Here is a 112,800-nt window from a genome sequence, read left to right on the forward strand (position 1 = left end):
TCAGGCCCGAGCCGCACACCTTGTTGATCGTCATCCCCGGCACTGCCGTCGGCAGCCCGGCCTTGATCAGCGACTGCCGCGCCGGGTTCTGCCCCGAGCCGGCCGTCAGCACCTGGCCCATGATCACTTCGCTGACCTGATCGGGCTTCACGCCCGCACGCTCCAGCACCGCGCGGATCACCGTCGCGCCCAGCTCGGGCGCCGCAATCTTCGCAAGCGAGCCGCCGAATTTGCCGACCGCGGTCCGCGCGGCCGATACGATCACTACGTCCGTCATTTCCCTGTCCTCCAGGCCCGCACGACACGGCGCATCGTTACCGGCCCTGTTAAAAAAACTGCGGTGCACCGGACAGCGTGCGCCGCTGTCCGGTTTTCGTCAATCGCGCTGCAACACGTAGCGTCCCGGCGCCGGCTCGATCGCCGGGAACTGCGCGGAACCGGCTTCGGCGGGCGGCGCCACCTTGCGGCCACCGTACTGGTCGAGCCATTCGACCCACGTCGTCCACCAGCTTCCCGGCTGCTCGGCCGCACCGGCGAACCAGTCGTCCGCGGATTCGGGCAGGTCGCCGTCGTTGATCCAGTAGCTGCGCTTCTTCTTCGCCGGCGGATTGATCACGCCCGCGATGTGACCCGACGCGCCGAGCACGAATTTCAGCGGACCCGACAGGATCGACGTCGATGCGTAGGCCGTCTGCCACGGCACGATGTGATCCTCGCGCGAACCGTAGATGAAGGTCGGCACGTCGATCAACGACAGGTCGACGGCGTCGCCGCACACGGTCAGCGCACCCGGCTCGCGCAGCTTGTTCTCGAGATAGGTATTGCGCAGGTACCACGCGTACATCGGGCCCGGCAGGCTCGTCGAATCGCTGTTCCAGTACAGCAGGTCGAACGGCGCGGGCGTACGGCCCTTCAGGTAGTTGTCGACGACGTAGTTCCAAACGAGATCGTTCGGACGCAGGAACGAGAACGTGTTCGCGAACTCGACGCCGCGCATCAGCCCCGGTTGCGAGCCGTTCTTGCCGCCGATGGTCTGCTCGCGCATCTGCACGTGCGCCTCGTCGACGAACACGTCGAGGATGCCGGTGTCGCTGAAGTCGAGCATCGCGGTGAGCAGCGTCATCGACGCGGCCGGATGTTCGCCGCGTGCGGCGAGCACCGCGAGCGCGGTCGCGAGCATCGTGCCGCCGACGCAGAAACCGAGCGTGTTGATCTGCTCGCGGCCGCTGACCTGCTGCACGGCGTCGATCGCCGCGAGCAGCCCTTCGTTCATGTAGTCGTCCCACGTCTTGTGCGCGACCGATGCGTCCGCATTGCGCCACGACACGAGGAACACCTGATGACCGTTCGACAACGCGTGCGCGACGAGCGAATTCTCGGGCTGCAGGTCGAGGATGTAGAACTTGTTGATGCACGGCGGGACGATCAGCAGCGGCCGCTCGAACACCTTGTCCGTCTTCGGCGTGTACTGGATCAGCTGGATCAGGTCGTTCTCGTAGACGACCGCACCTTCAGTACACCCGAGGTTCTTGCCGACCACGAACTGCGATTCGTCGGTCTGCGAAATCTTGCCGCGCTGCAGGTCGCCGAGCAGGTTCATCATCCCCTGCCGCAGGCTTTCGCCCTGCGTTTCGAGAATCGATTTCTGCGCGTCGGGATTGAGTGCGAGGAAGTTGCTCGGCGCGGCGGCGGCCGTCCATTGCTGGACCGTGAAACGGATGCGCTCGCGCGTCTTCGGATCGGTCTGCAGCGAGTCGGCCAGTTCCTGCAGATAGCGCGCGTTGAGCAGATACCACGCCGCCGCAAATGCATGCGCGGGCGACGACTTCCACGCATCGCCGCTGAAGCGGCGGTCCTTCAGTTCGGGAGATTCGAGCTTCGCGGCCGCGGCCTGCTGCATCAGCGTCATGCAATCGCGTGCGTAGTCGGCCTGCAGCGCCTGGAGCCGTTCGGGCGGAATCGCGGCGACCGGCAGCTTCAATCCCGCGAACGGCGACGCCATGCCACCCAGCCCCGCGAGGCCACCGAGATCGGGCATCGACGGCATCTGGAACGGAAACGACGCAGGGAACTGGAATGTCGCGAACGGATTGACGGTGGCCGACGCAGTCGCGGCGCGCGCGGGATCTGCAAAACCACGCCACGCGTTCAACCACGACTCGAACATCTGCTGCATCGGCTGGGCGGCCGGATCGAAACCGGTGCTGCCCGCGGAAGTGCCCGCCTGAGCGGACGTCGACGAATTTTTCGATGCTGTCATTACCTGCCTTACCGGTGATTCGTGAGCGTCAATCGTGAAATCCTGCTCGCGCGCGGCGTGCCGGCTGCGAGCCGGGCCGTCATGCTCTGGAGAGGCGTCTCCAGATTCTGCCGCAGTGCGGTATTTTTATCATTATCGTTTTCCCCATGTGAAGCGCCAAGTCAAACCGCTGAACATTTCTGCGTGGAGATAATCCGCGTGTAACAGGCGGGACAAGGGTTCCGGCGAAACATAAAACATTTTGTTTGGCTTGACTTCGGGGTTTTTCATTCAGTTGCGCATGCCACGCCGCATTGCCGTCTAAATATCGAGATAACCCGATTTCGCGACGCAACAAACCGCGCGCGCATGCGCATGCCGTCATTCGGCCAGCCAGATCGCCGCTGCCATGCGGCCCGTCACGCGATCGCGGCGGTACGAATAGAAGCGTGCGTGTTCGGTGACCGTACAGGCCGTCCCGCCGCTCACGTGCGCCACGCCCGCACGCGCGAGACGCAGGCGCGCAAGCGCGTAGAGATCGGCGAGAAACTTGCCGGGTGCGCCGTCGATCGCGACGAACGCGAGCCGGGTTTCATCATGCTCCGACTGCGGAGCCGTGTCGAGAAACGCGTCGCGCACGTCCGCGCCGACCTCGAACGCCTGCGGGCCGATCGCCGGCCCGAGATACGCATGCAACGTGTCCGTCGCACTGCCGGCGAGCGCCGCGACGCGTGCCGCGGTCTGCTCGACGATGCCGGCCGCGAGCCCGCGCCAGCCCGCATGCGCGGCGCCGACCGCACGGCCCTGCGCGTCGCACAGCAGCACGGGCAGGCAATCGGCCACCATCACGAGGCAGACGGCGCCGGCCCGGTCCGTGACGCTCGCGTCGGCCTGCACCGGCGCCGCAGCCGCGGGCGCCGCCGCGATCACCTCGTCCGCGCGGACGATTTCCGCGCCGTGAACCTGCTCGAGCCAGGCGGCGCTCGACTGACCAGCGAGGGCGAGCAAACGTGCGCGATTCGCGGCGACATGAGCCGGATCGTCACCGGTATGCAGGCCGAGATTCATCCCGCCCGGCAGCGTGTCTCCAGCCTGCCAGCGCCCGTACGGGCCTTCGCTCACACCGCCGTCGCGCGTCGTGATCAGCGTACGCACGCGCGGCGACACCTGCCAGTCGGGCTGCACGCAGTCCTGCCACGTCAACGGCGCCAGGTTCGTCATCGGCACTCACGCCTCCTCATCATCGTCCAGATACGGCTCGTCATCGTGATACTCGCCGCCGAAATCGTCATCGTCGTAGACACCGTCGCCGTCGTCGAATTCCTCGTCGCCCTGCCCGAAGCCGAGGGCCGCGACGAGGGTGTTCATGTCGTCCGGCAGCGGACAGCGCCACTGCATCGCCTTGCCCGTGACCGGATGCACGAGGCCGAGCCGCCATGCATGCAGCGCCTGTCGCGCGAACCCGTCCGGCAGCGGCGTGACCGAGCGCTTGCCGCGCGCCCGCCCGTAGACGGGATCGCCGAGCAGCGGGTGCCCGGCGTGCGCGCAGTGCACGCGGATCTGGTGCGTGCGACCGGTTTCGAGATCGCACTGGATTGCCGAAACCGGCTGACGTTGCCACAGACATGTGTCAACCGTGCGGAAATGCGTGCGGGCGGGCTTGCCCGACGCGCCCGTGACGACGGCCATGCGCGTGCGCTCGCGCGGATCGCGGCCGATCGGCGCGTCGATCGTGCCTTCCTCGGGCATCGTGCCCCACACGAGCGCGAAGTAGCGGCGCTTCACCGTGCGGGCCTGCAACTGGCGCACGAGGTCGGTCTGCGCGGCCAGCGTACGGGCCACCACCATCAGGCCGGACGTTTCCTTGTCGAGCCGGTGGACGATGCCCGCGCGCGGCAGGCCGGCCGCCGCGTCGCCGTAGCGATGCAGCAGCCCGTTGAGGATCGTGCCGCTCCAGTTGCCGGCGGCCGGATGCACGACGAGGCCGGCCGGCTTGTTGATCACGACGAGCGCATCGTCCTCGTAGATCACGTCGAGCGGCACGGGCTCCGGCGTGAACGCGAGCTGCTCGGGCAGCAGGTCGGGCACGAGCTCGATTTTCGCGCCGAGCGGCACCGGCTGGCGGATCTTCGCGGGCGCGCCGTCGACCAGCACGCGCTGCGCCTCGATCCAGCTCTGCAGGCGGCTGCGGGAGAATTCGGGGAACAGTTGGGCAAGCGCCTTGTCGAGGCGTTCACCCGCGAGCGACAGCGGCACTTCGACGACGCGCGGCGCATCGTCGACCGCCGCGGACGGCACGACGGGCGGCTGCATTGCGTCGCCAACCAGATCGTCATCGAGGGAATCCCCCGACGCAGCGTCGGCGGGCCGATCGCTTGGGCTATAATCTTCGCGATTTGGTGTGCCCGGCTGGGCATTCTGCGAACTTGAACGGGTCATTTAGACTGGGTCACCGAGACTTGAAGCTAGGACATGCGAGCATGATGAATTCGACCAAACGTACGGCCAGAACCGTCGCCGCCCGGGCTGCGGCGGTAGCGGCCGTGGCCCTCATCGCCGGCTGCCACGGCTTGCCGCAGAAGCAGGACGAGACGGCTACCTGGTCGAATAACAAATTATACTCAGAGGCCCAGGACGCACTGTCCGGCGGCGACTGGGGCAAGTGCGCGAAATATTTCGAATCGCTGCAAGGCCGCGATCCGTTCGGTCATTTCGCGCAACAGGCACAGATCAACGTTGCATACTGCAACTGGAAGGATAACGAAGCGGCAGCCGCCGATCAGGCCGTCGACCGCTTCATCCAGCTCCACCCCGATCATCCGGATATCCCGTACGCGTACTACCTGAAGGGGATGATCCACTTCAACGACGATCTCGGCCTGTTCGGGCGCTTCTCCGGCCAGGACATGAGCGAACGCGATCCGCAGGCGCTGCGCGAGTCGTACGATGCGTTCAAGGTCGTCGTCGACCGCTTCCCGAAGAGCAAGTACGCGCCCGACGCGGCAGCGCGGATGCGCTACATCGTCAACGCGCTCGCGTCGCACGAGGTGCACGCGGCCGACTACTACTACCGTCGTGGCGCCTACGTGGCGGCGATCAACCGCGCCCAGCTCGCGATCAAGGATTACAAGGGTGCGCCGGCGATCGAAGACGCCCTGCACATCATGATCCTGTCGTACAACAAGCTGGACCAGCCGCAACTCGCCGAGGACACGAAGCGCGTGCTCGCGGGCACGTTCCCTGACAGCCCGTACGTCACGGGCCATTCGCGCCCCGGCGCGAAGAAGTCGTGGTGGCAGTTCTGACGAACTGCGCGACGCAACGCCCGTTGCACGAACAAAAAACCCGGCCATCGAGCCGGGTTTTTTATTGGCGCCGCACTCAGGCGCGGCGGGTGCGATCGCGCGGCCGAAGCCGCGCGTGCCGTCACATGCGCTTTTCCGAGCGGTGCTCGTCGAAGAAGTCCTGCACGACCGCGATCTCGCGGGTGCGCTTGAACGGCGGCAGGCTCTGCCAGATCCGGCGCCCGTAGGGCTTGTCGACGAGCCGCGTGTCGCAGATCATCAGCACGCCACGATCCGTCTCCGCGCGAATCAGCCGGCCTGCGCCCTGCTTCAGCGTGATCACGGCCTGCGGCAGCTGGTGCACGGCGAACGGGCTCAGGCCTTTCTTCGTCAGCGCGTCGAGGCGCGCGGCCAGCACCGGATCGTCCGGCGGTGCGAACGGCAGCTTGTCGATCACGACGAGCGACAGCGCGTCGCCGCGCACGTCGACGCCCTCCCAGAAACTCTGGCTGCCGACCAGGATCGCATTGCCATACGCGCGGAAACGGTCGAGCAGCTCGGTGCGGCTCGCATCGCCCTGCACGAGCAGCGGCGTGTTCCAGCCGCGCGATTCGATGACGTCGCGCAACTTCGACGCGATCCGGTCGACCGCGCGCAACGTCGTACACAGCATGAACACGCCGCCGCCGGATGCCTCGATCGCCGGCAACGCGGCATCGAAGACGGCATCGGTAAACGCCGGCGAAGACGGCTGCGGCAGGTTGCGCGGCACGTACAGCAGCCCTTGCGACTGGTAGTCGAACGGGCTCGCGAGCGTCATCGAGCGACGCGAACTGAGGCCCATCTGCGCCGCGTAGTGAGTAAAATCGCCGCGCACCGACAACGTGGCCGACGTGAACACCCATGCACGCGGGACGCCCGCACGCTGCTTCGCAAAGATCGGCGCGACCGACAGCGGCGTTTCATGCAGCTGCACGGTATGCGCGAACACCTCGACCCAGCGCACCTTCTCGTTCGGATCGCCGTCGGATGCCGCCTTGTCGCCGGCCGCTGCCGCGTCGGCTTTCGCGGCCGCTTCCGCCGCACCGGGCGCGACCCAGCCGGCCAGCAGATCCTGCAGCTCGCGGGCGCGCCGCAGGCACGCGCCGAGCGATTCCGCGCGTTCCGCCTGGCTCGCGAGCGCCGACGCGAGCGCATCGAGCGCAACGTCGAGCGCGTCGAGCGCGCCGAACATCGGGTGATCGTCGCCGAGTTGCGCGAGCGACATGCGGACGATCTGGTCGTTCGCGAACGCGAGGCGCAAGTCGCGCGCCGCACGTTCGAGATCGCCGCCGAGCTTCACCCACTCGACCGCGTCGCGCGCATGGCCCAGGCCTTCGGCCACCGTGTCGCGTGCGAGCTCGAGGATCTGCGTGGTCGACAGCGTCTCGCCGAAGAACAGCGTCGCCGTCTCCGGCAGCTGGTGCGCTTCGTCGAAGATGACCGTGTTCGCGTTCGGCAGCAGCTCGGCCATCCCGGTGTCGCGCAGCATGATGTCCGCGAAGAACAGGTGATGGTTGACGACGACGACGTCGGCCTGCTGCGCCTCGCGCCGCGCCTGCATCACGAAGCATTCCTTGTAATGCGGGCATTCCTGGCCGAGGCAGTTGTCGCGCGTCGACGTGACCATCGACCAGACGGGTGCCGTTTCCGGCACGCTCGCAAGCTCGGCCTTGTCGCCGCTCTTCGTGATCTTCGCGAAGCGGACGATTTCCTGCAGATACGCGGTGTCCTGCCGCGACGGCAGGCGGCCGTTGTCGGCCGTGCGTTGCAGGTAGTAATGGCACAGGTAGTTCGACCGCCCCTTGAGCATCGCCACCGACACCGGCACCGCGAGCGCGTTGCGCACGGTCGGGATGTCGCGCTGGAACAGCTGGTCCTGCAGGTGTTTCGTGCCGGTCGACACGATCACCTTGCCACCCCACAGCATCGCGGGCACGAGATACGCATAGGTCTTGCCGGTACCCGTACCGGCTTCGACGATCAGCGTGTTGTCGGCCGCGTCGTTATCGGATTCGGCTGCCGTGGCGCCGTCCGCGCCCGGTTCGGCCGACTTGTCGCCGTCGCCGAGCCGGCGCGCCGGCCGCTTGCGGGTTTCGAAGATCTCGGGCTCGGGCATCCGGCGCGCGGACGCTTCCATCGCGGACGCGACTGCACGCGCCATCTCGATCTGGGACGTACGCGGCCGATAACCGTCGAGCGCGCGCGCCAGCAACCCGCCTTCGCCGAAGATCGTGTCGAGTTCGTCGACGCGCTTGCGGCTCAGCTCGAAGGTGCCTTCGGGCGCACGAACGCGCCCGGCGGACGATGTGTCACGCCGGGCATCGGGGGTGGCTTCAAGCGGTGAATTCAAGGCAAGCGTTCCTGTGTCCAGCGCCCTGGCGGCGCCGGCGCTTGCCAGGCCGCGCTCAGGCGCGCTTATCCGGTTCGAGCTGCGATTGCAGCAGAATGATTTTGTCCTTGGCTGCCAGCTTTTCCTTCTTCAGCCGGTGCAGCGTGATGTCGTCGATGTCGGAGTGTCCTTCCTTCAGCTCGATCTCCCGAGCGAGCTGCTGGTGCTGCTCCTGCAATGCAGCCAAACGGTTGTGCAATTCCTGCTGCTGTTCCGTGTGACGGTTTTGCATAGTTGCCTCCTCATCGAAGCAGCGCGGCGGCTGGCGTGCCGACGCGCCCGAGACTGATCCCGATCAATCCAACACGTTACTGCCCCTGCTGTTGCTGTTGCTGCTGCTTGGCCTTCTCGGCCGCTTCCTGCTGACGCCGCTCGACATCGGCCTTGTGCTGCACGGCTTCCTTCTGCTTCTGCTCGTAGCGCGCGGCGTTGTCCGCCCGCTCCTGCGCCTTCTGCGCCGCCTGCTGGTGCGCCTGGTCGAGCTTGCGCTGGAAGTCGCCCTGCTTCTGGTCGTATGCCTGCTTGCTCGCCGCGCGTTGCGGCCCTTCCGCACCGCGCTGCGCCTGCTTCAGTGCATTCTGCTCCTGCTTGTCGCGGAACGCAGCGGCGTTCGCCGCGTCGTTCGCCGCGCGCTGCGGCGCTTCCGCCGCGTTCTGCGCCTGCTTCAGCGCCTGCTGCTGGTCGCGCTGCTGCGCGCGCACCGCACGCTGCTCGTCGTTGAGCGCGAGTTGCTCCTGGCGGATGCTCGCACGCTCGTCGCGCATCTGGTCGCGCGCCTTGCCGAGGCAGTGATTGACGAAGAATTTGCTGTAGCAATCGTGCTCGGCCACCGCATAACGATAATCGTTTTCCGCGGTGCGTTGATTGAGCACTTTTTGACGGGCGTCGAAATCCGGTGCGGCGGAGGCTGCAACGGGCGCGGCCGCGACGGCGTCCGGCGCGGTTGCGCCCGAGGCCTGCGCGAACGCGCCGGAAGGCCCGGCAGACAAAGCCGCGGCGAGCGCTGCGCCGAGCGCGACGAGAGAAATTCGGGAAGTTGGCAACGTCGTAGGAAAGCTGCGGGACATGTGTCAAATTCTATCACCCCCGGCTGGACGCTCCGCCATTTATGGCAAAATGCCCCGCTTCACTCACCCGCGGCATCTGGCCCGTCGGGCCCGCCATGCAGCCCGCCGCTTCGGGCCTGCCGGCCCGCGCCGCGATTTCAGCAGGCAGATCATTCACGACATGACGGAAACCGTAGCACTCAAGATCGTACAGCGCATCGCCACCGAACTGTCCGTCCAGCCGCGCCAGGTCGCGGCGGCCGTGCAACTCCTCGACGAAGGCTCGACCGTTCCGTTCATTGCCCGGTACCGCAAGGAAGTGACCGGCAACCTCGACGACACGCAGCTGCGCCAGCTCGAGGAACGTCTCCTGTATCTGCGCGAGCTCGAGGATCGCCGCGCGACGATCCTGTCGAGCATCGACGAACAGGGCAAGCTGACGGACGAGCTGCGCGCCGCGATCGATACGGCCGACAGCAAGCAGGTGCTCGAAGACCTTTACCTGCCGTACAAGCCGAAGCGCCGCACGCGTGCGCAGATCGCCCGCGAGGCCGGCCTCGAGCCGCTCGCGCAGGCGCTGCTCGCGAATCCGCTGCTCGACCCGCAGGCCGAGGCGGCCGCGTATGTCGACGCCGACAAGGGCGTCGCCGACGTGAAGGCCGCGCTCGACGGCGCGCGCGACATCCTGTCCGAACAGTTCGGCGAAACGGCCGAGCTGCTCGGCAAGCTGCGCGACTACCTGCACAACCAGGGCGTCGTGTCGTCGGCCGTCGTCGAGGGCAAGGAAAACGAGGAAGGCGAGAAATTCCGCGACTATTACGACTACGCGGAAACGATCAAGACCGTGCCGTCGCACCGCGCACTCGCGCTGTTCCGCGCCCGTAACGCAGGCGTGCTGACGGTCAAGCTCGGCCTCGGCGAAGAGCTCGACGCGCAGGTGCCGCATCCCGGCGAGGCGATGATCGCGCGCCATTTCGGCATCGCGAACCAGAATCGCCCGGCCGACAAATGGCTTTCGGACGTCTGCCGCTGGTGCTGGCGCGTCAAGGTGCAGCCGCATATCGAGAATGAACTCCTCACGCAGCTGCGCGAAACGGCCGAAACCGAAGCGATCCGCGTGTTCGCGCGCAACCTGAACGACCTGCTGCTGGCCGCGCCAGCCGGCCCGAAGGCCGTGATCGGTCTCGACCCCGGCCTGCGCACGGGCGTGAAGGTCGCCGTCGTCGACCGCACCGGCAAGGTGCTCGCCACCGACACGATCTACCCGCACGAGCCGCGCCGCGACTGGGACGGCTCGATCGCGAAACTCGCGCGCATCGCCGCGCAGACGCAGGCCGAACTCATCAGCATCGGCAACGGCACCGCATCGCGCGAAACCGACAAACTCGCGAGCGAACTGATCGCGAAGCACCCGGAATTGCGCCTGCAGAAGATCGTCGTGTCGGAAGCCGGCGCGTCGGTCTACTCGGCGTCCGAGCTCGCGGCGAAGGAATTCCCCGAAATGGATGTGTCGCTGCGCGGCGCCGTGTCGATCGCACGCCGCCTGCAGGATCCGCTCGCCGAGCTCGTGAAAATCGAGCCGAAGGCGATCGGCGTCGGCCAGTACCAGCACGACGTGAACCAGCGCGAACTCGCCCGCTCGCTCGACGCGGTCGTCGAGGATTGCGTGAACGCGGTCGGCGTCGACGCGAACACGGCATCGGCCCCGCTGCTGGCGCGCGTGTCGGGCCTGAACGCGACGCTCGCGCGCAACATCGTCGACTACCGCGATGCGAACGGCCCGTTCCCGTCGCGCGAACACCTGCGCAAGGTGCCGCGCCTCGGCGACAAGACCTTCGAACAGGCCGCCGGCTTCCTGCGCATCAATGGCGGCGAGAACCCGCTCGACCGCTCGTCGGTGCACCCGGAGGCCTATCCGGTCGTCGAACGGATGCTCGCGAAGATCAGCAAGCGCATCGACGACGTGCTCGGCAACCGCGAAGCCCTGTCGGGCCTGTCCCCGACGGAGTTTGTTGACGAACGTTTCGGCCTGCCGACCGTGCGCGACATCCTGTCCGAGCTGGAGAAACCGGGCCGCGATCCGCGCCCTGAATTCAAGACCGCGACGTTCCGCGAGGGCGTCGAGAAGGTGTCGGATCTCGTGCCGGGCATGACGCTCGAAGGCGTCGTGACGAACGTCGCCGCGTTCGGTGCGTTCGTGGATATCGGCGTGCACCAGGACGGCCTCGTCCACGTGTCCGCGATGTCGACGAAATTCATCAAGGACCCGCACGAAGTCGTGAAGGCCGGCCAGGTCGTCAAGGTGAAGGTGCTCGACGTCGACGTGAAGCGCCAGCGCATTGCGCTGACGATGCGCCTCGACGACGATGCGGCAGCGCCCGGCATGTCGTCGCGCGGCAGCCAGGATCGCGGCAACGCGGGGCGCGGCGCGGCCCGTCCGCAGCGTTCGCGCGAGCCGGAACCGGCCGGCGCGATGGCCGCGGCATTCGCGAAGCTGAAGCGCTGAGCACGCGAAAGCCGCCGACAGAAAAAAGCCCGCCGGAAGGCGGGCTTTTTTTATTGCGTCGCCGCGCGGTTTCGACAATCGCGATGAAAACCGGATAGGTGCGTTTTCGTCACTATTTCCCTGCTTCCAGTCGGCGAATTAAACAATTCGCACTGCAGCATGCATTTTCTTGACGCTTTGAATACCGCACATAAAATAAATTCGCGAACGGTATTTCAACGCCTTCGACAAGCGAAGCGAATTGTCCGCTCGGCAACCGGTTTCCTCGCGACGCTCATACGCGCCGCGCGTTTCAGGCCTCCCGTCTTTCATTGCCACTTTCTGAAGTCGATTCGCGGCGCATCACATCCGCAATATGTGCCCGCCGGCAAGCCGGCGCATATTCGCAAAAATGGATCGGGGAATCATGAAAGCAGATGATCTGGAAACCGAACTGGGCGCCTTGCGCATTCCCGTGTTCGATGTGCCGTGGGCCGGTGCGTGTTCACCGCACGTCGAGCGGATCGAATCCCGCATGCTCGAATGGGCCGACGCATACGGCCTGCTCGTCTCCGACGCCCATCGGGAGCGCGTCGTACGCACCCGTTACGGCTGGCTCGCCGCACGCTGTTACCCGAACGCCGATCCCCCTCTGCTGCAGGCGCTCGCCGATTACTTCGTGTGGTTCTTTCTCGCCGACGACCTGTTCGTCGATCGCGTGGAGCCGGTCGGCGCCGATACGCTGCGCAACCTGACCGCGATAATCGACGTACTCGACTACGCATGTACGAGCCCCGAGCCAGTCTATGGCGAGCGAGCGTGGCTCGACGTGTGTCAACGCCTGCGTGCGCGCCTGTCCGCCGAGCATTTCGCGCGCTTCGCGCAAGGCATGCGCCTGTGGGCCACCACGGCCGGATTGCAAATCATTGCACACCTGAAGGTCGAGCCGGTCGCCGTGCCGCAGTACGAAACGATCCGGCGCCACACGAGCGGCATGAATCCGTGCCTGGCACTGGCGGACGTGGCCAATTCCGGCGCCGTCCCGCCCGACACGTTTCACCGCCCCGAGATCCAGGCGCTGTGCAGGCACGCGAACAATATCGTCTGCTGGAGCAACGACATCCAGAGTATCGGGATCGAAGCGCGCCAGCCGGGCCAGTTCCGGAACATGGTGATGGTGCACGCGTCGCGCGGTCATTCGCTGCAGACCGGCATCGACTACACGGCCGCCCGCGTGCGCGCCGAGATCGGCGAGTTCGTACAGTGCGCCGATGCGCTCGTGCAGCACGCCGACACGCGCGTGCGCGGCCTCGTCGACGGCTACCGATACTGGATACGCGGCTATCTGGATTGGGTGGCGCGGGATACGCAGCGCTATGCGGCTGCGTTCGCGGCAAGCGATGCGGACGATCGCAGCCTGATCGCGCTGTCGGCGAACGCGGCGCGCGGCTGAACAGCCCGCGCGCCGCGCCCGGTCAGATCTCGATCTTCGTGCCGAGCTCGACGACGCGGTTCGCCGGAATCGAGAAGAAGTCGGTCGGCTTCGCCGCGTTCTGGTGCATCCACGCGAACACGCGCTCGCGCCAGATCGACATCCCGGGCAGATGGGTCGGCACGACGGTTTCGCGCGCGAGGAAGAACGACGTGTCCATCAACTCGAACGTCATGTCGTGCGCCCGGCCGAATTCCTCGAGCACGGCCTTCACGTCCGGCGTCTCGTTGAAGCCGTACTCGGCCTTGACGATGTACAGCCCGCCGCCCGCATCGCGCGAGGTCTGGCGCTTGTCGTCGCGCACGTAAGGAATGTCGCGCGTGACGAACGTCAGGAAAATGGTCCGCTCGTGCAGCACCTTGTTGTGCTTCAGGTTGTGCAGCAGGCTGACGGGCACGAGCTTGTCGTTGCCGGTCAGGTAGATCGCGGTGCCCGACACGCGATGCGGCGGATGCGCGAGCAACCCCTGCAGGAACGGCTCGAGCGGAATACCGTCGGCGGCCGTGCGCTCCTTGACGATGTGACGCCCCTTGTACCAGGTCATCAGCAGGAAGAACAGCAGCGCGCCGATGCCGAGCGGCAGCCAGCCGCCCTGCGCGACCTTCAGCAGGTTCGCGCCGAAGAAGCCGAGGTCGATCGCAAGGAACACCGCGATGATCGCGCCGACCAGCAGCCGGTTCCAGTTCCACACCTTCACCATCACGACGCATGCGAGCACGGTCGTGATCACCATCGTCGCCGTCACCGCGATGCCGTACGCGGCCGCGAGGTTGTCGGAGCTCTTGAAGCCGACCACGATGCAGAGGATCACGAACAGCAGCAGCCAGTTCACGACCGGCACATAGATCTGGCCGATCGCGAGCTCGGACGTGTGCAGTACCTTCATGCGCGGCACGTAGCCGAGCTGGATCGCCTGCGACGTCAGCGAATAGGCGCCCGAGATCACGGCCTGCGACGCGATCACGGTCGCGACCGTCGACAGCACCACGAGCGGCAGCAGCCCCCATTCGGGCGCCAGCAGGAAGAACGGGTTTTCGATCGCCTTGGGATTCTGGATCAGCAGCGCGCCCTGGCCGAAGTAGTTCAGCACGAGCGACGGCATCACGAGCCCGTACGCGGCGATCCGGATCGGCTTCGCGCCGAAGTGGCCCATGTCCGCGTAGAGCGCTTCCGCACCGGTCAGCACCAGCACGACCGAGCCGAGCACGACGTAGGCCTGCAGCAGGTGGTCGGCCATGAACGACGCCGCGTAGTACGGGTTGATGGCCGCCATGATGCCCGGCACGCGCACGATGTGGTACACGCCGAGCGCCGCGATCACGATGAACCACAACACCATGATCGGGCCGAACAGCTTGCCGACCAGCGCGGTGCCGTGACGCTGGATCCAGAACAGCGCGATCAGGATCACGATCGTGATCGGCAACACGAGGTGGGACAGGTGAGGTGTCGCAATTTCGAGACCTTCGACCGCCGACATCACCGAGATCGCCGGCGTGATCACCGCGTCGCCGTAGAACATGCACGCGCCGAAGATCCCGAGCGCCATCAGCGCACCCGCGACGCGGGTTTTCGAGTCGAGCGGCCGCAGCGACAGCGCCATCAGCGCGAGCACGCCGCCTTCGCCGTTGTTGTCGGCCCGCATCACGAACAGCAGGTACTTGACGCCGACCACCAGGATGATTGCCCAGAACAGCAGCGAGATCACGCCGAGAATCGATCCTTCGGTGAGCGGAATGCCGTGTGCGGGGCTGAACGCCTCTTTCAGCGAATACAACGGGCTGGTGCCGATGTCGCCGAACACGACGCCGATGGCTGCTATCGCTAGCGCCCGCATCGAGTGTTGTTGCGTCGAATGCGGCGCATGTGCGGCGTCGGTCGCGTGGATCGTGTCGTTCATATGAAGCGTAATAATCGGGTCCGGGTCGGACAAAACGAGCGCTATTCTACTCGCGCCCCCGTGAAACGCCGCCCTGCTCTGTTGCCGTGGAACCACGTGATCCACGCTGCGCATGCAATTCGGCGCGAGCTGTGGCAGGGCTGCCATCATAGCCGGGGCCGCGCCGTCTGCCTACCCGATCCTCGGATTGCACCGCTCGGCGTACCCGGCGCCCCAATGAAAAACGGCGCCGCAAGCGGCGCCGTACAAGGCTTTCCTTCGATCGGCCGGGCGCTTACGCGCCCGAACCGTCGCGCTGCGCGCGACCGCGCTTGATCCACGCCTCGAGGTTGTGCGGACGAACCGTGTCCCACTCCTCGAACGGCTGATGAATCCACGGATTCGTCGGCAGAAACTGCGTGTGATAGTCGGGCTTGACCTTCGAGCAACCCTTGTACCAGAGCACGGCCGAGCGCACGGCCGTCACCGACGGGTAACGCTCCTTCAGGTGCTCCTGCACGCGCGCGAGCGTGACGCCCGAATCGACGAGATCGTCGACCAGCAGCACGTTGCCCGCGAGGTTGCCGCGCGTCATCGTGATGTACTGCGCGATGTCGAGTTCACCTTGCTCGGTGCCGGCCGCTTCGCGGTACGAACTCGTCGCCAGGATCGCGAGCGGCACGTCGTAGATGCGCGACAGCTGGTCGCCGACGCGCAGGCCGCCGCGCGCGAGGCACAGGATCTGGTCGAACTTCCAGCCCGAGGCATGCACCTGGAGCGCGAGCAGCTCGATCAGACGGTGATACTCGTCCCAGCCTACCCACAGGTTCTTGTCGTCGTTGCGCGGATCGGTCATCAAGTCTGCCGCCGTCATCGTGATTTGCTGCGTCATCTGAAAATTACACCTTGAACGGATGGCGGAGCAGGATCGTTTCGTCGCGGTCCGGGCCCGTCGAAACCATGTCGACCGGCACGCCGGCCACTTCCTGGACACGGGACAGGTACGCCTGCGCGTTCGCCGGCAGCGCATCCCACGTATTGATGCCGACCGTGCTTTCCTTCCAGCCGGGGAACGTTTCGTACACGGGTTCGCAACGCGCCACGTCGGCTGCGCCGCGCGGCAGGATGTCCGCATCCTTGCCGTCGATCTTGTAGCCGACGCACAGCTTGACTTCGTCGAGGCCGTCGAGCACGTCGAGCTTCGTCATGCACAGACCCGACACGCCGTTGATCTGGATCGAGCGGCGCAGCGCGGCTGCGTCGAGCCAGCCGGTGCGGCGCGGACGGCCGGTGACCGAGCCGAATTCCTTGCCGACGTTCGCGAGCGTGACGCCGATCTGGTCCTGACGCTGCGGATTGTCCGCATCGTACAGTTCGCTCGGGAACGGGCCCGAACCGACCCGCGTGCAATACGCCTTCGTGATGCCGAGGATGTAGTTGAGCTTCTGCGGACCGACGCCCGCGCCGGCCGACGCCGCACCCGCGACGCAGTTGCTCGACGTGACGAACGGATAGGTGCCGTGATCGATGTCGAGCAGCGTGCCTTGCGCGCCTTCGAACAGCAGGTTCTGGCCCGCATTGTTCGCGTCGTACAGGCGGCGCGACACATCGGCCACCATCGGCTTCAGGCGGTCGGCATAGCCGAGCATCGTGTCGAGCGTGGCCTGGAAATCAACGGCCGCGCCACCCAGGTACTGGGTCAGCACGAAGTTGTGGAAATCGAGATTTTCGCGCAGGCGGTCGGCGAAGGTCTTCGCGTCGAACAGGTCCTGCACGCGCAGCGCACGGCGGCCAACCTTGTCTTCGTACGCAGGGCCGATGCCGCGGCCCGTCGTGCCGATCTTGCCCGCGCCCTTGCGCGCTTCGCGCGCCTGGTCGATCGCGATGTGGTACGGCAGGATCAGCGTCGTGGCTTCGGAGATGAACAGACGGTCGCGCACGTTCACGCCGGCTTCTTCGAGCTCGCCGATTTCCTTGAACAGTGCTTCGGGGGACAGGACGACGCCGTTGCCGATGTAGCAGGCGACGCCTTCACGCATGATGCCCGACGGAATGAGGCGCAAGATCGTTTTCTTGCCGCCGATGATGAGGGTGTGGCCGGCGTTGTGACCGCCCTGGAAACGCACGACGCCCTGAGCGTGGTCCGTCAGCCAGTCGACGATCTTGCCCTTGCCTTCATCACCCCATTGCGTTCCCACGACGACGACATTGCGCCCGGGAGTCACGTTCACTGCGCTGGCAGACATGTTGATTCGTTAGCTGGTTAAAAACGTATTCTACCTATGTTCGCGGGCGATTCCGAATTTTTCCGTTTCGCTTCAACGATATGCACGCCGAAGCACGGCCCGCAAACGCCTGTTTAGCGGGGTTCGACCACCCATGCGCCGTTGCGCTCGACGAGCGAACGATCGCATGCGAACTCGTCGAGCACGTGGTCGTGGCCCGGCAATGCCTGGATCACGACCTCGCCCGCATCGCGCAGCGCGGCGACGGCCGCGCCCAGCGCGTCGTCCTGCGCCCACGGCGCGAGAATCGCGGTGCCGCGCGCCTCGACCGGCGAAATCCGCGCGAGTTCGCGCAGGTCGAGCGAGAAGCCCGTTGCCGGTCGCGCACGGCCGTACGCCTGCCCGACGTGGTCATAACGCCCGCCGCGCGCGATCGCGTTCGGCACGCCGTCGATGTATGCGCTGAACATTGCGCCGCTGTGGTACGCATAGCCGCGCAGATCGGCGAGGTCGATCGCCACTTCCGCACCTTTCGCCTGTGCCGCGAGCTGCGCCAGATCGTCGAGCGCCCGCGTGATTTCGGGCAGCACCGGCAGACGCGCACGCGCCTCGGCGAGCACGCTCGCGTCGCCGTAGAGGCTCGGCAGCGCACGCAGCGCGGCGCGCGTATCGGCGCCGAGATCGTCGGTGAGTTCGTTCAGGAGCGGCACGTCCTTGCCCGACAACGCGTCGTACAGCGACTCGCCGCGCTCGGCGGCCTGCGCGTCGCGTGCGAGCAGCGCCGCGAGCACGCCCGCATGACCGAGGTCGAGACGGATGCGCGACAGGCCCGCGAGATGCAGCGCGTCGAGCATCAGCTGCTGGATCTCGAGATCGGCTTCCAGCCCGGCATGCCCGTAGATTTCCGCGCCGATCTGGATCTGCTCGCGCGTGGCGTGCAGGCCGCGCGGACGCGTATGCATCACGTGGCCCGCGTAGCACAGGCGCGTCACGCCCTGGCGGTTCAACAGGTGCGCGTCGATCCGTGCCACCTGCGGCGTGATGTCCGCACGCAGGCCGAGCGTGCGGCCCGACAGCTGGTCGACCAGCTTGAAGGTGCGCAGGCGCAGGTCGGTGCCGCCGCTCGTCAGCAGCGACTCGAGATACTCGAGCAGCGGCGGCATCACCATTTCGTAGCCGTACGAACGGAAGCGGTCGAGCAGCCTGCGGCGCAGCTCCTCGATCTTGCGCGCTTCCGACGGCAGTACGTCGGCGATATTCTCGGGAAGTAACCAGGTCGACATCGGTACGGTCCTACGACGGGAAACGGCGCGCGCCACGCGCGCCGCGAGTTGAATCGGAACTTCGAAATCGGGCGGGACGAACGGCGGATGCGCCGTCCGGATCAAGTGGCGAGCAGCAGCAGCACGAGCCCGAGCACCATCACGATCAGCCCGCCGATCCGGATATGATGCGGCGGCCGCTCAGCAATTCTACGAAACGTGTCGCGCCAGGCGACGGGAAACACGAAGGGGAACGCCCCCTCGATGATCAGCATCAGCGCTACTGCGAGCAACAACGAGCCAGCCAGGTCCATGCGAGCGACGGCGCCGCTCGACGCGGCGCCCCAAGGTCAATGTTTGCGGGGAGCAGGTGCCGCCGGTGCGGCACCGCCCGTCGGGCTGCGCATGAAGCGGAAGAACTCGCTGTCGGGATCGACGACGATGATGTCGTTGCGCTTGAACGTATTCCGGTAGGCCTGCAGGCTCGCGTAGAACTGATAGAACTGCGGATCGCGGCCGAACGCATCGGCGGCGATCGTCGCGGCTTTCGCGTCGCCCTCGCCCTTGATCGTCTGCGCGGACTTGTATGCGTTCGCGAGCACGGCCTGCTGTTCGCGCTCGGCGTCCGCCTTGATCTGCTCGACGTCGGCCGCGCCTTCCGCACGCACCTGCGCCGCCTGATCGCGCAGTGCGCCGATCATCCGTTGATAGACGGCATCCGTCTGCGCGGCCGGCAGGTCGACGCGCGTCAGCTGGACGTCGACCACGTCGACGCCGAAACCGGCCGCCTTCGCCTTGGCCGCATCGCGGGCCGCATCGGCGATCGCACGTTGGCCGCCAAGGGCGTCGTCGAGCGCGCGCTGGCCGAACGCATCGCCGAGCGCACTCTTCAGCACGCCGGCCAGGCGTTCGGTGGCCGCTGCCGGGTCGCCGCCCGTCGCGGTGAAATACTTCATCGGATCGCTGATCCGGTACTTCACCGCATACGCGACGAGCAGGTCGTGCTTGTCCTGGGTTGCCAGCTGCAGCGGATCGGACGACTCGAGCGATTGCAGGCGCGTGTCGATCAGCGTGGCCGTCTGCAACGGTGGCGGCAGCTTGAAGTGGATGCCCGGGCCCGCGAGTTCGGGCTGCGCGCCATCGCGGCCCGACAGCACGGCCGCATGGCGCGGATCGACGGTCAAGACCGTCGAGGACGCCGCGAAGGCAACGATCACGATTGCGACGACGAGCGCAATGATTCGGTTCATGTTCTGCGCTCCCCGTTACTTCGTATCGTCTTCGCGCGACCGGCTGCGAAACGCTTCGCGCGATCGCAGCACGTCGACACCCGACGCCGCGGCTGCCGGTGCGGCGCTCGCGGGTACGGCCGCAGCTGCGGCCGGCGCGACGGCTGCCGGTACCGACGCCGCATCGGGCGCGGACGCACCGGTGGACGCCGCGGCATTTTGCCGCCCCTGTTCGACGAGCTTGTCGAGCGGCAGGTACACGACGCTGTTGCCGCCCTTGTTGCCGACGAATACCTTCGTCGCGTTCGAATAGATTTCCTGCATCGTCTCGAGGTACATCCGCTCGCGGATCACCGCGGGTGCCTTCGAGTACTGCGCATAGACCTGCTTGAAGCGGTCGGCATCGCCCTCGGCTTGCGTGACCACGCGATCGGCATACGCCTTCGCTTCGTCGACGAGCTTCGCGGCATCGCCCTGCGCCTTCGGCAGCAGGTCGCTTGCATAGGCCTGCGCAGCACGCTTCGCGGCCTCGCGCTCGTCGCGCGCCTTCGCGACTTCGGCGTATGCGGCCTGCGTCTGCTCCGGTGCCGCGACGCTCTGCATCGTGACGGCCGTCACCTCGAGCCCCGACTGGTAGCGGTCGAGATCGCGCTGGATCGCCGTGGACAGCTGCTCGCGCAGCGCGTCACGATCCTGGTTCAGCATGTCGGCCGCGCTGCGCGTGCCGACGATCGCGCGTACCGCGGCCTGTGCGGCCTGCGAAACGCTGCGTTCGGGATCGACGCTGCGGAACAGGTAATCGGTGGCTGAACGGATCCGGTACTGGACGATGAAACGGACGTCGACGATGTCGGCATCGCGCGTCAGCATCGCTGCTTCCTTCACGTTCGCGAGACGCACGACGTTGTTGCGACCGATCTCGATCGAGCGGACCTGCGACGTATCGACGATTTCGTGCGACGCGAACGGATACGGCGCGCGCCAGTGCACCCCCTGGCCGACCGTGCCCGACAGCTTGCCGAGCTGCAGCACGACGCCCGTCTGACCATCCTGCACGACGAACAGCCCGCTGCCCGCGTAGACCGCGACCAGCACGCCGATCACGATGCCGACGCCGACCCGCGCGGCCCGGCCGTTGTCAGGACGGAAGCCGTTGCCGCCCTTGCCGCCGAACAGGCCGCTCAGACGCCGGTTGAAGTTGCGCCACATCTCGTCGAGATCGGGCGGACCGTCGCCGTCACCGCCTTGCGGACGCTTCGATTCGTTCGGACGCGGACGGGATCCGTCTTTGCCATTGCCTTCGCCGCGTCCCCAGCGGGGATCGTTGATCGACAGCAAGGCGCGCATCCGCCGCCAGGTACTCCGCTCGTTGTATTCGTTCACCAGAGTTTGTTCACCAGATAAGACGCCGGCGAACCGGCCGGGACCGGTTAGCGCCCGTGTTCGGAAATCGTGTGGTCTTCGTGTGGTTCAGCGGGTGCGCCATCGAGCGCGCCGCTGGGTAACGTCGCGCTGGAGAGGTGTTCCGCGGAGGCGATTTCGGCGATGGCGGCACGCAACGTATCAAGACCCTGACCGGTGCGCGCGCTCAAAAAGACGCGCGAAATATTACCATATTCGTCCCGCTCGACCGCGTCGCCGCGGGCCGCCAGCTCGGGCACGGCGTCGATCTTGTTGAACACCAGCACCTGCCGGATCGTGTCCGCGCCAATTTCGTGCAGCACGCCGTTGACCTGCTCGATCTGCTCGAGCCTGACCGCGCTCGACGCATCGACCACATGCAGCAGCAGATCCGCGTGGATCGTTTCCTCGAGGGTCGCGCGGAACGCCGCGACGAGCTGGTGAGGCAGCTCGCGGATGAACCCGACCGTATCCGACACGACGATCTGACCGACCTCGTCGCCGAGGTACACGCGCCGCGACGTCGTATCGAGCGTGGCGAACAGCTGGTCGGCCGCGTAGGCCTGCGCTTTCGTCAGCGCATTGAACAGCGTCGACTTGCCCGCGTTCGTATAGCCGACGAGCGACACCGACATCGCGCCGCTGCGCGCACGCTGCCGACGCTGCGTGCTGTGCTGCCGGCGCAGCCGGTCGAGCCGCGACTTCAGCATCTTGATGCGTTCGCCGATCAGCCGGCGGTCGGTTTCGAGCTGCGTTTCGCCGGGGCCGCGCAGGCCGATACCGCCCTTCTGCCGTTCAAGGTGGGTCCACGCACGAATGAGTCGTGTCGACAGGTATTGCAGCTGCGCGAGTTCGACCTGCAGCTTGCCTTCGTGACTGCGGGCGCGCTGCGCGAAGATGTCGAGGATGAGGCTCGTGCGGTCGACGACACGCCTGTTAAGTGCCTGCTCCAGATTGCGTTGCTGGGCCGGCGCCAGGGCGTGGTTGAAGATGACGATTTCGACGTTGTGCGCGTCGCAGGCAAGCCGCAGTTCTTCGGCTTTGCCGCTGCCGATGAACATCTTGGCATCGGGACTGGAGCGACGACCTGTGAGGGTGACGGCGGGACGGGCCCCCGCGCTGGAGGCGAGAAGACTGAGTTCTTCGAGACTGGCCTCGAAATCGGTCTTGCCGAAATCGATGCCGACGAGCGCTGCGTTGATCAAATTATCGGGTGTCAAGATAAGGCGGCTGGCATCGGTCGCTCGCGGCGACCGGATGCCGGCCGCTGCGATGGGTTAGGACGAGACTTCCGCGTCCGGGTGGAAATTCACCGGGCGCGCCGGCACGACCGTCGAGATGGCGTGCTTGTAGACCATCTGGGTCACCGTATTACGGAGCAACACGACGTACTGGTCGAACGATTCAATGTTCCCTTGAAGCTTGATGCCATTGACGAGGTAGATCGAAACGGGAACGTGCTCTTTGCGCAGTGCGTTCAAAAACGGGTCTTGTAACAATTGCCCTTTGTTGCTCATGGCGTACTCCATCTTTTTTTGCAGGTTGATCTGGATTGGCGAGGAAGAAAAAGAGATCCGGCGCCAATCGCTACACTATAGCTGATTTTGCCTGCCCCGCCCGGGGCGTAGGCCTTGCGGCCTATCCCTTGCGGGGCGTGCTTCAGCCCTTGTCCGCGTACGGGTTGTTCGACGAACGGAACTCTATGCGCAATGGAGTCCCGGTCAGCGAGAAAGTTTCGCGGAACCGGTTTTCGAGGTAGCGTTTGTAGGTTTCCGTGACCGCGTCGAGCGCGTTGCCGTGGATGACGATAAGCGGCGGATTCTGGCCGCCCTGGTGCGCGTAGCGCAGCTTCGGGCGCACCGGACCGCGACGGCGCGGCTGCTGGAATTCGACGGCCTCGATCAGCGCACGCGTGAGCTTCGGCGTCGGCAGCTTCGCCATCGCCGCCGCGTACGCGTCGTCGACCGAGCGCATCAGCGCGCCGATCCCCGTCTTCTTCGCGGCCGAAATGAAATGCGATTTCGCGAAGTCGAGGAATTTCAGCTTGCGGGTCAAATCCGCTTTCGCACGGTCGCGCGCGTGCTCGTCGAGGCCATCCCACTTGTTGACGCCGATCACGAGCGCGCGGCCCTGTTCGACGACGAAGCCGGCGATGTGCGCGTCCTGGTCGGAAATGTCCTGCTGCGCATCCAGCAGAAGAATGACGACGTTCGCATCGGAGATCGACTGCAGCGTCTTCACGACCGAAAACTTCTCGATCGCCTCGAACACCTTGCCGCGGCGGCGCAGGCCGGCCGTGTCGATCAGCGTATATTTCTTGCCGTTACGCTCGAAGTCGACGTAGATCGAATCGCGCGTCGTGCCCGGCATGTCGAACGCAATCACGCGATCTTCGCCGATCAGCGCGTTCACGAGCGTCGACTTGCCGACGTTCGGACGGCCGACGATCGCGATCTTGATACCGCGCGACGGATCGTTCTCGTCCTCTTCCTCCGGGCGGTCGGCGTAAGCAACCTCCAGGGCCTCGTTGATCATGTCGGTCACGCCGTCGCCGTGCGCAGCCGAGATCGCGCGCGGATCGCCGAGCCCGAGTTCATAGAAGTCGGTCGCGACCGCCGTGTACTTCATCCCCTCGGCCTTGTTGACGACGAGGAAGATCGGCCGGCCGGTCTTGCGCAGGTAGTCGGCGATCGACTTGTCCTGCGGCGCGAGCCCGTTGCGGCCGTCGACGATGAACACGACGATGTCGGCTTCCTCGACGGCCTGCCGCGTCTGGCGTGCCATCTCGTGCAGGATGCCGTCCTTCGCGACGGGTTCGAAGCCGCCCGTATCGACGACCAGGTACGGCCGTTCGCCGACGCGCCCTTCGCCGTAATGGCGATCGCGCGTCAGGCCCGGCAGGTCGGCGACCAGCGCATCGCGCGAGCGCGTGAGCCGGTTGAACAGCGTGGATTTCCCCACATTGGGGCGCCCAACAAGGGCAATGACCGGTTTCATCTGTGTTTTCTACGGTGAAGCGCAGCAGCGGGAGGCCCGCTGCTGCGGGCGGCTGCGCTGAATGAAAATATCACGAATTCGCGCCGCGTCGGATGCGCGCGCCCGGCGCACGTTGCGCGCCGTCGTCTTTCGTCTCGAACTGCCTTTCAAATACCGAGCGGCCGGGAGCACCGGCCGCCTTCATGCGGCACGGCCGGGGCGCGCGGGACAAGCCCGCCGCGCCGCGGCCGCACCTGTTTACTGCGTGTCAGCGCGGACGGAACCCGTACAGGCCGCCGTCCTTCGTCTGCACGACGAGCGTATTGCCCGCGAGGACCGGCGCCGCCGTAATCGCGCTGCCGTCGGTCTTCATCCGTGCGATGAAGCTGCCGTCTTCGCGCGACAGGAAGTGCACGAAGCCCTTGTAATCGCCCATCACGACCGCATGCCCGAGCAGGTACGGCACGCCGACGTCACGGCTCTTCAGCTTGTCGTTGCGCCACAGCTGGTTGCCCGACGCCGCGTCGTACGCCGTCACGACCGACCAGTCGTCGCCGCCGGCGACCACCGAATCGTCCTGCGCAAGACCGCTGCGGCTCGAGAACGCCTTTTCCCACAGCGGGCGGCCCGAGTTCGCATCGAAGCAGCCGAGCTGACCCTGGAACGTCACCGCGCACGCCTCCGCGCCCACGAGCGTCGGCGGGCCGCTGACGTCGTTGATGCGCTCGACCTCGGTCACGCCCTTCGGAAACGACACCGGGGTCTGCCAGAACGGTTCGCCCGTCTGCAGGTTGATCGCGACGAGACCGCCGCCGGGGAAGCCCGCCAGCACCGCCGCGTCACCCGCGAACGTCATGCCGGCCGACACGCGCAGGTTCAGCGGCACCGCGCGGTTGCGGTAGTTCCACTTCTGCTCGCCCGTCTGTGCGTTGAACGCGATCACCTGGCCGTCGATCGTACGGACGACCACGAGACCGTTGCCGACGAGCGGCGGCGAGAAAATCTCGCCCTGCACGCTGGTCTTCCACAGTTGCTTGCCGTCCGGGCCCAGCACGAACACGCCGCCCTTCAGCGCGCCGACCGCGGTCAGGTTGCCGTCGCTGCCGACACCGGCCGACAGGTCCGAACCGACCTTCGAACGCCAGAGCGTCTGGCCCGTCTTCGCGTCGATCTTCTCGACCGAACCGTTTTCGCCCGCCGCATAGACGGCGTCGCCCACGGCCACCGGCGAGAACAGGTAGCGTCCGCCCTTGCCGACGCTCGCCTTCCAGACCTGTTGCACGTCCATGACGGGCTTGAACTCGGTCAGCGGCGTCGGCACGCGACGCGCGTCCTTCGACGACGAGCAAGCCGCCAATGCGAGGACAGCCGCCGCGCAGGCAACGGGCACAGCGTAACGTTTCAGCAAATTCATCGGTTAGCGAAGCAGAAGTTAAGAGGTTGAGGGGACCGCGATTCAGCCGCCGAGCGCGTCCAGCTTGAACTGGACGAGTTGACGCGCGGACTGGTCGTCCTTCGACAGGCCGTCGAGCGCGAGCTTGTAAGCCGCGCGCGCATCGTCGGTCTTGCCTTGCGCGGCCAGCAGATCGCCGCGGCGATCGGCCACGAGGCCCTTGAATGCATCGACCGGCGTACCCGACAGCAGCGTGAGGCCCGCGTCGTACGCCTTTTCGTCGAGCAGCAGCGACGCGAGGCGCAGCTTCGCGATCTGCTTGTACTCGTCGTCCTTGGCGTGATCGACGGCCCACTGCAGCTGCGCCTTCGCACCTGCCGCGTCGCCGGCTGCATACAGCGTCTTCGCGGCCGAGAGCGCCGTCATCTGCGCATACGGCGTGCTGCCGAACTTGTCTTCCATGTCGGCGGCCGCGCGGGCCATCGTCGCCTTGTCGTTCGCGGCGGCGGCCTTCTGGACCTGCTCGTACAGCCCGGACGCCTCGGCAGCCTGACGGCGCTGCCAGTAGTTCCAGCCGTTGAAACCGGCCGCGACGACGAGCGCCGCGAGCACGATCCACGTGGTGAGGTTGCCCCAGCGGGCCCACCACGCCTTGAGACTTTCAATCGATTCTTGTTCGTCGTGATAACTCATCGGCGAGCGATTCCTTCCTGTTCAGGCCTTTCTTGTCGAGCGAATGCCAGCGCGATCAGTCGTCGCCGTCTTCGGCGGATGCAACCATCGCATTGATTAGGAATTCGGTCAAGCTTTCGACCGGTACGGTCTGCTGAACGTTCTTTTCCCCATCCGCGCCCGCACCGCGCAGCGCTTTCACGCCCACCGTGCCGTTCGCGACTTCTTCTTCGCCGAAGATCACCGCGAACGCGGCACCGCTCGCGTCGGCCCGCTTCATTTGCGACTTGAAGCTTGCCGTCGCGCCATCGGCGCTGCAGTGGAAGATCACGTCGAGGCCCGTATCGCGCAGGCGCTCCGCAGCGATGAACGCCTGTTCGCGCGCGGTTTCGCCCTGATGCACGACGTACACGTCGACACCTTCCTGCTCGGGCGCGAGATCGTCTTCTTTCAGCAGTTCGAGAATGCGCTCGATGCCCATCGCCCAGCCGCACGCGGCGGTCGGCTTGCCGCCGAGCTGCTCGATCAGCGGATCGTAGCGGCCGCCGGCGGCGACCGTGCCCTGCGCGCCGAGCTTGTCGGTCACCCACTCGAACACGGTCAGGTTGTAGTAATCGAGGCCGCGCACGAGACGCGGGTTGATCTTGAACGGAATGTTGTTCGCGAGCAGCAGGCGCTGCAGCCCTTCGAAGTGCGCGCGCGATTCTTCGCCGAGGAAGTCGATCAGCTTCGGCGCGTTCTGCGCGATCTCCTGCAGCGCGGGGTTCTTCGTGTCGAGCACGCGCAGCGGGTTCGTATACAGGCGGCGCTTTGCGTCCTCGTCGAGCACGTCGGCGAACTGCTCGAGGTACTTGATCAGTTCGACGCGGTGCGCGGCACGCTCTTCGGCGAGGCCGAGCGAGTTGATCTCGAGCTTGATGCCGGTCAGGCCGAGGTCGTCCCACAGGCGCTGGCACATCATGATGATCTCGGCATCCGCATCAGGACCCGCGAAGCCGAGCGCCTCGACGCCGACCTGATGGAACTGGCGATAGCGGCCGCGCTGCGGACGCTCGTGACGGAACATCGGACCGATGTACCAGAGGCGCTTCGGGCCGTCGTACAGCATGTTGTGCTCGATCGACGCGCGCACGACGGCCGCGGTGTTTTCCGGGCGCATCGTCAGGTTTTCGCCGTTCAGCGCGTCGGTGAAGCTGTACATCTCCTTCTCGACGATGTCGGTGACTTCGCCGATGCCGCGCGTGAAGAGCTGCGTGTGTTCGACGATCGGCGTCCGGATGTTCTGGTAGCCGTACGCGCGCAGCAGCGATTTCACGGTAGCTTCGAAGAATTCCCACAGGCCGGCATCCTGCGGAAGGATGTCGTTCATGCCTTTGACGCCGGTGAGCTTCTCGATCTTGCGTTTCTGTTCAGTCATCGTTCGTGTGTGTGGACGAATTAGTTCAGGACCTCGGTGCGGCCGTAATTGCGTGCGACGTAGTCGCTGACGATCTGCTGGAATTCCTCGGCGATCCGCTCGCCGCGCAGCGTCTTGACCTTCTCGCCGTCGATGAAGACGGGCGCGGCCGGGTTCTCGCCCGAACCCGGCAGGCTGATGCCGATGTTCGCGTGCTTCGACTCACCCGGGCCGTTGACGATGCAGCCCATCACCGCGACGTTCATCTTCTCGACGCCCGGATATTCCTTGCGCCAGACCGGCATCTGCTCGCGCAGGTAGGTCTGGATCTGCATCGCGAGTTCCTGGAACAGCGTGCTCGTCGTGCGGCCGCAGCCCGGGCATGCGATCACCATCGGCGCGAACGAGCGCAGGCCCATCGTCTGCAGGATTTCCTGGCCGACGATCACTTCACCCGTGCGCGGCGCACCCGGTTCCGGCGTCAGCGAGATGCGGATCGTGTCGCCGATCCCTTCCTGCAGCAGCACGCCCAGCGCGGCCGTCGACGCAACGATGCCCTTCGAGCCCATGCCGGCCTCGGTCAGCCCGAGGTGCAGCGCGAATCCGCAGCGGCGGCCGAGCTCGCGGTACACGGCGATCAGGTCCTGCACGCCGCTGACCTTGCACGACAGCACGATGCGGTCACGGCCGAGGCCGAGTTCGACCGCACGTTCGGCCGAGCCGATCGCCGACTGGATCAGCGCCTCGTACATCACGCTTTGCGCGCCCCACGGCTGCGAACGTGCGCCGTTCTCGTCCATCATGCGCGCGAGCAGGTCCTGGTCGAGGCTGCCCCAGTTCACGCCGATTCGCACAACCTTGTCGTACTTGGCCGCGGCCTCGATCATCAGCGCGAACTGCGTATCGCGCTTCGCGCCCTGGCCGACGTTGCCGGGGTTGATCCGGTACTTCGACAGCGCCTCCGCGCAGCCCGGGTAATCGCGCAGCAACAGGTGGCCGTTGTAGTGGAAATCTCCGACGAGCGGCACGGTCACGCCCATCCGGTCGAGCTGCTCGCGGATCGCCGGCACGGCGGCCGCGGCCTCGGGCGTGTTGACCGTGATGCGCACCAGTTCGGAGCCCGCGTTCGCGAGTTCCTTGATCTGGATCGCCGTGCCGATCGCGTCGGCCGTGTCGGTATTCGTCATCGACTGCACGCGCACCGGCGCGTCGCCGCCGATCGTCACGAGCTGCCCGCCCCAGCGGACATCCACCGCATGCGATACGCGGCGCGGCTGATGCCCGCCGAACACCGGCTCGGTTGAACAAATCTGACTGCTGCGTGGGGATTGAGCTTCGGATTGCATCGATAGATCCATTTACGCGGAATGCGCCGCGACGCGGCACATGAATTGAAAAAGCGCCGTGCCCTCACGGCCTGTCGATATCGACGACAGGCCTTCGTCACGGCGCTTGACGTCAGGGCAACGTGAACCGTGCCACATTACCCCGCGCTGCCGAATATTTTGCCGGATCGACAGGTTTTCCGTCGAACGCGACTGCGTCGAGGCCTGCCTTGTTGCCGATCGTGACCTTGAACGGCCCGTCGCCGGCGACCTGCTTCGTCTCGCCGGCCCGCACCAGCGCCGAGAACAGCTCCTTGCCGTTCTTGTCGCGCACGCTGAACCAGCAATCCTGCTTGACCTTCAGTTCGACCATCGACTGACCTGCCGCGACCACGACGCTCGCCGGCTGGGCCGGCGCGGCGGCGCTTGCCGCCGTCGTGGCCACGACCGGTTGCGATGCAGCGGCCGTCGCGACCGGCGCCACGGGCGCCGGAACAGCGGATGCAATCGACGGCGCCGCAGATGCGGCCGCCGGGGCCGGAACCTCATTGGCGACGACGGTCGACGCGCCGCTTGCGGCCGCTTCTTCAACAACCGCCGACGATGCAGCCGAAGCGCTCGCCGCCGACGCATGCTCCACGTCGTTGCCCTTCAGGCGCGCGAGCAGGCTCGACGAATCGCCGCCAGTGTGCCACATCAGTACGGCGACCACCGCGACGACGACGATCGCCGTTCCCCACAGCCACGGATGATGACGCGACGAGCCACCCAGCGGAATCGATACGCGGCCGCGCGGCAGATCCGTCCCCGACGACGCGGGCATCGACAGGTCGACTTCCGGCACCCCGCGCTCACGGCGCAACGCCTGCGCGAACGGTTCCGGGTCGACGCCGAGCATCTTCGCGTAACTGCGCACGACACCGAGCGCGAACGTCACACCGGGCAGATGGCTGATGTCGCCGGCCTCGAGCGCCCGGAGCTTCTGCGGTGCGACCTTGAGTCGCGCCGACACATCGTCGACCGACCAGCCCTTCGTCTCCCGAAGCTGCGCCAGCCGGCTGCCGACCGCTGACAGCGATTCCAGTCCCGCCGGTGCCGGTTTCGCGGCATTCGTCTCTGCGCCGTTGGTCGGCTGCGGCTCACTCATCCTTGTCCTCGCGTCGATTCTTCTTCACTGGCGGGCGCCTCCGGCTCCCGCCGGCCGGCACCCGCAACTGTCCATACCATGCGCGGCGCCGAGGCGCCGCGACCGATCGCTATTCGCGTGTTGCACCGCCAAGGGGTTCGGGCGTCCCCGGCCAGGTGCCCCCGTCAAACTGCCCGAACTTCGATGATTTTTCCTGCTGCGCCCGTTCGTTCCGCCAGGCGTGTGCGGTCCTTCACCGCGCCGGCCAGCTGGCCGCACGCGGCATCGATGTCGTCGCCGCGCGTCTTGCGCACGGTCGTGACGACACCCGCGTCGATGAGAACCTGTGCGAAGCGCTTGATCTGCTCCGGCTTCGAGCGGATGAGGCCCGACTCCGGAAACGGATTGAACGGAATCAGATTGAACTTGCACGGCACGTCGCGCGTGACGGCCAGCAGTTCGCGTGCATGCGCTTCGGTGTCGTTGACGCCGTCCAGCATGCAGTATTCGAATGTAATGAAGTCGCGCGGCGCGACTTTCAGATAGCGCTGGCACGCAGCCATCAGTTCGCGAAGCGGATACTTCTTGTTGAGCGGCACCAGCTCGTCGCGCAGCGCATCGTTCGGCGCGTGCAGCGAAACGGCCAGCGCGACCGGCAACTCGGCGCCGAGGCGATCCATCATCGGCACCACGCCGGACGTGGACAGCGTGACGCGGCGGCGCGACAGCCCGTACGCGTTGTCGTCGAGCATCAACCGCATCGCGGGCACGACCGCGCTGTAATTCAGCAGCGGCTCGCCCATGCCCATCATCACCACGTTGGTGACGACCCGTTCGGCCTTGCCGTTCGGGCCGGGCGCACGGCCCAGCGACGCTCGCAATGCAAATTCGGCCATCCGGAGCTGGCCGATGATTTCGGCTGTCGACAGGTTGCGGGAAAAACCCTGCTTGCCCGTCGAACAGAAGCGGCAGTTGACCGCGCACCCGGCCTGCGACGACACGCACAGCGTGCCGCGCGTCTCTTCCGGGATGAACACGGTTTCGACCGCATTGCCGTTTCCGACGTCGATCAGCCACTTGCGCGTGCCGTCGGTGGAAACGTGATCGCTGGCGATATCGGGCATCACGATCGACGCGCGGCCCTTGAGTTTTTCTCTCAGGGACTTCGCGAGATCGGTCATGCCGTCGAAGTCGCCGGCGTTGTACTGATGGATCCAGCGCTGCAACTGCTTGGCGCGGAACGGCTTCTCGCCGAGGCTGCCGCAGTACGCGACAAGACCCTCGGCATCGAAGTCGAGAAGATTGACGGAAGTTTCGCTCGTCATGATGTGCTGCCTTGCCGCGTGCGCTGGATCCTGCCTACTTGCTGTCAGCCAGGGCTTAACGCGAGTAAACGTTCATTTCCGGGAAGAAGAACGCGACTTCGACCGCTGCCGTTTCCGCAGCGTCCGAGCCGTGAACGGCGTTCGCGTCGATGCTGTCGGCGAAATCGGCGCGGATCGTGCCCTTTTCCGCCTTCTTCGGATCCGTTGCGCCCATCAGGTCGCGGTTCTTCAGGATCGCGCCTTCACCTTCCAGAACCTGGATCATCACCGGGCCCGAGATCATGAAATCGACGAGGTCCTTGAAGAACGGACGCGCTGCGTGAACCGCGTAGAACTTCTCAGCGTCAGCACGCGACAGGTGTGCCATGCGCGATGCGACGATCTTCAGGCCGGCGCCTTCGAAACGGCTGTAGATCTGGCCGATCACGTTCTTTGCCACCGCATCCGGCTTGATGATCGACAGGGTGCGCTCGATTGCCATAAAAACTCCAAAAAATTAAGAAGTTACAGGTTCAAATGAATCCGCTATTGTAGCACGATCCCGTGTATCATTGCGATTGAACCCTTACACATGTGAAAGGTTCCGAATCTATATGTTTTGTGCCGCACGGCCATTGAAACCTCCCGGCACGGAACGTATCTTAGCCATAGCTGCTCCGGTTTGCTGCGCCGCACACCGCGTGTGCCGAACCGGCCCCGGACGCCCACGCGTTCAATGTTAGGAGAAACCATGAACGACTATCCGTACAATTTCGGCCGCGGCGGTTCCGTCAGCACCGCCGAGGTTCGCAACCGCGTGCTGCGGAACACGTACTGGCTGCTCGCGCTGTCGATGGTGCCGACCGTGCTGGGCGCTTGGGTCGGCGTCGCGACGGGCTTCTCGCTGTTCGCGGCCACGAGCCCGATGATGAGCCTGCTCGCGTTCTTCGCGATCGCATTCGGCTTCATGTTCGCGATCGAGCGGACGAAAAACAGCGCGGCCGGCGTGTTCGTGCTGCTCGGCTTCACGTTCTTCATGGGCCTGATGCTGTCGCGGCTGCTGAGCTTCATCCTCGGCTTCTCGAACGGCCCGTCGCTGATCATGCTCGCGTTCGGCGGCACCGGCATCATCTTCGCCGCGATGGCGACGATCGCCACCGTCAGCAAGCGCGATTTCTCGGGTCTCGGCAAGTGGCTGTTCATGGGCGTGATCGTGATCCTGCTCGCATCGGTCGCGAACATCTTCCTGCAGCTGCCGGCGCTGATGCTCACCGTGTCGGTGCTCGCGATCGCGATCTTCTCCGCGTACATGCTGTTCGACGTCCAGCGCGTCGTGAACGGCGGCGAGACGAACTACATCTCGGCCACGCTCGCGATCTACCTCGACCTGTACAACGTGTTCACGAACCTGCTCGCCCTGCTCGGCATCTTCGGCGGCAACCGCAACTGACGTTCGCCGTGCACCATGAAAAAACCGGCCTTCGGGCCGGTTTTTTTACGTCCGCCGCCGGGCTCAGTCGCGCTCGAACAGCGCGATCGATTCGACGTGCGACGTATTCGGGAACATGTTCACGACACCGGCCCCCTTGAGCCGGTAACCGGCCTCGTGCACGAGCAGGCCCGCGTCGCGCGCGAGCGTCGACGGGTTGCACGACACGTAGACGATGCGCTTCGGCAGCGGGCCTTCGCCGCTCTGCGCGATCTCGGCCAGCGCCTTCGACACCGCGAGCGCGCCTTCGCGCGGCGGATCGATCAGGAACTTGTCGAATGCGCCAAGCGCGCGGAGGTCGTCACCCGTCACTTCGAACAGGTTCCGGCACGCGAACGTCGTATGACCGTCGACACCGTTCTCGCGCGCATTCGCCAACGCGCGCGTCGTCAGCGTGTCGCTGCCCTCGATGCCCATCACTTCGCGCGACAGTCGCGCGAGCGGCAACGTGAAGTTGCCGATCCCGCAGAACAGGTCCAGCACGCGGTCGTCGCGCGACGGCGCGAGCAGGCGCAGCGCACGCCCCACCAGCACGCGGTTGATCTGGTGGTTGACCTGCGTGAAGTCGGTCGGCTTGAACGGCATGCGGATGCCGAATTCCGGCAGCGTGTAGTCGAGCGCCACGTCGAGCGGATAGAACGGCGTCACCGTGTCCGGGCCCTTCGGCTGCAGCCAGAACTGCACCTTGTGCTCGTCCGCGAACGCGCGCAGCAGCGCTTCGTCGTCCGCGTTGATCGGCTCCAGCACGCGCAGCACGAGCGCCGTGACTTCCGAACCGACCGCCAGCTCGATCTGCGGCATCCGATCGCGGATCGACAGCCCCTCGACGAGCCGGCGCAGCGGCACCAGCATCGCCGACACGTGCGGCGGCAGCACTTCGCAGCTCGTCATGTCGGCAACATAGCTGCTCTTCTTCTCGTGGAAACCGACCAGCACGCCGCCCTTCTTCGCCACGTTGCGCACGGTCAGGCGCGCACGGTAGCGATAGCCCCACGACGGGCCGTGGATCGGCGCGAACATCGTTTCCGCGCGCAGCTTCGCCAGGTGCCACAGGTTGTCCTCGAGCACGCGCTGCTTGACCGCCACCTGTGCACGCATGTCGAGATGCTGCATCGAGCAGCCGCCGCAAGTACCGAAGAACTTGCATTTCGGCTGCGTGCGCATCACGCTCGGGCGCAGAATATCGACAACCGTCGCCTGCTCGTAGCTCGGCTTGCGGCGGTAGCTCGAATAGGTGACGCGCTCGCCCGGCAACGCGCCTTCGACGAAGATGACCTTGCCCGGCTCGCCGTCCTCGGTGATCGTGCGGCCGACACCGCGCGCTTCCATGTCGAGCGATTCGATCTCGAGAACCGGGGCGGGCCCGGGCGCGACGGGCGCATTTTTCGATTTGCGCGCAGAAGTGGGGACGGCTTCGGACACCAGCTTTTCCTGACAAACGTTGAAGAAGGCGAGATTGTAGACGACGAAGGCCCGTATCGCCCGCTTTGGATGGGCCGGGTGTCGATACTTGATGATGGACGGCCCTGCATCCGGCCGAAACGGCCACGCAGCCGGCTTACGGCACCGACAGCCGCGCAAGACCGCGGAACGCGTCAGGACCGGCCCGAAGCCCGCCACCCAACCACCAGGAGATTCGAGCATGCAACTGATCGACTGGAACATCCAATGGGGTCGGGACGCGGACGGCATCGTCGACCTTTCCCGCACCGTCTCGGCGATCCAGCGGCTCGGCGATTTCGACGTACTGTGCCTGCAGGAGGTCACGCGCGGCTTCGGCGCGCTGCCCGGGCAGCCCGGCCCCGACCAGTTCGCCGAACTCGCGGTGCTGCTGCCCGGCCATACGATCATCGAAGCAATCGGCGCCGACCTGCCGGCGATCGAACCGGGCGCACCGCGCCGCCAGTTCGGCAACGCGATCGCGACGCGGCTTCCGGTCGGGCGCGTGCTGCGCCAGTTGCTGCCGTGGCCGGCCGACGCCGGTGCGCCGTCGATGCCGCGCGTCGCGCTGGACGTCGAACTGCACGCCCCCTTCGGTCCGCTGCGCGTGGTGACCACCCATCTGGAATATTATTCGGCACGCCAGCGGCTCGCCCAGGTCGACGCGTTGCGCGGCCGGCATCGCGAGGCCTGCGCGCACGCAGAACGTCCGGCGCCTGCCGAGACCGCCGAGGGGCCGTTCAGCGCGACCGGCCAGCCGCGCGATGCGATCGTCTGCGGCGACTTCAACAGTGCGTTCGACAGCGACGCATATCGGCGCTTCCTGGAACCGATCGCGGACGCGCCGCGCTTCGTCGACGCATGGGTCGCGCAACACCCGGGGCGCACGCCGCCACCGACGGCCGGCGTCTACGATATGGTGCAATGGTCGGAAGGGCCGCTCGCGTGCGACTTCGCGTTCGTGACCGAGACACTGCTGCCACGCGTCACGCGCTGCGACATCGACGGTGACGTGCGCGCGTCGGATCACCAGCCGGTGCTGCTCGAACTGGCCTGATCGCGCCGGTTGCGACGCAGGCCGCCCGCGCTACGCGTCGAAACCGGCCAGGTATTCGACCCAATGCGGCGCCGGCTCCAGCGCGAGCGCGTTCTTCACGATCAGGATCTCGTCCGCGTACTCGCTCGGTGTCAGGCCGCCGCGCATCAACTGGAACCGGCAGTACAGCAGGTAGGTGTTGACGACGTCGGTTTCGCAATAGTTGCGGATTTCGTCGATCCGGCCATCCCGGAACGCCGGCCACACCTGGCTGCCGTCCATCCCGAGCTTGCCGGGGAAACCACACAGCTTCGCCAGCGCGTCGAGCGGCGCGTTGGCGCGCGCCTGATACATCGCGAGCACGTCCATCAGGTCGGTATGCCGCGAGTGATAGCGCGAGATGTAGTTGTTCCACTTGAATTCACGGTCGTCCTCGCCGAGATCCCAGTAGCGGGTCGCGGGGATGCCGTGCACGAGCGCACGGTAATGCAGCACCGGCAGATCGAAGCCGCCGCCGTTCCACGACACGAGCTGTGGCGTGTATTTCTCGATCACGCGGTAGAACGACTGGATCAGCGTCGCTTCGTTGTCCTGCGGCGTGCCGAGCGAGCGCACGCGAAAACCGTTGTTGTCGCGGAACACGCACGAGATCGCCGCGATCCGCTGCAGGTGATGCGGCAGGAAATCGCTGCCGGTCTTCTCGCGGCGTGCGGCGAATGCATGTTCGGCCACCGCGGCATCGTCGAGCGTCGCGGGCAGGTCTTCCAGACGGCGAATGCCGTCGACATCGGGAATCGTCTCGATGTCAAAAACAAGAATCGGAGTCATCAGTTACAGAACGGCGTCCTTGCGCACGCCGTTGGAGGCAAAGAACCGCTTGAGGCGCACCAGCGCTTCCTGCTGGATCTGTCGCACGCGCTCGCGCGTGAGCCCCATCTCGTCGGCGAGCTCCTCGAGCGTCGCCGGTTCGATATGGTTCAGGCCGAAGCGGCGCTCGATCACGTGCCGATGCTTGTCGGACAACCGCGACAGCCACGCGCGCGTCAGCGTTTCGAGCTCGCGGTGCTGCACCTCGGCGTCGGGCGACTGGCTCTGATCGTCGGGCAGCAGGTCGAGCAGGCTGCTCGCGGGATCGAGGTCGAGCGGCGCGTCGAGCGATGCCGTGTGCTCGTTGAGCGCGAGGATGTCGGTGACTTCCTCGGCGGTCTTGCCGGTGAGATAGGCGATGTCGTCGATGCTGGCTTCACGGCGCTCGGCCGCCTCGCCCGTCGACATCGAATTCTTTTCGAGGTGGCGCTTCGCGCGCAGCACCTGGTTCAGTTCACGGATCACGTGCACGGGCAGGCGCACCGTGCGGGCCTGATTCATGATCGCCCGCTCGATGCTCTGCCGGATCCACCACGTCGCATAGGTCGAGAAACGGAACCCGCGCGTCGGGTCGAACTTCTCGATCGCGTGCATCAGGCCGAGGTTGCCTTCCTCGATCAGGTCGAGCAGCGGCACCCCACGGTTCAGGTATCCCTTCGCGATGCTGACGACGAGGCGCAGGTTGCGCTCGATCATCACCTGCCGCGCCTCGAATTCGCCGGCCTTCGCCAGGCGCGAATAGCGCTGCTCTTCCTCGACGGTCAGCAGCGGCTTCACGCTGATTCGGTTCAGGTAATGCTGGATCGTGTCGGCCGTGAGCTCGGCCTGCAGCATCGTGCGGAAATCGTCGACGTCGGGCGCCGCTTCCGGGCGGCCTTCGCGCTCGTCCTCGCCACCGTCCGCCTCGGCGTCACGTGCCTCGATATCGCGTTCGTTGTCCGCGATATCGTCCTCGTCGTCCGTCGAAGCACCTGCTCGCCCCACCGATGCTTGCGTGGCACGACTGATCTTCTCAGACTCGGCTTGCGGCTCGTGGCGCTTCGATTTCGGCATGGTCGTCTCGGTTATTGAGGCGGCAAATACTTCAGCGGATCGACAGGCTTACCCTGCCGGCGAACCTCGAAATGCAGCATCACGCGGTCGGCATCGCTGTTACCCATCTCGGCGATCTTCTGCCCCTTCGTTACCGCGTCCCCCTCTTTTACCATCAAAGCACGATTGTGTGCATACGCCGTGAGGTAAGTTGCGTCGTGTTTGATGATAATGAGGTTGCCGTAGCCGCGCAGGCCGTTACCGGAGTAGACGACGCGGCCGTCGGCCGCCGCCTTCACGGTCTCGCCGGCCGTGCCGCCGATGTTGACACCCTTGTTCTTCGCATCGTCGAACCCGTTCAGCACGGGGCCGCGCGCAGGCCACGCGAATGTCACGGGGCCGCTCGGGGCCGCTGCCGTATCGCTCGAGCCGGCGGCCGCAGCCGGCGGCGTGGCGAGCGTGGACGACGTGCCGGCAGCCGGCGTTGCCGGGCCGCTGCTGAGCGGCGCGGTTGCGACTGCGGCGCCCGCGATCGGCGCAGCGACCTGTGTGCCCGCAACGGCGGCGCCCGCCTGCGGCGAAACGCGCAGCAGCTGGTCGACTTCAATCTGATTCGGGTTCGACAGGTTGTTCCACGCGGCGATGTCGCGATAGTTCTGCCCGTTTTCGAGTGCGATCCGGTACAGCGTGTCGCCCGGCTTCACCCGGTAGTAACCCGGGGGCGCCGGCGGAAGCGGCGCCGCGGGCTGCGCGGTGCCGGTCGTGCCGAGCGAGCCGGAGCGATCGACGACAGGCGCGTTGTCGAGCCGCGTCGCACAGGCGGCCAGTAGCGTGGAGAACGCAGCCACACAGATCGCGCGCTGGGCGAGTGTGAGCGGTTCCCTGGATCGGTTGTTTTGCATCGCGCGCAACATACTCATCGGTTTCAAATCACTCCGGATTTTAAAGGGACAAAGAAAACGCGATCAAGCCGTGACTCTCGCCATTGCGCGTGCGCGACGCGCTCGACAAGCGTGAGCACCTGATGCTGCCCGCTCTGCGCGCCGACCGGCGCGACGAGCCGCCCGCCGATCGCGAGCTGCTCGAGCAGCGCCTGCGGCACGTCGAGCCCCGCCGCCGCGATCACGATCGCGTCGAACGGGGCCGCGGACGGCAAGCCGACACGCCCGTCGCCGTAGTGCAGACGGATGTTCGGCACGCGCAGCGGCCGCAGGTTCAGCTTCGCGCGCTCATAGAGCGGCTTGATGCGTTCAATCGAATACACGTCGCGTGCCACGTGGCTCAGCACGGCGGCCTGATAGCCACACCCCGTGCCGATCTCGAGCACGCGCTCGAGTGTGCGGCCGGCCATCGCGAGCTCGATCATGCGCGCGACAACCGACGGCTTGGAAATGGTTTGCTGGTGGCCGATCGGCAACGCCGAATCCTCGTAGGCCTGCGTCGCGAGCCCCGGATCCACGAACATGTGGCGCGGCACCGCGGCCATCGCGTCCAGCACGCGCGCGTCGGTCACGCCGTTCGCGCGCAGTCGTTCGACCATCCGCTCGCGCACGCGTTCCGACGTGAGCGCGAACGCGCCGGCCGGCGCGACGCTCGGCGCAGCCGGTTTCGGCATCGCGGGCTTCAGCGCGGTCGGCTTCGGCGCGGTCGCCGGCTTCGCGGCGGCGGGACCGTGCGACGCCGACCGCACGGCGGCAGGCTTCACCGCAACCGGTTTCAGCACGGCAGCGGACTTGTCGGCAGCCTTCGGCACCGCGACCGCCGCATGGCGTTCACCGGCCCGACCTTCCGATTTGCGTGGCGCTCGCTTGAGATCTTCGAGCGCGAGCGGGAACCGCTTCGCGCGCTCGCCGCTCATGAAGCCCGCCCTCCGGCGCGCGCCCATTCGCGCGTCGCGGGCAGCATCTGCGTATGCGTGAGATCGAGCTGCAGCGGCGTGATCGACACGAAACCGTTTGCGACGGCGTGGAAATCGGTGCCGTCGCTCGCGTCCAGCGCCGCGCCCGCGGCGCCGATCCAGTAGATCGGCTCGCCACGCGGGTCGGTCTGGCGAATCACCGGCTGGGACGGATGACGCTTGCCGAGGCGCGTGACCTTCCAGCCCTTCAGTTCGTCGTACGGCAGATTTGGAATATTGACGTTCAGCAACGGGTTGCCCGGCAGCGGATGCGCGAGGTAGTGCCCGGCGATCTCCGCGGCGACGCGCGCGGCGTCCGCCAGATGGGCCCAGCCCTTGTCGGCCAGCGAGAATGCGATGGCCGGCACGCCGAACATGATGCCTTCAGTGGCGGCCGCAACTGTCCCTGAATAGAGCGTGTCTTCGCCCATGTTCTGGCCGTTGTTGATCCCGGAAACGACGAGATCCGGCTTCGCATCGGCCATCCCCGTCAACGCGACGTGCACCGAATCGGTCGGCGTGCCGTTCACGTAGAAGAAACCCGTACCCGCCGCACGCTGTACCGACAGCGGCCGCGACAACGTGAGGGAATTCGACGCGCCGCTGCAGTTCTGCTCGGGCGCGATCACCGTGAGCTCGGCCAGCGGCTGCAGCGCTTCGCTGAGCGCGGCGAGACCGGGGGCGAGGTAGCCGTCGTCGTTGCTGAGTAGGATTCGCATCCGGCGATTGTAACCGAGGAAAGATGGCGCGAGAGCGACAGTCCGACGGGCGCGGACGGACGGGTGTGCGCATGTGCGCACGGTACGCCGCCGCAGGGCGCGGCGTCTTTCTGCACGCTCGGGAAAACGCCATGCCCCCCGGGTTTTCCGCCTCGAAGGAGGTCCCGCCGGCGAATGCCTGCGTCGCGGACCTGGCGCGAAGCGACAGGTCCGCGAGCACTTCCCTCAGATCGCGCCTGCTTCGCGCAGCGCGGCAATCGCCTGGGCGTCGTAGCCGAGGCCGCGCAGCACCTCGTCCGTATGCTCGCCGAGCTCGGGCCCGAGCCAGCGCGTTTCGCCCGGTGTGTCCGACAGCTTCGGCGTGATGTTCGGCAGCGGAATGTCGGTACCGTCAGCCAGTTTGAAACGCTGGATCATCTGCCGGGCGACAAACTGCGGATCGGTGAACATGTCGGCGGCGCTGTAGATACGCCCGGCCGGCACGTCGGCCGCGTTGAGCACGACCAGCGCCTCGTCGATCGTGCGCGGCGCGAGCCACGCGGCAATCGCGTCGTCGATCTCCTGCGTACGCGGCACGCGCCCGTCGTTTTGTGCGAGCGCGGGATCGTCGGCGAGGTCGTCGCGCTCGATCGCCTTCATCAGCCGCTTGAAGATCGGGTCGCTGTTGCCGCCGATCACGATGCTGCCGTCGCGGCACGCATAGGTATTCGACGGCACGATGCCCGGCAGCGACGCGCCGGTGCGCTCGCGCACCATCCCGTACACGCCGTATTCGGGCACCACGCTTTCCATCATGTTGAAGACGGCTTCATACAGTGCGACGTCGACCACCTGCCCCGCGCCGCCGTTGACCTTGCGGTGATGCAGCGCCATCAGCGCGCCGATCACGCCGTGCAGCGCGGCGATCGAATCGCCGATCGAGATGCCGATGCGCGGCGGCGGCAGATCGGGATAGCCGGTGATGTGACGCAACCCGCCCATCGATTCGGCGATCGCACCGAAGCCGGGCCGGTCGCGGTACGGGCCCGTCTGACCGTAGCCGGACAGGCGCACCATCACGAGACCCGGGTTGTCGGCCGACAGCACGTCGTAGCCGAGCCCGAGTTTCTCCAGCAGGCCGGGACGGAAGTTCTCGATCACGATGTCGGCCTCGCTCGCGAGCTGCCGCGCGATCGCCTTGCCGGCGTCGGCTTTCAGGTTCAGCGTGACCGATTTCTTGTTGCGTGCCTGGACGGACCACCATAACGACGTGCCGCCCTGCTCCGGGTGGAGCTTGCGCCACTTGCGCAGCGGGTCGCCGCCGTTCGGATCCTCGATCTTGATCACTTCCGCGCCGAATTCGGCGAACAGCCGCGACGCGAACGGCCCCGCGATCAGCGTTCCGAATTCGAGCACTTTGACGCCCGCGAGCGGGCCCTGGCTGGTGCTCATGTGTCTCCCTGGCATGAGGAACGGCGCCGCCGGCCGGCGGCGCCCGGCTTACATCGTGCGGCGATCGAGCATCGCGCGGGCGATGGTGCCCGCGTCGACGTATTCGAGTTCGCCGCCCACCGGCACGCCGCGCGCAAGGCGCGTGACCGCGAGGCCGCGCGCCTTCAGCGTCTGACCGAGGTAATGCGCGGTGGCTTCGCCCTCGTTCGTGAAGTTGGTCGCGAGCACGACTTCCTTGACGATACCGTCGGACGCGCGCCGCACGAGGCGGTCGAAATGGATTTCCTTCGGGCCGATCCCGTCGAGCGGGCTCAGTCGCCCCATCAACACGAAATACAGCCCGCGGTACGTCATCGTCTGCTCGAGCATGATCTGGTCGGCAGGCGTCTCGACGACGCACAGCAGCGTCGGATCACGCTCCTCGTCGCTGCAGACCTCGCAGATCTGCGCTTCGGTGAACGTGTTGCACTTTTCGCAGTGCTGCAGGTGCTCGGTCGCGAACAGCAGCGACCGGCCAAGCCGCTCCGCGCCTTCGCGGTCGTGCTGCATCAGGTGGACCGCCATGCGCTGCGCGGATTTCGGCCCGACGCCGGGCAGCACGCGCAACGCTTCGACGAGAGCAGACAGGGCGGACGGCTGTTTCATACGGCGGCAAACGGTGGCAAGGACGCTGCGCTCAGAACGGCAGCTTGAAGCCCGGGGGCAGCGGCAGGCCCGACGTCATGCCGCTCATCTTCTCCTGCGACGTCGCTTCGGCCTTGCGCACGGCGTCGTTGAACGCAGCGGCGACGAGATCCTCGAGCATGTCCTTGTCGTCCGCGAGCAGGCTCGGGTCGATCGCGACGCGGCGCACTTCGTTGCGGCACGTCATCGTCACCTTGACGAGGCCGGCGCCCGACTGCCCTTCGACTTCGATCAGCGCAAGCTGCTCCTGCATCTTCTTCATGTTTTCCTGCATTTGCTGCGCTTGCTTCATCAGTCCGGCGAGGTTGCCTTTCAACATGGAAATACTCCTTCTTGATCGTGTGAAAACCGGCACGCGGCGCGTGCCGGCCAAAGTGTGCGGGGCGTGATTGTGCCTGTCGCGGGGCGGTCAGTTCAATGCAGCGTCGGCGGCACGCCGTCCGGCGCCGAATCGGCGAGCGGACGGACCGAACCCTCGACGATGCGCGCACCGAAGTCGCGCACGAGCTGCTGGACGAACGGATCGCCGTGAATCTCCTGCTCGGCCTCGCGCTGGCGCGCCGCGCGCGCGGCCGCATCGAGCGCCGCCGCGGTGCGCAGTGCGGGCCCGACCTCGACGGTCACCTCGACGGGTTTGCCGAGCGCGTCGGCCAGCGCCGCCTTCAGCTTCGCCACCTGCGCGGCGTCCGCGTATTGCGGCACCGGCACCGAAAGTTTCACGGTGGTCGCGTCGACGGCCGTCAGTTCGCTGTTGAATGCGAGCTGGTACGCGACGCCCTTCAGCGGCAAGCGCGCAGCCAGCGCCGGCCATTCGCCGTCGAAGCCGAGCGGATCCAGCGCGATGGCGGGCGGCAACGGACGCGTATCGACCGGTGTGGACGGACGCGTTTCCGCCGGTTTCGGCATCACGCGCACATCGTCGGGACCGCTGTCGAACACCGGCACGAAGCCGTCGTCCGGGCCGCCGAACATCTCGTCGGCGCTGAGCGGCACGTAGTCGTCGGGCGGAATGTCTTCCCACGGCGGTGAGGCCTGGCGCGAATCGGCAGCCTGCGGCGCACGGGCTGCAGCACGCGGCGTCGGCACCGGCACGACGGGACGCGGTGCGGCCGGCTTCTCGGCGACCGGCTGGGCTGCCGGTTTCGGCGCCGCGCCTGCGCGCCCGCGATCGGACGACACGCGCATCCCTGCATTGCGCAGCACGTCGAGCGCGGCGGCGGCACCGCCTGCGCGCGCGGCCGGGCGTGCAGCCGGCTCCGGCGGCGCAGCGCGCGGCACCGGCGCGGCCTGTGCGACCGGCTCTTCGATTTGCGGCGCAACCGCAACAGCGGCCGCCGCAGGCGGTTCGGGCTCGTTGCGGGCAGGCGGCGGCAGATCCGGCGCTGCTTGCTGCACGGCATCCGTTCCCGGCTGCGGCGTTTCAATGACGAGCGCGTCAACCGGCACCGGCGCGGGCGCCTGAACGGCAACCGGCTTCGCGGACGGCGGGCGGGCTTCGTCTTCGGGCCGAGCAGGTGCCGAACGCACGACGGGTGCGCTCGGAGCAGCCGGGGCAGCCGCCGGCGGACGCGCCGCCTCGACGGGCGCAGCCGATACCGGCTTCGCAGCAGCGGCCGATGCCGCGGCAGCGCGCGGAGCCGGCACGGCCCGCGGCACGGACGGCTGACCGCCCGGCGCACTGCCGGCGGCAACCGTCGGCTCGAACGCGAGCATCCGCAGCAGCGTCATCGTGAAACCGGCGTACTCGTCCGGCGCAAGACCGAGCTCCGCACGACCGACCGTCGCGATCTGATAGAACAACTGCACCTGTTCGGGGCTCAACGTCTCCGCGAAGCGGCGCAGATCGGCCGCTTCCGGCCATTCGTCGAGCACCGATCCCGGGGCGAACTGCGCCCACGCGATCCGGTGCAGCAGGCTTGCGAGATCCTGCAGCGCGGTCGAGAACGACAGGCTGCGCAGCGACATTTCGTCAGCGATCGTGAGGATTTCGGGGCCGCTGCCAGCCGCGAGCGCGTCGAGCAGACGCACCATGTAAGTCTGGTCGAGCGCGCCGAGCATGCCCGACACGGCCGACTCGGTCACTTCGTTCGCCGAATACGCGATCGCCTGGTCGGTGAGCGACAGCGCATCGCGCATGCTGCCCTGCGCCGCACGCGCGAGCAGGCGCAGCGCCTGCTGCTCGAACGTGATCTGCTCTTCGCCGAGGATCCGCTCGAGATGCGACACGATGTGCCCGGCCGGCATCTGCTTCAGGTTGAACTGCAGGCAGCGCGACAGCACGGTAACGGGAATCTTCTGCGGATCGGTCGTCGCGAGGATGAACTTGACGTGCGGCGGCGGCTCTTCGAGCGTCTTCAGCATCGCGTTGAACGCGTGGTTCGTCAGCATGTGCACTTCGTCGATCATGTAGACCTTGAAGCGCGCATCGACAGGCGCGTACACCGCGCGCTCGAGCAGCGCGGCCATCTCATCGACGCCGCGGTTGCTCGCGGCATCCATTTCGACGTAATCGACGAAACGGCCCTCGTCGATCTCGCGACAGGCGCGGCACACGCCGCACGGCTGCGACGTGACGCCGGTTTCACAGTTGAGTGCCTTGGCGAAGATCCGCGACAGCGTCGTCTTGCCGACACCGCGGGTTCCGGTAAACAGATAGGCGTGATGGAGACGCCCGCCGTCGAGCGCGTGCGTGAGCGCCCTGACGACGTGCTCCTGGCCGACGAGCGAAGCGAAATCCTTCGGACGCCACTTGCGTGCGAGAACTTGATAGGTCATCGGGAAATTGTATCAGTAACGCTGCGTCGCGCCGACACGCGAAACGGTGCGGAGAACGGGCAAAGTGCGGGTCGAACGGAGTGTGATGCAGAAATAAAAAACGCCCGGCGAATGGGGCGAGATGGAAGGTGACGAGCCCAACCCTCGGCACTGGCGGAAAACGATTGTGGCTGCTTCGTTCCCGACCTGACCAGGTTCACCGCCCCACCATGCGAGGAGGCCCGTCACGGTATATTCTATCACCGCTTCCGGATGAATGCGACCGTTTGTTCGCATCAATGCGAATATCGCCGGGCAAACCGGCGCGCCATCCGTTCGTACGACGCGCAAGCGTGCCCGCCCCTTGTAATCTGCAGGCCAGCCTCCACTTGCATGGCACAACGGTCGAACGTCGCGTCGTACCCCTACTCGCGTAGCGGCTACTATCGCCGCCCGCAGCAGATAGCAATTTAGGCTAATATGACGCCCGAACGACCCGCGAGCCGCGGCATGCAGTGCTTACGCCCCTCCTTTCCGGAGCGCGGAGTGGCCTGCCGCAGCGGCCGGCAGCCTACGGCGGCCGGTACGCCGCAACGCGCAAGCAGGCAGTCCCCGAACCGTAAGAGGTATTGACCCAATGAGCGAACAGATCAAACACATCAGCGACGCATCGTTCGAACAGGACGTCGTCAAATCCGACAAGCCCGTGCTCGTCGATTTCTGGGCCGAATGGTGCGGCCCGTGCAAGATGATCGCCCCGATCCTCGACGAAGTCGCGAAGGACTACGGCGACAAGCTGCAGATCGCGAAAATCAACGTCGACGACAACCAGGCGACGCCCGCGAAGTTCGGCGTGCGCGGCATCCCGACGCTGATCCTGTTCAAGAACGGCGCGGCCGCCGCGCAGAAGGTCGGCGCGCTGTCGAAGTCGCAGCTCACCGCATTCCTGGACAGCCACCTGTAATACCGGCCGTTCCGCGGACGTGTTGTCAGCCGGCAACACGTCCGCCGTCAAGCCGCCGATCGCTCGCTCAAGCGCGAATCGGCCTATGCTAGAATTAAAAAACGTCGACAAGACGCATTTAAGTCTCTGAGCGCTTCCGCTCGCCCTCCTCCCTTATTTTCTTTCGTCGCTTCTCCTCCCTGGCGGGTTCTCCGTATGCATTTATCCGAGCTCAAGTCTCTGCACGTCTCCGAACTGATCGAAATGGCCAATGGCCTGGAGATCGAAAACGCGAACCGCCTGCGCAAGCAGGAGTTGATGTTTGCCATTCTTAAAAAGCGCGCCAAGACGGGAGAGACGATCTTCGGCGACGGTACGCTCGAAGTGCTGCCGGACGGCTTCGGCTTCCTGCGCTCGCCGGAAATGTCGTACCTCGCGAGCACCGACGACATCTACATCAGCCCGTCGCAGATCCGCCGCTTCAACCTGCACACCGGCGACACCATCGAAGGTGAAGTCCGCACGCCGAAGGACGGCGAGCGCTACTTCGCGCTGGTGAAGGTCGACAAAGTCAACGGGCAGCCGCCCGAGGCCTCGAAACACAAGATCATGTTCGAGAACCTCACGCCGCTGCACCCGAACAAGCCGCTGTCGCTCGAACGCGAAATGCGCGGCGAAGAGAACGTCACGGGCCGCATCATCGACATGATCGCGCCGATCGGCAAGGGCCAGCGCGGCCTGCTCGTCGCATCGCCGAAGTCGGGCAAGACCGTGATGCTCCAGCACATCGCACACGCGATCAAGCAGAACCACCCGGACGTGATCCTGTTCGTGCTGCTGATCGACGAACGCCCTGAAGAAGTGACCGAAATGCAGCGCTCGGTCGCCGGCGAAGTGATCGCATCGACGTTCGACGAACCGGCCACGCGCCACGTCCAGGTCGCCGAAATGGTGATCGAGAAGGCCAAGCGCCTCGTCGAAATGAAGCACGACGTCGTGATCCTGCTCGACTCGATCACGCGTCTCGCCCGCGCGTACAACACCGTGATCCCCGCATCGGGCAAGGTGCTGACGGGTGGTGTCGACGCAAACGCACTGCAGCGTCCGAAGCGCTTCTTCGGCGCGGCGCGCAACATCGAGGAAGGCGGTTCGCTGACGATCATCGGCACGGCGCTGATCGAAACCGGCAGCCGCATGGACGACGTGATCTACGAAGAGTTCAAGGGCACCGGCAACATGGAAGTGCACCTCGAGCGCCGCCTCGCGGAAAAGCGCGTCTACCCGTCGATCAACCTGAACAAGTCGGGCACGCGTCGCGAAGAAATGTTGATCAAGCCCGAAATCCTTCAGAAGATCTGGGTGCTGCGCAAGTTCATCCACGACATGGACGAAGTCGAGGCCATGGAATTCCTGCTCGACAAGATCCGCCAGACGAAGAGCAACTCCGAGTTCTTCGACCTGATGCGCCGCGGCGGCTGATCGCCTCCGCTCCGCAAGACGGCCGCCCGCGCAGCTTGCCCGGCGGCCGTTTTCAGGCCCCAACCTGAACGTGAACGTACAGGTTGATCTATAATCGCGTCATCGCCCCGCCCCAACCCCGCGCCTCCCGATGCCGAACGACGCCTCCACCCCGCTGCTGACCGTGAGCGACGCCGCATCGCGGCTCGGCGTCACGCCGCGCACGCTGAAGTACTACGAAGAGCGCGGGCTCGTCACGCCAACGCGCAGCGGCGGCCGCTACCGCCTCTACGATGAAGCCGACCTCGAGCGCTTCGCGCGCATCCTGCGGCTACGCGCGCTCGGCTTCTCGCTGCACGGCATCACCGAAATGCTGAAACGCCCGCTGGAAGAAACGGGCGACGGCCGGCGCCGCTATTCGGACGCGTCGCTGCGCGACATCCGCACCGGCCTTGCCGAACAGATCGACACGCTCGACCGGCGGATCGCGGCGGTCCAGCGCGAACTGAAAGAAGCCGTCGCGCTGCGCAAGGAACTGCAGCACGACATCGACTACGTCGAGCGGCGTCTCGCCGGCGAAAACCCCGATGCGCTGATCGCGCAGCGACAGGCCGAAGCCGGCACGCGGCGCACGCACAAGGATCGCGAATGAACGCGGGGGCCGGTCGCCCGCCGCTGTGGAGCCGTGCGAACCTGCGCATGGACCTGTTCCCGTGGGCACTCGCACTCGTCACCGGCATCGACTACTTCGACAACGCGGTCTTCTCGTTCTTCGCCAGCTACATCGCCGGCGGCATCAACGCGTCGCCCGACGAACTCGTATGGTCATCGAGCGCGTACGCGGTCACGGCCGTGCTCGGCATCCTGCAGCAGCAATGGTGGGTCGACCGGCTCGGCCATCGCCGTTACGTCGCCGGCTGCATGCTGATGTTCTCGTTCGGCGCGATCGCGGCCGCGCTCGCCGATACGTCGCTGCAACTCGCGTTCGCGCGCGGTTTCCAGGGGTATTTCATCGGCCCGATGATGGGTGCGTGCCGCATCCTGATCCAGATCAGCTTCAAGCCGCAGGAGCGGCCGCCCGCGACGCGCGCATTCCTGATCATGATCCTGCTCGGCAGCGCGCTCGCGCCGATCGCGGGCGGGCTGCTGGTCGCGCATTCGACATGGCGCGCCCTGTTCGCATGCACGGCGCCGGCCGGCATCGCATTCGCGATCCTCGCGCTGCTCACGCTGCCCGACTCGGGGCGCACGCCCGACGACGAACGCGGCTCCGGACACTTCTGGCCGTATGTCGTGTTCGCGCTCGCACAAGGCGCGCTGCAGATCGTGCTGCAGCAGGTGCATTACCAGCTCTACAGCGGCTCGCCGATGCTGATCTTGCTGACGATCGCGGGGATCGGCGCGCTCGCGTGGTTCGCGTATCACCAGTGGAACCACCCGACGCCGCTCGTGCGGCTGCATGCGTTTCGAGAGCGTACCTTCCAGGTCGGGCTGCTGCTCTACATGTTCTATTACTACGAGACGACGGGTTTCAGTTACCTGACGTCGCGGTTTCTCGAAGGCGGGCTCGGCTATCCGGTCGAGAACGCCGGACGCCTGGTGGGCACGATGTCGCTGATTTCGGCCACCGCGCTGTTCGCGTACCTGCGTTATGCGAAGTTCGTCACGCACAAGAAGTGGTTCGTCGTGCCGGGATTCGCGATCGCCGTCGCGGCCGCGTTGTGGATGACGCGCATGACGCCGCAGGTCGGCGAAGCCGCGCTGATCGTGCCGCTGCTGCTGCGCGGACTGCTGCTGCTCTTCATCGTCCTGCCGGTGGCCAACCTGACGTTCCGGATCTTCGCGATCGACGAATATACGCATGGCTACCGGCTGAAGAACATCGTCCGGCAACTGACGATCTCGTTCGCGACGTCGTCGGTGATCATCGTCGAGCAGCACCGCGTCGCCGTGCACCAGACGCGGCTCGTCGAGCGCGCGAACGTGTTCGACCCGCTATTTCAGCAGACCGTCGACGCGCTGACGCGCAGCTATGCCGCCGCGGGCCATGCGCTGAACGAGGCGCACGCCCTCGCGATCGCCTCGATCGCGCGGATGGTCGCGCAACAGGCGTCGTTCCTCGCGTCGCTCGACGGCTTTTACTTCCTGGCGGGCGTCGCGCTCGTCGGCGGCGTCTTCGCAGCATGGCAAAAAGAGATCGATTGAGTTAAAAGACAGGCTTTGGATTATCGTCAGCCATCTCCATGCTCTCGAAACTCACCCGCTGGTTCGACGACCGCCGCCGCGACCGTGCGCTGCGCAGCCACCCGATCTCCGACGCGCTGTGGCAGGACACCGTCGAGCGCCTGCCGTTCCTCGCGGCGCTGGCGCCTGATGCGCTCGGCCGGCTGCGCGAGCTGACGAGCCTGTTCGTCGCGAAGAAATCGTTCTCGACCGCGCACGGGCTGGAACTGACCGACGAGATGATCGTCGCGATCGCCGCGCAAGCCTGCCTGCCCGTGCTGAATCTCGACCTGTCGCTGTACGACGGCTGGGTCGGCGTCGTCGTGTATCCGGGCGAATTCGTGATCCGCAAGACCGTGCAGGACGAGGACGGCGTGGTCCACGAAGTCGAGCAGGACGCGAGCGGCGAGGCCTGGGAAGGCGGCCCGGTGATCCTGTCGTGGGAAGACGCGCAAATGACTGACGGCCGGGACGCGTACAACGTCGTGATCCACGAATTCGCGCACAAGATCGACATGGTCAACGGCGCGGCCGACGGCTATCCGCCCCTGTTTCGCCGCTGGCACGCGCCGCATCTCGATGCACAGGCCTGGGCCGACGTGTTCGAGCATGCGTACGACCAGTTCTGCGCACGCGTCGACGCGGTGCCGGACCGTGCGTGGGCGCGCTTCGAGCGGGACTCGCTGATCGATCCCTATGCGGCCGACCACCCGTCGGAATTCTTCGCGGTATGCAGCGAGGCGCTGTTCGTGCGGCCGAAAGCGTTCGAGTCCGAATTTCCGGAGCTGTACCGGCTGCTCGCGCGCTACTACCGGCAGGATCCGGCCGGCACCGGCGCCCTCGACGCACGTTGAAAATTATTCGTCAACCATCTGATTTTCTGGCATAATCGCCGTTTTTCGACCTTAGGCAAGTGGCTCGCGCCGGGCTTGGCGTCGTCTGGTATTGCGCAATGTGCGCAGGCCGGCACGGCAAGCGGCGGGTTGGCTACCGCTCTCACCAAGGAAAGACCATGAAAGAAGGCATCCACCCGAATTACCGCGAAGTCGTCTTCCAAGACATGTCGAACGGCTTCAAGTTCATCACGCGCTCGACGATCCAGACGCGCGAAAACATCGAACTCGACGGCAAGACCTACCCGCTCGCCAAGATCGAAGTGTCGTCGGAATCGCACTCGTTCTACACGGGTCAGCAAAAGATCATGGACACGGCAGGCCGTGTCGAGAAGTTCAAGAACAAGTTCGGCGTTCGCGCCAGCGGCAAGGCGAAGTAAGCTTCGCTCCGTATCCGGTGGTTGCATTGCGCCGGTATCGCACAAAAGGGCAGCCCAGGCTGCCCTTTTTTGTCTCTGCTCGCCCGGAAACCGCCGGCCGGCGTCCGGGCATCGACCTGACGCGTCACGGCCGGCGCGTCTACAATGCCGGATGCTCGAAACCGGCTCGTCCGCGCGCGACCGCGCCGGACGCCCGCCCATAACAAAACGCTCATCTGCATGAAGCCTGTCGTCCGTCTCACCGCCTCCGCCACGCGTGCGCTACCGCGCTGGCTGCTGCTCACGCTCTGCCTCGTCTACGCGGCGTTCGGCCTGTTCGGCCGCGACCCGTGGAAGAACGAGGACGCGGCGGGCTTCGGCGTGATGTGGACGATGGCCAAGGGCGGCTGGCACGACTGGCTGCTGCCGAACCTCGTCGGCAAGTTCATCACGACCGACGGGCCGCTCGGCTACTGGCTCGGCGCGCTGTCGATCCGCGGCCTCGGCCCCTGGGTCGATGCCAGCAACGCGTCGCGCGTCGATACGGGCGTGCTGTTCTGCGTCGCGTGCGCATTCGTCTGGTACGCGGCCTACCTGCTCGGCCGGCGCGCCGAGGTCCAGCCGTTCAAATACGCATTCGGAGGCGAACCCGAGCCGCGCGACTACGGCCGCACGCTCGCCGACGGCGCGCTGCTGGTGCTCGTCGCATGTTTCGGCCTCGCGGAGCGCGGGCACGAAACGACGCCGCAGCTTGCACAGTTCGCATGGATCGCGATGCTCGTGTACGGGATCGTACGCGGCATCGACAAGCCGATGCAGGGCGCGCTGTGGTGGGGCGTCGCGATCGGCCTCGTCGCGCTGTCCGGCAACCCCGTGCTGGTCGTCGCGCTGCTCGCCGGCACGGCCGCGCTGTGGCTCGTCACGCCAGAGATGCGCAACCTGCGCCTGCCCCTGATCGGCGTGCCGCTCGCGGCCGCGATCTTCGCGCTGTGGCCGCTCGCCGCGTTCGTCGCCGCGCCCGACGACGCCGCGTGGTTCTTCAACCAGTGGATCCACGGCAGCCTGATGCGCTTTTCGGGACCGCCGACGGCCGTGCTCGGCTATGCGGCAAAGAACCTGCCGCTGTTCACCTGGCCCGCATGGCCGCTCGCGATCTGGGCCTGGTGGAGCTGGGCCGGCATGCGCCGCCGCGCACACATCGCCATTCCGCTGTCGGTTGCGGTGCCGCTCGTCGCGCTCGTGATCCTGCAGAGCCAGCAGTCGAACCGCATGTACATGCTGCTGCTGCCGCCGCTCGCCGTGCTGGCGACGTTCGCGCTGCCGACCCTGAAGCGCGGCGCGATCAACGCGATCGACTGGTTCGCGGTGCTGAGCTTCACGATCCTCGGCACCTTCGTGTGGCTCGTGTGGCTCGCGTCGCTCACCGGCTTCCCGCATCCGCTCGCACGCAACCTCGCGCGCCTCGTGCCCGGCTACGAACCGCATTTCAAGATCCTGTCGTTCATCTGCGCGGTGATCGTCACGGTGTGCTGGTGCTTTCTCGTGCGCTGGCGCATCTCGCGGCAGCCGAAAGTACTGTGGCGCAGCGTCGTGCTGTCGGGCGCCGGTACCACGCTGATGTGGGTGCTGCTGATGACGCTGTGGCTGCCGATCGTCAACTACGGCCGGACCTACCGCGATGTCGCGCAACAGATCGCCGTGCATTTGCCGTCCGACTACGAGTGCATCTCGCCCGTGCGGCTCGGCGATGCGCAGATCGCGACCTTCGCGTATTTCGGCGACATGCACTTCGATTTCTCCGGCGACTGCGACGTGATCCTGCGCCAGGACCGCGCGGACTTCGGCGAGCCGAGCGCGATGTCGCAATACGTGTGGCGTCTCGTGTGGGAAGGCCGCCGCGTCGCCGACCGCGACGAACGCTTCCGCCTGTACGAGCGCATCGAACGGCCGAAGACGCCCGTCAAGAAGCGCCCGCCCCGCCGCCAGGCGGCCGATTGACGATGTTCGGCGACATCCGCCGGATCGTCGGTCTCGCGTGGCCGGTGCTCGTCGGCCAGCTCGCGATCATCGCGTTCGGCGTGATCGACACCGCGATGGTCGGCCGCTATTCGGCCGTCGATCTCGCCGCGCTCGGGCTCGGCTCGTCGATCTACATCTCGATCTATATCGGCCTGACGGGCATCCTGTCGGCGCTGCAACCGATCACCGGGCAGCTGTACGGCGCGCGGCGCTATGCCGAGATCGGAGAAGAAGTACGCCAGGCGCTGTGGCTCGCGCTGCTGCTCGCCGTGCCCGGCTTCCTGCTGCTGCATTTTCCCGAGCCGCTGCTGCGTGTCGCGCACACACCCGCCGCGCTGCACGACCGCACCGTCGACTACCTGCGCATCCTGTCGTACGGGCTGCCTGCCAGCCTCGTCTTCCGCATCTACAACGCGCTGACCAATGCGGCCGGCAAGCCGCGGCTCGCGATGATCCTGCAGATCGGCGCGCTGCTGCTCAAGTTTCCGCTCAACGTGTGGTTCATCTTCGGCGGGTTCGGCGTGCCGGCCCTCGGCGGCCCGGGCTGCGGGCTGGCCAGCACGCTGATCAACTGGGGACTTGCGCTGATCGGCTATACGCTGCTCGCGAAGCTCGACGTGTTCGCGCCGCTCGCGATCTTCTCGCGCTTCTGCTGGCCCGTCTGGGAGCGCCAGAAGGCGATCCTGAAGCTCGGCGTGCCGATGGGCCTGTCGTACCTGATCGAGGTCACGTCGTACACGTGCATGGCGCTGTTCATCGCGCAGTTCGGCACGACGACGCTCGCCGGCCACCAGATCGCCGGCAACATCGGCGCGGTGCTGTACATGACACCACTGTCGATCGGCGTGGCGGCATCGACGCTGGTCGCGCGCGCGCTCGGCGCCGGACGCCCGGAAGAAGCGCGGCTGCTCGGCCGGCACAGCGTGATGTTCGCGTGCGGCGTGGCGGCCGCCTACGGCGTGCTCGTGTTCACGCTGCGCCCGCTGATCATCGGCGGCTATACGCCGAACCCGGCCGTCGCCGCGGCCGCGATGCCGCTCGTCGCGATCGTCGCGTGCTACCACTGCTTCGATGCGCTGCAGGTCACGTCGGCGTTCGTACTGCGCGCCTACAAGGTCGCGGTCGTGCCGACCGTGATCTATGCGGTCGCGCTGTGGGGCGTCGGGCTCAGCGGCGGCTACGTGCTCGGCTTCGACGTCGGCGGCATCGCGCCCGCGTGGCTGACCGGCGCGCGCGGCTTCTGGTTCGCGAACACGGTCAGCCTGATGCTCGCAGGCGCCGGGCTCGTGCTGTACCTGCGCCGCGTGAGTCGTGCGCACGCCGCTGCCGCCGCCTCCGCCGCCTGACACAAGGCCCGCTACGCGTCCTCCAGCACGTCGGCCGCATGATAGGACGACCGCACGAGCGGGCCGGCGACGACTTCCCTGAAACCAAGTTCGAGCGCCTCGTCGCGCCACGCAGCGAACGCCTCCGGGCTCACGTAACGCCGCACCGGCAGATGGTGTTCCGACGGCGCGAGATACTGGCCGAGCGTCAGCACGTCGACGTCGTGCGCGCGCAGGTCGCGCAGCGTGTCGCGCACTTCGTCGTCGCACTCGCCGAGCCCGAGCATCAACCCCGATTTCGTCACCAGCCCCGGCCGCGCGCGCTTCGCCTGCGCGAGCAAGTCGAGCGAGCCGCGATAGTCGGCGCCCGGCCGCGCCGCGCAATACAGCGACGGCACCGTCTCGATGTTGTGGTTGAACACGTCCGGCCACGCCGTCGACAGCGCCTCGAGCGCACGCGCCACGCGGCCACGGAAGTCCGGCGTCAGGACTTCGACGCCGATGCGCGGCACGCTCGCGCGCACCGCCGCGATGCACGCGGCGAAATGCGCCGCGCCACCGTCGCGCAGGTCATCGCGGTCGACCGACGTGATCACGACGTAGCGCAACCCGAGCGCCGCGGCCGCGTCGGCCAGCCGCGCGGGCTCGTCGGGATCGAGCGGATCGGGGCGGCCGTGCGCGACATCGCAGAACGGGCAGCGCCGCGTGCACAGCCCGCCCATGATCATGAAGGTCGCGGTGCGCTGCGCGAAGCATTCGCCGATGTTCGGACACATCGCCTCCTCGCAGACGGAATGCAGCCGATGGTCGCGCAGCACGGCGGCCATGTCGGCCACCGCCGCGCTCATCATCGGCCGCGCGCGCAGCCACGGCGGCTTCGGCAGCGCCGCGCCGGCCGCGGGCTCGACGCGCACCGGAATGCGCGCGAGCTTGTCGCGGCTGCGCGTGCCCGGCTGGCCGAGCGCCGTGAGGCTGGGTCGTTCGAGCGCGGCGGCCATCGTCAGTCTCCGAGAAACGCGACGATCAGGCGGTTCACGTCGGCGGCCGCCTCCATCTGCACCATGTGCCCGCTGCCGGCGATCACCTCGGCCCGCACGCCGTCCGGCAAGCCCTGCGCATGCTGCGCGGGAATCACCTGGTCGCGCTCGCCCCAGATCACGAGCGTGCGCGGCGCAAGCGTCGCGAGCCGGTCGCGGAACACGCGCCGCTGTGCGGCGCCGTCGAACGCGGCATTCGCGATCTGCTCCAGCGCGGCCTGCACGCCTTCGAGCCGCTTGTACTTGACGAGATCCTCGACGAGCTGCCGCGTGACCAGCGCGTTGTCGGCAAACAACGCGCCGAGGTGCGGCTTCAGCGTGTTGCGGCTGTTGCCGGCGACGAAACCGTCGATGTACGCACGGTTGATGTCGGTGCCGAGCCCCGCACTCGCGATCAGCGTCAGCGACGCGACACGTTGCGGCGTGCGCTCGGCCGCCGCCATCGCCACCGCGCCGCCCATCGAATGGCCGATCAGGTGCGCCTGGTCGATGCCCTTCGCATCGAGCAGCGCGAGCACCGTGTCGGCCAGTTCGTCGAGGCTGCCCGTCTCGACCGCCTTGCCCGATTCGCCATGACCGGGCAGATCGAGCGCCCACACGGGTCGGTGCGCGGCGAGATCCGCGTGATTGAACAGCCAGTTGTTCAGGTCGCCGCCGAAGCCGTGGATCAGCACGGCGGGCGTGCCGGCGCCTTCGCCGAGCTTCAGGAAACGCACCGTGCGGCCGCCGATCTGCGCCTTCTCGGGTTGCGGGCCGGCCGCTTCGTCGGCAGCCGCGCTCGGCACGAAATCGCGCTGGAATTCGGCGATCGCCGCATCGATGTCGGCATCGCTCGCCTCGGCCGCCGCGACGACGCCGAGCAGCGCGCCGACCGGCAGCGTGTCGCCTTCCTGCGCGACCTGCCGGCGCAGCGTGCCGTCGAACGCGCATTCGACGCCCGACGAGATCTTGTCGGTCTCGACGTCGAGCACCTCATCGCCCTTGGTCACGCGTTCCCCGAGCGCCTTCAGCCAGCCGTTGACCTGCCCCTGCTCCATCGACAGCCCCCACTTGGGCATCGTGATCATGTGAATCGACATCGTGTCAGCTCCTCGTCTTCAGGACCGCCTGCGCAATCGCATCGGCGGTCGGGATGTACAGGTCTTCGAGCACGCTCGCGAACGGCGCGGGCGTATGCGGCGCGGTGACGAGCTCGATCGGCGACTTCAGCGAATGAAATGCGCGCTGCGCGACGAGCGCGGCGATGTCGGTCGCGATCGAGCAGCGCGGATTCGCTTCGTCGACGACCACCACGCGCCCGGTACGCTCCGCGCTTTCGAGGATCGTTTCCTCGTCGAGCGGCGACGTCGTGCGCAGGTCGATCACGTCGCACTGGATGCCGTCCTTCGCGAGCTTCGCGGCCGCATCCGTCGCGAGATGCACCATCCGGCCATACGTGACGATCGTCACGTCGTCGCCCTCGCGCACCACGTTCGCCTCGCCAAACGGAATCGCATAGGACTCCTCCGGCACGTCGCCTTCGCGCGTATAGAGCAGCTTGTGTTCGAGGAAGATCACGGGATCGTTGTCGCGGATCGCCTGGATCAGCAGCCCTTTCGCGTCGTACGGCGTCGACGGACACACGACCTTCAGCCCCGGAATGTGCGTGAACAGCGACGTCAGCATCTGCGAATGCTGCGCGGCCGCACGCAAACCGGCGCCGTACATCGCGCGAATCACGACCGGCGTCACGGCCTTGCCGCCGAACATGTAGCGGAACTTCGCGGCCTGGTTGAAGATCTGGTCGAAGCACACGCCCATGAAATCGATGAACATCAGCTCCGCGACCGGCCGCATCCCGCACGCGGCCGCGCCGACCGCCGCGCCGATGTAGCCGCCCTCGGACAGCGGCGTATCGAGCACGCGGCCCGGAAACTTGTGGAACAGCCCCTTCGTCACGCCGAGCACGCCGCCCCATGCGTCGTCCTCGCCCGGCGCGCCCGCGCCGCCCGCATTGTCCTCGCCCATCACGATCACGCTGTCGTCGCGCGCCATTTCCTGCGCGAGCGCTTCGTTGATCGCCTGCGAATAAGTGATCTTCCTTGCCATGTCTGTCTCCTGGAATGTTCGGTTCGCCGTGCCGGCTGCGGTGTCAGGCCGCGTTCACGGATACGACACGTAGACGTCGGTCAGCAGGTCTGCGGCATCCGGCACCGGCGCGGCCTTCGCCTGCGCGACCGCGTCGTCGATCAGCGCCTTCACCTGCGCGTCGACCGCGCGCAGGTCGGCCGTCGTCAGCGCCTCGGCGCGCACGACACGCGTCTCGAAATGCTTCAGGCAGTCCTTCTCGTCGCGCAGCTTCTGCACCTCGCCCGGCGCACGGTAGGTTTGCGCATCGCCTTCGAAGTGGCCGAAATAGCGCGTGAACTTCACCTCGACGAGCGTCGGGCCGCCGCCGTTGCGCGCGCGCACGACGGCCTCGCCAAGCGCTTCGTGCACCGCGAAGAAGTCGAAGCCGTCGACGATCACGCCCGGCATCCCGAACCCGTTCGCACGATCGGCGATGTTGTCGGTCGCGACCGACCAGCTCGACGACGTCGCTTCCGCATAACCGTTGTTCTCCGCCACGAAGATCGCAGGCAGACGCCACACCGACGCGAGGTTCATCGATTCGAAGATCACGCCCTGGTTCGACGCGCCGTCGCCGAAGAAGCACACGCCGACGCCGCCCGTCTTCTTGTGCTTCGCCGCGAGCGCGGCGCCGCACACGAGCGGGCCGCCCGCGCCGACGATCCCGTTCGCGCCGAGCATCCCCATCGACAGGTCGGCGATATGCATCGAGCCGCCCTTGCCATGGCAAACGCCGGTTTTCTTGCCGTAGATCTCGGCCATCATCCCGTGCACGTCGACGCCCTTCGCGATGCAATGGCCATGGCCGCGGTGCGTGGTCGCGACGTAGTCGGCGAGGCCGAGATGTAGGATCGTGCCGACCGCGGACGCCTCTTCGCCCGCGTAGAGGTGAACGAAGCCGGGAATCTCGCCGGTCGCGAATTCGACGTGCAGGCGCTCCTCGAATTCGCGAATCGTGCGCATCAGCCGGTAGGCGTCCAGCAGTGTGTCCCTGCTGAGCTGTGTCGAAGCGGTCATGTATGTCTCCTGGGTAGGTCTGACTGCGAATGCCGCCGCGGCGATGCCGTGGCGACGGATTGCACGGCCTGCGGCCGTCAGTGGAACGTGAAGCCGCCGTCGACGTTCACGGCCTGGCCTGTCACGTTGTCCATCGTCGCGAAGAACAGCGCGAGCCGGCCCATGTCCTCCGGCGTCTGCGCGCGGCCCTGCGGGATCAGCGTCAACTGGTGCCGCTGCCACGATTCCTCGACCGTTTCGCCGCCGGTCTTCCATGCGTCGGACAGCCGGTCCCACATGTCGGTACGGACGATGCCGGGGCAGATCGCGTTGACGGTCACGCCGTCGCGCGCGAGTTCCTTCGCGAGCGCATTCGTGAAGCCGACGACCGCGAATTTCGATGCGCTGTAGTGCGCGAGATTCGGAAAGCCCTCCTTGCCCGCGATCGACGCGACGTTGATGATCCGGCCGTGCCCCTGCGCCTTCAGATGCGCGAGCGCCGCGCGGCAGCCAAGGAACGTGCCTTTCGCGTTCACGTCCATCACGAAATCCCAGTCGCGTTCGGTCAGCTCGGCAACCGGATGAATGCTGATCACGCCCGCGCAGTTCACGAGGATGTCGAGCCGGCCGAGATCGGCGAGCGCCTGCGCGACCATCGCGTCGACCTGTGCGGCCTGGGTGACGTCGACCTTCGCAACCGCCGCGCGGCGGCCAAGCGCGCGCACCTCGCGCGCGGTGGCGTCGAGCGCGTCGTCGAGCAGATCGGCCAGCAGGATGTCGGCGCCCGCGCCGGCAAGCGTCAGGGCAATGCCGCGGCCGATGCCGCGCGCGCCGCCCGTGACGATGGCGACCTGTCCTTCGAGTGGGGGTGTCATGGCAATGTCTCCTTGATGATCGTTATGGATGTCCAAATGTGTCGCGAGAAACCGGATGCTCAGTCGTGCCACGCGCCGGCGTCGCGCAGCAATTGCCGCGACGACGCGTAGCGCAGCGTGCGGCCGACATCGACCGTCAGCGGCCCGCGCCAGTCGAGCGAGATCTCGTAGCGATCGCCGCGCGCGACCTCGATCTCGCGCTCGCCGTCGAACGCGAGCGTGCCGCGTTCGAACGGAATCGCCTGCCACGTGCCCGGTTCGAGCCGTTCGCAACTGCGCATCACGACGCGGTCGACGCGACCCGGCGCGATCGGCGCCACGAGCGGCGTGCCGGCCGTCTTGCCGGCTTCCGCGAAGCGCATCGCGAGCCCGTGCGGCGCGCTGCGTTCGAGCGGCGCCCACGCGCCGCCGAGCGCGGACAGGCCGATACCGTCCGGTTCCGCGAACGTCAGGTAGAGCGAATCGATGTCGTCGGATCCGGAGATCGCGCGCGCGCCGATGAAACGCTGCCGCGCGGCGCACACGTCGACCAGCGCGATTTCCTCGCGCCCCGGCTGCGCACCGGCCACGCAACGCACGACGAGCCGCTTGTTGCGCACGAACGCGACCTCGGCCGGCACGGCGCCGGTCGCGGCGAGCCCTGCCGCGACGCCGGCGACGGTCGCCTCGCGATGTTCGGGAAACGCATTGTTGGTGCCGGTGGACAGCGCGACGAGCGGCGTCGCGCCGCAATGCGCGGCCACCGCGCGATGGGTGCCGTCGCCGCCGAGCACGACGATCAGCGCGACTTCCATCCGGTGCAGGTACGCGGCGCCGGCCTGCGTGTCGGCGACGGTATCGGTGATCGGCAGGTCGACGAATTCGACCTCGGGCCAGCGTTCGTGCGGCGCGACCGCGCGATGCGTGTCGATCGCGCGCAGCAGCAGCGTCGCGATGCCCGTGCGGTCGCGCAGCGTCAGGACGCGCTCGACGCCCATCGCACCGAGGCCGGCCAGCAGGCGCACGATCATGTTCGCCTTCTCGGCCGTCGGAAATACGGATGCATGCGTCGTGAGGCGGCGGATGTCGCGCCCCGATGCGGGGTTCGCGATCACACCGACGGTAACGGGCGTCGTCACGGGTTCGTCTCCATCCAGTGGGCCGGCATGCCTGCCCTGCCTGTTTCGTCCGCTACCATCGACGGGCGGCGGATCGTCGTCGCCGACACGACCGCATCGGCTTGCCCGTGATCTCTGCAAGCGGCGTGCCATCGTCGCGGCGATGACCGTGGAACCCGCGTGCACACTGGCGCGGCAGGCAGGCACGTGTTCGGGATGCGCGATCGTGACGACGCAGCACATGGCGAATCCGCCGGTGCGTCTCACGACGTCGATGCGACGGCGCGATCGTCCCGGCATCCGTGCATGCGCACCACGCTGCCCGCAAACCCCGCACGCGTGCGGCTCGACGCATGCGCCGGCAAGCCTGCCGACCACCGCACGCCACGCATGCGGCTGTCTCAGCGGCGCGAGACACGGCGAGATACCGGTGAGACGAACGTCTCACGCGCACCGCGTGCTGCGATGCAATGTGATCCGCCGAACGGGATGTGCTACAAGGACAGCGATATCCCCGCCGTACGGAACCGGAGCCGACCATGCCCTACGCCGTCCCCCAGGCCCAGCACGCCGACCGTGTACTCGGCGCGCTCGCCGGGCGCCTGCCCGCACCGGCCGACTCCGAGCGTCTCGTGTCGTCGTGGCAACGGTCGCTCGAGCGCTACTGTCTCGACCCCGCTTCATCGATCGGCCCGCGGGTGCTGACCGCGGCCGAGCTGCGCGAAGTGCGCGACAAGGAAGAAGCCTTCCTGCGCGCGTCGGGCCAGTGCCTGACGCGGCTGCACGACATGATCCGCGTCGCCGACTACTGCGTGATGCTGACCGACGCGCACGGCGTGACGATCGACTACCGGATCGACCACGGGCGCCGCAACGACTTCCGTCATGCGGGGCTGCACATCGGCTCGTGCTGGTCGGAAAGCGAGGAAGGAACGTGCGGCGTCGCGAACGTGCTGACCGATCTCGCGCCGATCACCGTGCACAAGACCGATCACTTTCGCGCGGCGTTCACGACGCTCACCTGCAGCGCGGCACCGATCTTCTCGCCGGGCGGCGAACTGATCGGCGTGCTCGACGCGTCGGCCGTGCACTCGCCCGACGGCCGCGACAGCCAGCGCCTCGTCTACCAGCTCGTGCGGCAAAGCGCGGCGCTGATCGAGGACGGCTACTTCGTGCACAGCACCGCGCAGTACTGGATCCTGTTCGGGCATCCAAACCGTCACTACGTCGAAGCGCAACCCGAATGGCTGATCGCGTTCGACGAATGCGGCAACATCGTCGCCGCGAACCGGCAGGCACGCGACGCGCTGCCGGCGCTGCGCGAGCCGCGCCATATCGACGAGATCTTCGATGCGACCGAGATGCCGCTGCGCGATGCCGCGCGGCTCGACACGATCGTCGCGCTGCGGCTGCGCGCGACCGGCGCACCGCTCCATGCGCGGTTGCGGGCGCCGCTACGGCGCGCCGGCCGCGAACCCGGCACGGTATCGCGCCGCGCGGGCACCGCGCCACGCCACGTCGGCGCGCTGACGCCGTTCCTGCACAGCAGCGACACGCATATTGCACAACAGGCCGAGCTCGCGCTGCGCGTGGCCGGCAAGCGGCTGCCGATCCTCGTGCTCGGCGAAACCGGTGCGGGCAAGGAAGTATTCGCACGCGCGATCCACGATGCCGGTGCGCGGCGTGCGCGGCCGTTCGTCGCCGTCAATTGCGGCGCGCTGCCGGACGCGCTGATCGAGAGCGAACTGTTCGGCTATGCGGCCGGCGCGTTCACCGGTGCGCGCAAGCACGGCGCGCGCGGCAAGATCGCGCTCGCCGACGGCGGCACGCTGTTTCTCGATGAAATCGGCGACATGCCGCTCGCGCTGCAGACGCGCCTGTTGCGCGTGCTCGCCGACGGCGAGGTCGTGCCGCTCGGCAGCGATACGCCCGTGCGCGTCGATCTCGACGTGATCTGCGCGACGCACCGCGATCTCGCGCGGATGGTGGCCGACGGGACGTTCCGCGAAGACCTGTACTACCGGCTGAGCGGCGCGACGTTCGAACTGCCGCCGCTGCGCGAACGCGCGGACGTGCGCGACGTGATTGCCGCCGTGTTCGCCGAGGAGGCGCAGGCAACCGGCCACGTGCTCACGCTCGACGCGACGCTCGCCGAGCAGCTCGCTGCGTATGCGTGGCCCGGCAACGTGCGGCAACTGCGCAACGTGCTGCGCTATGCGTGTGCGGTGTGCGACGCCGCGCGCGTGACGTGGCACGACCTGCCGGCCGACCTCGCCGCGCAGCTCGGCGGCGCGTCGCCCGGCGCACTGCCCGACGACGAACGCGGCCGCATCGTCGCAGCGCTCACCGCGCACCGCTGGCGGCCCGACGCGGCCGCACGGGCGCTCGGCATTTCGCGTGCGACGCTGTATCGGCGCATCGCGAAACACCGGATCGTCGCGCCGCACCGCGCGTGACGCACGGGCGCGACTGCGGTCATGCGGTCTGCCCGGCCGCTTCGACCGACTTTCCGGCGTTTCCAGCTTCGCCAGCCGCTTCGTCACGCCGCGTGAACACCTCGTGCGCGGCGAACAGCGCGTTGAGCGCGGCCGGGATACCCGCGTAGACGGCCATCTGCATGAACACCTCGACGATCTCGTCGCGCGTGCAGCCGACGTTCAGCGCGGCCTCGATATGCACCTTCAACTGCGGCTGCGCGTTGCCGAGCGCGGCCAGCGCCGCGATCGTCGCGATCTCGCGTGCTCTCAGGTCGAGCTGCGGCCGGCTGTAGATGTCGCCGAAGCTGAACTCGACCAGCAACCGCCCGAAGTCCGGTGCGATCGGCGCGAGCGCCGCAATCACGCGTTCGCCCACTTCGCCGTCGATTTCCTTCAGTTTGTTCCAGCCGCGCGTGTAGCGGTCTTCAACGAGTCGTTCCATTGTGTCCGTCCGGTTCCGATAAAGCGTGAGAAGGATTTGCCCGTCGAGCCGTATCGCGCTCCTGCGCCTCGTAATACGTGATCTTGTCGCTGATCGCGTCGAGGTTCACCTGCAGCTCCGCGAGATGCGCGCGCACCGCATCGCGATGTGCGGCCAGCAACCTGCGCCGCGCACCGAACGACTGCTCGCCCTGCTCGCGCAGTTCCACGAACGCCTGGATCTGCGCGATCGGCATGCCGGTCGCCTTCAGGCGCATCACGAAGGCCAGCCCGGCAAGGTCGGCCGGTGCATAGAGCCGGTGCCCGGCCGCCGTGCGCGAAATCGCGCGCAGCAGGCCGGCCTGCTCGTAGTACCGCAGCGTGTGCGTCGACACGCCCGTCAATTCGGCGACTTGCCCGATCGTCAGCGGACCGGTGGCGGAGGGTTGGGATACGGTTTTCGACATGGCAGGAACAAGGTTAGGAGTTAGAGTTCACTCTAAGTCAAGCGTTATCGAACGGCCAGCGCGACGACGATCCGTTCGCCCGCCGCGACACCGTAAACAATGGTCAAAATCGCCTCCCGGCACGGGTTTCGGCCTTTACAGCACCGCAAGCCTTCAGCAAGATTCGGTCAGCCTGTCTTAAAAAGGGCACGCATTTGTCCTATGCTTAACGGCGACGCCCGGCCGGGCCTCGCCCCGCCGTCCGTTGCAACAGCCATTCATCCGTCAGAACCAGGGAGCCTTTGCCATGCTGAAAAAGCTGCTGATGCTGTTCGTCGCGCTATCGCTGTCGCTCGCCGCAGGCCTTGCCGCGGCCGTCGAAGTCAACTCGGCTGACCAGGCCGCGCTCGAATCCGTGAAGGGTCTCGGGCCCGTGAAGTCGAAGGCGATCATCGACGAACGCACCAAGAACGGCCCGTTCAAGGACGCCGACGACCTCGCGAACCGCGTGAAGGGCCTCGGCACGAAATCGGTCGGGCACCTGGAGGAAAACGGCCTGACGATCGGCGGCTCGTCGACGCCGCCGAAGGGCGTGAAGCTGTCGAAGCCGGCCGCGACGACGTCGGCTACCACGTCGGCAACGACGTCGGCAGGCACGACGTCCACGACCGCGACGGCCGGCGCGACGGCCACTGCACCGGCACCGGCGGCAAGCGCGCCGGATGCGGCGGCGAAACCGGCCAAGGCCAAGCGCGCGTCGAAGAAGGAAAAGGCAGCGGCCGCCGCAGCCGCATCCGCCGATGCGGGTGCGAGCGCACCGGCCGCAGCGTCGTCGGCAAAAGCGACGAAGGGTTCGAAGAAGAAAAGCAAGAAGGACAAGGCAGCCTCCGCCGCCGCGGCGTCGGGCGCCTGATGTGCGCCGCGCGCGCGACGGCGTGCGCGCGGCATTCGTTCAACGGGCGCCCACAGCGTGGCGCCCTTATCGGTAAAGGTGAAAAACCATGGGTCTCCTCGACATCGTTGGCGGTCTGATCGGCGGCCAGGCCGGCGGTAACTCGCAAAGCGCGCTGATCACGACCGCGCTCGAATTCATCAACAACCAGCCGGGCGGCCTGAATGGCCTGATCGAGAAGTTCAAGGCCGGCGGCGCCGGCGACGTCATCGGCTCGTGGGTCGGTACCGGCCAGAACCAGCCGATCTCGCCGGACGCGCTGCAGAACGTGCTGGGCTCGGACGCGATCGGTGCGCTTGCGAGCAAGTTCGGCGTCGACCCGTCGATGGCCTCGACCGTCCTCGCGCAGGTGCTGCCGCACGTCGTCAACCACGCGACGCCGGACGGCGCGGTGCCGGCCGACGGCCAGGCCCAGGTCGACCCGTCGAACGTGCTCGGCTCGCTGTCGCAGCTCGCCGGCATGTTCGGCGGCAACAAGCAGGGCTGAAGCCCTGCGTCGTTGCGACGCTCCATAAGCAAACACCCCGCCGAGGCGGGGTGTTTGTTTTTGCGCGCCCGGCGCGAACCGGGCGGGCGGCCGATGACAGGCGATCAGTGCACGACGCGGTCGAACACGAACTTGCCGTCGTGGATGTCGACCGGAATCACGTCCTTCGGACCGAAGCGGCCCGCGAGGATGAGCTTCGCGACCGGGTTCTCGATCTCCTGCTGGATCGCGCGCTTCAGCGGCCGCGCACCGAACAGCGGATCGTAACCGACCTTCCCGATCTGTTCGAGCGCGGCTTCCGACACCTCGAGCGCCATGTCGAGCTTCGCGAGCCGATCGTGCAGGCGCGCCAGCTGGATCTTCGCGATCGACTCGATGTTGCTGCGGTCGAGCGCATGGAACACGACGACGTCGTCGATCCGGTTCAGGAACTCGGGGCGGAAATGCTGCTTCACCTCGAGCCACACCGCGTCCTTGATCTCTTCCTGCGGCGCACCCGTCATCGCCTGGATCACCTGCGAGCCGAGGTTCGACGTCATCACGATCACCGTGTTCTTGAAGTCGACCGTGCGCCCCTGCCCGTCCGTCATGCGGCCATCGTCGAGCACCTGCAGCAGCACGTTGAACACGTCCGGGTGGGCCTTCTCGATCTCGTCGAGCAGGATCACGCTGTACGGCTTGCGGCGCACGGCTTCCGTCAGGTAACCGCCTTCCTCGTAGCCGACATAACCCGGCGGCGCGCCGATCAGCCGCGCGACGCTGTGCTTCTCCATGAACTCGCTCATGTCGATGCGGATCAGGTGCTCTTCCGAATCGAACAGGAACGACGCCAGCGCCTTGCACAGCTCGGTCTTGCCGACCCCCGTCGGGCCGAGGAACAGGAACGAGCCGTACGGACGGTTCGGATCGGCGAGACCCGCACGCGAACGGCGGATCGCGTCGGCCACCGCGCCGATCGCCTCATGCTGGCCGACCACGCGCTCGTGCAGCTTTTCCTCGATGTGCAGCAGCTTCTCGCGTTCGCCCTGCATCATCCGCGACACGGGAATCCCGGTCGAACGCGACACGACTTCCGCGATTTCCTCGGCGCCGACCTGCGTGCGCAGCAGGCGCGGACGCGTCGGGTTGTGCTGCTCCTGCTCTTCGGCCTGCGTGACCTGCTTCAGCTGCGCCTCGAGCTGCGGCAGCTTGCCGTACTGCAGTTCGGCGACCTTCTCCAGCTTGCCGTCACGCTGCAGACGCGCGATGTCCGCACGCACCTTCTCGATCTCTTCCTTGAGCTGTGCGCTGCCCTGCACCGCGGCCTTCTCGGCGGTCCAGATCTCTTCCAGGTCCGCGTACTCGCGGCCGAGGCGCTGGATCTCTTCCTCGATCAGCTGCAGGCGCTTCTGCGACGCTTCGTCCTGCTCCTTCTTCACGGCTTCGCGCTCGATCTTCAACTGGATCAGACGACGGTCGAGCTTGTCCATCTCTTCGGGCTTCGAATCGATTTCCATCTTGATCTTCGAAGCGGCTTCGTCGATCAGGTCGATGGCCTTGTCGGGCAGGAAGCGGTCGGTGATGTAGCGGTGCGACAGCTCGGCCGCGGCGACGATCGCCGGGTCGGTAATGTCGACGCCGTGGTGCAGTTCGTACTTCTCCTGCAGCCCGCGCAGGATCGCGATCGTCGCCTCGACGCTCGGCTCGTCGACGAGCACCTTCTGGAAGCGGCGTTCGAGCGCGGCATCCTTCTCGATGTACTTGCGGTATTCGTCGAGCGTGGTCGCGCCGATGCAGTGCAGTTCGCCGCGCGACAGCGCCGGCTTCAGCATGTTGCCCGCATCCATCGCGCCTTCGGCCTTGCCCGCGCCGACCATCGTGTGGATTTCGTCGATGAAGACGATCGTCTGGCCTTCGTCCTTCGCGATGTCGCTGAGCACGGCCTTCAGGCGCTCCTCGAACTCGCCGCGGTACTTGGCACCCGCGAGCAGCGCGGCCATGTCGAGCGACAGCACGCGCTTGCCCTTCAGCGTTTCCGGCACTTCGCCGTTGACGATCCGCTGCGCGAGCCCTTCGACGATGGCCGTCTTGCCGACGCCCGGCTCGCCGATCAGCACCGGGTTGTTCTTCGTGCGGCGCTGCAGGATCTGGATCGAGCGGCGGATTTCGTCGTCGCGGCCGATCACCGGATCGAGCTTGCCCGCCCGGGCGCGCTCGGTCAGGTCGACCGTGTACTTCTTCAGCGCCTCGCGCTGGCTTTCCGCGTCCTGGCTATGGACCTGCGAGCCGCCGCGCACGGCAGCGATCGCGGCTTCGAGCGCCTTGCGCGTGAGGCCGTGCTGGCGCGCGAGCTTGCCGGCTTCGCCCTTGTCGTCGGACACGGCGAGCAGGAACATCTCGCTCGCGATGAACGTATCGTTGAGCTTCTGCGCTTCCTTGTCGGCCTGGTTCAGCAGCCCGGCCAGCTCGCGGCCGATCTGGATGTCGCCGCCCGTGCCCGTCACTTGCGGCAGGCGCGAGATGGCTTCGTTCAGCGCGCCTTGCAGCGCCTGGATGTGAACACCCGCGCGCGACATCAGCGAGCGGGCGGAACCGTCCTGCTGCGCAACCAGTGCGGCCAGCACGTGAACGGGTTCGATGTATTGATTGTCGCGGCCGGCCGCAAGGCTTTGCGCGTCGGAGAGTGCTTCCTGGAACTTGGTGGTGAGCTTGTCGATTCTCATTTAGTCGAGACCTCCAATTTTCGATTAACACCAAGATGAGGATGGTTATGCGGCTTTCAAGCGAAATTCGGGTTGATTCAGCGCAAAAATTGCTGGATTGGCTGGAAGCGGCCCCGGGACGGGCCACGCTCGGATTGCGGGACGCGGCGCCCGTGTGTCAGCCGGCCGCCGACGGCGGCTCGGCGGTCGCCGGCGTGTCGTCCTGCAACGATTCGGCACGCACGAGCGCGATCGGGCGGATGCCGAGCAGCGCCGCGAGCGGCGACGCGGGCTCGACCAGTTCGCCGAGCCGGTGACGATCGAGTTCGGCGAAAAACGCGTCGCGCGCGGCGGCCAGCACCCCCTTCAGGCGGCACTGCGGCTCGATCACGCAACCGCGCGATTCGCCGCTGTCGGTCGAAAAGCAGCCGACCAGCGCGAAGTCGCTCTCGGTCGCGCGCACGACCTGGCCGACCGTCAGCTCCAGCGATTCCGGAAAGAGCCTCAGCCCGCCGTTGCGGCCGCGAACCGTGTCGACCCATCCCAGCTCGCCGAGCTGCTGCACGACTTTCATCAGATGGTTCTTCGAAATGCCGTAGGCATCCGAGATCTCCTGGATCGTCGCGAGCCCCTCGCCGCGCACGGCAAGGTACAGCATCACGCGCAGCGAATAGTCGGTGTAGTCGGTGAGTCTCATGAGCGGATACGGAAATGATCGATCGTGCCCCGATGACGTGAACCGGGCCGATCGCGATGCGCGCGGATCCGGCCGATGGTCCCGTTCCACGGCCTCGGGTTGCCGGGATCGCGTGCACGCAATAAGATGCGTGACATCTACACGTTTTTCAGGGGGTATTGGACGCTATTTTGCGTCAAAATCCGACCGGCGTCCTAACTGATGCCCACGCCACCGCCCGCCTGCGCCCCGATCTACCGGCCCTTTTTGCCATGACTGCCCTGCCCGCCTCGCCCGAATCCGCACCGGCCCGCCCTCGCGACGCCGAGCCGACCGAAGACAACATCCGCGATCTCGTCTACGCGTTCTACGACCGCGTGCGCGCCGATCCGCTGCTCGGGCCCGTGTTCGACGCGAAGCTGGCCGGCCGCTGGGACGACCACCTGCCGAAGATGGTCACGTTCTGGTCGAACCTCGTGCTCGGCACCAGGGGCTACCGCGGCAACGTGCAGCAGGCGCACCAGCCGCTCGACGGGATCGAGCCGGCCCATTTCAGCCGCTGGCTGGCGCTGTTCCTGAAGACTGTCGAGGCGCGCTACGCGCCGCCCGCGGCGATCCGCTTCATGGAGCCCGCGCTGCGGATCGCGCAGAGCCTGCAGTTGAGCCGGTTCGGCTGGGACTATCAGATTCCGCCCGAGCAGCAGGCGCTGCTCGATGCGATCGCGCCGCGCCGCCGCGGCGGAGACGACGCGGGCGACGATCCGCACGCGTTGCCGTCGCGTGCCCGCGGCGAACCGTTTCCGACGAAGATCATCGGGCGCGGCGTCGATCCGGACGCGTAACGCGCGAACCGCGATGCCCGGCGAACACGCCACCTGCGGCACATCGCCGCATCGTTTGTCCGGATGCCCCGTTCAGCGCGGCGTATTGCCCGACTCGACACCCCAGCGCGCGAGCGCCGCATCGTCGGTGCTGCGCGCATCGACCCACCGCTCGCCGTCCGGTGTCGTTTCCTTCTTCCAGAACGGCGCCTCGGTCTTCAGATAGTCCATCACGAACTCGCACGACGCGAACGCGTCGCCGCGGTGCGACGCGACCGTCGCGACCATCACGATCTGGTCGAGCGGCAGCAGCTTGCCGACGCGATGCACGATCGCGACGTCGATGCCCGGCCAGCGCCGGCCGGCCTCGGCGGCGATCTTCTCGAGCGCCTTCTCGGTCATCCCCGGATAGTGCTCGAGCTCCATCGCGGCGACCGCATCGCCTTCGTTCAGGTCGCGCACCGTGCCGACGAAGCACGCGACCGCGCCGATCTTCGGGTTGCGCGCCCGTAATGCCGCGACTTCGGCGTTCAGACTGAAGTCGTCGGTCTGGATTCGTATCGTTGCCATTACCCGTTCCTGTCGACCGGAATGAGCGCGTTAGCGTCTACTCCGGTCCCATGCAAAGCTCAACCGCCCGTCACCGGCGGAAAGAACGCGACCTCGCAGCCTTCGGTGAGCCGCGTGTCGGGATCGGTCATCTCGTGGTTGCACGCCATGCGCAGCGCGCGCCCTTCGGCGAGCGTCTCGGCCCACGCGCCGCCGCGCACGCGCAGCCATGCGCGCACGTCGCCGACGGTCGTCACGCTGTCCGGCACGTCGGCCTGTTCGTCGGCGACACCGAGTGCCTCGCGGACGCTTGCAAAAAATTTCAGCTGAATCTTCATGGTTCGGGAAGCCGTCGCGTTACGACAGCAGTTCGGAAAACGGAATGAAGCGCACGGTCTCGCCGGCGCTGATCGCGTGCTGCGGCGGATTGTCGATCAGGCCGTCGCCCCAGACCGTCGACGTCAGCACCGCCGAGCTCTGGTTCGGGAACAGGTCGAGGCCGCCGGCCGCATTGACGCGCGCACGCAGGAATTCGTTGCGCCGGTCGCCCTTGCTTTGCGAAAAGTCCGCCCGCAGCGACAGCGCGCGCGGTGCGACGTCGCGCACGCCGGACAAGCGCAGCAGGAACGGCCGCACGAACAGCAGGAACGTGACGAAACTCGACACCGGGTTGCCGGGCAACCCGATGAAGTGTGCATCGGGGCGATCGTCGCCGCGACGCACCGCGCCGTATGCGAGCGGCTTGCCGGGCTTCATCGCGATCTGCCACAGCGCGAGCCGCCCTTCGGACTCGACCGCCGGCTTCACATGATCCTCGTCGCCGACCGAGACACCGCCGCTCGTCAGGATCACGTCGTGATCGCGCGCAGCCTCGCGCAGCGTGTCGCGCGTCGCGGCGAGCGAATCGGGCACGATCCCGTAGTCGGTCACGTGGCAGCCGAGCCGCTCCAGCAACCCGCGCAGCGTGAAGCGGTTCGAGTTGTAGATGGCGCCGGGCTTCAGCGGCTCGCCGGGCATCGTCAGCTCGTCGCCGGTGAAGAACACCGCGACGCGAATCCGCCGTGCGACCGACAACTGCGCGCAGCCGACCGAGGCGGCCAGGCCGAGCGCCTGCGGCGTGAGCCGCGTGCCGGCCGGCAGGATCACCGAACCCTGGCGGATGTCCGCGCCTTGCGCGGTGATCCACTCACCGGCCTTCGGCGTGTGCAGGATCTCGACCGCGTCTCCGTCGGCCGATGTCTGCTCCTGCATCACGACCGCGTCGGCGCCGGGCGGCACCGTCGCACCGGTGAAGATCCGCGCGGCCGTGCCGGCCGCGAGCGGTTGAGCCGGATGGCCGGCCGGAATGCGCTGCGACACCGGCAACCGCCGATCGCCGTGCAGCAGGTCGGCGACGCGCACCGCATAACCGTCCATCGCGCTCGTATGCATCGGCGGCACGTCGAGCGGCGAGCTCACGTCGGCGGCCAGCACGCGGCCGAGCGCATCGAGCGTGACGACGGTTTCGGCGCCGGGCAGCGGCTTCGCGGCATCGAGCAGCGCGGCCAGCGCCTCGGCGGTCGACAGCATCGGCGCGCGCGGCGCCGCGGGATTCGGGTTCGACATCGATGTGATCGGGGATCGTTGGAGTCAATACGTCATTGTAGCGACGCCGTCGCACGGACGCGCGATATGGCGGACATGCGAAAACTGTGATCGGTGCGAACGCGCGGGTCTGGCACTTGTTTCGCGCGACAGGCGATGCCCGGGCGCCAAACGAAACGGCCGGAACCCCGATCCGTTCGACGAATCGGCATTCCGGCCGTCCTGCGCAGCCGGGCCCGCGGGCCCGGCCGTGCGTCATGCGCCCGTGTGGGCGACGATGAAGTCCTTCACCTGCCGGGCATCGGCCTTCACGACCTCGAAGCGCTGCGGCAGCGCCTCGAGCCCGTCGAATGCGGCCGGCCGCTCGGCTTCGCGATCGAGCGCTTCACGGATCGTCTCGCCGAACTTGATCGGCTGAGCCGTTTCGAGCACGACCATCGGCACGCCTGCATCCAGGTGCTCGCGCGCGACCTTCACGCCATCGGCCGTGTGCGTATCGATCATCGTGTCGTAGCGCGAGAACACGTCACGGATCGTCGCGATACGGTCGGTGTGGCTGCTGCGGCCCGACACGAAGCCGAACTCCGCGACGCGCGCGAAATCGCCGCTCGCCGCGAGATCGAAACCGCCCTTCTCCTCGACATCGCGGAACAGCTGCATCACGCGCGCCGGATCGCGGCCGAGCAGGTCGAACACGAAGCGCTCGAAGTTCGACGCCTTCGAGATGTCCATGCTCGGGCTGCTCGTGTGATACGTGTTCTCGGCGCTGCGCACGCGATACGCGCCCGTACGGAAGAACTCGTCGAGCACGTCGTTCTCGTTCGTTGCAACCACGAGCTTCGCGATCGGCAGCCCCATCATCCGCGCGATGTGACCCGCGCAGACGTTGCCGAAGTTGCCCGACGGCACCGTGAACGACACGCGCTCGTCGTTGGACTGCGTCGCTGCGAAGTAACCCTTGAAGTAGTACACGACCTGCGCGACGACACGCGCCCAGTTGATCGAGTTGACGGTACCGATCTTCTGCTGCGCCTTGAACGCGTGATCGTTCGACACGGCCTTCACGATGTCCTGGCAGTCGTCGAACACGCCTTCGACCGCGAGGTTGAAGATGTTCGGATCCTGCAGGCTGAACATCTGTGCCGTCTGGAACGCGCTCATCTTCTTGTGCGGCGACAGCATGAACACGCGCACGCCGGCCTTGCCACGCATGGCGTACTCGGCCGCGCTGCCGGTATCTCCCGACGTCGCGCCGAGGATGTTCAGCGCTTCGCCGTGCTTCGCGAGCGTGTACTCGAACAGGTTGCCGAGCAGCTGCATCGCCATGTCCTTGAACGCGAGCGTCGGGCCGTTCGACAATTCGAGCAGCGACAGCGCCGTGCCGTTCTCGGTGCCGAGCGTCTTCAGCGGCGTGATGTCGGACGCGTTCTCGCCGTGGCGCGTGTTGCTGTACACGGCGGCCGTGTACGTGCGGCGCGTGATCGCGCGCAGGTCGTCGGCCGGCACGTCGTCGCAGAACTTCGACAGGATCTCGAACGCGAGATCCGCATACGACAGCGCGCGCCAGCGCGCGAGCTCGTCGGCGGACACCTTCGGATACTCGGCCGGCAGGTAGAGCCCGCCGTCCTTCGCGAGGCCGCCGAGCAGGATGTCGGAGAACGTATGGCGCTCGCCGATGCCGGCGCCGCGCGTGGAGATGTAGTTCATGTCGCCTTCCGTCCTCAGTTCAGCGCTTCCATGCGCAGCTTCGTCACCTTCGACACGACCGTCGCGAGGCTCTCGATTTGCGCGATCGCCGCATTGACGTTCTTCTCGACCGTTTCGTGCGTGATCAGGATGATGTCGGTTTCGCCGTTCGCGTCGTCGACCTGCTCCGACTCCTTCTGCAGCAGCGCGTCGATCGAGATGCCCGACGCGGCGAGGATGCGCGTGATGTCGGCCAGCACGCCGGTCTGATCGGCGACGCGCAGGCGCAGGTAGTAGCCGCTCGTCACTTCCTCGATCGGCAAGATCGGCGTGTTCGACAGGCTGTCCGGCTGGAACGCGAGATGCGGCACGCGGTGCTCCGGGTCGGCCGTATGCAGGCGCGTGACGTCGACGAGATCCGCGACCACGGCCGATGCGGTCGGCTCCGCGCCCGCGCCCTTGCCGTAGTACAGCGTCGTGCCGACCGCGTCGCCGTGCACGACGACCGCGTTCATCGCACCCTCGACGTTCGCGAGCAGGCGCTTCTCCGGGATCAGCGTCGGATGCACGCGCAGCTCGATGCCGTTTTCGGCGCGGCGCGTGATGCCGAGCAGCTTGATCCGGTAGCCGAGCTCTTCCGCGTAGCGGATGTCGGTCGCGTCGAGCTTGCTGATGCCTTCGACGTATGCGCGGTCGAACTGCACCGGCACGCCGAACGCGATCGCGCTCATGATCGTCGCTTTGTGCGCGGCGTCGACGCCTTCGATGTCGAAGGTCGGATCGGCTTCCGCGTAGCCGAGCTCCTGCGCGGCCTTCAGCGCGGTCGCGAAGTCGAGCCCGCGGTCGCGCATTTCCGACAGGATGTAGTTGGTCGTGCCGTTGATGATGCCGGCGATGTACTGGATACGGTTCGCGGTCAGGCCTTCGCGCAGCGCCTTGATGATCGGGATGCCGCCGGCGACGGCCGCTTCGAACGCAACCATCACGCCCTTTTCGCGCGCCGCTTCGAAGATCTCGGTGCCGTGCACCGCGAGCAGCGCCTTGTTCGCCGTCACGACATGCTTGCCGTTCGCGATCGCGCGCAGCACGAGCTCCCGCGCGATGCCCGTGCCGCCGATCATCTCGGCGATGATCGCGATCGACGGATCGTCGACGACTGCATTGAAGTCGTCGGTGATCTGTGCGGCGGCGGCGTCACCGCCGAGCGCTGCCTGCGCCTTGGCCGGGTTGCGCACGGCAATGCGCGCCACCTCGATGCCGCGCCCCGCGCGTCGCTTGATTTCTTCCTGGTTGCGGCGCAGCACCGTGAAGGTGCCGCTGCCCACCGTGCCGAAGCCCAACAGGCCAACTTTGATCGGTTCCATGCTGCGTGTGATCGATGAGTAAGAAGTAGTGAATTCCGTGTGACCCTGCCCGCTCAGACCGAATGGCGCTTGCGGTAGCCGTCGAGGAAGCGTGCGATCCGGTTGATCGAATCGGTCAGGTCGTCGAGGTTCGGCAGGAAGACCACGCGGAAGTGGTCGGGCGTCGCCCAGTTGAAACCCGTGCCCTGCACCAGCAGCACGCGCTCCTCGAGCAACAGGTCGAGAATGAATTGCTGGTCGTTCTGGATCGGGTAGAGCTTCGGGTCGAGGCGCGGGAACATGTACAGCGCGGCCTGCGGCTTCACGCAGGTCACGCCCGGGATCGACGTAAGCATGTCATACGCGAGCTCGCGCTGCTTGAAGAGACGCCCGCTCGGCACGATCAGCTCGTTGATGCTCTGGTAGCCGCCGAGCGCCGTCTGGATCGCGAACTGCCCGGGCACGTTCGCGCACAGGCGCATCGACGACAGGATGCCGAGCCCCTCGAGATAATCCTTCGCGCGCCGGCGGTTGTCGCCGCCGAGGCCCGACACGGCCATCCAGCCCGCGCGGTAGCCGCACGAGCGATAGCTCTTCGACAGGCTGTTGAACGTGACGGTGATCACGTCTTCCGACAGCGAACCCATCGCCGTGTGCTCGAGGCCGTCGTAGACGATCTTGTCGTAGACCTCGTCGGCGAACACGATCAGCCCGTGCTGGCGCGCGATGTCGAGCAGCTCGAGCAGCAATTCGTCGGAATAAAGCGCGCCCGTCGGGTTGTTCGGGTTGATGACGACGATCGCCTTCGTGTTCGGCGTGATCTTGCTGCGGATGTCGTCGAGATCGGGCATCCACGCGTTCTGCTCGTCGCACACGTAGTGCACGGGCGTGCCGCCCGACAGGCTCACCGCCGCCGTCCACAGCGGGTAGTCGGGCGCGGGCAGCAGCACTTCGTCGCCGTCGTTCAGCAGCGCCTGGGTCGCCATCACGATCAGCTCGGACGCGCCGTTGCCGATGTAGATGTCATCGAGGCCGACGCCCACGACGCCCTTTTCCTGCGTGTAGTGCATCACGGCCTTGCGCGCCGAGAACACGCCCTTCGAATCCGAATAGCCGGACGACGCCGGCAGGTTGCGGATCATGTCCTGGATGATCTCGTCCGGCGCGTCGAAACCGAACGGCGCGAGGTTGCCGATGTTCAGCTTGATGATGCGGTGGCCTTCTTCCTCGAGGCGCTTCGCGTGCTCGAGCACCGGGCCACGGATGTCGTAGCAGACGTTGAGCAGCTTGTTCGACTTCTGAATCGGTTTCACGACGACACGGTTCCTGGGTTGGCCTCGCGGCCGGGGGGGACGGGATCAAAACTGGAAAGCGGCCGGTCTGTGCGCGCTGTCTAGACTGGGAAAAAGCGGGCGGTCGGACGCGGCTTGTGGCGACGCACGACGCAAGTGGCGCCCGGGGGCGACCAAAAAGTTATAATTTAGCGGATTTTGGCCGACTTTCGCAATGCACCATAGCCGCGCCGGGCTCACGCCGCCGGGCGTTCCCACGTGGCCAGGCGCGCGAAACCGGCCAACCGGGCCCCTGCGGCCCTGCGAACCATTCCCCTACGGAACCGCGGAATACCGATTTGAAACTGCACCAGGACACGAGCGGCGCGCTCAATACCGTCACCGGCTACGGCCCCGATTACGTCGACGTCAATCTCGAACGCCATGAAACGAGCGTCATCGTGCTGCCCGGCGCGCCGGTCCAGGCATGGCCCGTGTCGTCGTTCGACGCGCTCGCGCCCGAGCATTTCGCGATGCTGCTCGACCCGACGCCCGAACTCGTGATCTTCGGCAGCGGCGCGCGGCTGCGCTTCCCGCACCCGCGGCTCGTCGCGGCGCTCACGGCCAAGCGGATCGGCGTCGAGACGATGGATTTCCAGGCGGCCTGCCGCACCTACAACATCCTGATGGCCGAGGGCCGGAAAGTCGCCGCCGCGCTCTTAATTGAACGTTAATCCCCGATGCGGTAAAACTCGGGCCGGCGCAGCGGGTCGATCCCCCCGATCGGCCCGGCCAGGCCGCCCGCCCCCGGCGCAACCCGCCGGCGGCCCGTCACAACAACCAACAGGCTGAAAATCCATGAACGATACGCCGTCGAGGCTACCGCTCAATCGCATCACGCTCGTCCTCCTGCTCGTCGCGCTCGCGATCGTCTGGTTCGCGCCGCTCGGGCTGCGCCACCTGATCCCGAGCGACGAAGGCCGCTACGCGGAAATGGCGCGCGAGATGTTCGTCACCGGCGACTGGATCACGCCGCGCTACAACGGCTACAAGTACTTCGAGAAGCCGCCGCTCCAGACCTGGCTGAACGCGCTCACGTTCGCGTGGTTCGGCATCGGCGAATGGCAGGCGCGCCTCTACACGGCCGTGGCGAGCTTCGCCGGCGTGCTGCTCGTCGGCTACACCGGCGCGCGCCTGTTCAACCCGCTGTCGGGCTTCCTCGCGGCCGTCGTGCTCGCGTGTTCGCCGTACTGGAACCTGATGGGCCACTTCAACGCGCTCGACATGGGGCTCGCGTTCTGGATGGCGCTGTCGCTCTGCTCGCTGCTGCTCGCGCAACGGCCCGGGCTGCGTCCGGCCGCGGTGCGCGGCTGGATGTGGACGTGCTGGGCCGCGATGGCGTTCGCGGTGCTGTCCAAGGGCCTCGTCGGCCTGATCCTGCCCGGCGCCGTGCTCGTGCTCTATACGCTGATCGCGCGCGACTGGGCGCTGTGGAAGCGCCTGTACCTGGTCAGCGGCCTCGTGATCTTCTTCGCGATCGTCACGCCGTGGTTCGTGCTCGTCCAGCAGCGCAACCCCGAATTCTTCAATTTTTTCTTCATCGTCCAGCAGTTCCGCCGGTACCTGACCCCGGAACAGAACCGCCCGGGCCCGCTGTACTACTTCGTACCGGTGCTGCTGGTCGGCTTCCTGCCGTGGCTGTCGGTCGCGTGGCAGAGCATCCGCCATGCGCTGCGGATGCCGCGCCAGCCGAACGGCTTCTCGCCGATGCTCGTGCTGCTGATCTGGAGCGCGTTCATCTTCCTGTTCTTCAGCACGTCGCATTCGAAGCTGATCTCCTACGTGCTGCCGGTCGCGCCGGCGCTTGCGCTGATCATCGGCGCGTACCTGCCGCTGATGACGGCCGACCGGTTCCGCCGCCACCTGCTCGGCTACCTCGTGTTCTTCGTCGTCGCGGCGTTCGGGCTCATCTTCCTCGCGTACCAGGGCGACGCCCGCACGCCGAATGCGCTGTACCGCGTGTTCCAGATGTGGCTGTACGCGGGCCTCGCGGTCTCGGCCGCGCTGACGCTCGCGGCCGCATGGCTGAACCGTCGCACCGGCGTGGCCGCCGCGATCACCGCATTCGGCGCCGCATGGCTCGCGTTCGGCACGATCGGCGGCACCGGGCACGACGAGTTCGGCCGCTACAGCTCGGGCGCGCTGCTCGCCCCCGCCGTGCGCGCCGAACTGGCGAAACTGCCGCCCGACACGCCGTTCTACTCGATCGAGATGCTCGACCACACGTTCCCGTTCTACATGGGCCACACGACGATCATGGTCCAGCGCCAGGACGAGCTCGCGTTCGGGATCTCGATGGAGCCGAACAAGTGGATTCCGACCGTCGACGAATGGATCACGCGCTGGAAGCAGGAAACCCATGCGCTCGCGATCATGCCGCCCGGCCAGTACGACACGCTGGTCAAGCAAGGCGTGCCGATGCGCGTGATCGCGCGCGACAACCGCCGCGTGATCGTCGAGAAACCGCAATCGTAAGGACGCCCGTCGCATGAATCCCGTTTCGTTGGTCTGCATCGTCACCGGCGTGATGCTCAACGCCGTTGCGCAACTTTTGCTGAAAGCCGGCGTCAACGCCGTCGGGCACTTCGAATTCAGCCGTGCGAACATCATCCCGGTCGGCCTGAAGATCGCGACCCAGCTGCCGATCATCGGCGGCCTCGGCTGCTACGTGCTGAGCGTCGTGGTCTGGATTCTCGGGCTGTCGCGGGTCGACGTGTCGATCGCGTATCCGATGCTGTCGCTCGGCTACGTCGTCAACGCGTTCGCGGCCTGGTACCTGTTCGGCGAGGTGCTGTCGGTCCAGCGGCTCATCGGGATCGGCATCATCCTGATCGGGGTGGTCGTGCTCGCACGCAGCTGAGCACGCCCCGCGGCGTTAAGCGTCCGCCTACAAAAAATCACGGTGCGAATCCGCCAACCGGTGTTTAATGCCGGTTTCGGGCGGGATCGCCCGACCCTTTTATTACACGCCATTACAGGCCAACGCGTTCATGAGCCAGAATACCGCTCCGTTTCTGCCGTTCACCCGCCCGGAAATCGACGAGGAAACCATTCAGGGCGTCGTCGAAGTGCTGCGCTCGGGCTGGATCACCACCGGCCCGCAGAGCCAGAAGTTCGAAGCGGCGCTGTCCGAGTACTGCGGCGGCCGTCCGGTCCGCGCGTTCAATTCGGGCACCTGCACGCTCGAGATCGGCCTGCGCATCGCGGGTGTCGGCGCCGGTGACGAGGTCATCACGACGCCGGCGTCGTGGGTCTCGACCAGCAACGTGATCATCGAAACGGGCGCGACGCCCGTGTTCGCCGACATCGATCCCGTCACGCGCAACATCGACCTCGACAAGCTCGAGCAGGCGATCACGCCGCGCACGAAGGCGATCATCCCCGTGTTCCTGTCCGGCCTGCCGGTCGACATGGACCGCCTGTACGCGATCGCGCGCGCACACAAGCTGCGCGTGATCGAAGACGCCGCGCAGGCGTTCGGCTCGACGTGGAACGGCAAGCGCATCGGCGCGATCGGCGACATCGTGTCGTTCAGCTTCCACGCGAACAAGAACCTGACGACGATCGAAGGCGGCGCGCTCGTGCTGAACAACGAGGACGAAGCGACGCTCGCGCAGAAGTACCGGCTGCAGGGCATCACGCGCACCGGCTTCGACGGGATGGACTGCGACGTGCTCGGCGGCAAGTACAACCTGACCGACGTCGCCGCCCGCGTCGGCCTCGGCCAGCTGCCGCACATCGACCGCTTCACCGCGCAGCGCCGCGCGCTCGCCCGTGCGTATTTCGACGCGTTCGACGGTAGCGCGGCCGTGACGCTCGGCGTCGGCCTGCCGGTTGCCGACTTCGAGAACAGCAACTGGCACATGTTCCTCATCACGCTGCCGCTCGAGCGGCTGACGATCACGCGCGCCGAGTTCATGGCGCAGCTGAAGGAACGCGGCATCGGCACGGGCATCCACTACCCGGCGATCCATCTTTTCACGCTGTACCGTGCGCGCGGCTTCAAGGAGGGCATGTTCCCCCACGCCGAACGGTACGGCGCGTCGACCGTCACGCTGCCGCTGTTCACGCAGATGACGGAAGGCGACGTGCGTCGCGTGGTCGACGCCATCAACCAGATTTGCGAACAATACGGAAAATAAGCGTACATGAGTCACCTTGAAGCACGCGCCGGGCATCCGGGCGCCGGACACCTGGACGCCGGCCGGCCCGAAGTATCGGTCATCATCCCCGTGTACAACGAGGAAGATGGCCTCGCCGCGCTGTTCGCGCGACTGTATCCGGCGCTCGACGCACTCGACACGTCATACGAAGTGATCCTGATCAACGACGGCAGCCGCGACCGCTCGGCCGCGATGCTCGCCGATCAGTTCCACGTACGGCCGGACACGACGCGCGTCGTGCTGCTCAACGGCAACTACGGCCAGCACATGGCCATCCTCGCGGGCTTCGCGCAGTCGCACGGCGAGATCGTCATCACGCTCGACGCCGACCTGCAGAACCCGCCCGAGGAAATCGGCAAGCTGATCGCGAAGATGCGCGAGGGCTACGACTACGTCGGCTCGATCCGCAAGCAGCGCCAGGACAGCCTGTGGCGGCGCAAGGCGTCGCAGATGATGAACCGGCTGCGCGAGCGCATCACGCGCATCAAGATGACGGACCAGGGCTGCATGCTGCGCGCGTACAGCCGCCGCATCATCGACACGATCAACGTGTGCGGCGAAGTCAACACGTTCATCCCCGCGCTCGCGTACACGTTCGCGCAGAAGCCGACCGAAATCGAGGTCGCGCACGAGGAGCGCTTCGCAGGCGAATCGAAGTATTCGCTGTACAGCCTGATCCGGCTGAACTTCGACCTCGTGACCGGCTTCTCGGTCGTGCCGCTGCAGTGGCTGTCGTTCATCGGCGTGATCCTGTCGCTCGGCTCCGCCGCGCTGTTCGTGCTGCTGCTCGTGCGCCGCTTCATCGTCGGCGCGGAAGTGCAAGGCGTGTTCACGCTGTTCGCGATCACGTTCTTCCTGCTCGGCGTGATCATCTTCGCGCTCGGCCTGCTCGGCGAGTACGTCGGCCGCATCTACCAGCAGGTGCGCGCACGGCCGCGCTACCTGATCCAGGCCGTGCTCGAGCAGCACGACGGCATGCCGCCGGTGCCCGCCGGCGCGAACCGCACGGGAGCCGGCCAATGAAGCCGCGCGCGGTCGTCTTCGCGTATCACAACGTCGGCGTGCGCTGCCTGCAGGTGCTGCTCGCGCGCGGCGTCGACGTCGCGCTCGTCGTCACGCACGAGGACAACCCGAACGAGAACATCTGGTTCGGCAGTGTCGCGTCGGTCGCGGCCGAGCACGGCATTCCGGTCGTCACGCCGGCCGATCCCGCTGATCCGGCACTGCGCCGCGCGGTATCCGACGCGCAGCCCGATTTCATCTTCTCGTTCTACTACCGTCACATGCTGCCGGTGGACCTGCTCGCGGTCGCGCCGCGTGGCGCGTACAACATGCACGGTTCGCTGCTGCCGAAATACCGGGGTCGGGTACCGACCAACTGGGCCGTGCTGAACGGCGAGACCGAAACCGGCGCGACGCTGCACGAAATGGCCGCGAAACCCGACGCGGGCGCGATCATCGGCCAGACCGCGGTGCCGATCCTGCCCGACGACACGGCCACGCAGGTGTTCGACAAGGTCACGGTGGCCGCCGAGCAGACGCTCTGGCGCGTGCTGCCCGCACTGCTCGCGGGCGAGGCGGCGCACCTGCCGAACGATCTGTCGACCGGCAGCTACTACGGCGGGCGCAAGCCTGAAGACGGCCGCGTCGACTGGTCGAAACCGGCCGCGCAGGTCTACAACCTGGTGCGCGCGGTCGCGCCCCCGTATCCGGGCGCGTTTACGGACGTCGGCGGCACGCGTTTCGTGATCGCGCGCGCGCGCCTCGCGGCGCCCGGCAGCGCGGCAGCGGCCGCCGCGGCAGATTTGCCGCCCGGCCTGCACGTAAGCGATAATGCGCTATTCGGCGTCTGCGGCGACAGCCGCGCCCTATCCATTCTCGAGCTGTGGCAGCAGCGCGACGGCAGCGAAACCGTCGTGACGCCCGCGGAATTCGCGCAGTTCATTCATTCTTCCCGTCATTCATGAAAGCAAAAAAAGTCCTGATCCTGGGTGTGAACGGCTTCATCGGCCATCACCTGTCGAAGCGCATTCTTGAAACCACCGATTGGGAAGTGTTCGGCATGGACATGCAGACCGACCGGCTTGGCGATCTCGTCAACCACGAGCGGATGCATTTCTTCGAAGGCGACATCACGATCAACAAGGAGTGGGTCGAGTATCACGTGAAGAAGTGCGACGTGATCCTTCCGCTCGTCGCGATCGCGACGCCCGCCACCTACGTCCAGCAGCCGCTGCGCGTGTTCGAACTCGACTTCGAGGCGAACCTGCCGATCGTGCGTTCGGCCGTCAAGTACGGCAAGCACCTCGTGTTCCCGTCGACCTCCGAGGTCTACGGCATGTGCTCGGACGAGCAGTTCGACCCCGATGCATCGGCGCTCACCTACGGCCCGATCAACAAGCCGCGCTGGATCTACGCGTGCTCGAAGCAGCTGATGGACCGCGTGATCTGGGGCTACGGGATGGAAGGCCTGAACTTCACGCTGTTCCGTCCGTTCAACTGGATCGGCCCGGGCCTCGACTCGATCTACACGCCGAAGGAAGGCAGCTCGCGCGTGGTCACGCAGTTCCTCGGCCACATCGTGCGCGGCGAGAACATCAGCCTCGTCGACGGCGGCTCGCAGAAGCGCGCGTTCACCGACATCGGCGACGGCATCAGCGCGCTGATGAAGATCATCGAGAACAAGGACGGCGTCGCGTCGGGCAAGATCTACAACATCGGGAATCCGAAGAACAACTTCTCGGTTCGCGAACTCGCGCACAAGATGCTCGAACTGGCCGCGGAATACGCCGAGTACGCCGATTCGGCCAAGCAGGTGAAGCTCGTCGAGACGACCTCCGGCGCCTACTACGGCAACGGCTACCAGGACGTGCAGAACCGCGTGCCGAAGATCGACAACACGATGCAGGAACTCGGCTGGGCGCCGCAGGCAACGTTCGACGACGCGCTTCGCAACATCTTCGAAGCGTATCGCGGCCACGTCTCCGACGCGCGCGCGCTCGTCGAACAGCAAGGCTGACCGGGACGTTCGCTTGGCTCGCATCGTCCTCAAGATCGACGTCGACACGCTGCGCGGCACGCGCGAAGGCGTGCCGAACCTCGCACGCATCTTCGACCGCTTCAGTGCGCGCGCGACCTTCCTCTTCAGCCTCGGGCCCGATCACACGGGCTGGGCGCTGCGGCGCGTGTTTCGCCCGGGCTTCCTGAAGAAGGTGTCGCGCACGTCGGTGGTCGAACACTACGGCGTGAAGCAGCTGATGTACGGCGTGCTGCTGCCGGCTCCCGACATCGGCCGCCGCGCGATCGCCGACATGCGCGCGATTCACGAGGCCGGCTTCGAATGCGGGATCCACACGTGGGATCACGTGTACTGGCAGGACAACGTCCGCGCGCGCGATCGCGACTGGACCGCGCGTGAAATGCAGAAGAGTCACGCGCGCTTCATCGAGATCTTCGGCGCGCCGCCCGTCACGCACGGCGCGGCCGGCTGGCAGATGAACGATGCCGCGTTCGGGCAGATCGATGCATGGGGGATGCGCTACGCATCCGACGGGCGCGGCCATTCGCCGTACCTGCCCGTCGTCGGCGGCCGCACGCTGTCGCACGTGCAGATGCCGACCACGCTGCCGACGCTCGACGAAGTGCTCGGCATCGACGGCGTCGACACGCACAACGTCGCCGCGCACATTCTCAAGTTCACCGAAACCAATCCGCACGACCAGGTGTTCACGCTGCATGCGGAACTGGAAGGCCAGAAGCTCGCGCCCGTGTTCGAGCAGCTGCTCGCCGGCTGGCGCGCGCAAGGCCACACGTTTGCGACGATGGGCGACTACCACGCGACGCTGGACCGCGACTCGCTGCCATCGTACCCTGTCACGTGGGGCGAAATCCCCGGCCGCTCCGGCGAACTGATCGTCCAGCCCGACTGAGTTGAGTTCGCGCGCGAGCCGGCGTCGCCCGCAGCGCAGTTGCCACGCGCTGCCGCGACGCCCCGCCGCACCGCGCCGCCGCAGCGGCGCCTTTCCATAACAACAGGAGAAACACGTGTCTGTCGAAGTTGACCGTCAAGTTCCCGATTTCACCGCACCGGCCACGGGCGGCGACATTTCGCTGTCCGACCTGAAAGGCAAGAAGCTCGTACTGTACTTCTATCCGAAGGACAACACGCCGGGCTGCACGACCGAAGGGCTGCAGTTCCGCGATCTCTATCCGAAGTTCAAGAAAGCCGGTGCGGAAGTCATCGGCGTGTCGCGCGACAGCCTGCGCTCGCATGACAATTTCAAGGCAAAGCTCGAACTGCCGTTCCCGCTGATCTCCGATGCCGACGAAGCGCTGTGCGCGCTGTTCGATGTCATCAAGATGAAGAAAATGTATGGCAAGGAAGTGCGCGGAATCGAGCGCTCGACGTTCCTGATCGACGCCGACGGCGTGCTCCGTCAGGCATGGCGCGGCATCAAGGTGCCGGGGCATGTGGACGACGTGCTAAGTGCTGTACAAGCGCTTTGAGGCGCGTTATATTGGGCCGCAATGAATGCCAGTTCGCCCCATATTTCTCGTAGCTGCGCCGGTGCTCGATGCGATGCTTCCCGGCACTTGACGCGCATCACGACCGTATCAGCCGAGCCGCATGTCCCTGTCGACGGGGCAGCGGCTTTTTTTATGGATTGTGCGCCGGCCTTCGGTCCGGCCCTCACCCCGTCAAGGAGCTGATCGACACTTAGGCGAACCGGCTAGACGAAATTCCTGTGCGCCACCGCGCGCAAACTGCATGCGTCTACGTCACGCAGGATGCGATCAGCGGCGCACGCCATGCGACACGATTCCTCCCGAGGGACACCATGCCTTTGCCTACTCCCCCCAGCAAGCTCGGCAGCCTGCTGCCACCCGACGAATACAAGGCGAAAGCGCGGCCCGCGAAAGCCGCGAAGAAATCCGCCGAAGGGGACGCATCCACAGCCGGTGACTACGGTCCGGCGAGCGTGGCCCAACCGATGATCGAAGCCGCGAACACGGCCGCGCCGCTGCGCGCCGTCGCGTCTTCGGCGCAGGAAACCGCGAGCGCACCCGCACGCGGTCGCAAGACCAAACAGACGGCCGCACTGTTGCAGCCGATGCAGGCGCCCGCCGAACCCGCGGCGCCGGTCGTCGCGCGCAACGACAAGCCGGCTGCCGGCAAACCGGCCGCGGCGCCCGCGCGCGACAGCGGCGCCGCGACGAAGTCGCGCAGCCGCAAGCCCGCCGAAGTCGAACAGCAGAAACTGTTCGTGCTCGACACCAACGTGCTGATGCACGACCCGAGCAGCCTCTTCCGCTTCGAGGAACACGACGTCTATCTGCCGATGATGACGCTCGAGGAACTCGACAACCACAAGAAGGGGATGTCCGAAGTCGCGCGCAACGCACGCCAGGTCAGCCGCACGCTCGACGCGCTGGTCGCCGATGCGGGCCCGATCACGGCCGGCATTCCGCTGTCGCGCCTCGGCAGCCGCGAGGCGGTCGGCCGCCTGTACTTCCAGACGAAGCTCACCGACATCGCGCCGGTCGAAGGCTTGCCCGAAGGCAAGGCCGACAACCAGATCCTCGGCGTCGTGCGCGCGCTGCAGCGCGACCGGCCGGACCGCCAGGTCGTACTGGTGTCGAAAGACATCAACATGCGGATCAAGGCGCATGCGCTCGGCCTGCCCGCTGAAGACTACTTCAACGACCAGGTGCTCGAGGATTCGGATCTCCTGTACAACGGCGTGCGCGAGCTGCCGCAGGACTTCTGGACCAAGCATGCAAAGGGCATGGAGAGCTGGCAGGACACGAAGACGGGCACCACGTACTACCGCGTGACCGGACCGCTCGTCGCGTCGATGCTGGTCAACGAGTTCGTCTATCTCGAGCCGCAGAACGGCGAGCCGACGTTCCATGCGATCGTCCGCGAACTGAACGGCAAGACGGCGCTGCTGCAGACGCTGCGCGACTACAGCCACCACAAGAACAACGTGTGGGGCATCACCGCGCGCAACCGCGAGCAGAATTTCGCGCTGAACCTGCTGATGAACCCCGAGATCGACTTCGTCACGCTGCTCGGCCAGGCCGGCACCGGCAAGACGCTCGTCGCGCTCGCGGCCGGCCTCGCGCAGGTGCTCGACGACAAGCGCTACAACGAGATCATCGTGACGCGCGCGACCGTGCCCGTCGGCGAGGACATCGGTTTCCTGCCCGGTACCGAGGAAGAGAAGATGCAGCCGTGGATGGGCGCATTCGACGACAACCTCGAAGTGCTGCAGAAGACCGACGACGCTGCCGGCGAATGGGGCCGCGCTGCAACGCAGGAGCTGATCCGTTCGCGCCTGAAGGTGAAGAGCATGAACTTCATGCGCGGCCGCACGTTCGTCGACAAGTACCTGATCATCGACGAAGCGCAGAACCTGACGCCGAAGCAGATGAAGACGCTCGTCACGCGTGCGGGCCCCGGCACGAAGATCGTGTGCCTCGGCAACATCGCGCAGATCGACACGCCTTACCTGACCGAAGGCAGCTCGGGCCTGACCTACGTCGTCGACCGCTTCAAGGGCTGGGGCCACAGCGGCCACGTGACGCTCGCTCGCGGCGAACGTTCGCGGCTTGCCGACTACGCGTCGGACATCCTGTAACACCGCAAGCCGGCCGATCGGCCGGCTGTCGACGCCACACGGCGCTCCGTTTCCGGAGCGCCGTTTTTATTTGGGGTCGAAGGGAAAAGTAACGCTTCGTCACGCAACAACGCAGTTTACGCGCGAAACTTCAAGTAAATTCTCAAGAATGGTTGCTTAAGCCCCGCCGGAGCGTCTACCATCGGGTCTGTCTGTTGTCATACGATTCGCGAGCGCGCCGCGCTCGCCCGCCTCGCCATGCTTCGAATCTGGGTTCCCGTCGCCGTCGTTTCCCTGCTTGCGGCCTGCTCCAGCGTGCCGCCGCAGTCGGCATCGCGTCCCGCATCGGGCATGAAGATCACGACGCCGCGCGCGTTCCCTGCTCCGGCCAATTTCCCGAAATTCGTCGATCACAGTGTCGGCCAGGAAGAAATCTCGATCCAGGCGATGAGCCTCGTCGGCGTCCCGTATCGCTGGGGCGGCAACACGCCGACGAGCGGCTTCGACTGCAGCGGGCTCGTGCGCTACGTGATCGGCCGCGCGGCCGACGTGAACCTGCCGCGCACGACCGCCGACATGAGCGGCCGCGGCGTGTCGATCGAACCCGACGAGATCGCGCCGGGCGACCTGATTTTCTTCAATACGACCGGGCGGCCGCATTCGCACGTCGGCATCTATGTCGGCAAGCTGCGCTTCGTCAATGCGCCGTCGACGGGCGGCACCGTGCGGCTCGACTACCTGACGAACCCGTATTGGGCCAAGCGTTTCGACGGCATTCGCCGCGTCGCACCGCCGCGCACGGCACCGACGCCGTTCGATGCACCGACCTACGAGGCAAAGCGCGACGAGCCGCGCAATCCGCCGGCAGCTGCGCCGGCACCGGTGGTCGCGACTGCCGCTGCGCCGCGGCCGCCTGCCTATGCATCGTCGCAAGCGAAAACCACACAGGCGCCTGCACTCGCTCCGGCCATCGCTGCCGCGCCGGTCGTGACGACCGCCGCAGCAGCAACCCCTGCAGGCCCGGCCGCCGATCCGTACGAACCGCCGCCGCCGCGCATGCAGGCAGCGCAGCAACAGGCATCGTCCATGAATGACGGCATGACCGCGATGACGGCCAATGCAGCGCCTGCCGCCCCGGCGGAGTCCGGCACGCAGATTCCGACGACGGCCCTGACGGCCGCCCAGGCTGCCGCGTTCGATGCCGAACCGCCGCCCGCCACTGCGTCGGCAGCTCCGCGCGGTATCGAGCCCGCCCCCGTGCAAGTATTGCGGGCGTCGACGCAATCCGCGCCCGTCAGCCCCCGCACCAGTACGGCGGACGATCCGATCGCGCGATTCGCGAACGGAAGTTACTGACCGGTTGCCCGAACCCCGTCGGCGAGTATCGTTGGCGGCACCTGCCGCAGCGCCTCGCCTGCTCCGCCTGACATTCCCCCGCCCCAAAAGAAAATGCGCCGCAGCCTTTCGGCTTGCGGCGCATCGGATGTCGATCCGGCAGCGTCGACGATCAGAAGATCTGGTGGCCGAGCCACCATCCGCCGGCCGCGAACAGCGCAGCCGCGGGCAGCGTCAGCACCCACGCCCACACGATGTTGCCGGCGACGCCCCAGCGCACGGCCGACAGCTTCTGCGTCGCGCCGACACCGACGATCGCGCCGGTGATCGTATGCGTGGTCGACACGGGAATGCCGAGGAACGACGCGATGAACAGCGTGATCGCCCCGCCGCTTTCCGCGCAGAAACCACCGACCGGCTTGAGCTTCGTGATCTTCTGGCCCATCGTACGCACGATGCGCCAGCCGCCGAACAGCGTGCCGAGGCCCATCGACAGGTAGCACGCACCGATCACCCACGCCGGCGGCGCATCGGCGGTGGCCGATGCGTAGCCGCTCGCGATCAGCAGCATCCAGATGATGCCGATCGTCTTCTGTGCGTCGTTGCCGCCGTGGCCGAGACTGTACAGGCCGGCCGACAGCAGCTGCAACCGGCGGAAGCGCCGGTCGACCTTGCTGGGCGCGGTACGGAAGTACAGCCACGACACGCCGAGCATGAACAGCGAACCGAGGATGAAGCCGAGCAGCGGCGAAATGAAGATGAACGCAACCGTCTTCAGCAGCCCGTCGATGTTCAGCGAGCCCCAGCCCGACTTCGCGAGCGCTGCGCCGACGAGACCGCCGATCAGCGCATGCGACGAGCTCGACGGAATCCCGTAGTACCAGGTGATCACGTTCCAGCCGATCGCACCGACCAGCGCGCCGAATATGACGTAGTGGTCGACGATCTCGGGATCGATCGTGCCTTTACCGACGGTCTGCGCGACTTTGAGGTGGAAGATGAAATACGCGATCACGTTGAACGCGGCCGCGAACACGACGGCCTGCTGGGGCTTCAGCACCCCGGTCGACACGACGGTGGCGATCGAGTTCGCCGCGTCGTGAAAGCCGTTCATGAAGTCGAATACGAGCGCGACGAGCACAAGCGTCGCGACCATCCAGAGGGCGAGTTGTATCGAATGCATCGTGGTCCGCTCAGGCGTTTTCCAGCACGATGCCTTCGATGATGTTCGCGACGTCCTCGCACTTGTCGGTGATCTCCTCGAGCAGCTCGTAGATCGCCTTCAGCTTGATGAGCGTCTTCACGTCGTCTTCCTCGCGGAACAGCTTCGACATCGCCGCGCGCAGCACGCGATCGGCCTCCGACTCCCAGCGGTCGATCTCCTCGCACTGCTTGAGGATCTGTGCCGACTGCTTCATGTCGGACAGCAACCCGACCGCCTGTTGCACGTGCTGGGCCGACTGCGTGACGATGTGCGCGAGCTGGCTCGCCTCGGACGTGACTGCGCGCACGTCGTACAGCGACACGGCCGTCGCGACGTCTTCCATCAGGTCCAGGATGTCGTCCATCGTCGTGATCAGCTTGTGGATCTCGTCGCGATCGAGCGGCGTGATGAAAGTCTTGTGCAGCAGATCGATCGCCTCATGCGTGAGCTTGTCGGCGGCCTTCTCGGCGGTTTGCACGTTTTGCTTGTGAATCTCGGCGTCGGCGAGATTGTCGATCAGCAGTTCGAGCTCGCGGCCACCGGAAACGATGTGCTTCGCGTGCGCGTTGAAGAGTTCAAAGAACTTGCCCTCGGTGGGCATGAATCGACCGAACATGGGATTCCTGAGAGATTGTCAAACTACTGTCACGAAAACGGGCGACATTGTACCGTTTCCGGTCGAGACTCGGCGCGCACATATGCGCGCGCCGGGATTGAATACAACGTTTGGCGAAATAAGGGTTTACTTCCGGCGTTACTCGCCGTGGAAGTTCTGTGCCCCGGCGAAGTTGTCGAACTTCGTGTATTGCCCCAGGAACGTGAGCCGAACGGGTCCGATCGGACCGTTACGCTGCTTGCCGATGATGATTTCGGCCGTCCCCTTGTCAGGGCTGTCGGGATTGTAAACTTCGTCACGGTAAATGAACAGGATCACGTCCGCATCCTGTTCGATTGCACCCGATTCGCGCAAATCCGACATCACCGGACGCTTGTTCGGACGCTGTTCGAGGCCACGGTTCAACTGCGACAGCGCGATCACCGGCACGTCGAGTTCCTTCGCAAGACTCTTCAGCGATCGCGAGATTTCCGAGATTTCGGTCGCCCGGTTCTCGCCCTGCGACGAACCCGACATCAGCTGCAGGTAGTCGACGATGATCAGGCCGAGCTTGCCGCACTGCCGCGCAAGACGTCGCGCGCGCGAGCGCAATTCCATCGGGTTCAGGCCGCCCGTCTCGTCGATGAAGATCTGCGCCTCGCTCATCTTCTGCACCGCATGGGTCAGCTTCGGCCAGTCCTCGTCCGTCAGGCGACCCGTCCGCATCCGGTGCTGGTCGAGCCGGCCGATCGAGCCGAGCATACGCATCACGAGCTGGGTGCCCGGCATTTCCATCGAGAACACCGCGACCGGCAGCCCGTACTCGACCGCGACGTATTCGCCGATGTTCATCGAGAACGCGGTCTTACCCATCGACGGCCGCCCCGCGACGATGATCAGTTCGCCGCCGTGCATCCCGGACGTCATCCGGTCGAGGTCGACGAAGCCCGTCGGCGTGCCCGTGACGTCGCTCGGGTTCGCCGTGTGGTACAGCGTATCGATGCGCTCGACGACCTGCGTGAGCAGCGGGCCGATCTCGAGGAAGCCCTGGTTGCCACGCGCGCCCTCTTCGGCGATCGAGAACACCTTCGACTCGGCTTCGTCGAGCAGCTGGCGGACTTCCTTGCCCTGCGGGTTGAACGCATCGGCCGAGATTTCATCGGCGACCGACACGAGCCGGCGCAGCACCGCGCGGTCGCGCACGATTTCCGCGTAGCGACGGATGTTCGCCGCGCTCGGCGTGTTCTGCGCGAGCGCGTTCAGGTACGCGAGCCCGCCGACATCCTCGGCCTTGCCGGACGTGACCATCGCTTCGTACACGGTCACGACGTCGGCCGGGCGCGTCGACGCGATCAGGCGGCCGATGTGCTCGTAGATGATCCGGTGGTCGTAGCGGTAGAAATCGCCCTGCGACAGGAAGTCGGCAATCCGGTCCCATGCCGCGTTGTCGAGCAACAGGCCGCCGAGCACCGACTGTTCGGCTTCGACCGAATGCGGCGGGACTTTCAGCGATTCGATTTGGGGATCTTGCGGCGCGTTCATGGGTTGGGATTATCGCGAATTACACAGGACGGCGCCATACCGGCCGCCAGTGATGCGGCAATAAAAAAGGCAGGCCCCGGTTGCCCGGGCGCCTGCCCTTGTCCGGACGGCGGAAGCCGCCCGGAAAGCTTGCGTACGCTTACGCGTGGTCGCCGATCACGTTGATCGTGACGTCGACGACGACGTCCGTGTGCAGCGCGACTTGCACGTTGTGCTCGCCGATCATCTTCAGCGGGCCTTCCGGCATGCGAACTTGCAGCTTCTCGACTTCGAAACCTGCCTTCTTCAGCAGTTCAGCGACGTCGCCGTTCGTGACCGAGCCGAACAGACGGCCGTCAACGCCCGACTTCTGCGTGATTTCGAACGACTGGCCGTTCAGCTTCTCGCCGACTGCCTGCGATGCTGCCAGCTTTTCAGCGGCGATCTTTTCGAGTTCAGCGCGGCGCACTTCGAATTCAGCGATCGCTTCCTTCGTTGCACGGCGAGCCTTGCGGTTCGGGATCAGGAAGTTGCGAGCGTAACCGTCCTTGACCTTGACGATGTCGCCGAGGTTGCCCAGATTGGCGACTTTTTCCAACAGAATGATTTGCATTCGAATTCTCCTTATGGCGTCGCCGAGTTACGCCTTGTGCTGATCGGTGTACGGCAGCAGCGCGAGGAAACGCGCACGCTTGATTGCCGTGTCGAGCTGACGCTGATAGTGCGCCTTCGTACCCGTCAGACGCGCCGGCGTGATCTTGCCGTTTTCGCCGATGAAGTCCTTCAGCGTTTCCGTGTCCTTGTAGTCGATCTGATCGACACCTGCAGCCGTGAAACGGCAGAACTTCTTGCGCTTGAAGAGCGGGTTTTGTTGCTGACGACGCTTGTCGAATTTCTTACCAGTCGGGCGGGGCATGATTTCAGTCCTTTCCAATGTCCTGCAATGCTGTGATGTGAAACACCAAGGTTCTCGCGTTGCGGCTTTTCTTGGCCAGGAAGCCCGTGAACAGCGTTTCGACGCCCATTTCACGACTTTCCAGCCCGCCGCTCGCCTCACCGGCCGCCACCGCCTCGATCGTCATTTCGACCTGACGGCGAATGCCTGCTTCGACGACTTCCGTGCGGTGCTGCAATGTGGCGCTAGCGATCGGAACACCTGCCGGCGTATATCGCACCGGTGCGCGTTCGACGACGCTCGCCGTCAATTGCAACCTGTTCACGAGAGTGGCGCGCTCCTTGATGGCTTAATGAATGACGAACTTAAGCCTGCGCTTCGGTCGGCTGAGCTGCAGCCGCCTTCTTGGCTTCTTCGCGCTGAACTTCCTTCATCATCGGCGACGGGCCGGTTTCGGCCTTCTTCATCTTGACGATGAGGTGGCGCAGCACGGCGTCGTTGAACTTGAACGCGTGTTCGAGTTCGTCGAGCGTCGTCTGGTCGCACTCGATGTTCATGCAGACGTAGTGAGCCTTCGCGAGTTTCTCGATCATGTAGGCCAGTTGGCGACGGCCCCAGTCTTCGACGCGGTGGATCTGACCGCCGTGCGACGTGATCGTGGTCTTGTAACGCTCGATCATCGCGGGCACTTGCTCGCTCTGATCGGGGTGCACGATGAATACGATTTCGTAATGACGCATTACACACTCCTTGTGGATTAAAGCCACCCGGGCGTCTGAACCGGTGTGGCAAGTGAGAAGCCGAAGATTTTAACCCGATTACGGGGCACGTGCAAGGCCAATCAACGACTGGCGTGCGGATTCGGCCATGTTTTCAAAGACTTGAACGGGCGAGCCGGTGTGCACGGCCGCCCTGCGGTTCTTTTTTATCGGGGTCTGAACTCAAGCCGCGCGCACACCGGCGCGCAACAGGCGTCGCGGCGTCACTCGCTGCGCGTGCCGGAAAGCCGCGCGTCGAGCGCCGTGCGGAACGCCGCGAGCGCCGACGGCTCGGCGTCGGTCACGGCCCACCACGTCATCCCGGCCGCGTCCCAGCGGTCGAGCGCATAGCCCTGCGACACGGTCGTGTACGGTGCCGCGGGCCCTTCCCCGGCGGGCCGCACGTAGACGTCGATCACGTGCTGCCGGTAGCGGTAGACGAGCACCGCGACGCGACGCCGCCCGACGTAGTCGAGCCGGCCGCCGACCAGTGCGAAGCCGTTCGCCGCGAGATCCTCGACCGGCGGCGCATAGTCGAGCCGGCCGTTGAACCACGGCTTGACCGTATGCCGGTCGGTCGAGATCACGTCGATGTCGCGCGCCGACAGGTCGGCCCGCACGTGGCTCGAGACGAGTTCGTCGACCGTACGGTCGGTGTCGGCGTGGCGCGCGGACAGCGCCATCCCGCCCGCCGCCGCGAGCGCCACCAGCAGCGCGACGCCCCAGCCGAGCCCGGGCAATGCCGCAACGCGCGGCCCGGTGCCGGCCGTGGCCGGGCGTGCCGACCCGTCATTCCCCGGCAGCCAGGACCACCAGCTGCGCTCGCGCGGCCGCCGCTGCGGCTGCGATCGGGATTCGAACCGCGGCTCCGCCCGCGACGGCTCGCGAGCAGGCGCGTCGGCCGCGGCAGGCAGGCTCGCAAGAATGCTCGCCCGCAACGCATCCGGCGCACGGTGATAATCGGCCTGCCGCACGGCCTGCACCAGCGTGACGATACGCGCGCGTTCACGACGGCACGCATCGCACCCTTCGACATGCTGCTGGACCCGCAACGCATCGGGCGCCGACAGCTCGCGGTCGACGTCCGCGTCCAGCAACGCTCGCGCTTCGTTACAGTCCATCGATAGCCTCCGATGCGGTTCCGCCGGCCGACGCACGGCCCGGCCTGCCTTCGGGCGCCGGTGCCGGCGCGCCGCCCAGCAGCGCGGCGAGCTTGCGCCGGCCGCGCGCGAGCCGCGACATCACCGTGCCGACCGGCACGTCCGCGATCGCCGCGATCTCGCGGTAACTCAAGTCCTCCATCTCGCGCAGCACGAGCACCTCGCGGTATTCGGGCGGCAGCTTCGCGAGCGCCGCATTCACGAGCCGCACGTTCTCGCCGCGCAGCAAGTGCGCCAGCGGATCCTCCGTCGCCGGCTGCCAGTCGTCGGGCACGTCGGCGTCGTCGAGCGTGTCGGGCAGCGCGACCTCGTGCGCATGCGTGCGGCGCCGCCACTCCGTGTACCAGGTGTGGCGCACGATCGTCAGCAGCCACGGCCGCGCGTTGTCGCCGCGACACGAATCGACGAAGCGCAGCGCGCGCATGCACGCGTCCTGGACGACGTCGTCCGCGTCGCCGGCGTTACCGCTCAGCCAGCGTGCGAGGTTGTACGCGGCGTCGAGATGCGGCAGCACGAGCACGCGAAACCGCTCGCCGCGCGCGACCGCGTCGTCTGCCACCCGTTCATCGACCGCCTGTCCGGCTTGCGCCACATGACCTCCCTGGTCCCGGCGGCCGATGCCGCGCCCGTTCCGCGCACGGCGCCCGGACAGACCGGCAACGTGCGCGCTCGATGACCATACCGTTGTTGCGTCGAGTTTATTCCCGCGCCGGGCACATGAAGCGTAAAAAATCGCCGGGCCGCCCGCGTCCCGTTACGGCGTGGTGCTCCAGTAACCGGGGCGCGCATACGCGTCGCGCAGGTAGTCGATGAAATAGCGTACGCGCGCCGGCACGTAGCGCTGCTGCGGGTAGACCGCGAGGATGTCGTAGTCGGGCAGCGCGTACTCGTCGAGCACCGTCTCCAGCGCGCCCGTCTCGAGCTGCGCGGCGATCTCCCACGTCGAGCGCCAGCCGAGCCCGAGCCCCTCGGCCACCCAGCGGTGCAGCAGCTCGCCGTCGTTGCAGTCGAGGTTGCCGGCCACGCGCATCGTCGCGATCTTGCCGTGACGCTGGAAATACCAGCCTCGGTTCTGCCCGCCCTGCAGGTTGAACGCGAGGCAGTTGTGCTTCAGCAGGTCGTCGAGCGACTTCGGCCGGCCGTGCCGGCGGAAATACTCGGGCGTGCCGCACACGACGCGCCGGTTCGACGCGAGCTTCACCGCGACGAAGTTCGGATCGACCGCGCCGCCGATCCGGATCGACAGGTCGTAGCCTTCGCGCACGAGATCGACGACGCGGTCGGTCAGGTTGAACGACAGTTGCATCTCGGGCTTGTCGACCAGAAAACCGGGTGCGTGCGGCGCGACGTGCTTGCGCCCGAACGCGGCGGGCGCCGATACGATCAGGTGGCCGCTGACCGCGCGCCGCCCGGCGGCCAGCTCGTTCTCGGCCTGGTCCCATTCGGACAGCAGCCCGCGGCAGCGCTCGAGGAAGGCGGCACCCTCCTCGCTGACCACCAGCCGCCGCGTCGAACGGTACATCAGCTTCACGCCGAGGCGCTTCTCCAGCGCGTCGATGCGCCGCCCGAGCACCACCGGCGACACGCCCTCCTCGAGCGCCGCCGCCGCGAGGCTGCCGGCATCGGCCACCCGCACGAACGTCTCGATCTGCTTGAAGCGATCCATCTCCTGTCTCCGTCTCCGTTCCGGCCCCGGGCGGGAAGCCCCGTCCGGCCGTCATTCCATACTTTTAGTTTCGAAATAAGCGACTCGGGCTGATCTTATCAAACCTTTCATGCATCCCTAAAGTGTTCCCAACAGACCCATTCGCAAGATCCGCCACATTCAAGGAGACATTCATGGCCAAGATGAGAGCCGTCGACGCAGCAGTGCTCGTGCTCGAGAAAGAAGGCATCCAGACCGCGTTCGGCGTGCCGGGCGCAGCGATCAACCCGTTCTACTCCGCGATGCGCAAGTCGGGTGGCATCAGCCACGTGCTGGCGCGCCACGTCGAAGGCGCATCGCACATGGCCGAAGGCTTCACGCGTGCGGCCCCGGGCAACATCGGCGTGTGCATCGGCACGTCAGGCCCCGCCGGCACCGACATGATCACCGGTCTGTACTCCGCTTCCGCCGATTCGATTCCCATCCTCGCGATCACGGGCCAGGCACCGCGTGCCCGCCTGTACAAGGAAGACTTCCAGGCCGTCGACATCGAGTCGATCGCGAAGCCGGTCACGAAGTGGGCCGTCACCGTGCGCGAACCGGCGCTCGTGCCGCGCGTGTTCCAGCAGGCATTCCACCTGATGCGCTCGGGCCGTCCGGGCCCGGTGCTGGTCGACCTGCCGATCGACGTGCAGCTCGCCGAAATCGAATTCGACATCGACACGTATGAGCCGCTGCCGGTCTACAAGCCCGCGGCAAGCCGCGCGCAGATCGAGAAGGCGCTCACGATGCTCAACGACGCGGACAAGCCGCTGATCGTGTCGGGCGGCGGCGTGCTCAACGCAGCGGCCGAAGACCTGCTCGTCCAGTTCGCCGAAACGATCGGCGTGCCGGTGATCCCGACGCTGATGTCGTGGGGCGCGATTCCGGACGATCACCCGCTGATGGCCGGCATGGTCGGCCTGCAGACGTCGCATCGCTACGGCAACGCCACGATGCTCGCGTCCGACTTCGTGCTCGGCATCGGCAACCGCTGGGCGAACCGCCACACCGGCAGCGTCGAGGTCTACACGAAGGGCCGCAAGTTCGTGCACGTCGACATCGAGCCGACGCAGATCGGCCGCGTGTTCGGCCCGGATCTCGGCATCGTGTCCGACGCGAAGGCCGCACTCGAGCTGTTCGTCGCGGTCGCACAGGAATGGAAGGCCGCCGGCAAGCTGAAGGACCGCAGCGCATGGGTCTCGGAATGCCAGGAACGCAAGCGCACGCTGCAGCGCAAGACGCACTTCGACAACGTGCCGGTCAAGCCGCAGCGCGTGTACGAAGAGATGAACAAGGTGTTCGGCCGCGATACCTGCTACGTCAGCACGATCGGCCTGTCGCAGATCGCCGCCGCGCAGTTCCTGCACGTGTTCAAGGCACGCAACTGGATCAACTGCGGCCAGGCAGGCCCGCTCGGCTGGACGATCCCCGCCGCGCTCGGCGTGCGTGCCGCCGACCCGAGCCGCCCGATCGTCGCGCTGTCCGGCGACTACGACTTCCAGTTCATGATCGAGGAACTGGCGGCCGGCGCGCAATTCAAGCTGCCGTACGTGCACGTCGTCGTGAACAACTCGTACCTCGGGCTGATCCGCCAGGCCCAGCGCGCGTTCGACATGGACTACTGCGTGCAGCTCGCGTTCGACAACGTGAACGCGCCGGAACTGAACGGTTATGGCGTCGACCACGTGGCCGTCGCGGAAGGCCTCGGCTGCAAGGCGCTGCGCGTGTTCAAGCCGGAAGAGATCGAGCCGGCGCTGCGCCAGGCGCAAACGCTCGCGGAAGAGTTCAGCGTGCCGGTGGTCGTCGAGGTGATCCTCGAGCGTGTGACGAACATCTCGATGGGCACCGAAATCGACGCGATCAACGAATTCGAGGAGCTCGCCGAAAAGGCCGAGCACGCACCGACCGCGATCTCGATGCTCGACTGAACCGCACGACATTTTTGACTGACCGACCGAAGAGGCTTAGCTCATGCCGAAGTTTGCTGCAAACCTGACCATGCTGTTCAACGAAGTGCCGTTCCTCGACCGCTTCAAGGCGGCCGCGGACGCGGGCTTCGACGCCGTCGAGTTCCTGTTCCCGTACCCGTACGCGAAAGAGGAACTCGCGGAGCGGCTCGAGACGCACCGCCTGCGCCTCGTGCTGCACAACCTGCCCGCCGGCAACTGGGATCAGGGCGAGCGCGGCATCGCGTGCCTGCCCGATCGCGTCGGCGAATTCCAGGAAGGTGTCGGCCGTGCGATCGAGTACGCGAAGGCGCTGAAGGTGCCGCAGCTGAACTGCCTCGTCGGCATCCCGTCGGCCAGCACGGCGCGCGACAAGACGTTCGTCACGATCGTCGACAACCTGCGCTTTGCGGCCGACGCGCTGAAGCGCGAAGGCATCCGCCTGCTCGTCGAGCCGTGCAACAGCTTCGACATCCCGGGCTTCGCGCTGAACCGCTCGTCGGAAGGGCTCGACGTGATCCGCGCGGTCGGCTCGGACAACCTGTTCCTGCAGTACGACATCTATCACATGCAGCGCATGGAAGGCGAACTGGCCGCGACGATCGAACGCAACCTCGCATCGATCGGCCACGTCCAGCTCGCGGACAACCCGGGCCGCAACGAACCGGGCACGGGCGAGATCAACTACGCGTTCCTGTTCGCGCTGCTCGACCGGCTGGGCTATGCCGGCTACGTCGGCTGCGAATACAAGCCCCGTACCACCACGACGGAAGGCCTCGGCTGGCTGCAAAGCGTTGCCGGCTGCGCACCGGGCTCGGCGCGTCGCGCCGCCTGAGAAGCGCCCTTCCCGTTTTCAGCCCTATAGGAGACTTTCACATGGCAACCATCGGTTTCATCGGCCTCGGCATCATGGGCGCGCACATGGCGCGCAACCTGCTCAAGGGCGACCACCAGCTCGTCGTGAACGGCGCGTTCCCGATCCCGGACGACCTGCGCGCGAGCGCCAAGGTCGTCGCGAACTCGACCGAAGTCGCGCAGAACGCGGACGTCATCGTCGTGATGGTGCCGGACACGCCCGACGTGCGTAACGTGCTGTTCGCCGACGACGGCGTCGCGAAGGGCCTGACGGCCGGCAAGCTCGTGATCGACATGAGCTCGATCTCGCCGCTCGACACGCAGGAGTTCGCGAAGCAGATCAACGCACTCGGCTGCGACTACCTCGACGCACCGGTGTCCGGTGGCGAAGTCGGCGCACGCGAAGCGTCGCTGACGATCATGGTCGGTGGCCCGGAAGCGGCCTTCGAGCGCGCAAAGCCGCTGTTCGAGAAGATGGGCAAGAACATCACGCTCGTCGGCGACAACGGCGCGGGCCAGACCTGCAAGGTCGCGAACCAGATCATCGTGGCGCTGAACATCGAAGCCGTCGGCGAAGCGCTGCTGTTCGCCGCACGCTCGGGCGCCGATCCGGAACGCGTTCGCCAGGCGCTGATGGGCGGCTTCGCCGCGTCGCGCATCCTCGAAGTGCACGGCGCGCGGATGACGAAGCGCACGTTCGATCCGGGCTTCCGCATCGAGCTGCACCAGAAGGACCTGAACCTCGCGCTCGACGGCGCACGCAAGCTCGGCCTCGCCCTGCCGCATACGGCAAGCGCGCAGCAGCTGTTCAGCGTGTGCGCATCGCACGGCGGCAAGGCATGGGATCACTCGGCACTCGTGCGCGCGCTCGAGATCATGTCGAACTTCGAGATCGGCCAGACGCCGGCCGCGTAACGCGACTGCCGCAACGCGCGTTTCCGCTGCAATGGCGGAGGCGCGCGACAGATTTGTGCGATCCGGCCACGGCCGGTCGCATCGATGCGCGGACACGCGCGCATCACGGTGGGGCGCCCCGCCCTGCATCGCCAACGGCGTGCGGGACGGGGCGAAAAACGCCGCTCTGGGCTGAGAGCGGCGTGGTGGGGTCCGCAGCGGCACCCGGCGGCGCCGGGGAAGCCTTGGTCGGTCAGACGTCGTCGTCGGGTGTCCGCCTGTCGGATTTTGCGTATTACATTTCTTTACGTTCAAGCGTGCGATTTTTCATGCAATCGTCGCGCTGAACGCCTACACTTTCGCCACGCCTTTCGAGAAAACCGCCGCGCTTGCGTTCACCTTCGGTGACCGCGCCCAGCGCGGTGTTTTTTTCGCCACTTCACGGCGCGTTTTCTTTTCAACCACCTAGGGAGTGCAGCGATGGGTCTTCTTTCGTTTATCAAAGAGGCGGGTGAAAAACTGCTGGGTCATGCCGACGCGCAAGCGGCGGAAGATCCGAATGCCGCGAACCAGACTGCGGCCGATGCGATCAAGAATTACATCAGCACGCAAGGTCTCGACACGTCGAACCTGACTGTCGTGTTCGACGGCGCATCGCGCACCGTCACGCTGTCGGGCAGCGTCGCCGATCTCGACACGAAGGCGAAGGTCAAGGTCGCGGCCGGCAACGTGCAGGGCGTCGCGGGCGTCAACGACGACGATCTGCAGCCGGACGATCCGGAAGTGCAGTACCACGACGTGAAGCCGGGCGACACGCTGTCGGCGATCGCCAAGGAAGTGTATGGCGACGCGAACAAGTACCCGGCGATCTTCGAGGCGAACAAGCCGATGCTGTCGAGCCCGGACCGGATCTACCCGGGCCAGAAGCTCGTGATTCCGCCGCAGTCCTGAGCATTTCTGCCGGACTGACGCAAAAAAGGCAGGCCGTATGGCCTGCCTTTTTTTCATGGGCGACTCGCGCCGCCCGATCGGTGCGTATCGGCTACAGCGTATCGAACGCGCGTTGCAGCGCGTCGCGATCGTGAATGCCGTTCGCGAGCGCGAGCATCAGCAGCACGCGCGCCTTGAACGGGTTCAGCGAACCCGCGCTGACGAAACCGAGCGCATCGTCGTTCGCGGCGCCGTTGCGCATCACATGCCCCGACCCGACGCGCGACGCGCGGACCACTGCCACGCCCGCCTTCACCGCATCGGCAAGTGCCGCCTGCAGCGTCGCGTGGATCGACCCGTTACCGGTGCCCGCGACGACGAGACCGCGCACGCCGGCAGCCACCAGCGCATCGACGGCCGTGCGCGTCACACCCGCATAGCTCGTGACGACTTCGACGGGCGGCCAGGTCGCGGCGATCGCCAGCTGCGTGTCGCGCGAACGCGTGACACGGCGCGCGAATTCGACACGGCCGTCCTGCACCCAGCCGAGTGCGCCGAGCTCCGGCGACTGGAAGGCATCGACTGCATAGGTGCTCGTCTTCACGACGTCGCGCGCGCCGTGGATCCGGTTGTTGAACACGACCAGCACGCCCTGCCCGCATGCGGCCGGATGGCCGGCCACCGTCACCGCGTTCAGCAGGTTCAGCGGGCCGTCGGACGACAGTGCGGTCGCCGGCCGCATCGCGGCCGTCAGCACGACCGGCTTGTCGCCTTTCACGACCAGATGCAGCGCGTACGCGGTTTCCTCGAGCGTGTCGGTGCCGTGCGTGATCACGATGCCGTCGACCGCCGGATCGGCCATCAACGCGTCGATCCGCGCGGCAAGCGTGTTCCACAGCGGCAGCGCGAGATCCTTGCTGTCGATGCTGGCGATCTGTTCGGCGTCGATGCGCGCGACCGACGCGAGCGCCGGCACCGCGTCGACCAGGAAATTGACGCCGAGCGCGCCGGCCTGGTAGCCGGCCGTGCTGGCCGCGTCGGGGGCGGCGCCGGCGATCGTGCCGCCAGTAGCGAGCACGGCGATGCGCGGCAGCGCCGCCGCGGACGAAGGAGATGCGGATTTCGGTGTATTCATGGCCGCGATTGTAATGGCTCGCGGCCGGGATCCGGCACGTTCCGGCGCAGCGGCCGAAGCCGGTGGCCGCGCGTCATGGTTTGTCCCGATCGCCCGGCCGCACGCGCCGTCAACGGCCGTGGCGTCCGCAACGTTATAGGAAGTGCCGTTTTGGTGTTTTCACATTGATTTGCCATAATCGGAGCGCACGGTGCGATGCGGCCCTATCCGCAACGCCGCGTGCATCGTGACGGCGTCGATAACACGCAATTCACCCCATGGGAGTGTCGAAATGAAAATCCAATCGCTCGTAGCCGCAGTGCTTCTCGGCGGCATGCTGGCTTCCCCCGCATTCGCGGCGAACAGCCAGCAGGACAAGATGAAGGCCTGTAACACCCAGGCAGCCGGCAAGTCGGGCGACGAACGCAAGGCGTTCATGAAGGACTGCCTGTCGGCGAAGCCCGCGAAGGCGATGTCGCAGCAGGACAAGATGAAGGCCTGCAACACGCAAGCCACCGGCAAGAAGGGCGACGACCGCAAGGCGTTCATGAAGAGCTGCCTGAGCAATCAGCCGGCCGCCTGAGTTCCGGCGCTCCCGTATCGAATGCCGCGTACCGCTTCGGCGGGCGCGGCATTTTCGTTTTCGTTGCACGCGCATCGACACCCGCGCCTCCCGCCTGATTTCCCCTTCCCGCCCCGCTTTTCCTGCCCGCTGCCACATGGTGCGGCAATTCGCCGCGTTTTCTTCTATGATGGCTGCAACGCGGCCCACCCAAGTACAAGAAGCGCCATCGGGCCGCCCTCGAGACGGACGCGCACGCGCGTCAAACGGAGGCTTGGATGGCATGGAGACAACACCGCTGGTTCCGCCGCTGGCTGATCGTGATCGTGTTCTGGGCCGTGCCCGTCGCGATCGTCGCCGTCCGCGAGATCCGCGAGGAAATGGCCTACAACAAGGCGGACCTGCAGCTCGCGCTGACCACCTGGCAGCTCACCGATGCGCAGCAGGCCGCAGGCGCCGCCGCGAAGTGCCACGGGGAGCCTGACGAGGCGCGCGCGGCCGGCTGCCCGGTCGACGTGCTCGCCGCCAACGCGCCGCGCCAGCAGGCGGCCCGCGACGAATACGTGGTGCGCCGCAATACGCTCGCCGGCTACCTGTGGCACGCGTTCGTCGGCTACTGGGTCGTCCCGGCCGCGTTCCTGTTCGCGTGCGGCGTCGTGATCGCGCTGATCCGCCGCGCACTGCGCCGCCCGCCGATCAAGCCGCCTGTTCCGCCGGTCACGCACTGACGTACGCCGCAGGCGCCTGCCGCCCTCCCGATCGACCGTCGAGTTCCCCGCGCGCGCCGACCACGTGCGGGGCGCCCCGCACGCGCCGGCGCCGCTTCGTCCGTTGGCGCGCCGCGACACCCCCGAGCGATTTGACGCTTTTTCATGCGCCGACGAAAAGGGGCTGTAATCCGCTGTGATATAACTGCCGACGTGATCCGCCTCATGAGCGAGACTCACTCCGAACATCATCCGATGGAGAAGAACGATGCAAAAACGGAATCTTGTGCTGAAAGCCGCCGCTGCGCTCATCGTCGGTAGCCTCGCGCTCACCGGTTGCACCACCACCCCGGACAAGCCGGACAACGCCGCGACCAACGCGTCGAAGCGCCAGTCGATCGACGCGAGCGTCGACGCCACGCTGTCGCGCATGTACTCCACGGTCAAGGGTTCGCGCGAACTCGTCGCGAAGTCGCGCGGCGTGCTGGTGTTCCCCGAAGTGATCCAGGCCGGCTTCATCGTCGGCGGCCAGTCCGGCAACGGCGCGCTGCGCGTCGGCGGCAGCACGGTCGGCTACTACAACACGTCGTCGCTGTCGGTCGGCCTGCAGGCCGGTGCGCAGTCGAAGGCGATCGTGTTCCTGTTCATGACGCAGGAAGCGCTCGACGAATTCCGCGGCTCGGACGGCTGGGCAGCCGGTGCCGGCGCGTCGGTCGCGCTCGTGAAGATGGGCGCGAACGGCGCGGTCGACACGACCACGGCCACCGCGCCGGTCCAGGTCGTCGTACTGACGAACGCGGGCCTGATGGGCGACGTGTCGATCAACGGCACGAAGGTCACGAAGCTCAAGATCTGACGCTGATGCACCGCCCGTGCGCGCCGCGCGCGGGCCATGCGAAAACGGCGATGTCCTTGCGGGCATCGCCGTTTTTTTATCCGTCCGCGTGCTGCGTCGGGCCGTTCAGGTCGTCGAGTCGATCACCTTGAAGCGCGAGCGCTTCTGCGCGCGGATCACCGACTGGTAGACGTCGACGTACTGCTGCGCCATCCGGCGCGACGTGAAGCGCTCCTCGAAGCGCTGGCGCACACGCGCACGCGGCAGCAGGTGCAGCCGGTTCACGGCAGCGACCGCACTGATTTCATCCTCGACGATGAAGCCCGACACGCCCTCGTCCACCACTTCGGGCACCGCGCCGCGATTGAACGCGATCACCGGCGTGCCGCACGACATCGCCTCGATCATCACGAGGCCGAACGGCTCCGGCCAATCGATCGGAAACAGCAGTGCATGCGCGCCCGACAGGAATTCGGCCTTCTGGTGATCGGCGATCTCGCCGATGTATTCGACGTGCGGCAGCGCGAAGAGCGGCTTGATCTCGCGGTCGAAGTACTCCTGGTCGGCCGCGTCGATCTTCGCCGCGATCCGGATCGGCAGCCCGCACTGGCGCGCGATGCGAATCGCGGTGTCGACGCGCTTCTCCGGCGAGATGCGCCCGAGGAACGCGAGGTAGCGCGGCTCGACGGGTTGCGGCATGTAAAGCGTGTCGGGCAGCCCGTGATAGACCGTCGTCAGCCATTTCGCCTGCGGCAGCGGCTGGCGCTGCGAGTTCGAAATCGAGATCACCGGCGCCGTGTTGAACGTGTCGAACACCGGCTGCTGCTCGGGCAGGTCGAGCCGGCCGTGCAGCGTCGTCACGTACGGCGTTTCCTGCCGGTTGAAGACCGAGAACGAGTAGTAGTCCATGTGGAAATGGAGCACGTCGAAATCCTTCGCACGGCGTGCGACCGTCTCCATCAGCAGCATGTGCGGGGCGACGCGGTCGCGGATCGACGAATCGAGCCGCAGCGCACGCGGCCAGACCGGCTCGAGCTTCGCACGCGTCGTCGAGTCGCCGCTCGCGAACAGCGTCACATCATGGCCGAGCTCGACGAGCGCCTCGGTGATGTAGGACACGACGCGCTCGGTGCCGCCGTACAGCTTCGGCGGCACGGATTCGGTCAGCGGGGCGATCTGCGCAATTCTCATGGTTCACGTCTCCTGTGTCCTGTCCCTTGCGGCACGGCCGGCGGGCGATTGCGCCATTGCGCTCCCCCTCCCCATGCAGCGCTGGCCGGCAAGGCGCCGGCCGGATATCCCGACATTATTCGCGATCCCGATGCCCGGAACCGCCTGCCTTGCATTTTATGGACGTTGTTACAGGCAGGATACATTCCGTTCGCCGGGTCCGCCGCCCCGAACCGGGCGCGGCCCGATCGATCCGCCCCCTTTAGTGATACAGGCGGGAGCGCACGCCACCCGGCCCGTCAACGCGACGGCCACTTCCAGGCCGGCAAGTCGCGCGTGTCGGCATCGACGAGCGAAGTCGCGCCGAGCTGTTTGTCGAGCACCAGCGATTCGCAGCCGGCCTCGCGCTCGAGCGTCGCGATCAGCCGCGCCGCGTGCGACACGACGAGCACCTGCGAACGCTGCGCGGCCTGCGCGATCAGGCGGCCGAGCGCCGGCAGCAGATCGGGATGCAGGCTCGTTTCCGGTTCGTTCAGCACCATCAGCGCCGGCGGGCGCGGCGTCAGCAGCGCGGCAGCGAGCAGCAGGTAACGCAGCGTGCCGTCGGACAGCTCGGCCGCCGCCAGCGGCCGCAGCAGGCCCGGCTGGCGCATCAGCACGTCGAAACGGCCGCGGCCACCCGGATTCTCGATCTCGACCGACGCGCCGGGAAACGCGTCGTCGATCGCCGCATCGAGCGCCGCACCGTCGCCGATTTCGCGGATCGTCTGCAGCGCGGCGGCCAGGTCCGCGCCATCGTCCGCGAGCACCGGCGTATGGGTGCCGATGTGCGACTGCCGCGCCGGCGCCTGCGCGTCGGTCCGGAAATGGTCGTAGAAGCGCCACGAGCGGATGCGCTCGCGCACCGCGATCATCTCCGGCGCACCGGTCGGATCGGCGAACTCGGTCATCATGCTGTCGAAGCTCGCGACCGGCTGCGGAATCGTCTGCCAGTCGCCCGACGCGGTGCGCGCGCGGATCTGCGCGCCCTGCCGGTCGACCAGCAGCGTCGACGGGCGCAACAGCGCGCCGCCCCAGATGCATTCGCGCTTGACCACCGGATCGAGCGCGAATTGCGAATTGCTCGGAAGCGGCAGGCCGAGATCGATCGAATAGCCGAAATCGTCGCACGCAAAGCCGAGCTTCAGGCTCACGGGGCCCTTGCGCACCGTGCCCGTGACCGGCGTCTCGCCGGCCAGCATCGCGCGCGAGAAGCGCTCGGGGCCCGCCCACAGCGTCGACGGCAACCCGCCTTCGCGGGCGAGCGACGGAATCACGCGGCCCTGCGCGGTATCGGCGAGCAGCCGCAGTGCGCGGTACACACTCGACTTGCCGCTGCCGTTCGGCCCCGTGACGACGTTGAGCGCCGCGAGCGGCACGATCAGCTCGCGCAGCGAGCGGTAATTGGCGATGGCAAGCGTTTTCAGCGCGGTCATGGGAACGAGGAATGGCAGACAGGCACCGGGCCGCACTCAGCGGCCCTCGGCGGCCTGCGGATCGGCAGCGGTATTGGCCGCCGTGCTGGCGGCAGGCGCCCGCGCGTGCGGCCGTTCGGGATTCGGTGCGTCCGGCGCGGATTCGTGCGGATACAGCTCCATCCGGTTGCGCGGCAGGCATTGCGGATAGCGGTCCTGCAGGTACGCGATCAACCCTTCGCGCACGCGGCAGCGCAGATCCCAGCACGACGGCGAATCGGCCGCGCTGACGAGCGCGCGCAACTGCATCGTGCGCTCCGTTGCGTCGGTCACTTGCAGCACCTGCACACGGCCGTCCCACTCGGGCGCCGCGTGGACGAGCCGCGCGAGTTCCTCGCGCAGCGGCGCGAGCGGCGTGAGGTAGTCGACCGACAGGTAGACCGTGCCGATGATTTCCGAGCTGCTGCGCGTCCAGTTCGTGAACGGGTTCTCGATGATCCACTGCAGCGGCACGACGAGGCGCCGCTGGTCCCACAGCCGCACCGACACGAACGACCCGGTGATTTCCTCGATGCGCCCCCACTCGCCCTGGATCACGACCACGTCGTCGAGCCGGATCGGCTGCGTGAGTGCGATCTGCAGCCCGGCGATCAGGTTGCCGAGCACCGGCCGCGCGGCGATACCGGCAACCAGGCCCGCGACGCCAGCCGACGCCAGCAGGCTCGCGCCCACCTGGCGCACGTTCGGGAACGTCATCAGCGCGGCGCCGGTGCCGATGATCACGATCAGCACCATCACGGTCCGCACGAGCACCTTGGCCTGCGTATGGATGCGCCGCGCCTGGAGATTGTCGGCCGTATCGATCGGATGGGCCTGGATGATCGCGTCGCCGACACCGGCCGCGAGCCGCACCAGCAGCCACGTGAGCGACACGATCGAGCCGACCGCGGCCGCGGTGCGCATGCCGCGCACGAACGACATGCCGTCGTCCGCCTGGACCCACAGGAATTCGAGCGCCAGCAGCGCGAGCACGACGAGCGACGGCTTGTCGATGTAGCGCAGGATCGCGCTCATCAGCGGATACGGTTGCGCGATGCGCTTGACGATGCGTGCGCCGAGACGGTGCACGATCGTGACGACGAGTATGACGACGACCGACACGGCCAGCGTGCCGAGCCACGAATGCAGCGGCGCATCGGCGATGCGCTGCAGTTCCTCGATTGAAATCATCGGCGCCCTTGGGTGATGAGGCGCACGCGCCTCGTCCTGGATGCGTCGGCGACGTCCGGGCCGCGCATGCGCCCGGACACGGCGTCAGATCAGTTGCCGCTCCTGCACGGAAACGCCTTGCCGAGACCGAGCGACACCGCGGTGCTCGCGTTGTAGTCGGCGAGCTTCGGATTTTCCGCGATGTACTTGCGCACCGCGTCGGTCATCTGCTGCGCCCGGATGTCGGGCGGCAGGCAGAAATACTGGCCGACCCGCGGCCCCGTCGTGCCGCCGATCGCGTCGATCGTGTTGTAGACGCCGTCGGCGGCGCCTTCGATGTAGGCCGCGCACGACGCCCGCGACTTGACGTCCGTCTTCGCGCACAGCCGGTCGAGATCCGCGCCCGTGAAAGCCGCCGCCGACAACGGTACGGCAAACGCCGCGGCACAAAACATTGCGCGCAACATGGTGTTCCTTATGTCAATGCGGCCCGAGACCGCCTGCTGCCTTGGCCGGCGCGCCGCCGGACACCCTGCTCCGGCCGGAATCCGGCCGGGCGGGCGCACCGTCCGGACGCACCGAAAACCGTCATTTTGCACTCTTTTGCGCATCTGCCGGCGCCGATCCACCGACGCGCTCGGTCCGCTTGCTCAGGATGTCGATCGCGTCCGGCGCCTTGTAGTGCTTCGCGAACTCGAGCGCGGTGATGCCGAGCTGGTTCTTCACCTGCGGATCGGCACCCTGGTCGAGCAGCAGGTTGACCGTCGATGCATGGTTGCCGCGCGCGGCCATCATCAGCGGGGTCGTGCCGTTCGGCGACGCGGTATCGATATAGGCGTCGTGGTCGAGCAGCAGCTTGACGACCGCGTCCTGGCCGTTGGTCGCCGCGTAGTGCAGCGGCGCCCAACCCTTCTTGCTGACTTCCGCGCCCTTGTCGATCAGCAGCTTCGCGAGGCCGACGTCGCCGTTCAGCGATGCCAGCATCAGCGCGTTCTCGCCGGCCTTGTCTTCCTTCTCGAGGTCGACGTTCGGCGTCGTCGCGATCGCGGCCGCGACCTTGTCCGACTTCTCGCGTGCGGCGATCACCAGGATCGGATCGCCGTTCGGCGCGAGCGTGTTCGGGTCAAGCTTGCCGCTCTTGAGCTGCTTGCCGATGTCGGCGATGTCGTCGAACTTGACGGCCTTGACGATCGCGTCGAGCGACTCGGCATGCGCGCCGGCGGCAGCGAACAGGCCGCTCGCGACCAGCACGGCGGCGGCGAGTACGCGTTTGGGCAGATGATTGGTCGGCTTCGTCATTGTTGTGGGCTCCTTCCCTGGGTTGTGTCGGCTGCGCGCACGTCGTTAGCGGGCGATCTTGAACAGCCGGAAAAAGTTCTGCGTCGTCGCATCGGCGAGCGCCTCGACGGCGATCCCGCGTTCGGATGCGATAAAGCGTCCGACATGGCTGACGTACGCAGGTTCATTCGGCTTGCCGCGATACGGCACAGGCGCGAGGTACGGCGAGTCGGTCTCGATCAGCAGCCGCTCGAGCGGCACGCGCCGCGCGACGTCCTGCACGTCGGTCGCGCTCTTGAACGTGACGATGCCCGACAGCGAGATATGGAAGTTCTGTGCGAGCGCCTGCTCGGCGACGGACCACGGCTCGGTGAAGCAGTGCATCACGCCGCCCGGCACGTCCGCGCGCTCCTCGGCCATGATCCGCAGCGTGTCTTCCGACGACGAGCGCGTATGGATGATCAGCGGCTTCATCGTCGCGGTCGCCGCGCGGATGTGCGTGCGAAAGCGTTCGCGCTGCCATTCCATGTCGGCGATCGAGCGGCCTTCGAGGCGGTAATAGTCGAGGCCCGTTTCGCCGATCGCGACGACCTTCGGGTGCGCGGCCAGCTCGACGAGCTCCGCGAGCGTCGGCTCGCGCGCCTCCTCGTGGTCGGGATGCACGCCGACCGACGCGTAGACGTTGTCGTGCGCGTCCGCGATCGCGAGCACGTCGGGCAGCGTCTCGAAATCGACGGACACGCACAGCGCGTGCGTGACGTCATGCTCGCGCATGTTCTCGAGAACGGCCGGCAGGCGGTCGGCCAGGCCCTTGAAATTGATGTGGCAGTGAGAGTCGACGAACATCGTGTTTCCTGAATACGTAAGACGCGCGCTCAAGCGCTCGCCGGCAGGCGGCAACGGGCCGCGTCGCCAGGTGATCCGTTCATCGTTTCGCAATCCACGGGAAACAATGCCGGATCATGCAAACATTTCCCGATATCCGAGAAACAATTCCTCGAATACGAGCCGCGCGTTGAGCGGATGGTTCTCGACCGTCCGCTGCCGCGTCACGGCTTTCATGAAGCGTGCGAACGCGTTCGCGTCGACCGACTCCGCGCAGCGCGCGAGCGCCGCCGCGTGCATCGGGAAGTAGCGCGGCGCGCCCGCCATCCGTTGCGCGAGCAGATCGTACAGCCAGCGCTGCAGCCAGCCGAGCACCAGCGGCACCGGCAGCTTCTGCAGCGTCTCGCCGCACGCGAACGGATCGCATGCCGCACCGGCCGCGAGCTGCCCGAGCGTGTAGTCGCGCAGCGGGCGGTTCTCGTCGCTCGCGAGCGCCAGCGCAGCGAGCGGCGCGCCGCCGGCTTCGGCAAGCAGCGCGTGCGCGTGGTCGACGCCTTGCGCCGCGAGCCATGCCTCGGCCGAGTCGGGCGCCGGCACCGTCATCGGCCACTGCCGGCAGCGGCTGATGATCGTCGGCAGCAAGCGGTCGATGCGTGCCGACACGAGCAGGAACACGACGCCGGACGGCGGCTCCTCCAGCGTTTTCAGCAACGCGTTCGACGCGGCGACGTTGAGCGCCTCGGCCGGATACAGCACGACGACGCGCGCGCCGCCGCGGTGCGAACCGACCCCGCAGAAGTCGAGCAGCGCGCGCACCTGCTCGATCTTGATTTCCTTGCTCGGCGCACGCGTCTTCTTGCCGCCTTCGTCCGCATCGGCCGGCTTCGCGTCGTCCGTGGCGCCCGGCGCTTCGCCGGCCAGCGCCTCGGGCAACACGATCCGGTAGTCCGGATGGTTGCCCTGCGAGAACCACGTGCAGGCCGCGCAGGCGCCGCACGGCTCGCCGTTCGGTTGAGGCGATTCGCACAGGAAGCCCTGTGCGAGATGCTGCGCGAACTGCAGCTTGCCGATCCCGGCCTGGCCGTGCAGCAGCAGCGCATGCGGCCATTGCGCGCGCAATTGCTGCAGGCGGTTCCAGTCGTCGGTCTGCCACGGATAGATCATGTGGTGCGTTCCTTGCGGGTTACAGCGCGGCGAGCACGCGTTCGAGCTGCTGGCGGATCTCGGGAATCGACTGCGTCGCGTCGACGATCGCGAAACGGTGCGGCGCCTCTTCCGCGCGCCGCAGGTATTCGCCGCGCGTGCGCGAGAAGAACGCGTCCGACTCGCTTTCGAATTTGTCGGGCATGCGCGCGGCGCCGCGGCGCTCGCTCGCGACGTGCGGCGCGACGTCGAACAGCACCGTGAGGTCGGGCTGGAACCCGCCCTGCACCCAGCGCTCGAGCGTCTCGAGCTTGTCGCGCGGCAGCCCGCGGCCGCCGCCCTGGTACGCGAACGTCGCGTCGGTGAAACGGTCGGACACGACCCAGTCGCCGCGCGCGAGCGCCGGCTCGATCACGAGCGCCAGATGCTCGCGGCGCGCGGCGAACATCAGCAGCGCTTCCGTCTCGAGATCCATCGGCTGGTTCAGCAGGATCTCGCGCAGTTTCTCGCCGAGCTGCGTGCCGCCCGGCTCGCGGGTCACGACGACCTGTCGGCCGGCCGCGGCCAGCTTGCCCTGGAGCCGTTCGCAGAACCATTGCAGGTGGGTGGTCTTCCCCGCCCCGTCGATGCCTTCGAACGTGATGAATTTACCGCTCGCCATTATTGACCTCGTATGTACTTGTCCACGGCCTTGTTGTGATCGCCCAGCGTGTCCGAGAACACGCTCGTGCCGTCGCCCTTCGCGACGAAATAGAGCGCGCTCGTCGGTGCCGGATTGATCGCCGCCTGCAGCGCGGCTACCCCCGGCAACGCGATCGGCGTCGGCGGCAGGCCGCGTCTCGTGTAGGTATTGTAAGGAGTGTCGGCCTGCAGGTCGCGCTTGCGCAGGCGGCCGTCGTACGCGTCGCCGAGGCCATAGATCACCGACGGATCGGTCTGCAGCGGCATGCCGATCCGCAGCCGGTTCGCGAACACGGCCGCGACGAATGCGCGGTCGGCCGCGTGGCCCGTTTCCTTCTCGACGATCGACGCGATCGTCAGCGCTTCGTAAGGCGACTTGTACGGCAACCCCGGTACGCGGGCGGCCCACGCCTCGTCGAGACGCGTCTGCATCAGGTGGTACGCGCGCCGGTAGATGTTCAGGTCGCTCGTACCCTTGTCGAACAGGTAGGTATCGGGGAAGAACAGCCCCTCGCCGCTGCCGCGCTGCACGGCGCTGTCCGGCGCGCCGATCGCGCGCAGCAGCTCGGCGTCGCTCATGCCGGCCGTCGAGTGCGCCAGGTCGGGATTCGCATCGAGTTCAGTGCGCATCCGCTTGAAGGTCCAGCCTTCGATGACCGTCGCGACGTACTCGTTCACGTCGCCGCGCGCGATCTTCTGCAGCACCTCGTAAGGCGTGATGCCGGTCTTGAATTCGTAGTTGCCGGACTTGAGCCGGCTCGACAGCCCGAGCACGCGCGTCATCGCGACGAACCCGAACGGCTCGACCGGCACGCCGCCGCGCTTGAGCTGCAGCGCGACGCTCTTCACGGTGCTGCGCGGCTTGATCGTGACGTCGAGCGATGCCGAGCCCAGCAGCAGCGGCCGGGTCGCCCAGTAATACCCGCCGCCCGCGCCGGCAGCGGCCACAACGACGGCCAGCGCCACGATCGTCGCGGCGCATTTCTTCAGTAGGGACATGGAAACGTGACTCAGGTAAGACCCATATAATACTTGCTCGCCTCCGTCAAAGTCAGAGTTGACTGTTCCCTCATTCCATGAGCACACCGTTCGCTTCACCGGCTGCCCAGGCCGCATCTGCCTCGCTCCCCGTTTTCCCCCGCCCGTCCGCCGCCGATTTCGATGCGCCGGGCGCCTGCATGCCGCTGCCTCAGTTCGGCGTGATCGACGTGGCCGGCGACGATGCCGCCACGTTCCTGCACAGCCAGCTGACCAACGACATCGAGCATCTCGATGCCGCGAGCGCGCGGCTGTCCGGCTATTGCTCGCCGAAGGGGCGCCTTCTCGGCTCGTTCCTCACGTGGCGCGCCGGTCACGGCGTGCGCTTGCTCGTGTCGAAGGACGTGCAGCCCGCCGTGCAGAAGCGGCTGTCGATGTTCGTGCTGCGCGCGAAGGCGAAGCTGACGGACGCGAGCGACACGCTCGCGGTGGCCGGCTTCGCGGGCGACGTGCGCGACGCGCTCTCCGGCATCTTCGATGCGCTGCCGGACGGCGTGCACGTGAAGGTCGATGGCCCGGCCGGCGCGCTGATCCGCGTGCCCGACGCGGCCGGCCGCAAGCGCTATCTGTGGATCGGCCCGCGTTCGGAAGTCGACGCGCGCCTCGCGGCGCTCGCCGGCACGCTGCCGGTCGTGTCGCCAGCCGTGTGGGACTGGCTCGACGTGCGCGCGGGCGAGCCGCGCATCACGCAGCCGGCCGTCGAACAGTTCGTGCCGCAGATGGTCAACTTCGACGTGATCGGCGCCGTTAACTTCAGGAAGGGGTGCTACCCGGGCCAGGAAATCGTCGCGCGCAGCCAGTACCGCGGCACGATCAAGCGCCGCACCGCGCTCGCGCACGTCGCCGGCGACACCGATACCGTGCATGCCGGCGTCGAGTTGTTCCACAGCGACGATCCGGGCCAGCCGTGCGGGATGATC

The 112,800-nt window shown here is 66.6% G+C and carries 105 protein-coding genes, 1 other RNA gene and 2 pseudogenes (1 of these 108 only partly in view); 36 read left to right on the forward strand and 72 right to left on the reverse strand.

Features of this window, described 5'->3' with window-relative positions; all coding sequences use genetic code 11:
* The 4 genes and pseudogenes from HWX87_RS10955 to HWX87_RS10970 form a co-directional block, all read right to left on the reverse strand.
* Positions 1–277: pseudogene (locus tag HWX87_RS10955) on the reverse strand (acetyl-CoA C-acetyltransferase); the annotation flags it as partial.
* 99 nt (positions 278–376) lie between these two features.
* Positions 377–2,260, reverse strand: coding sequence for a class I poly(R)-hydroxyalkanoic acid synthase (phaC, locus tag HWX87_RS10960; protein ID WP_176047166.1), 1,884 nt, complete (start codon positions 2,258–2,260; stop codon positions 377–379).
* 360 nt (positions 2,261–2,620) lie between these two features.
* Complete coding sequence (gene pgeF, locus HWX87_RS10965; protein WP_176047495.1) at positions 2,621–3,460, reverse strand: peptidoglycan editing factor PgeF; 840 nt, start codon at positions 3,458–3,460, stop codon at positions 2,621–2,623.
* Positions 3,461–3,466: 6 nt separating this feature from the next.
* Complete coding sequence (locus HWX87_RS10970; protein ID WP_176047167.1) at positions 3,467–4,678, reverse strand: RluA family pseudouridine synthase; 1,212 nt, start codon at positions 4,676–4,678, stop codon at positions 3,467–3,469.
* A gap of 41 nt (positions 4,679–4,719) precedes the next feature.
* Here HWX87_RS10970 and HWX87_RS10975 point away from each other — a divergent pair, with 41 nt between their 5' ends.
* Positions 4,720–5,544 carry an outer membrane protein assembly factor BamD gene (locus tag HWX87_RS10975; RefSeq protein WP_176047168.1) on the forward strand — a complete coding sequence of 275 codons (825 nt, stop codon included), beginning with the start codon at positions 4,720–4,722 and terminating at the stop codon, positions 5,542–5,544.
* Positions 5,545–5,665: 121 nt separating this feature from the next.
* Here HWX87_RS10975 and HWX87_RS10980 read toward each other — a convergent pair whose 3' ends face one another.
* The 3 genes from HWX87_RS10980 to HWX87_RS10990 all read right to left on the reverse strand — a co-directional run bounded on the left by HWX87_RS10980 (position 5,666) and on the right by HWX87_RS10990 (position 9,021).
* A complete protein-coding gene (locus HWX87_RS10980; protein ID WP_176047169.1) occupies positions 5,666–7,915 on the reverse strand; it encodes an ATP-dependent DNA helicase in 2,250 nt (749 codons plus the stop codon).
* A 55-nt stretch (positions 7,916–7,970) separates the two neighbouring features.
* Positions 7,971–8,186, reverse strand: a complete 216-nt coding sequence (locus HWX87_RS10985) for a YdcH family protein (protein WP_006478692.1) — start codon at positions 8,184–8,186, stop codon at positions 7,971–7,973.
* A 76-nt stretch (positions 8,187–8,262) separates the two neighbouring features.
* Positions 8,263–9,021 (reverse strand): hypothetical protein, encoded by a 759-nt coding sequence (locus tag HWX87_RS10990; protein WP_176047170.1) that lies wholly within the window; start codon positions 9,019–9,021, stop codon positions 8,263–8,265.
* Positions 9,022–9,181: 160 nt separating this feature from the next.
* Here HWX87_RS10990 and HWX87_RS10995 point away from each other — a divergent pair, with 160 nt between their 5' ends.
* Both HWX87_RS10995 and HWX87_RS11000 read left to right on the forward strand, forming a co-directional pair.
* Positions 9,182–11,506, forward strand: coding sequence for a Tex family protein (locus HWX87_RS10995; RefSeq protein WP_176047171.1), 2,325 nt, complete (start codon positions 9,182–9,184; stop codon positions 11,504–11,506).
* 406 nt (positions 11,507–11,912) lie between these two features.
* Positions 11,913–12,938, forward strand: coding sequence for a sesquiterpene cyclase (locus HWX87_RS11000; RefSeq protein WP_176047172.1), 1,026 nt, complete (start codon positions 11,913–11,915; stop codon positions 12,936–12,938).
* Between the two features lie 22 nt (positions 12,939–12,960).
* Here HWX87_RS11000 and HWX87_RS11005 read toward each other — a convergent pair whose 3' ends face one another.
* From HWX87_RS11005 to ndk, 17 genes are all read right to left on the reverse strand, one after another.
* On the reverse strand, positions 12,961–14,877 hold the full coding sequence (locus HWX87_RS11005) for a potassium transporter Kup (protein ID WP_176047173.1): 1,917 nt from the start codon (positions 14,875–14,877) through the stop codon (positions 12,961–12,963).
* A gap of 274 nt (positions 14,878–15,151) precedes the next feature.
* Entirely contained in the window at positions 15,152–15,748 is a 597-nt protein-coding gene (locus HWX87_RS11010; RefSeq protein ID WP_006485899.1) for a phosphoribosyltransferase, read from the reverse strand.
* Positions 15,749–15,755: 7 nt separating this feature from the next.
* Positions 15,756–17,102, reverse strand: coding sequence for an adenylosuccinate synthase (locus HWX87_RS11015; protein WP_176047174.1), 1,347 nt, complete (start codon positions 17,100–17,102; stop codon positions 15,756–15,758).
* Between the two features lie 113 nt (positions 17,103–17,215).
* Positions 17,216–18,364 carry an ATP phosphoribosyltransferase regulatory subunit gene (locus HWX87_RS11020; protein ID WP_176047175.1) on the reverse strand — a complete coding sequence of 383 codons (1,149 nt, stop codon included), beginning with the start codon at positions 18,362–18,364 and terminating at the stop codon, positions 17,216–17,218.
* 101 nt (positions 18,365–18,465) lie between these two features.
* On the reverse strand, positions 18,466–18,657 hold the full coding sequence (locus HWX87_RS11025) for a DUF2065 domain-containing protein (protein WP_006478685.1): 192 nt from the start codon (positions 18,655–18,657) through the stop codon (positions 18,466–18,468).
* Positions 18,658–18,693: 36 nt separating this feature from the next.
* Positions 18,694–19,593, reverse strand: a complete 900-nt coding sequence (locus HWX87_RS11030) for a protease modulator HflC (RefSeq protein WP_176047176.1) — start codon at positions 19,591–19,593, stop codon at positions 18,694–18,696.
* A 15-nt stretch (positions 19,594–19,608) separates the two neighbouring features.
* Positions 19,609–20,955, reverse strand: coding sequence for an FtsH protease activity modulator HflK (hflK, locus tag HWX87_RS11035; protein WP_176047177.1), 1,347 nt, complete (start codon positions 20,953–20,955; stop codon positions 19,609–19,611).
* 47 nt (positions 20,956–21,002) lie between these two features.
* Positions 21,003–22,178 carry a GTPase HflX gene (gene hflX, locus HWX87_RS11040; protein WP_176047496.1) on the reverse strand — a complete coding sequence of 392 codons (1,176 nt, stop codon included), beginning with the start codon at positions 22,176–22,178 and terminating at the stop codon, positions 21,003–21,005.
* Positions 22,179–22,250: 72 nt separating this feature from the next.
* Entirely contained in the window at positions 22,251–22,502 is a 252-nt protein-coding gene (gene hfq / locus HWX87_RS11045; protein ID WP_080599371.1) for an RNA chaperone Hfq, read from the reverse strand.
* A gap of 130 nt (positions 22,503–22,632) precedes the next feature.
* Positions 22,633–23,970 carry a ribosome biogenesis GTPase Der gene (gene der, locus HWX87_RS11050; RefSeq protein ID WP_176047178.1) on the reverse strand — a complete coding sequence of 446 codons (1,338 nt, stop codon included), beginning with the start codon at positions 23,968–23,970 and terminating at the stop codon, positions 22,633–22,635.
* A gap of 247 nt (positions 23,971–24,217) precedes the next feature.
* Entirely contained in the window at positions 24,218–25,363 is a 1,146-nt protein-coding gene (bamB, locus tag HWX87_RS11055; RefSeq protein WP_174433730.1) for an outer membrane protein assembly factor BamB, read from the reverse strand.
* 42 nt (positions 25,364–25,405) lie between these two features.
* Positions 25,406–26,035 (reverse strand): tetratricopeptide repeat protein, encoded by a 630-nt coding sequence (locus tag HWX87_RS11060; protein ID WP_176047179.1) that lies wholly within the window; start codon positions 26,033–26,035, stop codon positions 25,406–25,408.
* A 55-nt stretch (positions 26,036–26,090) separates the two neighbouring features.
* Positions 26,091–27,431, reverse strand: coding sequence for a histidine--tRNA ligase (hisS, locus tag HWX87_RS11065; protein ID WP_176047180.1), 1,341 nt, complete (start codon positions 27,429–27,431; stop codon positions 26,091–26,093).
* A 20-nt stretch (positions 27,432–27,451) separates the two neighbouring features.
* Positions 27,452–28,756, reverse strand: a complete 1,305-nt coding sequence (gene ispG / locus HWX87_RS11070; RefSeq protein ID WP_176047181.1) for a flavodoxin-dependent (E)-4-hydroxy-3-methylbut-2-enyl-diphosphate synthase — start codon at positions 28,754–28,756, stop codon at positions 27,452–27,454.
* 112 nt (positions 28,757–28,868) lie between these two features.
* Entirely contained in the window at positions 28,869–29,882 is a 1,014-nt protein-coding gene (locus HWX87_RS11075; protein ID WP_176047182.1) for a helix-turn-helix domain-containing protein, read from the reverse strand.
* Positions 29,883–30,046: 164 nt separating this feature from the next.
* The gene (rlmN, locus tag HWX87_RS11080; protein ID WP_011549686.1) at positions 30,047–31,186 is read right to left on the reverse strand and encodes a 23S rRNA (adenine(2503)-C(2))-methyltransferase RlmN; all 1,140 of its coding nucleotides are present in this window, start codon (positions 31,184–31,186) and stop codon (positions 30,047–30,049) included.
* A 55-nt stretch (positions 31,187–31,241) separates the two neighbouring features.
* Entirely contained in the window at positions 31,242–31,667 is a 426-nt protein-coding gene (gene ndk / locus HWX87_RS11085) for a nucleoside-diphosphate kinase (protein ID WP_011352265.1), read from the reverse strand.
* A gap of 249 nt (positions 31,668–31,916) precedes the next feature.
* Here ndk and HWX87_RS11090 point away from each other — a divergent pair, with 249 nt between their 5' ends.
* Entirely contained in the window at positions 31,917–32,615 is a 699-nt protein-coding gene (locus tag HWX87_RS11090) for a Bax inhibitor-1/YccA family protein (RefSeq protein WP_006761414.1), read from the forward strand.
* Between the two features lie 63 nt (positions 32,616–32,678).
* Here the strand turns inward: HWX87_RS11090 and rlmD are convergent, their stop codons facing one another.
* Positions 32,679–34,076: a 23S rRNA (uracil(1939)-C(5))-methyltransferase RlmD gene (gene rlmD, locus HWX87_RS11095; protein ID WP_176047183.1), complete on the reverse strand. Its 1,398-nt coding sequence runs from the start codon at positions 34,074–34,076 to the stop codon at positions 32,679–32,681.
* A gap of 220 nt (positions 34,077–34,296) precedes the next feature.
* Here rlmD and HWX87_RS11100 point away from each other — a divergent pair, with 220 nt between their 5' ends.
* Positions 34,297–35,151 (forward strand): endonuclease/exonuclease/phosphatase family protein, encoded by an 855-nt coding sequence (locus HWX87_RS11100; protein WP_176047184.1) that lies wholly within the window; start codon positions 34,297–34,299, stop codon positions 35,149–35,151.
* 30 nt (positions 35,152–35,181) lie between these two features.
* On the opposite strand, the gene HWX87_RS11105 is transcribed toward HWX87_RS11100, so the two are convergent.
* From HWX87_RS11105 to ffs, 10 genes are all read right to left on the reverse strand, one after another.
* Positions 35,182–35,958 carry a 3'-5' exonuclease gene (locus tag HWX87_RS11105; protein ID WP_176047185.1) on the reverse strand — a complete coding sequence of 259 codons (777 nt, stop codon included), beginning with the start codon at positions 35,956–35,958 and terminating at the stop codon, positions 35,182–35,184.
* Positions 35,959–35,961: 3 nt separating this feature from the next.
* The gene (gene rpoS, locus HWX87_RS11110; protein ID WP_176047186.1) at positions 35,962–37,050 is read right to left on the reverse strand and encodes an RNA polymerase sigma factor RpoS; all 1,089 of its coding nucleotides are present in this window, start codon (positions 37,048–37,050) and stop codon (positions 35,962–35,964) included.
* Positions 37,051–37,061: 11 nt separating this feature from the next.
* The gene (locus tag HWX87_RS11115; RefSeq protein ID WP_176047187.1) at positions 37,062–37,949 is read right to left on the reverse strand and encodes a peptidoglycan DD-metalloendopeptidase family protein; all 888 of its coding nucleotides are present in this window, start codon (positions 37,947–37,949) and stop codon (positions 37,062–37,064) included.
* Between the two features lie 5 nt (positions 37,950–37,954).
* A complete protein-coding gene (locus HWX87_RS11120) occupies positions 37,955–38,887 on the reverse strand; it encodes a protein-L-isoaspartate(D-aspartate) O-methyltransferase (RefSeq protein ID WP_176047188.1) in 933 nt (310 codons plus the stop codon).
* Complete coding sequence (gene surE, locus HWX87_RS11125) at positions 38,884–39,645, reverse strand: 5'/3'-nucleotidase SurE (RefSeq protein ID WP_176047189.1); 762 nt, start codon at positions 39,643–39,645, stop codon at positions 38,884–38,886. Before surE ends, HWX87_RS11120 begins: the two co-directional genes overlap by 4 nt.
* Positions 39,646–39,870: 225 nt before the next feature.
* Positions 39,871–41,076 carry a CaiB/BaiF CoA-transferase family protein gene (locus HWX87_RS11130; RefSeq protein ID WP_006496407.1) on the reverse strand — a complete coding sequence of 402 codons (1,206 nt, stop codon included), beginning with the start codon at positions 41,074–41,076 and terminating at the stop codon, positions 39,871–39,873.
* Positions 41,077–41,124: 48 nt separating this feature from the next.
* Positions 41,125–41,721 carry a recombination mediator RecR gene (gene recR, locus HWX87_RS11135; protein WP_034181272.1) on the reverse strand — a complete coding sequence of 199 codons (597 nt, stop codon included), beginning with the start codon at positions 41,719–41,721 and terminating at the stop codon, positions 41,125–41,127.
* A 31-nt stretch (positions 41,722–41,752) separates the two neighbouring features.
* The gene (locus HWX87_RS11140) at positions 41,753–42,079 is read right to left on the reverse strand and encodes a YbaB/EbfC family nucleoid-associated protein (RefSeq protein WP_014896896.1); all 327 of its coding nucleotides are present in this window, start codon (positions 42,077–42,079) and stop codon (positions 41,753–41,755) included.
* A gap of 95 nt (positions 42,080–42,174) precedes the next feature.
* Positions 42,175–44,535, reverse strand: a complete 2,361-nt coding sequence (locus HWX87_RS11145; protein WP_176047190.1) for a DNA polymerase III subunit gamma/tau — start codon at positions 44,533–44,535, stop codon at positions 42,175–42,177.
* Between the two features lie 127 nt (positions 44,536–44,662).
* Positions 44,663–44,761: signal recognition particle sRNA small type (gene ffs / locus HWX87_RS11150), an RNA gene on the reverse strand.
* A gap of 390 nt (positions 44,762–45,151) precedes the next feature.
* On the opposite strand from ffs, the gene trxA reads away from it, so the two are divergent.
* From trxA to HWX87_RS11190, 8 genes are all read left to right on the forward strand, one after another.
* Positions 45,152–45,478 carry a thioredoxin TrxA gene (trxA, locus tag HWX87_RS11155; protein ID WP_006402348.1) on the forward strand — a complete coding sequence of 109 codons (327 nt, stop codon included), beginning with the start codon at positions 45,152–45,154 and terminating at the stop codon, positions 45,476–45,478.
* A gap of 195 nt (positions 45,479–45,673) precedes the next feature.
* On the forward strand, positions 45,674–46,936 hold the full coding sequence (rho, locus tag HWX87_RS11160; protein WP_006478662.1) for a transcription termination factor Rho: 1,263 nt from the start codon (positions 45,674–45,676) through the stop codon (positions 46,934–46,936).
* Positions 46,937–47,066: 130 nt separating this feature from the next.
* Positions 47,067–47,567 (forward strand): MerR family transcriptional regulator, encoded by a 501-nt coding sequence (locus HWX87_RS11165; protein ID WP_176047191.1) that lies wholly within the window; start codon positions 47,067–47,069, stop codon positions 47,565–47,567.
* Complete coding sequence (locus HWX87_RS11170) at positions 47,564–49,120, forward strand: MFS transporter (protein WP_176047192.1); 1,557 nt, start codon at positions 47,564–47,566, stop codon at positions 49,118–49,120. Before HWX87_RS11165 ends, HWX87_RS11170 begins: the two co-directional genes overlap by 4 nt.
* Before the next feature lie 38 nt (positions 49,121–49,158).
* Positions 49,159–49,992, forward strand: coding sequence for a M90 family metallopeptidase (locus HWX87_RS11175; protein WP_176047193.1), 834 nt, complete (start codon positions 49,159–49,161; stop codon positions 49,990–49,992).
* A 158-nt stretch (positions 49,993–50,150) separates the two neighbouring features.
* A complete protein-coding gene (locus tag HWX87_RS11180) occupies positions 50,151–50,411 on the forward strand; it encodes a type B 50S ribosomal protein L31 (RefSeq protein ID WP_006753671.1) in 261 nt (86 codons plus the stop codon).
* 144 nt (positions 50,412–50,555) lie between these two features.
* Positions 50,556–52,388: a glycosyltransferase family 39 protein gene (locus tag HWX87_RS11185; protein WP_176047194.1), complete on the forward strand. Its 1,833-nt coding sequence runs from the start codon at positions 50,556–50,558 to the stop codon at positions 52,386–52,388.
* A gap of 2 nt (positions 52,389–52,390) precedes the next feature.
* Entirely contained in the window at positions 52,391–53,755 is a 1,365-nt protein-coding gene (locus HWX87_RS11190) for an MATE family efflux transporter (RefSeq protein ID WP_176047195.1), read from the forward strand.
* A gap of 11 nt (positions 53,756–53,766) precedes the next feature.
* Here the strand turns inward: HWX87_RS11190 and lipA are convergent, their stop codons facing one another.
* The 6 genes from lipA to HWX87_RS11220 all read right to left on the reverse strand — a co-directional run bounded on the left by lipA (position 53,767) and on the right by HWX87_RS11220 (position 59,869).
* Positions 53,767–54,732 carry a lipoyl synthase gene (gene lipA / locus HWX87_RS11195; protein WP_176047196.1) on the reverse strand — a complete coding sequence of 322 codons (966 nt, stop codon included), beginning with the start codon at positions 54,730–54,732 and terminating at the stop codon, positions 53,767–53,769.
* A 2-nt stretch (positions 54,733–54,734) separates the two neighbouring features.
* Entirely contained in the window at positions 54,735–55,850 is a 1,116-nt protein-coding gene (locus tag HWX87_RS11200; protein WP_176047197.1) for an acetoin dehydrogenase dihydrolipoyllysine-residue acetyltransferase subunit, read from the reverse strand.
* A 4-nt stretch (positions 55,851–55,854) separates the two neighbouring features.
* Complete coding sequence (locus HWX87_RS11205) at positions 55,855–56,859, reverse strand: alpha-ketoacid dehydrogenase subunit beta (RefSeq protein WP_176047198.1); 1,005 nt, start codon at positions 56,857–56,859, stop codon at positions 55,855–55,857.
* Between the two features lie 54 nt (positions 56,860–56,913).
* The gene (locus tag HWX87_RS11210; RefSeq protein ID WP_176047199.1) at positions 56,914–57,897 is read right to left on the reverse strand and encodes a thiamine pyrophosphate-dependent dehydrogenase E1 component subunit alpha; all 984 of its coding nucleotides are present in this window, start codon (positions 57,895–57,897) and stop codon (positions 56,914–56,916) included.
* A gap of 77 nt (positions 57,898–57,974) precedes the next feature.
* Positions 57,975–58,751 carry an SDR family NAD(P)-dependent oxidoreductase gene (locus HWX87_RS11215; protein WP_176047200.1) on the reverse strand — a complete coding sequence of 259 codons (777 nt, stop codon included), beginning with the start codon at positions 58,749–58,751 and terminating at the stop codon, positions 57,975–57,977.
* A gap of 59 nt (positions 58,752–58,810) precedes the next feature.
* On the reverse strand, positions 58,811–59,869 hold the full coding sequence (locus HWX87_RS11220) for an NAD(+)/NADH kinase (protein WP_176047201.1): 1,059 nt from the start codon (positions 59,867–59,869) through the stop codon (positions 58,811–58,813).
* Between the two features lie 518 nt (positions 59,870–60,387).
* On the opposite strand from HWX87_RS11220, the gene HWX87_RS11225 reads away from it, so the two are divergent.
* Complete coding sequence (locus HWX87_RS11225; protein WP_176047202.1) at positions 60,388–62,304, forward strand: sigma-54-dependent Fis family transcriptional regulator; 1,917 nt, start codon at positions 60,388–60,390, stop codon at positions 62,302–62,304.
* A gap of 19 nt (positions 62,305–62,323) precedes the next feature.
* On the opposite strand, the gene HWX87_RS11230 is transcribed toward HWX87_RS11225, so the two are convergent.
* Positions 62,324–62,767, reverse strand: coding sequence for a carboxymuconolactone decarboxylase family protein (locus HWX87_RS11230; RefSeq protein WP_176047203.1), 444 nt, complete (start codon positions 62,765–62,767; stop codon positions 62,324–62,326).
* Positions 62,751–63,212: a MerR family transcriptional regulator gene (locus HWX87_RS11235; RefSeq protein WP_176047204.1), complete on the reverse strand. Its 462-nt coding sequence runs from the start codon at positions 63,210–63,212 to the stop codon at positions 62,751–62,753. The genes HWX87_RS11230 and HWX87_RS11235 overlap by 17 nt, the downstream gene beginning before the upstream one ends.
* Before the next feature lie 286 nt (positions 63,213–63,498).
* On the opposite strand from HWX87_RS11235, the gene HWX87_RS11240 reads away from it, so the two are divergent.
* Together HWX87_RS11240 and HWX87_RS11245 are read left to right on the forward strand one after the other, a co-directional pair.
* A complete protein-coding gene (locus HWX87_RS11240; RefSeq protein WP_176047205.1) occupies positions 63,499–64,104 on the forward strand; it encodes a helix-hairpin-helix domain-containing protein in 606 nt (201 codons plus the stop codon).
* 88 nt (positions 64,105–64,192) lie between these two features.
* On the forward strand, positions 64,193–64,630 hold the full coding sequence (locus HWX87_RS11245; protein WP_176047206.1) for a YidB family protein: 438 nt from the start codon (positions 64,193–64,195) through the stop codon (positions 64,628–64,630).
* 104 nt (positions 64,631–64,734) lie between these two features.
* Here HWX87_RS11245 and clpB read toward each other — a convergent pair whose 3' ends face one another.
* Positions 64,735–67,332 carry an ATP-dependent chaperone ClpB gene (gene clpB / locus HWX87_RS11250; RefSeq protein WP_176047207.1) on the reverse strand — a complete coding sequence of 866 codons (2,598 nt, stop codon included), beginning with the start codon at positions 67,330–67,332 and terminating at the stop codon, positions 64,735–64,737.
* 157 nt (positions 67,333–67,489) lie between these two features.
* Positions 67,490–68,008 (reverse strand): Rrf2 family transcriptional regulator, encoded by a 519-nt coding sequence (locus HWX87_RS11255; protein ID WP_176047208.1) that lies wholly within the window; start codon positions 68,006–68,008, stop codon positions 67,490–67,492.
* Positions 68,009–68,259: 251 nt separating this feature from the next.
* On the opposite strand from HWX87_RS11255, the gene HWX87_RS11260 reads away from it, so the two are divergent.
* Positions 68,260–68,829: a group III truncated hemoglobin gene (locus HWX87_RS11260; protein WP_176047209.1), complete on the forward strand. Its 570-nt coding sequence runs from the start codon at positions 68,260–68,262 to the stop codon at positions 68,827–68,829.
* Positions 68,830–68,901: 72 nt separating this feature from the next.
* Here the strand turns inward: HWX87_RS11260 and HWX87_RS11265 are convergent, their stop codons facing one another.
* From HWX87_RS11265 to HWX87_RS11290, 6 genes are all read right to left on the reverse strand, one after another.
* Entirely contained in the window at positions 68,902–69,378 is a 477-nt protein-coding gene (locus HWX87_RS11265) for a molybdenum cofactor biosynthesis protein MoaE (protein ID WP_176047210.1), read from the reverse strand.
* Positions 69,379–69,437: 59 nt separating this feature from the next.
* Entirely contained in the window at positions 69,438–69,695 is a 258-nt protein-coding gene (moaD, locus tag HWX87_RS11270) for a molybdopterin converting factor subunit 1 (RefSeq protein ID WP_011352296.1), read from the reverse strand.
* Positions 69,696–69,714: 19 nt separating this feature from the next.
* Positions 69,715–70,962, reverse strand: a complete 1,248-nt coding sequence (glp, locus tag HWX87_RS11275) for a gephyrin-like molybdotransferase Glp (protein ID WP_176047211.1) — start codon at positions 70,960–70,962, stop codon at positions 69,715–69,717.
* A 234-nt stretch (positions 70,963–71,196) separates the two neighbouring features.
* Complete coding sequence (thrC, locus tag HWX87_RS11280) at positions 71,197–72,648, reverse strand: threonine synthase (RefSeq protein ID WP_176047212.1); 1,452 nt, start codon at positions 72,646–72,648, stop codon at positions 71,197–71,199.
* Between the two features lie 14 nt (positions 72,649–72,662).
* Complete coding sequence (locus HWX87_RS11285; RefSeq protein ID WP_176047213.1) at positions 72,663–73,991, reverse strand: homoserine dehydrogenase; 1,329 nt, start codon at positions 73,989–73,991, stop codon at positions 72,663–72,665.
* Between the two features lie 53 nt (positions 73,992–74,044).
* Entirely contained in the window at positions 74,045–75,283 is a 1,239-nt protein-coding gene (locus HWX87_RS11290; protein WP_176047214.1) for a pyridoxal phosphate-dependent aminotransferase, read from the reverse strand.
* 317 nt (positions 75,284–75,600) lie between these two features.
* Between HWX87_RS11290 and HWX87_RS11295 the strand changes: the two genes are divergently transcribed.
* The 9 genes from HWX87_RS11295 (at position 75,601) to HWX87_RS11335 (ending at position 83,970) form a co-directional block, all read left to right on the forward strand.
* A complete protein-coding gene (locus HWX87_RS11295) occupies positions 75,601–75,975 on the forward strand; it encodes an Mth938-like domain-containing protein (RefSeq protein ID WP_012328660.1) in 375 nt (124 codons plus the stop codon).
* A gap of 124 nt (positions 75,976–76,099) precedes the next feature.
* Complete coding sequence (locus HWX87_RS11300) at positions 76,100–77,776, forward strand: glycosyltransferase family 39 protein (RefSeq protein WP_176047215.1); 1,677 nt, start codon at positions 76,100–76,102, stop codon at positions 77,774–77,776.
* 13 nt (positions 77,777–77,789) lie between these two features.
* A complete protein-coding gene (locus tag HWX87_RS11305; RefSeq protein ID WP_176047216.1) occupies positions 77,790–78,161 on the forward strand; it encodes an SMR family transporter in 372 nt (123 codons plus the stop codon).
* Positions 78,162–78,291: 130 nt separating this feature from the next.
* Positions 78,292–79,443: a DegT/DnrJ/EryC1/StrS aminotransferase family protein gene (locus HWX87_RS11310; RefSeq protein WP_176047217.1), complete on the forward strand. Its 1,152-nt coding sequence runs from the start codon at positions 78,292–78,294 to the stop codon at positions 79,441–79,443.
* A 6-nt stretch (positions 79,444–79,449) separates the two neighbouring features.
* Positions 79,450–80,487, forward strand: a complete 1,038-nt coding sequence (locus tag HWX87_RS11315) for a glycosyltransferase (RefSeq protein WP_176047218.1) — start codon at positions 79,450–79,452, stop codon at positions 80,485–80,487.
* Positions 80,484–81,431: a formyltransferase gene (locus tag HWX87_RS11320; protein ID WP_176047219.1), complete on the forward strand. Its 948-nt coding sequence runs from the start codon at positions 80,484–80,486 to the stop codon at positions 81,429–81,431. Before HWX87_RS11315 ends, HWX87_RS11320 begins: the two co-directional genes overlap by 4 nt.
* Positions 81,428–82,483 (forward strand): bifunctional UDP-4-keto-pentose/UDP-xylose synthase, encoded by a 1,056-nt coding sequence (locus tag HWX87_RS11325; protein WP_176047220.1) that lies wholly within the window; start codon positions 81,428–81,430, stop codon positions 82,481–82,483. Before HWX87_RS11320 ends, HWX87_RS11325 begins: the two co-directional genes overlap by 4 nt.
* Before the next feature lie 13 nt (positions 82,484–82,496).
* A complete protein-coding gene (locus tag HWX87_RS11330; RefSeq protein WP_176047221.1) occupies positions 82,497–83,393 on the forward strand; it encodes a polysaccharide deacetylase family protein in 897 nt (298 codons plus the stop codon).
* Positions 83,394–83,508: 115 nt separating this feature from the next.
* Positions 83,509–83,970 (forward strand): peroxiredoxin, encoded by a 462-nt coding sequence (locus tag HWX87_RS11335; protein ID WP_006756046.1) that lies wholly within the window; start codon positions 83,509–83,511, stop codon positions 83,968–83,970.
* Between the two features lie 192 nt (positions 83,971–84,162).
* Here the strand turns inward: HWX87_RS11335 and HWX87_RS38305 are convergent.
* A pseudogene (locus tag HWX87_RS38305) lies at positions 84,163–84,407 on the reverse strand (hypothetical protein); the annotation flags it as partial.
* Between HWX87_RS38305 and HWX87_RS11340 the strand changes: the two are divergent.
* Entirely contained in the window at positions 84,303–86,105 is a 1,803-nt protein-coding gene (locus HWX87_RS11340; protein ID WP_176047222.1) for a PhoH family protein, read from the forward strand. The pseudogene HWX87_RS38305 and the gene HWX87_RS11340 overlap by 105 nt on opposite strands.
* Before the next feature lie 237 nt (positions 86,106–86,342).
* The gene (locus HWX87_RS11345) at positions 86,343–87,440 is read left to right on the forward strand and encodes a C40 family peptidase (RefSeq protein WP_176047223.1); all 1,098 of its coding nucleotides are present in this window, start codon (positions 86,343–86,345) and stop codon (positions 87,438–87,440) included.
* A 151-nt stretch (positions 87,441–87,591) separates the two neighbouring features.
* Here HWX87_RS11345 and HWX87_RS11350 read toward each other — a convergent pair whose 3' ends face one another.
* The 10 genes from HWX87_RS11350 to HWX87_RS11395 form a co-directional block, all read right to left on the reverse strand.
* A complete protein-coding gene (locus HWX87_RS11350; protein ID WP_021156518.1) occupies positions 87,592–88,602 on the reverse strand; it encodes an inorganic phosphate transporter in 1,011 nt (336 codons plus the stop codon).
* 10 nt (positions 88,603–88,612) lie between these two features.
* Positions 88,613–89,239 (reverse strand): DUF47 domain-containing protein, encoded by a 627-nt coding sequence (locus HWX87_RS11355; protein WP_096503051.1) that lies wholly within the window; start codon positions 89,237–89,239, stop codon positions 88,613–88,615.
* A gap of 138 nt (positions 89,240–89,377) precedes the next feature.
* Entirely contained in the window at positions 89,378–90,760 is a 1,383-nt protein-coding gene (locus tag HWX87_RS11360) for a replicative DNA helicase (RefSeq protein ID WP_176047224.1), read from the reverse strand.
* A 139-nt stretch (positions 90,761–90,899) separates the two neighbouring features.
* On the reverse strand, positions 90,900–91,352 hold the full coding sequence (gene rplI / locus HWX87_RS11365; RefSeq protein ID WP_021156519.1) for a 50S ribosomal protein L9: 453 nt from the start codon (positions 91,350–91,352) through the stop codon (positions 90,900–90,902).
* Between the two features lie 27 nt (positions 91,353–91,379).
* Complete coding sequence (gene rpsR, locus HWX87_RS11370) at positions 91,380–91,655, reverse strand: 30S ribosomal protein S18 (RefSeq protein ID WP_011657068.1); 276 nt, start codon at positions 91,653–91,655, stop codon at positions 91,380–91,382.
* A 4-nt stretch (positions 91,656–91,659) separates the two neighbouring features.
* Positions 91,660–91,959, reverse strand: a complete 300-nt coding sequence (gene priB, locus HWX87_RS11375) for a primosomal replication protein N (protein WP_176047225.1) — start codon at positions 91,957–91,959, stop codon at positions 91,660–91,662.
* A gap of 40 nt (positions 91,960–91,999) precedes the next feature.
* Entirely contained in the window at positions 92,000–92,374 is a 375-nt protein-coding gene (gene rpsF, locus HWX87_RS11380; RefSeq protein WP_006402295.1) for a 30S ribosomal protein S6, read from the reverse strand.
* Positions 92,375–92,616: 242 nt separating this feature from the next.
* Positions 92,617–93,513, reverse strand: coding sequence for an anti-sigma factor (locus tag HWX87_RS11385; protein WP_176047226.1), 897 nt, complete (start codon positions 93,511–93,513; stop codon positions 92,617–92,619).
* Positions 93,503–94,144: an RNA polymerase sigma factor gene (locus HWX87_RS11390; protein WP_176047227.1), complete on the reverse strand. Its 642-nt coding sequence runs from the start codon at positions 94,142–94,144 to the stop codon at positions 93,503–93,505. Before HWX87_RS11390 ends, HWX87_RS11385 begins: the two co-directional genes overlap by 11 nt.
* Positions 94,145–94,306: 162 nt before the next feature.
* A complete protein-coding gene (locus HWX87_RS11395) occupies positions 94,307–95,218 on the reverse strand; it encodes a LysR family transcriptional regulator (RefSeq protein WP_176047228.1) in 912 nt (303 codons plus the stop codon).
* 173 nt (positions 95,219–95,391) lie between these two features.
* Between HWX87_RS11395 and gcl the strand changes: the two genes are divergently transcribed.
* From gcl to lysM, 4 genes are all read left to right on the forward strand, one after another.
* The gene (gcl, locus tag HWX87_RS11400) at positions 95,392–97,167 is read left to right on the forward strand and encodes a glyoxylate carboligase (RefSeq protein WP_176047229.1); all 1,776 of its coding nucleotides are present in this window, start codon (positions 95,392–95,394) and stop codon (positions 97,165–97,167) included.
* Between the two features lie 43 nt (positions 97,168–97,210).
* Complete coding sequence (gene hyi / locus HWX87_RS11405; protein WP_011657073.1) at positions 97,211–98,020, forward strand: hydroxypyruvate isomerase; 810 nt, start codon at positions 97,211–97,213, stop codon at positions 98,018–98,020.
* Positions 98,021–98,061: 41 nt separating this feature from the next.
* Positions 98,062–98,955, forward strand: a complete 894-nt coding sequence (locus HWX87_RS11410; protein ID WP_176047230.1) for a 2-hydroxy-3-oxopropionate reductase — start codon at positions 98,062–98,064, stop codon at positions 98,953–98,955.
* Between the two features lie 459 nt (positions 98,956–99,414).
* Complete coding sequence (lysM, locus tag HWX87_RS11415; RefSeq protein WP_176047231.1) at positions 99,415–99,885, forward strand: peptidoglycan-binding protein LysM; 471 nt, start codon at positions 99,415–99,417, stop codon at positions 99,883–99,885.
* A gap of 91 nt (positions 99,886–99,976) precedes the next feature.
* Here the strand turns inward: lysM and HWX87_RS11420 are convergent, their stop codons facing one another.
* On the reverse strand, positions 99,977–100,999 hold the full coding sequence (locus HWX87_RS11420; RefSeq protein ID WP_176047232.1) for an asparaginase: 1,023 nt from the start codon (positions 100,997–100,999) through the stop codon (positions 99,977–99,979).
* A 271-nt stretch (positions 101,000–101,270) separates the two neighbouring features.
* Here HWX87_RS11420 and HWX87_RS11425 point away from each other — a divergent pair, with 271 nt between their 5' ends.
* The 3 genes from HWX87_RS11425 (at position 101,271) to HWX87_RS11435 (ending at position 103,103) form a co-directional block, all read left to right on the forward strand.
* Positions 101,271–101,561, forward strand: coding sequence for a PsiF family protein (locus HWX87_RS11425; protein ID WP_176047233.1), 291 nt, complete (start codon positions 101,271–101,273; stop codon positions 101,559–101,561).
* A gap of 257 nt (positions 101,562–101,818) precedes the next feature.
* Positions 101,819–102,268, forward strand: a complete 450-nt coding sequence (locus HWX87_RS11430) for a hypothetical protein (protein ID WP_176047234.1) — start codon at positions 101,819–101,821, stop codon at positions 102,266–102,268.
* A 247-nt stretch (positions 102,269–102,515) separates the two neighbouring features.
* Positions 102,516–103,103, forward strand: coding sequence for a YSC84-related protein (locus HWX87_RS11435; protein ID WP_059233959.1), 588 nt, complete (start codon positions 102,516–102,518; stop codon positions 103,101–103,103).
* 105 nt (positions 103,104–103,208) lie between these two features.
* Here HWX87_RS11435 and HWX87_RS11440 read toward each other — a convergent pair whose 3' ends face one another.
* The 9 genes from HWX87_RS11440 to mltG all read right to left on the reverse strand — a co-directional run bounded on the left by HWX87_RS11440 (position 103,209) and on the right by mltG (position 111,841).
* Positions 103,209–104,273 (reverse strand): glycosyltransferase family 4 protein, encoded by a 1,065-nt coding sequence (locus HWX87_RS11440; protein ID WP_175848316.1) that lies wholly within the window; start codon positions 104,271–104,273, stop codon positions 103,209–103,211.
* Positions 104,274–104,551: 278 nt separating this feature from the next.
* On the reverse strand, positions 104,552–105,727 hold the full coding sequence (locus HWX87_RS11445; RefSeq protein ID WP_176047235.1) for an AAA family ATPase: 1,176 nt from the start codon (positions 105,725–105,727) through the stop codon (positions 104,552–104,554).
* Positions 105,728–105,763: 36 nt separating this feature from the next.
* The gene (locus HWX87_RS11450; protein ID WP_176047236.1) at positions 105,764–106,936 is read right to left on the reverse strand and encodes a mechanosensitive ion channel domain-containing protein; all 1,173 of its coding nucleotides are present in this window, start codon (positions 106,934–106,936) and stop codon (positions 105,764–105,766) included.
* Positions 106,937–107,025: 89 nt separating this feature from the next.
* Complete coding sequence (locus HWX87_RS11455; protein WP_006485939.1) at positions 107,026–107,382, reverse strand: Rap1a/Tai family immunity protein; 357 nt, start codon at positions 107,380–107,382, stop codon at positions 107,026–107,028.
* 121 nt (positions 107,383–107,503) lie between these two features.
* The gene (locus tag HWX87_RS11460; RefSeq protein WP_176047237.1) at positions 107,504–108,214 is read right to left on the reverse strand and encodes an ankyrin repeat domain-containing protein; all 711 of its coding nucleotides are present in this window, start codon (positions 108,212–108,214) and stop codon (positions 107,504–107,506) included.
* Positions 108,215–108,259: 45 nt separating this feature from the next.
* Complete coding sequence (locus HWX87_RS11465; RefSeq protein WP_176047238.1) at positions 108,260–109,039, reverse strand: TatD family hydrolase; 780 nt, start codon at positions 109,037–109,039, stop codon at positions 108,260–108,262.
* Between the two features lie 114 nt (positions 109,040–109,153).
* Positions 109,154–110,182, reverse strand: coding sequence for a DNA polymerase III subunit delta' (locus tag HWX87_RS11470; protein WP_176047239.1), 1,029 nt, complete (start codon positions 110,180–110,182; stop codon positions 109,154–109,156).
* 19 nt (positions 110,183–110,201) lie between these two features.
* Positions 110,202–110,822, reverse strand: coding sequence for a dTMP kinase (gene tmk / locus HWX87_RS11475; protein WP_034188700.1), 621 nt, complete (start codon positions 110,820–110,822; stop codon positions 110,202–110,204).
* Positions 110,822–111,841, reverse strand: a complete 1,020-nt coding sequence (gene mltG, locus HWX87_RS11480) for an endolytic transglycosylase MltG (protein WP_176047240.1) — start codon at positions 111,839–111,841, stop codon at positions 110,822–110,824. Before mltG ends, tmk begins: the two co-directional genes overlap by 1 nt.
* A gap of 77 nt (positions 111,842–111,918) precedes the next feature.
* On the opposite strand from mltG, the gene HWX87_RS11485 reads away from it, so the two are divergent.
* Positions 111,919–112,800, forward strand: the 5' portion of a protein-coding gene (locus HWX87_RS11485) for a folate-binding protein YgfZ (protein ID WP_176047241.1). Its footprint extends 153 nt past the window's final position; 882 of the gene's 1,035 nt are visible here — the first part of the coding sequence; its start codon is at positions 111,919–111,921; the stop codon falls past the right edge of the window.

Origin of the sequence: Burkholderia sp. BCC1644, assembly GCF_902833225.1 — a bacterium.
GTDB lineage: Bacteria > Pseudomonadota > Gammaproteobacteria > Burkholderiales > Burkholderiaceae > Burkholderia.

Excerpts from the sequence above, each read along its gene's own strand:
- phaC (WP_176047166.1), bottom strand. The coding sequence starts at position 2,260 with ATGACAGCATCGAAAAATTCGTCGACGTCCGCTCAGGCGGGCACTTCC.
- pgeF (WP_176047495.1), bottom strand. The coding sequence starts at position 3,460 with ATGACGAACCTGGCGCCGTTGACGTGGCAGGACTGCGTGCAGCCCGAC.
- HWX87_RS10970 (WP_176047167.1), bottom strand. The coding sequence starts at position 4,678 with ATGACCCGTTCAAGTTCGCAGAATGCCCAGCCGGGCACACCAAATCGC.
- HWX87_RS10975 (WP_176047168.1), top strand. The coding sequence starts at position 4,720 with ATGATGAATTCGACCAAACGTACGGCCAGAACCGTCGCCGCCCGGGCT.
- HWX87_RS10985 (WP_006478692.1), bottom strand. The coding sequence starts at position 8,186 with ATGCAAAACCGTCACACGGAACAGCAGCAGGAATTGCACAACCGTTTG.
- HWX87_RS10990 (WP_176047170.1), bottom strand. The coding sequence starts at position 9,021 with ATGTCCCGCAGCTTTCCTACGACGTTGCCAACTTCCCGAATTTCTCTC.
- HWX87_RS10995 (WP_176047171.1), top strand. The coding sequence starts at position 9,182 with ATGACGGAAACCGTAGCACTCAAGATCGTACAGCGCATCGCCACCGAA.
- HWX87_RS11000 (WP_176047172.1), top strand. The coding sequence starts at position 11,913 with ATGAAAGCAGATGATCTGGAAACCGAACTGGGCGCCTTGCGCATTCCC.
- HWX87_RS11005 (WP_176047173.1), bottom strand. The coding sequence starts at position 14,877 with ATGAACGACACGATCCACGCGACCGACGCCGCACATGCGCCGCATTCG.
- HWX87_RS11010 (WP_006485899.1), bottom strand. The coding sequence starts at position 15,748 with ATGACGCAGCAAATCACGATGACGGCGGCAGACTTGATGACCGATCCG.
- HWX87_RS11015 (WP_176047174.1), bottom strand. The coding sequence starts at position 17,102 with ATGTCTGCCAGCGCAGTGAACGTGACTCCCGGGCGCAATGTCGTCGTC.
- HWX87_RS11020 (WP_176047175.1), bottom strand. The coding sequence starts at position 18,364 with ATGTCGACCTGGTTACTTCCCGAGAATATCGCCGACGTACTGCCGTCG.
- HWX87_RS11025 (WP_006478685.1), bottom strand. The coding sequence starts at position 18,657 with ATGGACCTGGCTGGCTCGTTGTTGCTCGCAGTAGCGCTGATGCTGATC.
- HWX87_RS11030 (WP_176047176.1), bottom strand. The coding sequence starts at position 19,593 with ATGAACCGAATCATTGCGCTCGTCGTCGCAATCGTGATCGTTGCCTTC.
- hfq (WP_080599371.1), bottom strand. The coding sequence starts at position 22,502 with ATGGAGTACGCCATGAGCAACAAAGGGCAATTGTTACAAGACCCGTTT.
- der (WP_176047178.1), bottom strand. The coding sequence starts at position 23,970 with ATGAAACCGGTCATTGCCCTTGTTGGGCGCCCCAATGTGGGGAAATCC.
- bamB (WP_174433730.1), bottom strand. The coding sequence starts at position 25,363 with ATGAATTTGCTGAAACGTTACGCTGTGCCCGTTGCCTGCGCGGCGGCT.
- HWX87_RS11060 (WP_176047179.1), bottom strand. The coding sequence starts at position 26,035 with ATGAGTTATCACGACGAACAAGAATCGATTGAAAGTCTCAAGGCGTGG.
- hisS (WP_176047180.1), bottom strand. The coding sequence starts at position 27,431 with ATGACTGAACAGAAACGCAAGATCGAGAAGCTCACCGGCGTCAAAGGC.
- ispG (WP_176047181.1), bottom strand. The coding sequence starts at position 28,756 with ATGCAATCCGAAGCTCAATCCCCACGCAGCAGTCAGATTTGTTCAACC.
- HWX87_RS11075 (WP_176047182.1), bottom strand. The coding sequence starts at position 29,882 with ATGAGTGAGCCGCAGCCGACCAACGGCGCAGAGACGAATGCCGCGAAA.
- rlmN (WP_011549686.1), bottom strand. The coding sequence starts at position 31,186 with ATGACGAGCGAAACTTCCGTCAATCTTCTCGACTTCGATGCCGAGGGT.
- ndk (WP_011352265.1), bottom strand. The coding sequence starts at position 31,667 with ATGGCAATCGAGCGCACCCTGTCGATCATCAAGCCGGATGCGGTGGCA.
- HWX87_RS11090 (WP_006761414.1), top strand. The coding sequence starts at position 31,917 with ATGAACGACTATCCGTACAATTTCGGCCGCGGCGGTTCCGTCAGCACC.
- HWX87_RS11100 (WP_176047184.1), top strand. The coding sequence starts at position 34,297 with ATGCAACTGATCGACTGGAACATCCAATGGGGTCGGGACGCGGACGGC.
- HWX87_RS11105 (WP_176047185.1), bottom strand. The coding sequence starts at position 35,958 with ATGACTCCGATTCTTGTTTTTGACATCGAGACGATTCCCGATGTCGAC.
- rpoS (WP_176047186.1), bottom strand. The coding sequence starts at position 37,050 with ATGCCGAAATCGAAGCGCCACGAGCCGCAAGCCGAGTCTGAGAAGATC.
- HWX87_RS11115 (WP_176047187.1), bottom strand. The coding sequence starts at position 37,949 with ATGAGTATGTTGCGCGCGATGCAAAACAACCGATCCAGGGAACCGCTC.
- HWX87_RS11120 (WP_176047188.1), bottom strand. The coding sequence starts at position 38,887 with ATGAGCGGCGAGCGCGCGAAGCGGTTCCCGCTCGCGCTCGAAGATCTC.
- surE (WP_176047189.1), bottom strand. The coding sequence starts at position 39,645 with ATGCGAATCCTACTCAGCAACGACGACGGCTACCTCGCCCCCGGTCTC.
- HWX87_RS11130 (WP_006496407.1), bottom strand. The coding sequence starts at position 41,076 with ATGAGCACCAGCCAGGGCCCGCTCGCGGGCGTCAAAGTGCTCGAATTC.
- recR (WP_034181272.1), bottom strand. The coding sequence starts at position 41,721 with ATGAAACAGCCGTCCGCCCTGTCTGCTCTCGTCGAAGCGTTGCGCGTG.
- HWX87_RS11140 (WP_014896896.1), bottom strand. The coding sequence starts at position 42,079 with ATGTTGAAAGGCAACCTCGCCGGACTGATGAAGCAAGCGCAGCAAATG.
- HWX87_RS11145 (WP_176047190.1), bottom strand. The coding sequence starts at position 44,535 with ATGACCTATCAAGTTCTCGCACGCAAGTGGCGTCCGAAGGATTTCGCT.
- trxA (WP_006402348.1), top strand. The coding sequence starts at position 45,152 with ATGAGCGAACAGATCAAACACATCAGCGACGCATCGTTCGAACAGGAC.
- rho (WP_006478662.1), top strand. The coding sequence starts at position 45,674 with ATGCATTTATCCGAGCTCAAGTCTCTGCACGTCTCCGAACTGATCGAA.
- HWX87_RS11165 (WP_176047191.1), top strand. The coding sequence starts at position 47,067 with ATGCCGAACGACGCCTCCACCCCGCTGCTGACCGTGAGCGACGCCGCA.
- HWX87_RS11170 (WP_176047192.1), top strand. The coding sequence starts at position 47,564 with ATGAACGCGGGGGCCGGTCGCCCGCCGCTGTGGAGCCGTGCGAACCTG.
- HWX87_RS11175 (WP_176047193.1), top strand. The coding sequence starts at position 49,159 with ATGCTCTCGAAACTCACCCGCTGGTTCGACGACCGCCGCCGCGACCGT.
- HWX87_RS11180 (WP_006753671.1), top strand. The coding sequence starts at position 50,151 with ATGAAAGAAGGCATCCACCCGAATTACCGCGAAGTCGTCTTCCAAGAC.
- HWX87_RS11185 (WP_176047194.1), top strand. The coding sequence starts at position 50,556 with ATGCCGGATGCTCGAAACCGGCTCGTCCGCGCGCGACCGCGCCGGACG.
- HWX87_RS11190 (WP_176047195.1), top strand. The coding sequence starts at position 52,391 with ATGTTCGGCGACATCCGCCGGATCGTCGGTCTCGCGTGGCCGGTGCTC.
- lipA (WP_176047196.1), bottom strand. The coding sequence starts at position 54,732 with ATGGCCGCCGCGCTCGAACGACCCAGCCTCACGGCGCTCGGCCAGCCG.
- HWX87_RS11200 (WP_176047197.1), bottom strand. The coding sequence starts at position 55,850 with ATGTCGATTCACATGATCACGATGCCCAAGTGGGGGCTGTCGATGGAG.
- HWX87_RS11205 (WP_176047198.1), bottom strand. The coding sequence starts at position 56,859 with ATGGCAAGGAAGATCACTTATTCGCAGGCGATCAACGAAGCGCTCGCG.
- HWX87_RS11210 (WP_176047199.1), bottom strand. The coding sequence starts at position 57,897 with ATGACCGCTTCGACACAGCTCAGCAGGGACACACTGCTGGACGCCTAC.
- HWX87_RS11215 (WP_176047200.1), bottom strand. The coding sequence starts at position 58,751 with ATGACACCCCCACTCGAAGGACAGGTCGCCATCGTCACGGGCGGCGCG.
- HWX87_RS11225 (WP_176047202.1), top strand. The coding sequence starts at position 60,388 with ATGCCCTACGCCGTCCCCCAGGCCCAGCACGCCGACCGTGTACTCGGC.
- HWX87_RS11230 (WP_176047203.1), bottom strand. The coding sequence starts at position 62,767 with ATGGAACGACTCGTTGAAGACCGCTACACGCGCGGCTGGAACAAACTG.
- HWX87_RS11235 (WP_176047204.1), bottom strand. The coding sequence starts at position 63,212 with ATGTCGAAAACCGTATCCCAACCCTCCGCCACCGGTCCGCTGACGATC.
- HWX87_RS11240 (WP_176047205.1), top strand. The coding sequence starts at position 63,499 with ATGCTGAAAAAGCTGCTGATGCTGTTCGTCGCGCTATCGCTGTCGCTC.
- HWX87_RS11245 (WP_176047206.1), top strand. The coding sequence starts at position 64,193 with ATGGGTCTCCTCGACATCGTTGGCGGTCTGATCGGCGGCCAGGCCGGC.
- clpB (WP_176047207.1), bottom strand. The coding sequence starts at position 67,332 with ATGAGAATCGACAAGCTCACCACCAAGTTCCAGGAAGCACTCTCCGAC.
- HWX87_RS11255 (WP_176047208.1), bottom strand. The coding sequence starts at position 68,008 with ATGAGACTCACCGACTACACCGACTATTCGCTGCGCGTGATGCTGTAC.
- HWX87_RS11260 (WP_176047209.1), top strand. The coding sequence starts at position 68,260 with ATGACTGCCCTGCCCGCCTCGCCCGAATCCGCACCGGCCCGCCCTCGC.
- HWX87_RS11265 (WP_176047210.1), bottom strand. The coding sequence starts at position 69,378 with ATGGCAACGATACGAATCCAGACCGACGACTTCAGTCTGAACGCCGAA.
- moaD (WP_011352296.1), bottom strand. The coding sequence starts at position 69,695 with ATGAAGATTCAGCTGAAATTTTTTGCAAGCGTCCGCGAGGCACTCGGT.
- glp (WP_176047211.1), bottom strand. The coding sequence starts at position 70,962 with ATGTCGAACCCGAATCCCGCGGCGCCGCGCGCGCCGATGCTGTCGACC.
- thrC (WP_176047212.1), bottom strand. The coding sequence starts at position 72,648 with ATGAACTACATCTCCACGCGCGGCGCCGGCATCGGCGAGCGCCATACG.
- HWX87_RS11285 (WP_176047213.1), bottom strand. The coding sequence starts at position 73,991 with ATGGAACCGATCAAAGTTGGCCTGTTGGGCTTCGGCACGGTGGGCAGC.
- HWX87_RS11300 (WP_176047215.1), top strand. The coding sequence starts at position 76,100 with ATGAACGATACGCCGTCGAGGCTACCGCTCAATCGCATCACGCTCGTC.
- HWX87_RS11305 (WP_176047216.1), top strand. The coding sequence starts at position 77,790 with ATGAATCCCGTTTCGTTGGTCTGCATCGTCACCGGCGTGATGCTCAAC.
- HWX87_RS11310 (WP_176047217.1), top strand. The coding sequence starts at position 78,292 with ATGAGCCAGAATACCGCTCCGTTTCTGCCGTTCACCCGCCCGGAAATC.
- HWX87_RS11315 (WP_176047218.1), top strand. The coding sequence starts at position 79,450 with ATGAGTCACCTTGAAGCACGCGCCGGGCATCCGGGCGCCGGACACCTG.
- HWX87_RS11320 (WP_176047219.1), top strand. The coding sequence starts at position 80,484 with ATGAAGCCGCGCGCGGTCGTCTTCGCGTATCACAACGTCGGCGTGCGC.
- HWX87_RS11325 (WP_176047220.1), top strand. The coding sequence starts at position 81,428 with ATGAAAGCAAAAAAAGTCCTGATCCTGGGTGTGAACGGCTTCATCGGC.
- HWX87_RS11340 (WP_176047222.1), top strand. The coding sequence starts at position 84,303 with ATGCCTTTGCCTACTCCCCCCAGCAAGCTCGGCAGCCTGCTGCCACCC.
- HWX87_RS11345 (WP_176047223.1), top strand. The coding sequence starts at position 86,343 with ATGCTTCGAATCTGGGTTCCCGTCGCCGTCGTTTCCCTGCTTGCGGCC.
- HWX87_RS11350 (WP_021156518.1), bottom strand. The coding sequence starts at position 88,602 with ATGCATTCGATACAACTCGCCCTCTGGATGGTCGCGACGCTTGTGCTC.
- HWX87_RS11355 (WP_096503051.1), bottom strand. The coding sequence starts at position 89,239 with ATGTTCGGTCGATTCATGCCCACCGAGGGCAAGTTCTTTGAACTCTTC.
- HWX87_RS11360 (WP_176047224.1), bottom strand. The coding sequence starts at position 90,760 with ATGAACGCGCCGCAAGATCCCCAAATCGAATCGCTGAAAGTCCCGCCG.
- rplI (WP_021156519.1), bottom strand. The coding sequence starts at position 91,352 with ATGCAAATCATTCTGTTGGAAAAAGTCGCCAATCTGGGCAACCTCGGC.
- rpsR (WP_011657068.1), bottom strand. The coding sequence starts at position 91,655 with ATGCCCCGCCCGACTGGTAAGAAATTCGACAAGCGTCGTCAGCAACAA.
- rpsF (WP_006402295.1), bottom strand. The coding sequence starts at position 92,374 with ATGCGTCATTACGAAATCGTATTCATCGTGCACCCCGATCAGAGCGAG.
- HWX87_RS11385 (WP_176047226.1), bottom strand. The coding sequence starts at position 93,513 with ATGGACTGTAACGAAGCGCGAGCGTTGCTGGACGCGGACGTCGACCGC.
- HWX87_RS11395 (WP_176047228.1), bottom strand. The coding sequence starts at position 95,218 with ATGGATCGCTTCAAGCAGATCGAGACGTTCGTGCGGGTGGCCGATGCC.
- gcl (WP_176047229.1), top strand. The coding sequence starts at position 95,392 with ATGGCCAAGATGAGAGCCGTCGACGCAGCAGTGCTCGTGCTCGAGAAA.
- hyi (WP_011657073.1), top strand. The coding sequence starts at position 97,211 with ATGCCGAAGTTTGCTGCAAACCTGACCATGCTGTTCAACGAAGTGCCG.
- HWX87_RS11410 (WP_176047230.1), top strand. The coding sequence starts at position 98,062 with ATGGCAACCATCGGTTTCATCGGCCTCGGCATCATGGGCGCGCACATG.
- lysM (WP_176047231.1), top strand. The coding sequence starts at position 99,415 with ATGGGTCTTCTTTCGTTTATCAAAGAGGCGGGTGAAAAACTGCTGGGT.
- HWX87_RS11420 (WP_176047232.1), bottom strand. The coding sequence starts at position 100,999 with ATGAATACACCGAAATCCGCATCTCCTTCGTCCGCGGCGGCGCTGCCG.
- HWX87_RS11425 (WP_176047233.1), top strand. The coding sequence starts at position 101,271 with ATGAAAATCCAATCGCTCGTAGCCGCAGTGCTTCTCGGCGGCATGCTG.
- HWX87_RS11430 (WP_176047234.1), top strand. The coding sequence starts at position 101,819 with ATGGCATGGAGACAACACCGCTGGTTCCGCCGCTGGCTGATCGTGATC.
- HWX87_RS11435 (WP_059233959.1), top strand. The coding sequence starts at position 102,516 with ATGCAAAAACGGAATCTTGTGCTGAAAGCCGCCGCTGCGCTCATCGTC.
- HWX87_RS11440 (WP_175848316.1), bottom strand. The coding sequence starts at position 104,273 with ATGAGAATTGCGCAGATCGCCCCGCTGACCGAATCCGTGCCGCCGAAG.
- HWX87_RS11445 (WP_176047235.1), bottom strand. The coding sequence starts at position 105,727 with ATGACCGCGCTGAAAACGCTTGCCATCGCCAATTACCGCTCGCTGCGC.
- HWX87_RS11450 (WP_176047236.1), bottom strand. The coding sequence starts at position 106,936 with ATGATTTCAATCGAGGAACTGCAGCGCATCGCCGATGCGCCGCTGCAT.
- HWX87_RS11455 (WP_006485939.1), bottom strand. The coding sequence starts at position 107,382 with ATGTTGCGCGCAATGTTTTGTGCCGCGGCGTTTGCCGTACCGTTGTCG.
- HWX87_RS11460 (WP_176047237.1), bottom strand. The coding sequence starts at position 108,214 with ATGACGAAGCCGACCAATCATCTGCCCAAACGCGTACTCGCCGCCGCC.
- HWX87_RS11465 (WP_176047238.1), bottom strand. The coding sequence starts at position 109,039 with ATGTTCGTCGACTCTCACTGCCACATCAATTTCAAGGGCCTGGCCGAC.
- HWX87_RS11470 (WP_176047239.1), bottom strand. The coding sequence starts at position 110,182 with ATGATCTATCCGTGGCAGACCGACGACTGGAACCGCCTGCAGCAATTG.
- tmk (WP_034188700.1), bottom strand. The coding sequence starts at position 110,822 with ATGGCGAGCGGTAAATTCATCACGTTCGAAGGCATCGACGGGGCGGGG.
- mltG (WP_176047240.1), bottom strand. The coding sequence starts at position 111,841 with ATGTCCCTACTGAAGAAATGCGCCGCGACGATCGTGGCGCTGGCCGTC.